The 114446-nt window shown below is 71.3% G+C and carries 96 protein-coding genes, 2 pseudogenes and 2 riboswitches (1 of these 100 running past the window's edge); of the genes and pseudogenes, 39 read left to right on the top strand and 59 right to left on the bottom strand.

From position 1 onward, the window contains the following. The 8 genes from ligA to AC061S_RS12800 all read right to left on the bottom strand — a co-directional run. Nucleotides 1–1265 carry the 5' portion of an NAD-dependent DNA ligase LigA gene (ligA, locus tag AC061S_RS12835; protein WP_478686037.1) on the bottom strand. 946 nt of this gene lie to the left of the window's left edge, so the window shows 1265 of its 2211 coding nt (coding positions 1–1265); it begins with the start codon at nucleotides 1263–1265; its stop codon lies off the left edge, out of view. A 31-nt stretch (nucleotides 1266–1296) separates the two neighbouring features. Then, the gene (locus AC061S_RS12830) at nucleotides 1297–2292 is read right to left on the bottom strand and encodes a methionine synthase (protein ID WP_478686036.1); all 996 of its coding nucleotides are present in this window, start codon (nucleotides 2290–2292) and stop codon (nucleotides 1297–1299) included. After that, nucleotides 2289–2978 carry an SDR family oxidoreductase gene (locus AC061S_RS12825; protein WP_478686035.1) on the bottom strand — a complete coding sequence of 230 codons (690 nt, stop codon included), beginning with the start codon at nucleotides 2976–2978 and terminating at the stop codon, nucleotides 2289–2291. The genes AC061S_RS12830 and AC061S_RS12825 overlap by 4 nt, the downstream gene beginning before the upstream one ends. 108 nt (nucleotides 2979–3086) lie before the next feature. Beyond that, on the bottom strand, nucleotides 3087–3860 hold the full coding sequence (locus AC061S_RS12820) for a hypothetical protein (RefSeq protein WP_478686034.1): 774 nt from the start codon (nucleotides 3858–3860) through the stop codon (nucleotides 3087–3089). A gap of 157 nt (nucleotides 3861–4017) precedes the next feature. Continuing rightward, the gene (locus tag AC061S_RS12815) at nucleotides 4018–4362 is read right to left on the bottom strand and encodes a DUF1330 domain-containing protein (RefSeq protein ID WP_478686033.1); all 345 of its coding nucleotides are present in this window, start codon (nucleotides 4360–4362) and stop codon (nucleotides 4018–4020) included. 143 nt (nucleotides 4363–4505) lie between these two features. Then, on the bottom strand, nucleotides 4506–5258 hold the full coding sequence (locus AC061S_RS12810) for a hypothetical protein (protein WP_478686032.1): 753 nt from the start codon (nucleotides 5256–5258) through the stop codon (nucleotides 4506–4508). Nucleotides 5259–5296: 38 nt separating this feature from the next. Then, complete coding sequence (locus tag AC061S_RS12805) at nucleotides 5297–6313, bottom strand: RNA-guided endonuclease InsQ/TnpB family protein (RefSeq protein WP_478686031.1); 1017 nt, start codon at nucleotides 6311–6313, stop codon at nucleotides 5297–5299. Beyond that, nucleotides 6313–7293 (bottom strand): GlxA family transcriptional regulator, encoded by a 981-nt coding sequence (locus AC061S_RS12800; protein WP_478686030.1) that lies wholly within the window; start codon nucleotides 7291–7293, stop codon nucleotides 6313–6315. Before AC061S_RS12800 ends, AC061S_RS12805 begins: the two co-directional genes overlap by 1 nt. Nucleotides 7294–7396: 103 nt before the next feature. Here AC061S_RS12800 and AC061S_RS12795 point away from each other — a divergent pair, with 103 nt between their 5' ends. Beyond that, on the top strand, nucleotides 7397–8320 hold the full coding sequence (locus AC061S_RS12795; RefSeq protein WP_478686029.1) for an NADP-dependent oxidoreductase: 924 nt from the start codon (nucleotides 7397–7399) through the stop codon (nucleotides 8318–8320). A 37-nt stretch (nucleotides 8321–8357) separates the two neighbouring features. Here AC061S_RS12795 and mnmA read toward each other — a convergent pair whose 3' ends face one another. Then, on the bottom strand, nucleotides 8358–9494 hold the full coding sequence (gene mnmA, locus AC061S_RS12790) for a tRNA 2-thiouridine(34) synthase MnmA (protein ID WP_478686028.1): 1137 nt from the start codon (nucleotides 9492–9494) through the stop codon (nucleotides 8358–8360). 70 nt (nucleotides 9495–9564) lie between these two features. Between mnmA and AC061S_RS12785 the strand changes: the two genes are divergently transcribed. Then, on the top strand, nucleotides 9565–10278 hold the full coding sequence (locus tag AC061S_RS12785) for an N-acetylmuramoyl-L-alanine amidase (RefSeq protein WP_478686027.1): 714 nt from the start codon (nucleotides 9565–9567) through the stop codon (nucleotides 10276–10278). 5 nt (nucleotides 10279–10283) lie between these two features. On the opposite strand, the gene AC061S_RS12780 is transcribed toward AC061S_RS12785, so the two are convergent. The 11 genes from AC061S_RS12780 to AC061S_RS12730 all read right to left on the bottom strand — a co-directional run bounded on the left by AC061S_RS12780 (nucleotide 10284) and on the right by AC061S_RS12730 (nucleotide 22863). Further along, nucleotides 10284–11447, bottom strand: coding sequence for a cysteine desulfurase family protein (locus tag AC061S_RS12780; protein ID WP_478686026.1), 1164 nt, complete (start codon nucleotides 11445–11447; stop codon nucleotides 10284–10286). 675 nt (nucleotides 11448–12122) lie between these two features. Beyond that, on the bottom strand, nucleotides 12123–12992 hold the full coding sequence (locus tag AC061S_RS12775; protein ID WP_478686025.1) for a thioesterase family protein: 870 nt from the start codon (nucleotides 12990–12992) through the stop codon (nucleotides 12123–12125). A gap of 82 nt (nucleotides 12993–13074) precedes the next feature. Then, nucleotides 13075–13731: a trimeric intracellular cation channel family protein gene (locus tag AC061S_RS12770; protein ID WP_478686024.1), complete on the bottom strand. Its 657-nt coding sequence runs from the start codon at nucleotides 13729–13731 to the stop codon at nucleotides 13075–13077. A gap of 228 nt (nucleotides 13732–13959) precedes the next feature. Further along, nucleotides 13960–15069 carry an ABC transporter ATP-binding protein gene (locus AC061S_RS12765; protein WP_478686023.1) on the bottom strand — a complete coding sequence of 370 codons (1110 nt, stop codon included), beginning with the start codon at nucleotides 15067–15069 and terminating at the stop codon, nucleotides 13960–13962. A 5-nt stretch (nucleotides 15070–15074) separates the two neighbouring features. Continuing rightward, complete coding sequence (locus AC061S_RS12760) at nucleotides 15075–16196, bottom strand: ABC transporter ATP-binding protein (RefSeq protein WP_478686022.1); 1122 nt, start codon at nucleotides 16194–16196, stop codon at nucleotides 15075–15077. Continuing rightward, nucleotides 16193–17191 carry an ABC transporter permease gene (locus AC061S_RS12755; protein ID WP_478686021.1) on the bottom strand — a complete coding sequence of 333 codons (999 nt, stop codon included), beginning with the start codon at nucleotides 17189–17191 and terminating at the stop codon, nucleotides 16193–16195. Before AC061S_RS12755 ends, AC061S_RS12760 begins: the two co-directional genes overlap by 4 nt. 126 nt (nucleotides 17192–17317) lie before the next feature. Further along, nucleotides 17318–19096, bottom strand: a complete 1779-nt coding sequence (locus AC061S_RS12750) for an ABC transporter substrate-binding protein (RefSeq protein WP_478686020.1) — start codon at nucleotides 19094–19096, stop codon at nucleotides 17318–17320. A gap of 102 nt (nucleotides 19097–19198) precedes the next feature. Continuing rightward, complete coding sequence (locus tag AC061S_RS12745; RefSeq protein WP_478686019.1) at nucleotides 19199–20194, bottom strand: ABC transporter permease; 996 nt, start codon at nucleotides 20192–20194, stop codon at nucleotides 19199–19201. 437 nt (nucleotides 20195–20631) lie between these two features. Beyond that, complete coding sequence (locus AC061S_RS12740; protein ID WP_250746298.1) at nucleotides 20632–21372, bottom strand: enhanced serine sensitivity protein SseB C-terminal domain-containing protein; 741 nt, start codon at nucleotides 21370–21372, stop codon at nucleotides 20632–20634. A gap of 67 nt (nucleotides 21373–21439) precedes the next feature. Continuing rightward, on the bottom strand, nucleotides 21440–22150 hold the full coding sequence (locus tag AC061S_RS12735; protein ID WP_478686018.1) for an enhanced serine sensitivity protein SseB: 711 nt from the start codon (nucleotides 22148–22150) through the stop codon (nucleotides 21440–21442). Between the two features lie 47 nt (nucleotides 22151–22197). Continuing rightward, a complete protein-coding gene (locus AC061S_RS12730; RefSeq protein ID WP_478686017.1) occupies nucleotides 22198–22863 on the bottom strand; it encodes an AAA family ATPase in 666 nt (221 codons plus the stop codon). 196 nt (nucleotides 22864–23059) lie between these two features. After that, a riboswitch (glycine riboswitch) is annotated at nucleotides 23060–23163 on the top strand. Nucleotides 23164–23345: 182 nt separating this feature from the next. On the opposite strand from AC061S_RS12730, the gene gcvT reads away from it, so the two are divergent. The 7 genes from gcvT to AC061S_RS12695 all read left to right on the top strand — a co-directional run bounded on the left by gcvT (nucleotide 23346) and on the right by AC061S_RS12695 (nucleotide 31361). Then, nucleotides 23346–24461, top strand: a complete 1116-nt coding sequence (gene gcvT / locus AC061S_RS12725; protein ID WP_478686016.1) for a glycine cleavage system aminomethyltransferase GcvT — start codon at nucleotides 23346–23348, stop codon at nucleotides 24459–24461. Between the two features lie 113 nt (nucleotides 24462–24574). Next, nucleotides 24575–24958, top strand: coding sequence for a glycine cleavage system protein GcvH (gene gcvH, locus AC061S_RS12720; RefSeq protein WP_478686015.1), 384 nt, complete (start codon nucleotides 24575–24577; stop codon nucleotides 24956–24958). A 14-nt stretch (nucleotides 24959–24972) separates the two neighbouring features. After that, nucleotides 24973–26229, top strand: coding sequence for a serine hydroxymethyltransferase (gene glyA / locus AC061S_RS12715; RefSeq protein ID WP_243336325.1), 1257 nt, complete (start codon nucleotides 24973–24975; stop codon nucleotides 26227–26229). A 165-nt stretch (nucleotides 26230–26394) separates the two neighbouring features. Further along, on the top strand, nucleotides 26395–28044 hold the full coding sequence (locus AC061S_RS12710; protein WP_478686014.1) for an APC family permease: 1650 nt from the start codon (nucleotides 26395–26397) through the stop codon (nucleotides 28042–28044). A gap of 155 nt (nucleotides 28045–28199) precedes the next feature. Further along, nucleotides 28200–29582, top strand: a complete 1383-nt coding sequence (locus tag AC061S_RS12705; protein WP_478686013.1) for an L-serine ammonia-lyase — start codon at nucleotides 28200–28202, stop codon at nucleotides 29580–29582. Nucleotides 29583–30302: 720 nt separating this feature from the next. Continuing rightward, nucleotides 30303–30710, top strand: coding sequence for an SsgA family sporulation/cell division regulator (locus tag AC061S_RS12700; RefSeq protein ID WP_478686012.1), 408 nt, complete (start codon nucleotides 30303–30305; stop codon nucleotides 30708–30710). Between the two features lie 135 nt (nucleotides 30711–30845). Next, entirely contained in the window at nucleotides 30846–31361 is a 516-nt protein-coding gene (locus AC061S_RS12695; protein WP_478686011.1) for an AMIN-like domain-containing (lipo)protein, read from the top strand. Between the two features lie 28 nt (nucleotides 31362–31389). Here AC061S_RS12695 and AC061S_RS12690 read toward each other — a convergent pair whose 3' ends face one another. Together AC061S_RS12690 and AC061S_RS12685 are read right to left on the bottom strand one after the other, a co-directional pair. Continuing rightward, nucleotides 31390–32112 (bottom strand): flavodoxin family protein, encoded by a 723-nt coding sequence (locus tag AC061S_RS12690; protein ID WP_478686010.1) that lies wholly within the window; start codon nucleotides 32110–32112, stop codon nucleotides 31390–31392. 78 nt (nucleotides 32113–32190) lie between these two features. Then, nucleotides 32191–33108, bottom strand: coding sequence for a methylglyoxal synthase (locus AC061S_RS12685; RefSeq protein WP_478686009.1), 918 nt, complete (start codon nucleotides 33106–33108; stop codon nucleotides 32191–32193). Between the two features lie 131 nt (nucleotides 33109–33239). Next, a riboswitch (cobalamin riboswitch) is annotated at nucleotides 33240–33433 on the top strand. A 29-nt stretch (nucleotides 33434–33462) separates the two neighbouring features. On the opposite strand from AC061S_RS12685, the gene AC061S_RS12680 reads away from it, so the two are divergent. Genes AC061S_RS12680 through cbiQ form a run of 3 tightly spaced genes read left to right on the top strand, consistent with a single transcriptional unit; the run spans nucleotide 33463 to nucleotide 35250 of the window. Then, nucleotides 33463–34158 carry an energy-coupling factor ABC transporter permease gene (locus AC061S_RS12680; RefSeq protein WP_478686008.1) on the top strand — a complete coding sequence of 232 codons (696 nt, stop codon included), beginning with the start codon at nucleotides 33463–33465 and terminating at the stop codon, nucleotides 34156–34158. Between the two features lie 8 nt (nucleotides 34159–34166). Further along, nucleotides 34167–34496: an energy-coupling factor ABC transporter substrate-binding protein gene (locus AC061S_RS12675; RefSeq protein WP_478686076.1), complete on the top strand. Its 330-nt coding sequence runs from the start codon at nucleotides 34167–34169 to the stop codon at nucleotides 34494–34496. A gap of 4 nt (nucleotides 34497–34500) precedes the next feature. After that, nucleotides 34501–35250, top strand: coding sequence for a cobalt ECF transporter T component CbiQ (gene cbiQ / locus AC061S_RS12670; RefSeq protein ID WP_478686007.1), 750 nt, complete (start codon nucleotides 34501–34503; stop codon nucleotides 35248–35250). A gap of 51 nt (nucleotides 35251–35301) precedes the next feature. Here cbiQ and AC061S_RS12665 read toward each other — a convergent pair whose 3' ends face one another. Further along, complete coding sequence (locus AC061S_RS12665; protein ID WP_478686006.1) at nucleotides 35302–36507, bottom strand: RNA-guided endonuclease InsQ/TnpB family protein; 1206 nt, start codon at nucleotides 36505–36507, stop codon at nucleotides 35302–35304. Between the two features lie 143 nt (nucleotides 36508–36650). On the opposite strand from AC061S_RS12665, the gene AC061S_RS12660 reads away from it, so the two are divergent. From AC061S_RS12660 to AC061S_RS12650, 3 genes are read left to right on the top strand one after another with little or no spacing between them, the layout of a single operon-like run. Continuing rightward, nucleotides 36651–37484, top strand: a complete 834-nt coding sequence (locus AC061S_RS12660) for an energy-coupling factor ABC transporter ATP-binding protein (RefSeq protein WP_478686005.1) — start codon at nucleotides 36651–36653, stop codon at nucleotides 37482–37484. A 14-nt stretch (nucleotides 37485–37498) separates the two neighbouring features. After that, complete coding sequence (locus tag AC061S_RS12655; RefSeq protein ID WP_478686004.1) at nucleotides 37499–38488, top strand: WD40 repeat domain-containing protein; 990 nt, start codon at nucleotides 37499–37501, stop codon at nucleotides 38486–38488. Between the two features lie 9 nt (nucleotides 38489–38497). Next, complete coding sequence (locus tag AC061S_RS12650; RefSeq protein ID WP_478686003.1) at nucleotides 38498–39052, top strand: PadR family transcriptional regulator; 555 nt, start codon at nucleotides 38498–38500, stop codon at nucleotides 39050–39052. Between the two features lie 43 nt (nucleotides 39053–39095). Here the strand turns inward: AC061S_RS12650 and AC061S_RS12645 are convergent, their stop codons facing one another. Further along, nucleotides 39096–39308: an EF-hand domain-containing protein gene (locus AC061S_RS12645; protein ID WP_478686002.1), complete on the bottom strand. Its 213-nt coding sequence runs from the start codon at nucleotides 39306–39308 to the stop codon at nucleotides 39096–39098. 254 nt (nucleotides 39309–39562) lie between these two features. Here AC061S_RS12645 and AC061S_RS12640 point away from each other — a divergent pair, with 254 nt between their 5' ends. Together AC061S_RS12640 and AC061S_RS12635 are read left to right on the top strand one after the other, a co-directional pair. Continuing rightward, a complete protein-coding gene (locus AC061S_RS12640; RefSeq protein WP_478686001.1) occupies nucleotides 39563–40363 on the top strand; it encodes a tRNA-dependent cyclodipeptide synthase in 801 nt (266 codons plus the stop codon). Beyond that, nucleotides 40344–41582, top strand: a complete 1239-nt coding sequence (locus AC061S_RS12635) for a cytochrome P450 (RefSeq protein WP_478686000.1) — start codon at nucleotides 40344–40346, stop codon at nucleotides 41580–41582. Before AC061S_RS12640 ends, AC061S_RS12635 begins: the two co-directional genes overlap by 20 nt. Before the next feature lie 89 nt (nucleotides 41583–41671). Here AC061S_RS12635 and AC061S_RS12630 read toward each other — a convergent pair whose 3' ends face one another. The 6 genes from AC061S_RS12630 to AC061S_RS12605 all read right to left on the bottom strand — a co-directional run bounded on the left by AC061S_RS12630 (nucleotide 41672) and on the right by AC061S_RS12605 (nucleotide 48397). Then, nucleotides 41672–42859: a YncE family protein gene (locus tag AC061S_RS12630; protein ID WP_478685999.1), complete on the bottom strand. Its 1188-nt coding sequence runs from the start codon at nucleotides 42857–42859 to the stop codon at nucleotides 41672–41674. Further along, on the bottom strand, nucleotides 42856–43710 hold the full coding sequence (locus tag AC061S_RS12625) for a polysaccharide deacetylase family protein (RefSeq protein WP_478685998.1): 855 nt from the start codon (nucleotides 43708–43710) through the stop codon (nucleotides 42856–42858). The genes AC061S_RS12630 and AC061S_RS12625 overlap by 4 nt, the downstream gene beginning before the upstream one ends. A gap of 335 nt (nucleotides 43711–44045) precedes the next feature. Beyond that, complete coding sequence (locus tag AC061S_RS12620) at nucleotides 44046–44549, bottom strand: ATP-binding protein (protein WP_478685997.1); 504 nt, start codon at nucleotides 44547–44549, stop codon at nucleotides 44046–44048. Between the two features lie 244 nt (nucleotides 44550–44793). Beyond that, nucleotides 44794–45561, bottom strand: coding sequence for an enoyl-CoA hydratase/isomerase family protein (locus tag AC061S_RS12615; protein WP_478685996.1), 768 nt, complete (start codon nucleotides 45559–45561; stop codon nucleotides 44794–44796). A 110-nt stretch (nucleotides 45562–45671) separates the two neighbouring features. Next, a complete protein-coding gene (locus AC061S_RS12610; RefSeq protein ID WP_478685995.1) occupies nucleotides 45672–46913 on the bottom strand; it encodes a L,D-transpeptidase in 1242 nt (413 codons plus the stop codon). 203 nt (nucleotides 46914–47116) lie between these two features. Next, a complete protein-coding gene (locus tag AC061S_RS12605) occupies nucleotides 47117–48397 on the bottom strand; it encodes an RNA-guided endonuclease InsQ/TnpB family protein (RefSeq protein WP_478685994.1) in 1281 nt (426 codons plus the stop codon). A gap of 38 nt (nucleotides 48398–48435) precedes the next feature. Here AC061S_RS12605 and AC061S_RS12600 point away from each other — a divergent pair. Beyond that, nucleotides 48436–48525 (top strand): annotated as a pseudogene (locus tag AC061S_RS12600) (IS200/IS605 family transposase); the annotation flags it as partial. A 61-nt stretch (nucleotides 48526–48586) separates the two neighbouring features. On the opposite strand, the gene AC061S_RS12595 reads toward AC061S_RS12600, so the two are convergent. Next, on the bottom strand, nucleotides 48587–49867 hold the full coding sequence (locus AC061S_RS12595) for a choice-of-anchor A family protein (RefSeq protein ID WP_478685993.1): 1281 nt from the start codon (nucleotides 49865–49867) through the stop codon (nucleotides 48587–48589). A 175-nt stretch (nucleotides 49868–50042) separates the two neighbouring features. Continuing rightward, nucleotides 50043–51263 carry a L,D-transpeptidase gene (locus AC061S_RS12590; protein WP_478686075.1) on the bottom strand — a complete coding sequence of 407 codons (1221 nt, stop codon included), beginning with the start codon at nucleotides 51261–51263 and terminating at the stop codon, nucleotides 50043–50045. Between the two features lie 180 nt (nucleotides 51264–51443). Between AC061S_RS12590 and glgX the strand changes: the two genes are divergently transcribed. Beyond that, nucleotides 51444–53834: a glycogen debranching protein GlgX gene (gene glgX, locus AC061S_RS12585; RefSeq protein ID WP_478685992.1), complete on the top strand. Its 2391-nt coding sequence runs from the start codon at nucleotides 51444–51446 to the stop codon at nucleotides 53832–53834. A 52-nt stretch (nucleotides 53835–53886) separates the two neighbouring features. Next, the gene (locus AC061S_RS12580; protein ID WP_478685991.1) at nucleotides 53887–54630 is read left to right on the top strand and encodes a CDP-alcohol phosphatidyltransferase family protein; all 744 of its coding nucleotides are present in this window, start codon (nucleotides 53887–53889) and stop codon (nucleotides 54628–54630) included. A gap of 53 nt (nucleotides 54631–54683) precedes the next feature. Here AC061S_RS12580 and AC061S_RS12575 read toward each other — a convergent pair whose 3' ends face one another. Beyond that, nucleotides 54684–55157 carry an FAD synthase family protein gene (locus tag AC061S_RS12575; RefSeq protein ID WP_478685990.1) on the bottom strand — a complete coding sequence of 158 codons (474 nt, stop codon included), beginning with the start codon at nucleotides 55155–55157 and terminating at the stop codon, nucleotides 54684–54686. Between the two features lie 172 nt (nucleotides 55158–55329). On the opposite strand from AC061S_RS12575, the gene AC061S_RS12570 reads away from it, so the two are divergent. Genes AC061S_RS12570 through AC061S_RS12560 form a run of 3 tightly spaced genes read left to right on the top strand, consistent with a single transcriptional unit; the run spans nucleotide 55330 to nucleotide 59575 of the window. Next, nucleotides 55330–56535, top strand: coding sequence for a glycosyltransferase (locus AC061S_RS12570; protein WP_478686074.1), 1206 nt, complete (start codon nucleotides 55330–55332; stop codon nucleotides 56533–56535). Then, complete coding sequence (locus tag AC061S_RS12565; RefSeq protein WP_478685989.1) at nucleotides 56532–58301, top strand: tyrosine-protein kinase domain-containing protein; 1770 nt, start codon at nucleotides 56532–56534, stop codon at nucleotides 58299–58301. The genes AC061S_RS12570 and AC061S_RS12565 overlap by 4 nt, the downstream gene beginning before the upstream one ends. Continuing rightward, a complete protein-coding gene (locus AC061S_RS12560; RefSeq protein ID WP_478685988.1) occupies nucleotides 58298–59575 on the top strand; it encodes an MATE family efflux transporter in 1278 nt (425 codons plus the stop codon). Before AC061S_RS12565 ends, AC061S_RS12560 begins: the two co-directional genes overlap by 4 nt. A 44-nt stretch (nucleotides 59576–59619) precedes the next feature. On the opposite strand, the gene AC061S_RS12555 is transcribed toward AC061S_RS12560, so the two are convergent. Together AC061S_RS12555 and AC061S_RS12550 are read right to left on the bottom strand one after the other, a co-directional pair. After that, nucleotides 59620–60210 (bottom strand): TetR/AcrR family transcriptional regulator, encoded by a 591-nt coding sequence (locus AC061S_RS12555; protein WP_478685987.1) that lies wholly within the window; start codon nucleotides 60208–60210, stop codon nucleotides 59620–59622. A 77-nt stretch (nucleotides 60211–60287) separates the two neighbouring features. Beyond that, nucleotides 60288–61796: a hypothetical protein gene (locus tag AC061S_RS12550; RefSeq protein WP_478685986.1), complete on the bottom strand. Its 1509-nt coding sequence runs from the start codon at nucleotides 61794–61796 to the stop codon at nucleotides 60288–60290. Nucleotides 61797–61906: 110 nt separating this feature from the next. Between AC061S_RS12550 and AC061S_RS12545 the strand changes: the two genes are divergently transcribed. Further along, the gene (locus AC061S_RS12545) at nucleotides 61907–62446 is read left to right on the top strand and encodes a WcaF family extracellular polysaccharide biosynthesis acetyltransferase (RefSeq protein WP_478685985.1); all 540 of its coding nucleotides are present in this window, start codon (nucleotides 61907–61909) and stop codon (nucleotides 62444–62446) included. A 12-nt stretch (nucleotides 62447–62458) separates the two neighbouring features. Here the strand turns inward: AC061S_RS12545 and AC061S_RS12540 are convergent, their stop codons facing one another. Next, nucleotides 62459–63682, bottom strand: a complete 1224-nt coding sequence (locus AC061S_RS12540) for an RNA-guided endonuclease InsQ/TnpB family protein (protein ID WP_478685984.1) — start codon at nucleotides 63680–63682, stop codon at nucleotides 62459–62461. Nucleotides 63683–63825: 143 nt separating this feature from the next. Between AC061S_RS12540 and AC061S_RS12535 the strand changes: the two genes are divergently transcribed. Continuing rightward, a complete protein-coding gene (locus tag AC061S_RS12535) occupies nucleotides 63826–64941 on the top strand; it encodes a glycosyltransferase (protein ID WP_478685983.1) in 1116 nt (371 codons plus the stop codon). 113 nt (nucleotides 64942–65054) lie between these two features. Further along, a complete protein-coding gene (locus AC061S_RS12530) occupies nucleotides 65055–65459 on the top strand; it encodes a hypothetical protein (RefSeq protein ID WP_478685982.1) in 405 nt (134 codons plus the stop codon). A gap of 14 nt (nucleotides 65460–65473) precedes the next feature. Here the strand turns inward: AC061S_RS12530 and AC061S_RS12525 are convergent, their stop codons facing one another. From AC061S_RS12525 to gmd, 4 genes are all read right to left on the bottom strand, one after another. Then, nucleotides 65474–65686 (bottom strand): hypothetical protein, encoded by a 213-nt coding sequence (locus AC061S_RS12525; protein WP_478685981.1) that lies wholly within the window; start codon nucleotides 65684–65686, stop codon nucleotides 65474–65476. A gap of 132 nt (nucleotides 65687–65818) precedes the next feature. Next, nucleotides 65819–66505 carry a hypothetical protein gene (locus AC061S_RS12520; RefSeq protein ID WP_478685980.1) on the bottom strand — a complete coding sequence of 229 codons (687 nt, stop codon included), beginning with the start codon at nucleotides 66503–66505 and terminating at the stop codon, nucleotides 65819–65821. A 79-nt stretch (nucleotides 66506–66584) separates the two neighbouring features. Beyond that, nucleotides 66585–69362 (bottom strand): LamG-like jellyroll fold domain-containing protein, encoded by a 2778-nt coding sequence (locus AC061S_RS12515; RefSeq protein WP_478685979.1) that lies wholly within the window; start codon nucleotides 69360–69362, stop codon nucleotides 66585–66587. Nucleotides 69363–69613: 251 nt separating this feature from the next. After that, nucleotides 69614–70627 (bottom strand): GDP-mannose 4,6-dehydratase, encoded by a 1014-nt coding sequence (gmd, locus tag AC061S_RS12510; protein ID WP_478685978.1) that lies wholly within the window; start codon nucleotides 70625–70627, stop codon nucleotides 69614–69616. Between the two features lie 755 nt (nucleotides 70628–71382). On the opposite strand from gmd, the gene AC061S_RS12505 reads away from it, so the two are divergent. Next, nucleotides 71383–72348 carry a GDP-L-fucose synthase family protein gene (locus AC061S_RS12505; RefSeq protein ID WP_478685977.1) on the top strand — a complete coding sequence of 322 codons (966 nt, stop codon included), beginning with the start codon at nucleotides 71383–71385 and terminating at the stop codon, nucleotides 72346–72348. A 24-nt stretch (nucleotides 72349–72372) separates the two neighbouring features. Here AC061S_RS12505 and AC061S_RS12500 read toward each other — a convergent pair whose 3' ends face one another. Then, on the bottom strand, nucleotides 72373–73848 hold the full coding sequence (locus AC061S_RS12500) for a sugar transferase (RefSeq protein WP_478685976.1): 1476 nt from the start codon (nucleotides 73846–73848) through the stop codon (nucleotides 72373–72375). 382 nt (nucleotides 73849–74230) lie between these two features. Between AC061S_RS12500 and AC061S_RS12495 the strand changes: the two genes are divergently transcribed. Together AC061S_RS12495 and AC061S_RS12490 are read left to right on the top strand one after the other, a co-directional pair. Beyond that, nucleotides 74231–76495 (top strand): M4 family metallopeptidase, encoded by a 2265-nt coding sequence (locus AC061S_RS12495; protein ID WP_478685975.1) that lies wholly within the window; start codon nucleotides 74231–74233, stop codon nucleotides 76493–76495. 245 nt (nucleotides 76496–76740) lie between these two features. Further along, nucleotides 76741–78210, top strand: coding sequence for a nitronate monooxygenase (locus AC061S_RS12490; RefSeq protein ID WP_478685974.1), 1470 nt, complete (start codon nucleotides 76741–76743; stop codon nucleotides 78208–78210). A 93-nt stretch (nucleotides 78211–78303) separates the two neighbouring features. Here the strand turns inward: AC061S_RS12490 and AC061S_RS12485 are convergent, their stop codons facing one another. The 3 genes from AC061S_RS12485 to AC061S_RS12475 form a co-directional block, all read right to left on the bottom strand. Further along, complete coding sequence (locus AC061S_RS12485) at nucleotides 78304–78798, bottom strand: hypothetical protein (RefSeq protein WP_478685973.1); 495 nt, start codon at nucleotides 78796–78798, stop codon at nucleotides 78304–78306. A gap of 245 nt (nucleotides 78799–79043) precedes the next feature. Beyond that, nucleotides 79044–81680, bottom strand: coding sequence for an alpha-glucan family phosphorylase (glgP, locus tag AC061S_RS12480; protein ID WP_478685972.1), 2637 nt, complete (start codon nucleotides 81678–81680; stop codon nucleotides 79044–79046). Nucleotides 81681–81757: 77 nt separating this feature from the next. Next, complete coding sequence (locus tag AC061S_RS12475; protein ID WP_478685971.1) at nucleotides 81758–82609, bottom strand: hypothetical protein; 852 nt, start codon at nucleotides 82607–82609, stop codon at nucleotides 81758–81760. Between the two features lie 324 nt (nucleotides 82610–82933). Here AC061S_RS12475 and AC061S_RS12470 point away from each other — a divergent pair, with 324 nt between their 5' ends. The 4 genes from AC061S_RS12470 to glgB all read left to right on the top strand — a co-directional run bounded on the left by AC061S_RS12470 (nucleotide 82934) and on the right by glgB (nucleotide 90538). Beyond that, on the top strand, nucleotides 82934–84928 hold the full coding sequence (locus AC061S_RS12470; protein ID WP_478685970.1) for an alpha-1,4-glucan--maltose-1-phosphate maltosyltransferase: 1995 nt from the start codon (nucleotides 82934–82936) through the stop codon (nucleotides 84926–84928). Then, nucleotides 84925–86619, top strand: coding sequence for a maltose alpha-D-glucosyltransferase (gene treS, locus AC061S_RS12465; RefSeq protein WP_266904332.1), 1695 nt, complete (start codon nucleotides 84925–84927; stop codon nucleotides 86617–86619). Before AC061S_RS12470 ends, treS begins: the two co-directional genes overlap by 4 nt. A 152-nt stretch (nucleotides 86620–86771) precedes the next feature. Further along, nucleotides 86772–88217 (top strand): maltokinase N-terminal cap-like domain-containing protein, encoded by a 1446-nt coding sequence (locus tag AC061S_RS12460; protein WP_478685969.1) that lies wholly within the window; start codon nucleotides 86772–86774, stop codon nucleotides 88215–88217. Then, nucleotides 88214–90538 (top strand): 1,4-alpha-glucan branching enzyme, encoded by a 2325-nt coding sequence (glgB, locus tag AC061S_RS12455; protein ID WP_478685968.1) that lies wholly within the window; start codon nucleotides 88214–88216, stop codon nucleotides 90536–90538. Before AC061S_RS12460 ends, glgB begins: the two co-directional genes overlap by 4 nt. Here glgB and AC061S_RS12450 read toward each other — a convergent pair. Together AC061S_RS12450 and AC061S_RS12445 are read right to left on the bottom strand one after the other, a co-directional pair. Continuing rightward, nucleotides 90516–90872: a thioredoxin family protein gene (locus AC061S_RS12450; RefSeq protein WP_478685967.1), complete on the bottom strand. Its 357-nt coding sequence runs from the start codon at nucleotides 90870–90872 to the stop codon at nucleotides 90516–90518. The genes glgB and AC061S_RS12450 overlap by 23 nt on opposite strands. A 27-nt stretch (nucleotides 90873–90899) precedes the next feature. Beyond that, complete coding sequence (locus tag AC061S_RS12445) at nucleotides 90900–91277, bottom strand: MerR family transcriptional regulator (RefSeq protein WP_478685966.1); 378 nt, start codon at nucleotides 91275–91277, stop codon at nucleotides 90900–90902. Nucleotides 91278–91584: 307 nt separating this feature from the next. Between AC061S_RS12445 and AC061S_RS12440 the strand changes: the two genes are divergently transcribed. Further along, complete coding sequence (locus tag AC061S_RS12440) at nucleotides 91585–92208, top strand: helix-turn-helix domain-containing protein (RefSeq protein WP_478685965.1); 624 nt, start codon at nucleotides 91585–91587, stop codon at nucleotides 92206–92208. Nucleotides 92209–92357: 149 nt separating this feature from the next. On the opposite strand, the gene AC061S_RS12435 is transcribed toward AC061S_RS12440, so the two are convergent. Further along, nucleotides 92358–94418 (bottom strand): hypothetical protein, encoded by a 2061-nt coding sequence (locus AC061S_RS12435; protein ID WP_478685964.1) that lies wholly within the window; start codon nucleotides 94416–94418, stop codon nucleotides 92358–92360. 282 nt (nucleotides 94419–94700) lie between these two features. Further along, on the bottom strand, nucleotides 94701–95726 hold the full coding sequence (locus AC061S_RS12430; protein WP_243336280.1) for an ATP-dependent 6-phosphofructokinase: 1026 nt from the start codon (nucleotides 95724–95726) through the stop codon (nucleotides 94701–94703). Nucleotides 95727–96046: 320 nt separating this feature from the next. On the opposite strand from AC061S_RS12430, the gene pta reads away from it, so the two are divergent. Beyond that, nucleotides 96047–98128: a phosphate acetyltransferase gene (gene pta, locus AC061S_RS12425; protein WP_478685963.1), complete on the top strand. Its 2082-nt coding sequence runs from the start codon at nucleotides 96047–96049 to the stop codon at nucleotides 98126–98128. On the opposite strand, the pseudogene AC061S_RS12420 reads toward pta, so the two are convergent. Then, nucleotides 98128–99309, bottom strand: a pseudogene (locus AC061S_RS12420) (RNA-guided endonuclease InsQ/TnpB family protein); the annotation flags it as partial. The gene pta and the pseudogene AC061S_RS12420 overlap by 1 nt on opposite strands. A 162-nt stretch (nucleotides 99310–99471) precedes the next feature. Between AC061S_RS12420 and AC061S_RS12415 the strand changes: the two are divergent. Continuing rightward, entirely contained in the window at nucleotides 99472–100686 is a 1215-nt protein-coding gene (locus tag AC061S_RS12415) for an acetate/propionate family kinase (protein WP_478685962.1), read from the top strand. Nucleotides 100687–100749: 63 nt separating this feature from the next. Then, nucleotides 100750–102180 (top strand): pyruvate kinase, encoded by a 1431-nt coding sequence (gene pyk, locus AC061S_RS12410; protein WP_478685961.1) that lies wholly within the window; start codon nucleotides 100750–100752, stop codon nucleotides 102178–102180. A 117-nt stretch (nucleotides 102181–102297) separates the two neighbouring features. Here the strand turns inward: pyk and AC061S_RS12405 are convergent, their stop codons facing one another. From AC061S_RS12405 to AC061S_RS12390, 4 genes are all read right to left on the bottom strand, one after another. Further along, nucleotides 102298–103572 carry a hypothetical protein gene (locus tag AC061S_RS12405; protein WP_478685960.1) on the bottom strand — a complete coding sequence of 425 codons (1275 nt, stop codon included), beginning with the start codon at nucleotides 103570–103572 and terminating at the stop codon, nucleotides 102298–102300. Beyond that, nucleotides 103562–104146, bottom strand: coding sequence for a DUF6114 domain-containing protein (locus AC061S_RS12400; RefSeq protein ID WP_478685959.1), 585 nt, complete (start codon nucleotides 104144–104146; stop codon nucleotides 103562–103564). Before AC061S_RS12400 ends, AC061S_RS12405 begins: the two co-directional genes overlap by 11 nt. A 126-nt stretch (nucleotides 104147–104272) precedes the next feature. After that, complete coding sequence (locus tag AC061S_RS12395; protein ID WP_478685958.1) at nucleotides 104273–104902, bottom strand: DUF6230 family protein; 630 nt, start codon at nucleotides 104900–104902, stop codon at nucleotides 104273–104275. Between the two features lie 647 nt (nucleotides 104903–105549). Next, complete coding sequence (locus AC061S_RS12390; protein ID WP_478685957.1) at nucleotides 105550–106557, bottom strand: co-chaperone YbbN; 1008 nt, start codon at nucleotides 106555–106557, stop codon at nucleotides 105550–105552. A 306-nt stretch (nucleotides 106558–106863) separates the two neighbouring features. Between AC061S_RS12390 and AC061S_RS12385 the strand changes: the two genes are divergently transcribed. After that, nucleotides 106864–107526, top strand: a complete 663-nt coding sequence (locus tag AC061S_RS12385; RefSeq protein WP_478685956.1) for a TetR/AcrR family transcriptional regulator — start codon at nucleotides 106864–106866, stop codon at nucleotides 107524–107526. Here AC061S_RS12385 and AC061S_RS12380 read toward each other — a convergent pair. From AC061S_RS12380 to AC061S_RS12355, 6 genes are all read right to left on the bottom strand, one after another. Next, nucleotides 107468–108019 (bottom strand): hypothetical protein, encoded by a 552-nt coding sequence (locus tag AC061S_RS12380; RefSeq protein WP_478685955.1) that lies wholly within the window; start codon nucleotides 108017–108019, stop codon nucleotides 107468–107470. The two genes, AC061S_RS12385 and AC061S_RS12380, sit on opposite strands and share 59 nt — an antisense overlap. Nucleotides 108020–108038: 19 nt before the next feature. Then, the gene (locus AC061S_RS12375) at nucleotides 108039–109739 is read right to left on the bottom strand and encodes an acyl-CoA mutase large subunit family protein (protein WP_478685954.1); all 1701 of its coding nucleotides are present in this window, start codon (nucleotides 109737–109739) and stop codon (nucleotides 108039–108041) included. A gap of 85 nt (nucleotides 109740–109824) precedes the next feature. Continuing rightward, on the bottom strand, nucleotides 109825–110154 hold the full coding sequence (locus AC061S_RS12370; RefSeq protein WP_385369130.1) for a DUF3817 domain-containing protein: 330 nt from the start codon (nucleotides 110152–110154) through the stop codon (nucleotides 109825–109827). After that, the gene (locus tag AC061S_RS12365) at nucleotides 110151–111233 is read right to left on the bottom strand and encodes an MBL fold metallo-hydrolase (RefSeq protein ID WP_478685953.1); all 1083 of its coding nucleotides are present in this window, start codon (nucleotides 111231–111233) and stop codon (nucleotides 110151–110153) included. The genes AC061S_RS12370 and AC061S_RS12365 overlap by 4 nt, the downstream gene beginning before the upstream one ends. A gap of 136 nt (nucleotides 111234–111369) precedes the next feature. Further along, nucleotides 111370–111879 (bottom strand): MarR family winged helix-turn-helix transcriptional regulator, encoded by a 510-nt coding sequence (locus AC061S_RS12360; protein WP_450907209.1) that lies wholly within the window; start codon nucleotides 111877–111879, stop codon nucleotides 111370–111372. A gap of 21 nt (nucleotides 111880–111900) precedes the next feature. Beyond that, nucleotides 111901–113196, bottom strand: coding sequence for an MFS transporter (locus AC061S_RS12355; protein ID WP_478685952.1), 1296 nt, complete (start codon nucleotides 113194–113196; stop codon nucleotides 111901–111903). 120 nt (nucleotides 113197–113316) lie between these two features. Here AC061S_RS12355 and AC061S_RS12350 point away from each other — a divergent pair, with 120 nt between their 5' ends. Beyond that, complete coding sequence (locus AC061S_RS12350) at nucleotides 113317–114330, top strand: ArsR/SmtB family transcription factor (protein ID WP_478685951.1); 1014 nt, start codon at nucleotides 113317–113319, stop codon at nucleotides 114328–114330. The last annotated feature ends 116 nt before the right edge of the window (nucleotides 114331–114446 follow it).

The raw sequence follows: 114446 nt of genomic DNA, 5'->3' as shown, positions 1-114446 counted from the left end.
CACTCGGGGCACTCGGCGGGCATGACGAACTCCCGCTCGCTGCCGTCCCGCAGGTCGACCACCGGCCCGAGGATCTCGGGGATGACGTCTCCGGCCTTGCGCAGGACGACGGTGTCCCCGATGAGCACGCCCTTGGACTTGACGACCTCCTGGTTGTGCAGGGTCGCGAACTCGACCTCGGAGCCCGCCACCGTCACCGGCTCCACCTGGGCGTACGGGGTCACGCGCCCGGTGCGGCCGACGCCGACCTTGATGTCGATCAGCTTGGAGTTGACCTCTTCGGGCGCGTACTTCCAGGCGATGGCCCAGCGCGGGGCGCGCGCGGTGGAGCCGAGCCGGCCCTGGAGTGCGATCTCGTCGAGCTTGACGACGACGCCGTCGATCTCGTGCTCCACCGAGTGGCGGTTCTCGCCGAAGTGCGCGATGAACTCCCGGACCTCGGCGAGCGTGGAGACCACCTTGTTGTGCTGGGCGGTGGGCAGGCCCCACTCGTGCAGCAGCTCGTAGGCCTGCGACTGGTTCTCGATGTCGAAGCCCTCGCGGGCGCCGATGCCGTGGACGACCATGTGCAGCGGCCGGCTCGCGGTGACCTTCGGGTCCTTCTGGCGCAGCGAACCGGCCGCCGCGTTGCGGGGGTTGGCGAAGGGCTTGCCCTCGGCCTCGACGAGCCGGGCGTTGAGCTCCTCGAACTTCTCCATCGGGAAGTAGACCTCGCCGCGGATCTCCACCAGGGCTGGGATCCGGTCTCCCTTGAGGCGGTCGGGGATCTCGGCGATGGTGCGGACGTTGGGCGTGATGTCCTCGCCCGTGCGGCCGTCGCCGCGGGTGGCGGCGCGGGTCAGGCGGCCGTTCTCGTAGGTGAGGTTGACGGCGAGGCCGTCCACCTTGAGCTCGCACAGGTAGTGGTAGTCGGAGGTGTTGGCGTCCCGGGCCACGCGCTCGGCCCAGGCCGCCAGTTCCTCGTCGTCGAAGGCGTTGTCGAGGGAGAGCATCCGCTCGCGGTGCTCGACGGAGGCGAAGTCCGTCTCGTACGCCCCGGCCACCTTCTGGGTGGGCGAATCGGGCGTGCGCAGCTCCGGGTACTGCTCCTCCAGCGCCTCCAGCGAGCGCAGCAGCTTGTCGAACTCGGCGTCGCTGACGACCGGCTGGTCGTTCACGTAGTACCGGAAGCGGTGCTCCTCGACCTGCTCGGCGATCAGCGCGTGCTGCTCGCGCAGTTCCGCCGGTACGGCCGATTCGCTGCCCTGCTTCTGTTCGGCTGCCATGCCGTGTCCTCCCGTGACCCGTCTCGATCCATCACTCAGGGTTGTCGGCGAGCGACCTCGCCGCCCTGACGCAGTGCGCCTGAACCGCCCGCGCGTAGGCGGGCGAAGCGCCCGCCAGACCGCACGTCGGGGTGACCACCACGGACTCCGCCAGAGTCCCCGGGGTCAGCCCCAGCCTGCGCCAGAGCTTCCTGACACCCATGACGCTACCGCCCGGGTCCGACAACGGGCCGTCGGTCCCGGGCACCACTCCGGCGAAGAGTTTCGTACCGGCTTCGACGGCTTCCCCGATGGCGTCATCCTCGCGCTCGGTGAGCAAGGAGAAATCGAACGACACGCCCGAGACCCCGGCGCGCCGCAGCAGCCCGAAGGGCACCTCGGGGGCGCAGGAGTGGACGATCACCTCCCCGTCGTGGACGGCGAACAGCTCGCGCAGCGTCCCCTCGACGACCTGCCGGTCGACGGCGCGGTACGTGCGGTAGCCGCTGGCGGAGCGCACCCGGCCGAGCAGGACCGCGGTGAGCGAGGGCTCGTCGTACTGGAGGACGATCTCGGCGCCGGGGATGCGCTTGCGCACGTCGGCCAGGTGCTCGCGCACGCCCTCCGCGAGGGAGCCGGCCAGGTCCCGGCAGGCGCCCGGGTCCTGGAGGACGGCCTCGCCGCCATGCAGCTCCAGGGAAGCCGCCAGCGTCCACGGCCCGACGGCCTGGACCTTGAGCCGGCCCTGGTAGCCCTGGGTGAACTCCTCCAGGGCGTCCAGGTCTTCGCCGAGCCAGGAGCGGGCCCGCTTGCTGTCGCGGCCGGGCCGGTCGCTGATCCGCCAGCCGCTGGGCTCGACGTGCGCGTACATGTCCACGAGCAGCCCGAGGGAACGGCCGATCATGTCCGAGCCGGGGCCGCGGGCGGGCAGCTCGGCGAGGTACGGGAACTCCTCGAAGGAGCCGGTGACGGTCTTGGCGGCCTCCCGGGCGTCGCCGCCGGGGAACGATCCGATGCCGGTGGCTCCGCCGGGACGGCCCGTGCTCATCGGCCGGGCCTGACGGTGAGGTCGCTGACCACGGCGTCGCGGGGCAGGTCGACGGCCATCACGATGGTGGTCGCCACGGACTCGGCGTCGATCCAGTCGGCGGCGTCGTAGGACTCGCCCTCCTGGGAGCGGACCTTGGCCTGCATCGGGGTGGCGGTGCGGCCGGGGTAGACGGAGGTGACGCGGATCCCGTTCTCCTTCTCCTCCGCCCGGAGCGAGTCGGCGAGGGCCTTGAGCCCGTGCTTGGAGGCGGCGTACGCGCTCCAGTCGGCGTGGGCGGCGAGCCCGGCGCCGGAGTTCACGAAGACGATGGTGGCGTGCGAGGCCCGCAGGGTCGGCAGCAGGAGCCGGGTCACCTCGGCGGGGGCGATGAGGTTGACGTTGAGCTGCTGGTGCCAGGTCTTGGGGCGCAGCTCCCCCACCGGGCCGAGGTCCACGATGCCGGCGATGTGCAGGAGCGAGTCGATCCGCTCCGGGATCGCCTGCTTGGAGAAGGCCCACGAGAGCCGGTCGGGGTCGGCGAGGTCCCCGACGAGCGCGCCGGCTCCGGGGTACCGGTCGGTGAGCTGCCGGGCACGGGCGGCGTCGCGGGCGAGCAGGACGAGGTCGTCGCCGCGGGCGTGCAGGCGGTCCGCGACGGCTTTGCCGATGCCGGAGCCGGCGCCGGTGATCAGATGAGTGGCCATGCCGCCATGCTCGCACCCCGCCCGCACCCTCCACCCACACCGGCCCCGAACGCCGGCGGGGCTGGGAGGAACGTCCCTCTGACCGGGCCGACCGCCCGGCCGACCGGGTCAGAGGGCAGAGGCATGGGCTCGGGTGATCACCTCGCGGGCCTCTTCCGCATGGCCGGCCGGAAGCGGCGGGGCCAGGCCCCGGCCGATCAGGGCCCGGGGGGCGGCGTCGCGGACCGATGCGCGGATGTCGCGGCGGGCCCCGGCCCAGCGGGCCAGCGCCGCGTCACGGACCTCCGCCAGGGTCGCCACCCGGTCAGGCTCCCGCAGGCCCAGCACCGGAGCCCGCCGCGTGTGCTCCGCCCAGCGGTCCTCCCAGAACTCCACGGTCCACCCCGGCCACCGCTCGCCCACCTCCGCCGGCCCCGGCTGCCGGGTCGTGTGCCACCACCCCACGCTCCGCAGCCGCGGGTCCACGTGGACCCCGCCCTCACAGGCACCCGAGTACCCCGCGTGCGTCGGCTCCCCCGCCGGCCGCTCCAGCAGGGCCGGGCCCTCGTCCACCGCGTGGTCGCCGATCATCGCCAGCACGTGGCAGCGTCCACCCACCGTGACGACCAGCACCGACGGGTCGGGCTCGGCGAGCTCCGGATCGCCCGGGTACAGCGCCGGGCTGACGGTCACCGGGCTCGGATGCCGGCAGGGCTCCGCGCCCACGTACGCACGCATGCCGCGCTGGCCGTCGTAGAGCCATCGCACGCGCCGGCCCGGCCCGGCGAGCCTCAGCAGTTCGAACGCCGCCGCCCGGGTGCGCACGGACGCGAAGACGCCCTCCCAGGCGAACAGCAGCAGGACCTTGTCCTCCACGTCTACGAGGGCTCCGGCCTCGCACATCTCGTCGTCGTACCAGGGGCCGACGCCTTCGGCGTGGGACTCGGCGAACGGAACGAACGCCCGTGGCCCGGCGAGGAGGTCGAGATCCAGGCCGACCGCACCGAAGGAGGCCTCGTAGCGCGGCGGCCGATGAGGCAGGTGGCGCGCTCCGCCATGGTCAGAGGCCCGCGGCTTCGCGCAGGCTCGCCGCGGTCTTCGAGGCGTCGTAGTCCGCGGGGACTCCGTCGACGAGGATGATGTCGCCCGCGATGTGGTCGGCACGCAGGGGGATCAGCGCCTGGTAGGGGGCGGAGGCGTACCAGGTGCGGGCCCGGTCCAGGTCCGGGAAGGCGATCATGACGACCGTGCCGGGCCAGGTGCCCTCCAGGACCTCGACCTCCTTGCCGTGGACGAGGAAGCGGCCCTCGAAGGGGTCCATGGTGGCCTGGATCTCCTCGATGTAGCGGAGGATGTCCTCGTTCATGGTCTCGGGGCGTATGTGGGCGATGGCGTAGGCGGTCATCTCGGCCTCCTCTTCTTCCCTGCGGGATCGGCTTGTTGGTCCGATCCTGCCCGCCGGGGGCCCCGGAAGCGATTACCTCCGGGGTCATCGGCGGGCGGGTGTGCGGGCGGGGTCTCAGCCCGCCAGGTAGGCGCGCAGGACCGTCACCTGCGACGTGTTGCCCGCGCGGTCCGTGACGGTGCCGCGCAGGGAGACCGTGCCGCCCTTCGCGGGGGTGCGGACGTCGACCCCGCCGCCCCGACGCGCAGCGGGCGCCAGGTGCGGCCCTCGTCGTAGGAGACCTCCGCCCGGAGGGAGGCCCGGGCGGTGGCCGCCGGGCCCTGGACGGTCACCGGGAAGTGCGCCCTGCGGCCCGCCGGGAGGGTGCCGTCCAGGGCCGGGCGGGCGTCGAAGCGGACCACCGAGACCGGGAGCGGGGTCGGTCCGGCCGTCTCCTTCGAGCGGAACCACCAGGTGGCCGTGGTCTCGGAGGAGGTGGCGGAGAGCTCCGGGCTCAGCCGGGTGGTCGTGGTGAGCTCGTACGCGGCCTCGCCCGGCGGGACCGGGAAGGGGCTGCTCGACTCCAGCGGGGTGTCGCTGCGGCCCGCTTCGACGCCGTCGCGGCGCAGGACGGTGGAGCCGGTGGCGTCGAAGAACCCGCCCGCGTGGTTCGCCCCGTCCGCCAGCAGCGGTACGGAGCCCCCGATCGAGCCGCCGTCGCGGAACACCCCGTACGCGGCGTCGGTGCGCGGCGCGAAGACCGCGGCGTTGAACCGCTCGCGGTAGGTGCGGCCGCCCGTGAAGGTCCGCCCGGGCTCCGCCTCGTAGGCCGCCTCCTCCCTCGGGAAGCCGTTGTCGTCGTGGCCGGAGCTCTGGGTGAAGAGGAGGTCCCACATCGCACCGTCGAGGGTGGACACTTGAAGTGCTCTCCTGGCTGAGGCCGGGAGATTCCTGCTTACCTTGCGGTAGCGGGCTTGACGCGCTTGGCGCGCCTGACGACTGCCCTTCCGGCAGCCGGGATGAGCGCGAGGCCCATCCGGTACACGTGCAAGACGTTGCGGGCCGCGTTGTGGTCGGCGTTGCCCGACCAGCCGCAGTCCGGGTTCTTGCACACGAACACTGCCTGGGACTCCCGGCTGCCGGGCGTGGTGCGGCCGCAGGCGGAACAGCGCCGGGAGGTGCCGGGGGCCGGGACCCTTACGAGGGTGCCGCCGTGTCGGGCGGTTTTGTACGTCAGCATGGTGACCGTGCGGCCCCACGCCTCCCCGCTGATGGAGCGGTTCAGCCCTGACTTCTGGGCGACGTTCTTCCCCGGCTCCTCGATGGTTCCCTTGGCGGATTTGACCATGTTCGTGATGGTGAGTGCTTCGACCACGACGGTGCCGTAGGTGCGGGCGATGGCGGTGGTCGTCTGGTGCTGCCAGTCCAGGGCCCGGCGCTTGGCTTTCGCGCGGAGTCCTGCGATCTGGTCGTAGGTGCGGTGCAGTCGGCGGCTGGTGTGCTCGCCGGGCTTGCGGTGTGCCTTGCGCTGGGCGGCGCGCTGCTCCAGACGCAGGAGCTTCGCCTGCTCCTTGCCGGTCAGCCATTGGCCGTGCTCGTAGGTTTCGCCGTCGGAGAGGGCGATGGGGACGGTGACGCCCACGTCGATGCCGATGTCAGGCCCCTGGTGGCGGTCGGGCTTGGCCTCCAGGGCCTGGACGCGGAAGGCGATGTGCCAGCCCAGCGCGTCCTTGACCAGCCGGGCCCCGGTGATCCGGTTCTCCCCGTTGGTGTGCTTGCCGACGGGCAGGTCCTTGGTCCACCGGAAGCGGACCCGGCGGAGCCGTTCGCGGGCGCTGCGGCGGCCGGGGTGGTCAGCGCCGCCGCGAGCGCGAGGGCGGCGGCCGCCGCGACCGAGGTCGCCGCCCCCGCCCTGGCGTGGTGGTTGCGCACGTGGTTCCCCCTGAGAAGAAGAGACGTCCTGACGGAGCATCAATGGTGCGCAGTTACAGGGGAGTTGGGCCGGAAGGTGCGCCGGTAGGCGATCGGGGAGATGCCGAGGGCGGAACGCATGTGCTGGCGCAGCGAGTTCGCGGAGCCGAAGCCGGAGCGGTGGGCGACCAGGTCGACGGGGAGGTCGCTGGACTCCAGCAACTGGCGTGCCGTTTCGAGGCGTTGGCCGGTGAGCCACTGCACCGGGGTCATGCCGACCTCGTCGCGGAAGCGGCGGGTGAAGGTGCGCAGGCTCATCCGGGCGTGGGCGGCCAGTTCGGCCAGGGCGATCGGTTCGGCGAGGCGTTCCAGGGCCCAGGCCCGGGTGGCGGTGGTGGTGGCGACGGTGGGTTCGGGGACGGGCCGGTCGATGTACTGGGCCTGGCCGCCGTCGCGCCACGGCGGGACCACGCACAGCCGCGCGGCGCGGTTGGCGACGGCCGTGCCGTGGTCCTGGCGGATCATGTAGAGGCAGAGGTCCACGCCGGCGGCGACCCCGGCGGAGGTCAGGATGTCCCCGTCGTCGACGAAGAGCACGTCCTCGTCGAGCTTGACGCGCGGGAAGGCCCGCTGGAAGGCGGGCGCCTTGATCCAGTGCGTGGTGGCGGGCCTGCCGTCGAGCAGGCCGGCGGCGGCGAGCACGTAGGTGCCGGTGCAGATCGACACCAGCCGGGTGCCGGGACGGATCGCGGCGAGGGCGTCGGCGAGCGGCCGGGGCAGGGGTACGCCCTGCTCCAGCGCCATCATGACGTTGGTCGGCGGGATGATCACCGTATCGGCGGCCGCGAGGGCCTCGGGCCCCGCCGAGACCCCGACCGTGAAGCCCGCGTCGCTGGTCACGGGCTGCCCGTCGACGGTGCAGACGGTCACCTCATAGAGCGGCTTCCAGGAGTCGTCCACGGCGTTGCCGAACACCCGGGACGGCATCCCGAGCTCGAACGGAGGGACGCCTTCGAGGGCGAGTACGGCGATCCGGTGCATGGCCAGATCCTGTCACAGGGTGGCCGTACGGCCAATACCGCGGCCTCGCTCCGGAGCCGAAGCTGGTCGGGCAGCAGCACCGGACACACCTGAGGAGAAACACATGCGCGCCATCGTCGTCAGCCAGTGGGGCGGGCCCGAGGTACTGACCGAGACCGAGCTGGACCGGCCGGAGCCGGGCATGGGCGAGATCCTGGTACGGGTCCACGCGGCCGGGGTGAACCCCGTCGACTGGAAGACCCGGGCCTCAGGCGCCCTCATCCCTTGGGGGCCGGTCCCGGCCGTCGGCTGGGACGTGTCCGGCACGGTCGAGGCCGTCGGCCCGGGCGTGACGGTGTTCCAGCGGGGCGACGAGGTCTTCGGCATGCCGCGGTTCCCTGTCCAGGCGGGCGGCTACGCCGAGTACGTGACGGCCACGGCCCGGCACTTCACCCGCAAGCCCGAGACGCTCGACCACGTCCAGGCGGCGGCCCTGCCGCTGGCCGCGCTCACCGCGTGGCAGGCGCTGACCGACACCGCCGGCGTGCGGCCGGGGCAGCGGGTGCTCGTACACGCTGCGGCCGGGGGCGTCGGACACTTCGCCGTCCAGATCGCCAAGGCGCTCGGGGCGTACGTGATCGGCACCGCCAGCGCCGCCAAGCACGAGGTGCTCCGCTCGCTCGGGGCGGACGAGCTGATCGACTACCGGACCACCGACTTCGAGGACGCGGTGTCCGAGGTCGACGTCGTGATCGACGCCATCGGCGGCGACTACGGAGCGCGCTCCCTGAAGGTGCTGCGGCCCGGCGGACACCTGATCACGCTGAACGGCCCGGACGACGTGCCGGCCGACGCGGAGGGCTTCCGCACCGGCTGGACGCTCGTCGAGCCGGACTACGCGGGCCTGAAGGCGATCGCCGCCTTGGTCGCAGACGGCAAGCTCCGCCCGGTGATCGACACGGTCCTGCCCCTGTCGGAGGCCGCGAAGGCCCACGAGATCGGCGAGAAGGGCCGGACCACCGGCAAGATCGTCCTGACGGTGGCCTGACGCCGGCTTGATGCCGGCCCGACGCCGGCCCGACCGCTCAGACGGAGGCCGCCGTGGCCCGGGTCGTCGCCGAGATCGTGGCGGAGCCGACCACGCGGGTGCCGTCGTAGAGGACGATCGCCTGGCCGGGGGCAACGCCGCGGACGGGCTCGGTGAAGCGGACGCGCAGTTCGTCCTCCACCAGCTCCGCGAAGACCTCTGTCTCGCCGCCGTGGGCGCGCAGCTGCGCGGTGTACGTGCCCGGGGCGGCGGCGGTGGAGCCGCACCAGCGGGGGCGGATCGCGGTGAGGGCGGTGACGTCGAGGGCCTCGACGGGGCCGACGGTGACGGTGTTGTTCACCGGGGAGATGTCGAGGACGTAGCGCGGCTTGCCGTCGGGGGCCGGGTGGCCGATCCGCAGGCCCTTGCGCTGGCCGATGGTGAACCCGAAGGCGCCCTCGTGGGTGCCGACCTTCTCGCCGGTGGCCTCGTCGACGATGTCGCCCTCGGCCTTGCCGAGGCGGTTCGCCAGGAAGCCCTGGGTGTCCCCGTCGGCGATGAAGCAGATGTCGTGGCTGTCGGGCTTCTTCGCGACGGCCAGGCCCCGCTCCTCGGCCTCGGCGCGGATCTCTTCCTTCGTGGTGAGGGTGTCGCCGAGCGGGAAGAGCGCGTGGGCGAGCTGCTTCTCGTCGAGCACGCCGAGGACGTACGACTGGTCCTTGGCCATGTCGGAGGCCCGGTGCAGCTCGCGCGTGCCGTCCTCGTTCAGGACGACGGTGGCGTAGTGCCCGGTGCAGACGGCGTCGAAGCCGAGCGCGAGGGCCTTGTCGAGCAGCGCGGCGAACTTGATCTTCTCGTTGCAGCGCAGGCAGGGGTTCGGGGTGCGCCCGGCCTCGTACTCGGCGATGAAGTCCTCGACGACGTCCTCGCGGAAGCGCTCGGCGAGGTCCCAGACGTAGAACGGGATGCCGATGACGTCGGCGGCGCGGCGGGCGTCGCGGGAGTCCTCGATCGTGCAGCAGCCGCGGGCTCCGGTCCGGAAGGACTGCGGGTTCGCGGAGAGGGCGAGGTGGACGCCGGTCACGTCGTGCCCGGCTGCGACGGCGCGGGCGGCGGCGACGGCGGAGTCCACTCCGCCGGACATGGCGGCCAGGACGCGGAGGGGACGGGGGCTGCTCGGCAGGTTCTCAGTCATAGCACCGTCCAGGGTACGGGGGAACCGCGCGGGCTCACAGCGCGTTCTCGGTGGCAGGGGGTGGATCACCATGGCGAGCAAGAGCGGCAAGGGCGGTACGGGCGGCAAAGCCGGTCCGGGCACGGCCGCGGGCAAGGGTTCGGGCGCACGGCCCGGGCGGACCCGCAGGGCGGTGCTGTTCGGCGGGCTCGGGGTGCTGACGGCCGCCGCGGTCGCCGGGCGCGATGAGATCGGGCGGGCCTGGTGGCTGATGCCGGGGGTGTCCAAGCCGAGGCAGGACGGCGAGCTGGACCACGCGGGGGCCTCCTGGACGGCGGCCTCCCCGGCGAACTGGCGGCTGGCGGACCGGCCCGCCGACTACCGGGTGGACCGGATCGTGGTCCATGTCACCCAGGGCGGCTTCAAGTCCTCGGTGGACGCCTTCAAGAATCCGTTCCACCGGGCCTCGGCGCACTACATCGTCGGCCAGGACGGACACATCGAGCAGATGGTGCGCGAGCTCGACGTCGCCTTCCACTCGGGCAACCGCTCCATGAACGAGCGCAGCGTCGGCATCGAGCACGTCGGCTTCGTGGACCGGCCGAAGGACTTCACGGACGCGATGTACGGGGCTTCGGCGCGGCTCGCCGCCGACATCTGCAGGCGGTACGGGATACCCGCCGACCGCAAGCACTTCCTCGGCCACTCGGAGGTGCCGGGAGCCGACCACACGGACCCCGGCCGCCACTGGGACTGGGACCGCTACCTCCGCATGGTCAACGAGGCCGGCGCGGCGGGCGCCTAGGCGGCCTAGCTCAGCCCCGCCGTACGGGCGCGGGCCACGGCCGGGCCGATGGCGGCGGCGACGGCGTCCACGTCGGCCTGCGTGGAGGTGTGGCCGAGGGAGAAGCGCAGGGTCCCCCGGGCCAGGCGCGGGTCGGTGCCGGTGGCCAGCAGTACGTGGCTGGGCTGGGCCACGCCGGCCGTGCAGGCGGAGCCGGTGGAGCACTCGATGCCCTGGGCGTCGAGCAGGAGCAGCAGGGAGTCCCCCTCGCAGCCGGGGAAGCTGAAGTGGGCGTTGGCGGGGAGCCGGCCGTCCGGGTCGCCGCCCAGGACCGCGTCGGGGACCTCGCGGAGCACGGCGGCGACGAGCCGGTCGCGCAGGCCGCCGATCTCGGTGGCGAACCGTTCGCGCCGCTCGGCGGCGAGTACGGCGGCCACCGCGAAGGCGGCGATGGCCGGGACGTCGAGGGTGCCGGAGCGGACGTGCCGCTCCTGGCCTCCGCCGTGCAGGACGGGTACGGGGCTCTGGTCGCGGCCGAGCAGCAGCGCGCCGATCCCGTAGGGTCCGCCGACCTTGTGGCCGCTCACGGTCATGGCGGCGAGTCCGCTGTCGCCGAAGCGGACGTCGAGCTGGCCGACGGCCTGGACCGCGTCGGAGTGCAGCGGGATGCCGGACTCGCGCGCGACGGCGGCCAGTTCGGCGATCGGCATGACGGTGCCGATCTCGTTGTTGGCCCACATGACGGTGGCGAGGGCGATGTCCTCGGGGTTGCGCTCGATCGCCTCGCGGAAGGCATCGGGGTGCACGCGCCCGTAGCGGTCCACGGGCAGGTACTCGACCTGCGCCCCCTCGTGCTCGGCGAGCCAGTGCACGGCGTCGAGGACGGCGTGGTGCTCCACGGGGCTGGCCAGGATGCGGGTCCGGGCCGGATCGGCGTCGCGGCGGGCCCAGTAGAGCCCCTTGACGGCGAGGTTGTCGGCCTCCGTGCCGCCGGCGGTGAAGACCACCTCGCTCGGACGGGCCCCGAGCGCGTCGGCGAGGGCCTCGCGGGCCTCCTCGACGGTGCGGCGGGCGCGGCGGCCGGCGGCGTGCAGGGAGGATGCGTTGCCCGTCACGGCGAACTGCGCGGTCATCGCCGCAGCGGCCTCCGGCAGCATCGGGGTGGTGGCGGCGTGGTCGAGGTAGGCCATGATCCCCCGATTCTACGAGTCCCCACGCCCCCGATCCCCCGCCGGTGCCTTACAGCCCGCTGACGGAGCCCCCGGCCTCGCGGCGGCCTGCCCTTCGGACCGGGGCCCGGCCCGCTCGGCCCGCCCCGGGGGCACCGTGCACTCGGCCCGCGCCGGATGGCCCGCGCCGGATGGCCCGCGCCGGGTACCGCGCGTGGGGCCGGCCCGCGCCGGGGCACCGTGCGCGGGGCTGGGCCCGTCGATGCGCCGCTGCGCGGGCGAAGTCCCCTACCCGCCCTTCCACCGTTCCCAGGGCTCCGCCCTGACCCGTCAGGCCCCGGGCTGCGCCCGAGGCCCTGGGGCTCCGCCCCAGACCCCGCGCCTCAAACGCCGGCGAGGCTGGATTTTCCAGCCCGTCCGGCGTTTGAGGACCGGGTCCGGGCAGAGCCCGGGGAACGGGCGAACGGCGGGTAGGGGACAGCCCCGCAGGGCCAACCCACCCGCACCCGCCCACCGGACCCCACGCCGGGACGACGGTGGCGGCACCCCCGCCCAGCCACCGCCGGACGGAGTCCGGCGCAGCGGCGCGAAGCCGGGGAGGCCCGCCAGGGCCGCACCGCGCGAGCGGCGCATCAAGAAGGAGTGGCCCGCCAGGGCCGCACCGCGCGAGCGGCGCGTCGAAAAGGTGGCGGCGCGTCAAGAAGGAGAAACAGCCACCCGCGGAGCGCTCGCCAGCTGGCGGGACTGGGCCACCAGCCGGTCCGCCGAGTCCCAGACCTCCGCGTCCTCCTCCAGGAAGCCGCCCGCCAGGTTCCGTGTGGTGATCGACACCCGGAGCGGACCGGGCGCCGGCCGGTGGCGGACGTGGGTGGTGAGTTCCACCGTCGGGGTCCAGCCGAGCAGGCCGAGGTCGAAGGAGGTCGGCGGGAGCGCGTCCACCGCCAGGAGCAGGGACAGGGGGTCCGCGTCGCGGCCGTCCGCGAGCTCGAACCAGGACCGCATCTCCCCCTTGCCCGAGGGCTGCCCGACGGCCCAGCCGGCCGTCGCCGGGTCCAGGCACAGCCGGAGCCGGTCCACGATCGCCGAGCTGCCGGGGATCGGGGCCGGGCCGGCCTCGGGGCCGAGGCAGTCCTCGTAGGCGGGGATGACCGGCGGGAGGGCCGTGGTGTGGACGGAGTCCGGGAGCGCCGCGAGGTCCCCGTAGCGGGCCAGGACGCGGATCCGCTCGATCTCGGCGCCGCTCTCGTCGAACTGGAACAGGGAGGCCTGTCCGGTGGAGAGCGTGCGGCCGACCCGTACGACCTCGGTGCGGATCACGGCGGGGCCCGGAACCGACGAGGTCAGGTAGTGCGCGGAGACCGTGAAGGGGTCCGGGTGCGGCAGGGCCGACGACAGGGCGCGGCCGACGAGGGCCAGGAGGTAGCCGCCGTTGACGGCGGTGATGATCGTCCACCCGGCCGAGAGGTCCGCGTCGTACACCCCGGGCTCGCCCGCACGGGCGGTGACGGCGGTGTCGCGGTCGAACTCGCTGTCGCCGATGGACGCCTTGGCAGCTGCGTGTGACATGGAACGACCGTACACCCGACCCCTACTAAGCGGTAGCTTTCCTGGGTGTGGCGACCGCTACGACGGCTCGGCGGGCGCGGGCCTACGGCTCCTCCGCCACCGACGAACGGCGGTTCCACGCGAGCGGTGCCCGCCAGTGGTAGCGGATGGCCAGCAGCCGCAGCACGAAGGTGGTGACGATCGCCAGGCCCGTCGTGATGCCGTTCAGGTTGTCGAAGCTGATGAACAGCGCCACCATCGAGGCCCCGATGACGGCCGGGACGGCGTACATCTCGCGGTCGCGCAGCAGCGAGGGCACCTCGTTGACGAGGACGTCGCGCAGCACGCCCCCGCCGACGGCGGTGGCCAGCCCGAGCGCGGCGGACGCGGTGAGGCCGAGGCCGTACTCGTACGCCTTGGTCGTGCCCGTCACGCAGAACAGCCCGAGGCCGGCCGCGTCGAAGACGTTGATGGCGCGGTTGATCCGCTGGACCTCGGGGTGCAGGAAGAAGACGAACGCGGCGGCGATCAGCGGCGTGACGAAGAACCCGAGATCGTTGAAGGCGGCGGCCGGGGTGGCGCCGATGACGATGTCGCGGAACAGGCCGCCACCGAGGGCGGTGACGAGCGCGAGGACGACGATGCCGAAGACGTCGAAGTTCTTGCGCACGGCGAGCAGGGAGCCGGCCGTGGCGAAGACGAAGATGCCCGCGAGGTCCAGGGCGTGCTGGACTCCGGGCGGGAAGAGATCGTGGATCACGGCTTCATTCTGCCGGTCGCCTGTCGGCGGGCCGGAACCGGTGAGGCGCGGCCTCGGCTCCGAGGGGGCGGCAGGCCCTGCCAGGGCGGGACCAACCCCCGTGGGGCTGCCGGCCGTGGCCGGGTGCGGCGGCGCCGTCAGGGGCTCCGCCCCCGAACCCCGCGCCTCAAACGCCGGCGGGGCTGATTCTGCCCGGCGGAGCCGTTCGCGGCCCCGCCGGGTCGGTCGTCAGTCCGTCGGCTTCGCCACGACCTCCGCCGCGCCCGGCAGGGCCGGGTCGCCCGGGGCCTGGTCGGGGGCGTTCTCCGGGTGGTGGCAGGCCACCTGGTGGCCGGTCTTCAGCGCGATGAGCGGGGGCTCCTGCGTGGCGCAGATCTGGGTCGCCTTCCAGCACCGGGTGTGGAAGCGGCAGCCGCTCGGCGGCGAGATCGGCGAGGGCACGTCCCCCTTGAGCAGGATGCGGCCGCTCTTCGCCCCGCGGCGGCGCGGGTCCGGCACCGGGACGGCCGACATCAGGGCCGTGGTGTACGGGTGCATGGGCGCCGTGTACAGGGACTTGTTGTCCGCGAGCTCGACGATCTTGCCGAGGTACATGACCGCGATGCGGTCCGACACGTGCCGGATGACCGACAGGTCGTGCGCGATGATCACGTACGTGAGGCCGAGCTCCTCCTGGAGGTCGTCCAGCAGGTTGACCACCTGGGCCTGGATGGACACGTCGAGGGCCGAGACCGGCTCGTCGGCCACGACCAGCTTCGGCTTCAGGGCCAGTGCGCGGGCGATGCCGATGCGCTGGCGCTGGCCGCCGGAGAACTCGTGCGGGTAGCGGTTGTAGTGCTCCGGGTTGAGGCCCACCAAGGACAGGAGGCGCTGGACCTCCGCCTTGAGGCCACCCTCCGGCTCGACGCCCTGGAGCTTGAACGGGGCGCTGACGATGGTGCCCACCGTGTGCCGCGGGTTCAGCGAGCCGTAGGGGTCCTGGAAGATCATCTGCACGTCGCGGCGCATCGGGCGCATGCCGGACACGCTCAGGTGCGTGATGTCCTTGCCCTCGAACTCGACCTTTCCGCCGGTCGGTTCGAGCAGCCGGGTGATCAGCCGGCCCATGGTCGACTTGCCGCAGCCGGACTCGCCGACGATGCCGAGGGTCTCACCGGGGTAGACCTCGAAGTCGATGCCGTCGACGGCCTTCACGGCCCCGGCCTGGCGGCGCAGCAGCCCCTTGGAGATGGGGAAGTGCTTGACCAGTCCGGTCACCCTGAGCAGCGGCTCCGGGGAGGCCACCGCCTGGGCCGGGACGACGGCCGTCTCGCTCTTGCTGTTATTGGGCGCAGTCATGTCGGTCACAGCTTCGGCGCAATCTCTTCGGTCCAGATCCGGTCCCGCTGCTCCGGGGAGAGGTGACAGGCGGCCCAGTGCCGGCCGGCGCCCTCCGCGGAGCGGTCGACCAGGGCCAGCTCGGGCCGTACGGTCCGCGTGACGTCGTCCTTGGGCAGGTCGGCGTACGGGCACCGGGGGTTGAAGGCGCAGCCGCTCGGGATGTTGATCAGGCTGGGCGGCGAGCCCTTGACCGGGATGAGGCGCTCGGTCTGCTCCCGGTCGATGCGCGGCATCGAGCCGAGCAGGCCCCAGGTGTACGGGTGCCGGGGTTCGTAGAACACCTTCTCCGCGCTGCCCCGCTCCACGCACCGGCCGCCGTACATCACGAGGAGGTCGTCGGCCATCTCGGCGACCACGCCGAGGTCGTGCGTGATCATGATGACCGCGGAGCCGAACTCCTTCTGCAGGTCCCGGATCAGGTCGAGGATCTGCGCCTGGACGGTGACGTCGAGGGCGGTGGTGGGCTCGTCCGCGATGAGCAGTTCGGGGTTGTTGACCAGCGCCATCGCGATCATCGCGCGCTGGCGCATGCCGCCGGAGAACTCGTGCGGGTAGCTGTCGACCCGCTTGTGCGGCTCGGGGATGCCCACCCGGTCCAGGAGGTCGACGGCCCGCTTGCGGGCGGTCTTCTTGTCGACCTTGTTGTGGACCCGGTAGGCCTCGGCGATCTGCTTGCCCACGGTGAAGTAGGGGTGCATCGCCGACAGCGGGTCCTGGAAGATCATCGCGATCTCCCGGCCGCGCAGCTTGCGGACCTCGTCCTCGGGGCTGGACAGCAGTTCCTTGCCGTCGAGCCAGATCTCCCCGGAGATCCGGGCCCGCTGGCGGCCGTACTGGCCGACCCGGTGCAGGCCCATGATGCCCAGCGAGGTCACCGACTTGCCGGAGCCGGACTCGCCGACGATGCCGAGGGTCTTGCCCTTCTCCAGCGTGAAGGAGAGTCCGTCCACGGACTTGACCAGGCCGTCTTCCGTCGGGAAGTGCACCTTGAGGTCGCGTACGTCGAGGAACGCGGTGCCGGGCGCGCCGGAGGCGACGGGCTCGTTCAGTGCGCCCGTCACGGCGGGCGTCGTCGAATCGGTCATGACAGCCTCACTCGGGGGTCGATCACCGCGTACAAGAGGTCGACGACGAGGTTGGCCGCGACGACGAAGAAGGCGGAGATCAAGGTGATGCCGAGAATGACCGGCAGGTCGTGCTCGCTGATGGCGCGGACGGCGCTGTAGCCGAGGCCGTGCAGCGAGAAGGTGTACTCGGTGAGGACCGCGCCGCCCATCAGTGCGCCCAGGTCGAGACCCAGGACGGTCAGGATCGGCGTCATGGTCGAGCGCATCGCGTGCTTGCCGATGACGACGGGTTCCGTCAGCCCCTTGGCACGCGCGGTGCGGATGTAGTCCTCGTTGAGCACTTCCAGCATGGTCGCGCGGGTCAGTCGCGCGTACATCGCCGCGTACAGGAAGGCGAGCGAGACCCACGGCAGGATCATGCCGTTGAACCACGTCGCCGGATCCTCGGCGAAGGTCTTCTCCGGCCTACCGAACCAGCCGAGCTGGTCGGAGAAGAGGGCGATGGCGAGCATGCCGGTGAAGTAGATCGGGAGGGAGACGCCGGCGAGGGCGAGGCCCATCGCCGAACGGTCCAGGACCGTACCGCGCTTGAGGGCGGAGATGACGCCGGCGGCGACACCGCCGAGCACCCAGAGCACGACGGCCCCGGCGGCGAGCGAGAGGGTGACGGGCAGCCAGTCGGTCAGCAGCGGCCACACCTCCTGCTCGGTCTTGAAGGAGTAGCCGAAGCAGGGCGCGGCGCATTGCGTGACGTCGGAGCCGTTGGCGTACGTGCGACCCGCCACCAGCCCGACGACGAACGTGCCGAACTGGACGAGGATCGGGTCGTCGAGACCCATCTTCTGCCGGATGCCCTCGATGGCGGCGGGGTCGGACTGCTTGCCGACGAAGTACAGGGCAGGGTCCGTCCCGACCAGCTTCGGGAAGAGGAAGAAGATTCCGAAGGTCACCAGGGAGATGACCAACAGCATGACGATGACGGCGAAGATCCGCCGGATGAGATATGCAAGCACTGCGCTCGGCCTGGCTGCGGCCCGGGGGCGCCCTCTTCTGAAGAGCGCCCCCAAGCCGCCACCGCGGCCATCACCTGCCCTTCGTGCCTAGCGGGTGTGGCACTGGAACTGAATCGGACGGTTTGTTTACTGGACGCCGAGCGAGGCGTAGTCGTACCGGCCGTTGTACGCGTCCGAGGTGTAGACGTTGGTCAGACGGCTGCTGCGCCACGAGATCGTCTTGTCGTAGACGAAGGGCAGGTAGACCGCGGCCTCGGAGACCTTCTGGTTCATCTGCTTGTAGATGTCGCCGGCCTTGGCCGGGTCGGTCTCCGCGATGGCCTGGTCGAACAGGCCGTTGATGGCCGGGTCGTTCAGCTCGGAGAAGTTGTTGTTGCCGCTCTGCAGGATGAAGCGGCCGTCGACCAGCGGCTGGGAGAAGCCCTGACCGGTCGGGAAGTCGGCGCCCCAGCCCATGATGATGATGCCGTAGCCCTTCTCCTTGACCACCTTCGGCGAACCGATGATGCCGGAGGTCTGAGCGCCGTCGAACTGGTCGATCTCGGCCTCGATGCCGACCTGCTTCAGGGCGTTCTGCAGGGAGACGGCCGTGGCGACCTCGACCGGCTTGTTGTTGCGGACCGCGATGGTGGTCTTGAAGCCGGTCTCCTTGCCACAGGCCTTCAGCGCGGCCTTGGCCTTGTCGACGTTCGGCTTGCCGTCGTTCTTCAGGACCTCGTACGGGTCGTACTTGCCGTCGGCGCCCTTGATGCCGAGCGGCAGCATGTTCGGGGCGATGTCGCCACCGGCCTGCGGGCCGCCGCGGGCGGTCTGCAGGGACTTCTTGTCGGCCGCGTGGATGACGGCCTTGCGGCACTCGATGTTGTCGAACGGCGCGACGGTCTGCGGCATGACGGCGTACCGGATGAAGCCGGTCTGGCCGTTGTCCAGGTTGTCCTTGTGGTCCTTCAGCGCGGTGGCGCGGGCCGCCTGGCCGATGCCGGTCGCGTTGATGTCCAGGTCGAACTCGCCGTTCATCAGGCGCTTGTCCATGTCGTCCGCGTTCGCCATGAACGTGACCGAGATGGAGTCCGGGAGCGCCTTGCGGATCGTGTCCGACTCGGGCTTCCAGTTCGTGTTGCGCGAGAGCTTCATGCTCTTGTTGGGCTCGTACGAGTCGATCTTGTACGGGCCGTTGGAGAAGGGCTTGAGGCCGTACTTGGCCGCGGTGTCCTTCTCCTGCTTGACCGGGCTGGCGGCCGGCATGGCCAGCATCTGCTCGAAGTCGCCGTTGGGCGCGGGGAGCTTGAAGACGATGGTCTTCGCGTCCGGGGTCTCGATCGCCTTGAGGCCGAGCTTGTCCGGGGCGGTGTCCTTGTACGGGCCCGGGTACTCGGTCTTCGGGTCGAGGACCTGCATCAGGTAGACCGGGCCGCCGGAGATGACGTCCTGGGCCCAGGTGCGCTCGATGCCGTACTTGATGTCCTGGGCGGTGACGGGGGTGCCGTCCTCCCAGGTCACGTTGTCCTTGAGGGTGTACTTGTAGGTCTTGCCGCCGTCGCTGATCTCCGCGTTCGCGGTGGCCAGGTCGGGGACGAGCTCGGTGCTCTTGGAGCCCGGCTCGGCCTTGAAGCTGACGAGCTGGCGGGTGTAGTAGCGCGAGAAGTCCCACATGAAGCCGTAGTAACCGCGCTGCGGGTCCCACGAGTCGGCTTCCTGCGTGCCGACGAACTTCAGCTCGCCGCCCGCCTTGGTGGAAGCGTTGGCGACCTTGCCGATGGCGGCGTTGAAGCCGCCCGCCGCGGCCGGCTTCTCGTCCTTCGGCTTGCCGTCGTCGCCGCCACAGGCGGTCGCGGCCAGCATCGTCGCGAGCACGACGGCCGTGCCGGCGACGAGCCTGCGCTTGGACATGCGATGGGTAGTCACGATGCTCGCAACCCTCCGTTGTGATTCCGGTACGAAGCCGGGTTCCGGTGTGCCCTGCGGTTCTGACCTGCGGGTGCCCTGCTGGATGACCTGCGGGGACGGCTAACGGGAGCCCTTCGGGTCGAGGGCGTCGCGGACGCCGTCGCCGAAGAGGTTGAAGGCCAGCACGGTGATGAAGATCGCCATGCCGGGGAAGATCATGAAGAGCGGATCGTCTTCGTAGGTCCGCACGGCCGTCGAGAGGGTCTCGCCCCAGGACGGCGTGGGCGGCTTGACACCGACGCCCAGGAAGCTGAGCGCGGCCTCGGTCAGCACGTTGGTGGGGATCATCAGCGTCGCGTAGACGGTGATCGGCGCGACCAGGTTCGGGAGCAGCTCGCGGAAGAGGATGTACAGCCGTCCCGCGCCCAGGCTCCGCGCCGCTTCGACGTACTCCCGTTCGCGCAGCGACAGGGTCTGCCCGCGGACGATGCGGCCGATGTAGGGCCAGCCGAAGAAGCCGATCACCAGGACCAGTACGGCGATCCGCAGGCCCGACCCCTCGAAGCCCCAGAGCTTGGCCGGGACGACCGAGACCAGCGCGATGATGAAGAGCAGCTGCGGGAAGGCGAGCAGCAGGTCCATGACCCGGCTGATGGCCGCGTCGACCCAGCCGCCGAAGTAGCCGGCGACGATACCGAAGAAGGTGCCCAGCGAGACCGCCACGAAGGCGGACAGGAAGGCGACCAGCAGCGAGATGCGGGCGCCGTAGACGATGCGGCTGAACACGTCGCGGCCGTTGACCGGCTCGACGCCGAGCAGGAACTCGCCGCTTATGCCGCCGTAGTCGCCGGCGGGCAGGCCCAGCAGCGGGTCCAGCTGGTCTTCGTGCAGTTCCTCCGGGGGGTGGCCGAACGCGCTGACGATCAGCGGCGCGAAGAGTGCGACGAGGATCAGCAGGAGCACGACGAAACCGCCGGCCAGCGCGACCTTGTCGCGCTTGAGCCGCATCCAGGCGATGCGGCCGGGCGAGCGGCCTTCGATGGCCTTGGCGGGGACGTCGGCTACGGACACGGGTGCGGGTGTCTCCGCGCTCATGTCGTGCAGTGGTGCCGTCATCGTGGTGGGGACCCCTCTCGGCCGACGGGTGGGCCGGCCCATGCCCGCCGCTGTGGCGGCGTTGGTGCGGAGTGGCGCTCGGAGTGCGAGGTACGGGTGCGCGAATTTCCTGCGGCGGGGCAAACCCAGGCAACCGCCGGAGGACTGACCCGCTCTTGGGTGGGGAGTCTTCATCGGGCGCTCGATCAGCCGCCAGACCCGCAGGTGAATGGATGCGCAACCGTGATCTGAGGGTCGAGTTCCCGTTATCCGGACTTCACTGTCATCTCAGCGGAGCAAGACATCCTGTTCGGTACGGAATCGGACATGGCGCCCAACTCGGCCCACGAGCATGCCTATTGGGCGTACATCAGAGTCGAAATCAGGACAACGCAAAGGCCGCACGGAACGACTGTTCCGTGCGGCCTTGGCCCCAATGTCTCAATGAGCGGGACGCCTCAGTAGGCGGGCGCCTGACCCTCGCGGTCGTAGAACGGGCGGGTCTGCGCCCGCAGCCACATCGCCACGGGATCGTGTTCGTCCGCGAGCGCGACGGTGCACACGGGCACCCCCTCGGGGACCGCGCCGACCGACTGGCGCATCATCTCCCGGACGGATTCCAGCGCGTGGGCGGAGGCGTCGTACAGGTCGAGCCCGACGGCGAGGTACGGGGACCCGAGCGCGGGCTGCACCCAGGCGCGGCGCAGCGAGCGGACGGCGGGGGTGCGGTGCGCGTGCTGCGTGAGCAGCCCGTAGAACTGCGGCAGCTCGATGGCGGGCTCGGACAGCCGCAGCGGGCCGGCCGGCATCCGGTCCAGCCCGGTGGCGATCCGGCGCAGGTCGGCCCAGGGGATGCCGACGCCGCCGCCCTGGGCGTGCGGATTGAGCCACAGCCCCCAGCGGTCGGGGTAGAGGGCGCGGGCGATGTCCCGGCCGGTGACCACCTCGTACCCGCGGTTCCAGCCGCTGGCGGCCAGCTCCTGCGGGGAGGTCACGCAGGGCGCGTACCCGAGGCCCTCGACCTCCATGCCGCCGTACTGGGCCTCGGGGGAGCCGGGCTGCCCCTGCCAGAGGAGCATCCACAGCCGTCCCTCGGCCAGGGCGTGCAGGAGGGACTCGTAGCTCTCGTAGCGCCCGGGAGTCACCTGGCGCAGCATGTGCTCGACCTGCCCGACCGCGGCCGTGCCTGACGCACTCACCCGGTACCCCTCTTCGTCTGTTCGTCCGCCCGTCGTCCACGCGTGTCGGCCACCAGCTTAAGCGTGACTACGGCAGGTAGAAGGGGCGTACGCGCTCACGTATGTAGTCGACGACCGGGTCCTCGGCGGCGTCGAGCAGGATCAACTGCACCGGCCAGGGCGGCGGTACGCGGGTCAGGGCGCGGCCCAGCGCGTCCATCGGGGCGTTTCGCATCTCGGGCTCCCATCCCACCAGGTGGACCCCGATGTAGAGCTCCGGCGCGCCGCCCTCGACGCTGGCGAGGCAGCGGTGCGCGGCCGCGACGACTCCGGTGGAGCGGAACTCCTCCGCGGCGGCGGTCAGGAACTCGACCGGGTCCTCCTGCCAGTCGGGCTCGAAGAGCCGGACCCGGCCGCCGGTGGCGGGGCCGTCGAGCGGGCTGCGGCCGGTGCGGCAGAGCTCCGCGACGGCGGGCGGGGGCAGGGGCACGCCGACGGAGCCCTCGGGGTTGACCGCGAGGCCGAGCTGCGGGGGCAGGCCCCGGGCGAAGTCCACGGCGGGGGCGACGGCGAAGTCCATGGCGGGTCCAGCGCAGGCGCGGAACTGCTCCTCGGAGCTGTAGACGGGCACGTACGCGGCGCCGTCGATCTCCATCGTGGGCAGGCTCAGGCTGGCCACCCCGCCGGGCAGCGGGATCCACAGGTGGCTCCGCCCGAGGACTTCGAGGATGCGCCCCCCGGCGTCCGCCTGTCCGAGCGCCGCCCCGAGCACCTGCTCCAGCTCGTTACCCGGCCACATGTACGTCTCCGCTCGCTTGCCCTTGGTCTCGACCCGAGGTTAACGGGCTAGCGGAAGCCGATCGACGTCAGCCGGGACGCCGCCGGGCGGTCCAGGAGGGTCACCGAGGCGCAGCCGGCCGGCGGTCGGCCCGCCTCGGCCTCGCGCAGCAGCCGGGCCACGGCGCCCCGGTGCCGGGCGAAGGCGTACGCCGACACGCCCCGGCCCCGGGCCGCCTGCCCGGCCCGGGCCTCCTCGGGGGTGGTGTCCAGCAGCACCAGGTGCAGCGCGCGGCCGCGCCGCCGGGCCGCCGAGGCCAGCAGCGCCCGTACCCAGCTCTGCGTACCGCAGTCGTGGACGACGGCCGGGGCCCCGGAGCGCAGGACCCGCCACAGGCCCCAGTAGTGCGCGATCCGGACCGCCGGGCGGTACACCGCGTAGGGCAGGGCGGCCGGCATCCGGCGCTCCCACCGCTCGCGGGCGTCCTGGGAGTCGATGCCGCCGCCCTCCGCGGCCCGCTTGATCAGGGTGCTCTTGCCGCCGCCGGGCAGTCCGGAGACCACCACGACGTCCCCGTCGGCGAAGCGGAGCCGCCGCGGGCCCTCGGCCCCGCGCAGGTCCCGTACCGCCCCCGGCTCCCCGGCCGCCCCGCCGGCCGCCGGATCCGGGACGGCCCCGCGCTGCGACGGCACACCGGCCATCGCGCCCTCGACGGTGCCGGTGCCGGTGCTCATGGCCGCCAGTACTCCGAATCTCCGCACTGTGATCGCCTCCCCCGCGACGGGTCGCCTGGACCCGGTCCCCCTGAGTGTAAAGAGACGGTAATCCGGGGTGCCCGGTTCCGCTCCGCTTACGGACCCCCTCCCCCATTCGGCCGCACCTCGTGCAATGATGTGCGCCATCTGGACACCTAACTGCATACCGGCCGCTTGAATCCGCGCGGGAGAGTCCCGGCACGCCGCAAGGCGGTGCCCGGGCGCCGAAGGAGCAAGTACCTCCCTTGAATCTCTCAGGCCCCGTACCGCGTGGATGAGGCAGATCTGAAAAGCGAGCCGCGCCACCGCCCGTAAGGGCCCCGGCGACGGCTCCACCCAAGGTGCAAGTCGACGACCTTCCCCTGGAAGGGGAACTCTCGGCGAACCTCTCAGGTTCCGATGACAGATGGGGAGGAACTCCTCCTCGTCATGTCATGCCCTGGGACCCGGGAGCCACACCCATGAGCACTGCCCCCCGCCTGACCGCCCTCGATGCGCTGCACCGTTCCCTCGGTGCGACCATGACCGATTTCGCGGGCTGGGACATGCCCCTGCGGTACGGGAGCGAGCGCGACGAGCACAACGCCGTCCGCACCAAGGCCGGCCTGTTCGACCTCTCCCACATGGGCGAGATCACCCTGACCGGCCCGGAGGCCATCAAGGTCCTGGACTACGCCCTGGTCGGCAACATCTCCACCGTCGGCGTCGGCCGCGCCCGCTACACGCACATCTGCCGGGAAGACGGCGGCATCGTCGACGACCTGATCGTCTACCGCCTGGGCGAGACCGAGTTCATGGTCGTCGCGAACGCCTCCAACGCCCAGGTCGTCCTGGACGCGATCACCGAGCGCGCCGCCGGCTTCGACGCCGAGGTCCGCGACGACCGCGACGCGTACGCGCTGCTCGCGGTGCAGGGTCCGGAGTCCCCCGGCATCCTCGCCTCCCTCACCGACGCCGACCTGGACGGGCTGAAGTACTACGCCGGCCTGCCCGGCACGGTCGCCGGGGTGCCCGCGCTGATCGCGCGCACCGGCTACACCGGCGAGGACGGCTTCGAGCTGTTCGTCGCCCCCGAGCACGCCGTGGAGCTGTGGCAGGCGCTGACCAAGGCGGGCGAGGGCGTCGGTCTGGTCCCGGCCGGCCTGTCCTGCCGCGACACCCTGCGCCTGGAAGCGGGCATGCCGCTGTACGGGCACGAGCTGACCACCTCCCTCACCCCGTTCGACGCGGGGCTGGGCCGGGTCGTGAAGTTCGAGAAGGAGGGCGACTTCGTCGGCCGCGCCGCGCTGGAGGCCGCCGCCGAGCGCGCCGCCTCCAACCCGCCGCGCAAGCTGGTCGGCCTGATCGCCGAGGGCCGCCGCGTTCCGCGCGCGGGCTTCTCCGTGACCTTCGACGGCCAGGTCGTCGGCGAGGTCACCTCGGGCGCCCCGTCCCCGACGCTGGGCAAGCCCATCGCGATGGCCTATGTCGACGCGGCGCACGCCGCGCCCGGCACCTCCGGGGTCGGCGTGGACATTCGCGGTACGCATGAGGCGTACGAGGTCGTGGCCCTGCCGTTCTACAAGCGGCAGAAGTAGCCCCGTACCGCACCGCACCGCGTCGCACCGCGTCGCACCGCTGGACGGCGCGTCGCGCCGGTCCGCAGGACCACCGTTCGTATCCACTCCCCCGCATCCAGGAGAATCAGGTCATGAGCAACCCCCAGCAGCTGCGTTACAGCAAGGAGCACGAGTGGCTGTCGGTCGCCGAGGACGGCGTCTCGACGGTCGGCATCACGGAGTTCGCGGCCAACGCGCTCGGTGATGTCGTCTACGCCCAGCTTCCCGAGGTGGGCGACACGGTGACCGCGGGCGAGACCTGCGGCGAGCTGGAGTCGACCAAGTCGGTCAGCGACCTGTACTCCCCCGTCACCGGCGAGATCGTCGAGTCCAACCAGGACGTCATCGACGACCCGGCCCTGGTGAACTCGGCCCCGTTCGAGGGTGGCTGGCTCTTCAAGGTGCGCGTCACGGTGGAGCAGGACGACCTGCTCTCCGCGGACGAGTACGACAAGCTCACCGCCGGCACGAACTGACCCAGGGAACCCTGATGTCTGTACTGAACACTCCCCTCCACGAGCTCGACCCGGACGTCGCCGCCGCCGTCGACGCCGAACTCGTGCGCCAGCAGTCCACCCTGGAAATGATCGCGTCGGAGAACTTCGCTCCGGTCGCCGTCATGGAGGCCCAGGGCTCGGTCCTGACCAACAAGTACGCCGAGGGCTACCCCGGCCGCCGCTACTACGGCGGCTGTGAGCACGTCGACGTGGTCGAGCAGATCGCGATCGACCGCATCAAGGCGCTCTTCGGCGCCGAGCACGCGAACGTCCAGCCGCACTCGGGTGCGCAGGCGAACGCGGCCGCGATGTTCGCGCTGATCAAGCCGGGCGACACGATCATGGGTCTGAACCTGGCCCACGGCGGTCACCTGACCCACGGCATGAAGATCAACTTCTCCGGCAAGCTCTACAACGTGGTCCCGTACCACGTCGACGAGACCGGCGAGGTCGACATGGCCGAGGTCGAGCGCCTCGCCAAGGAGTCCAAGCCGCAGCTGATCGTCGCGGGCTGGTCCGCCTACCCGCGCCAGCTCGACTTCGCCGCCTTCCGCCGCATCGCGGACGAGGTCGGCGCGTACCTGATGGTCGACATGGCGCACTTCGCCGGCCTGGTCGCCGCGGGTCTGCACCCGAACCCGGTGCCGCACGCCCACGTCGTGACCACCACCACGCACAAGACCCTCGGCGGTCCGCGCGGCGGTGTCATCCTGTCGACGCAGGAGCTGGCCAAGAAGATCAACTCCGCGGTCTTCCCGGGTCAGCAGGGCGGCCCGCTGGAGCACGTGATCGCGGCCAAGGCGGTCTCCTTCCTCGTGGCGGCCTCGCCCGAGTTCAAGGAGCGCCAGGAGCGCACCCTGGAGGGCGCGAAGATCCTCGCCGCCCGCCTGGTCCAGGACGACGTCAAGGCCGTGGGCGTGGACGTCCTCACCGGCGGCACCGACGTGCACCTGGTCCTGGTCGACCTGCGCAACTCCGAGCTGGACGGCCAGCAGGCCGAGGACCGCCTCCACGAGGTCGGCATCACGGTCAACCGCAACGCCATCCCGAACGACCCGCGGCCGCCGATGGTCACCTCGGGTCTGCGGATCGGCACGCCGGCGCTGGCCACCCGCGGTTTCGACGCCGAGGCCTTCACCGAGGTCGCCGAGATCATCGCGCAGGCGCTGAAGCCCGCCTACGACGCCGAGGACCTGAAGGCGCGCGTCTCGGCGCTCGCCGCGAAGTTCCCGCTGTACCCGACGCTCTAGGCGCCGGCCTGAGAGGGCCCGGCCTTGTTTTGCACAGGGCCGGGCCCCTTTCATGACCAAAGCCCCAGGCGGATGCGACCTATTGCCGCTGATTCATCCAATAAATGGCAAATAGGCTCCAAATAAGGAACGACCGCACCCCTGGCAGGACGGACAGCACACCCCATGGACATGAGCGCAGCGAACAAGAAGGGACTCAGTCTCTTCGCCCTGATCATGATCGGGCTCGGCTCGATCTTCGGATCGGGGTGGCTCTTCGGGGCGGGCCAGGCGGCCGCGGTCGCGGGGCCGGCGGCGATCATCGCCTGGGTCATCGGTGCCGTCTTCATCGGCATGATCGCCATGTCCTACGCGGAGGTGGGCGCGGCCTACCCGCTGCCCGGCTCGATGGCCCGCTTCGGCACCATCTCGCACGGGCCGGTCCTGGGCTTCATCACCGGCTGGGCGGTCTGGATCGCCATCGCCGCGCTGATCCCGATCGAGTCCATCGCCGGTACGCAGTACATGTCGTCCTGGAACTTCGGCTGGGCCAAGGGCCTGGTCGAGAACGGCGGCCTGACGACCTCCGGCATGGCGATGGCACTGTTCCTGACCGTGGCGCTGTGGCTGGCCTGCTACTGGTCGGTCGCGCTGCTCGCCAAGGCGAACAACCTCCTCACTCTGGTGAAGTTCGCCATCCCGGTGCTCGCCGTGATCGCCCTGATCGCCTCCGGCTTCCACACCGGCAACTTCACCGACCACGGCGGCTTCGCGCCCAACGGCTGGTCCGCGGTCATGACCGCGGTCACCACCTCCGGCGTGGTCTTCGCCTTCAACGGCTTCCAGGCCGTCGTCAACCTCGGCGGCGCCGCCAAGAACCCGGGCCGCGCCATTCCGCTGGCCCTGGTCGGCGCGCTCTCCCTCGGCCTGGTCATCTACCTGGCCCTGCAGATCGCCTTCATCGGCGGTGTCCCGCCGGAGAAGCTGGCCGAGGCCGGCGGCTGGAGCGGCATCAACTTCTCCTCGCCGTTCGCCGACCTCGCCAAGATGCTGATGCTGCACTGGGTCGTCACGATGCTCCAGTTCGGCGCCTTCATCTCCCCGTCCGGAGCCAACATCGGCAACGTCGCCTCGGCCTCGTACATGGCGCAGAACCTCGCGGACACCGGCTTCTTCCCGAAGAAGATCCGCGAGGTCCACCCGAAGTACGGCACCGCGCGTCCCGCGATGTGGCTGAACCTCGGCTTCTCGATCCTGCTGCTGGTCACCGTCGGCCACAGCTGGGAGGCCCTGGCCAGCGTGGTCTCCGCCGCGATGGTGGTCTCGTACCTCATCGGCCCGATCGCGGTCGGGGTCTTCCGCGAGACCAAGCCCGAGCTGCCGCGCCCCTTCCGCCTTCCGGCGGCCAAGATCCTCTGCCCGATCACCTTCGCCTTCGCCGCCTGCGCCCTGTACTGGTCCAAGTGGCCGGACACCGGCAAGGTGGTGCTGCTCACCCTGGTCGCCGCCCCGATCGCGGCCGTCGTGCTCAAGCGCAAGGGCGAGAAGAACCTGGCCAAGCAGTTCGCCCCGGCCTGGTGGATGATCGCCTTCCTGCTGTGGCTGGGCACCCTGTCCGCGCTCGGCAGCACCGAGTTCGGCGGCTACGGGTTCATCCCGGGCGGCGTGGACATCGCCCTCGTGGGCCTCTCGGCCCTGGGCTTCTACTTCTGGGCCGTACGGTCCGGGGTCAAAGCCCACCACGCCGGCCTGCCGGGCCCGGACCCGGTCCTGGACGCCCCCGCCGAGGAGGCCGACCCGGCCGACGCCCCGGAGCGCGAACTGACCCACGCCTGAGCACCCCCTTCCCGACCCGTCCGGCGGCCGAGCTGTTCACCTCACCGCGTTAAGCTCGGCTGCCGGACAAAATCCGCAGATCGTCCCCGATCAACCCCGATCAGCCCCTCCTGCCCACGCTTCCCACCCACGAGCAGACATAGGAGTCCGCAACCGTGGCCATCTCCGTCTTCGATCTCTTCTCGATCGGCATCGGTCCCTCTTCCTCCCACACCGTCGGACCGATGCGCGCCGCGCGCATGTTCGTGACCCGGCTCAAGAAGGACGGCGTCCTCGCCCAGACCGCCTCGGTCCGCGCCGAGCTCTTCGGCTCGCTCGGTGCCACCGGGCACGGCCACGGCACCCCCAAGGCGGTCCTGCTGGGCCTGGAGGGCCACTCCCCCCGCACCGTGAACGTGGAGACCGCCGACGCCGAGGTCGAGCGCATCCGCCAGACGGGCCGCCTGCGCCTGCTGGGCACGGAGATAGGTGATGGCCACGAGATCGACTTCGACGAGCCGAACCAGCTGATCCTGCACCGCCGGCGCTCGCTCCCGTACCACGCGAACGGCATGACGCTCTTCGCGTACGACGAGGCGGGCACCCCGCTGCTGGAGAAGACGTACTACTCGGTCGGCGGCGGCTTCGTCGTGGACGAGGACGCGGTCGGCGAGGACCGGATCAAGCTCGACGACACCCCGCTGAAGTACCCCTTCCGCAGCGGCGACGAGATGCTCCGCCTCGCGAACGAGACCGGCCTGTCGATCTCCTCGATGATGCTGGAGAACGAGAAGGCCTGGCGCACCGAGGACGAGATCCGCGAGGGCCTGCTGGAGATCTGGCGCGTCATGCAGTCCTGCGTCTCGCGCGGCATGTCCCGCGAGGGCATCCTCCCCGGCGGCCTGCGGGTCAAGCGCCGGGCCGCCTCCACGGCACGCCAGCTGCGCACCGAGGGCGACCCGATGATGCACCGCAGCGAGTGGGCGACCATCTACGCGATGGCGGTCAACGAGGAGAACGCGGCCGGCGGCCGTGTCGTCACCGCGCCCACCAACGGCGCGGCCGGGGTGCTGCCCGCCGTCCTGCACTACTACATGAACTTCGTGCCGGGCGCCGACGAGGACGGTGTGGTCCGCTTCCTCCTCGCCGCGGGCGCGATCGGCATGCTCTTCAAGGAGAACGCCTCGATCTCCGGCGCCGAGGTCGGCTGCCAGGGCGAGGTCGGCTCGGCCTGCTCGATGGCGGCCGGCGCCCTCGCCGAGGTCCTGGGCGGCACCCCGGAGCAGGTCGAGAACGCGGCCGAGATCGGCATGGAGCACAACCTCGGCCTGACCTGCGACCCGGTCGGCGGGCTCGTCCAGATCCCGTGCATCGAGCGCAACGGCATGGCGGCGGTCAAGGCCGTCACCGCGGCCAAGATGGCGATGCGCGGCGACGGCACCCACAAGGTCTCCCTCGACAAGGTCATCAAGACCATGAAGGAGACGGGCGCCGACATGAAGGTCAAGTACAAGGAAACCGCCCGCGGCGGCCTGGCGGTCAACGTCATCGAGTGCTGACCCGCACCCGCTGACCGATTCGGGCCCCGACGCTTGGCGTCGGGGCCCGAGCCGTTTTCCGCAGCGGGCAGGGGGGTAACCCAGCAGCTCGCACGAGCCCTTCATCTACAACCGTTCCTTTTCACTGCGCAGAAGCGAGCTCTACGCAGCGGCACACCCCGAACGATCTTGGGCGCACTGGGTCCCGGCTTTCGCGGCCCGGTCGGCGACACACATCCTGTGCGTGGTCCGTTCCGGGAGGTCCGGTTCCCTAACGACCTGGCCAAGTGGACACGGCCAAAGGCGACGGGGAGGCCCTGAACCATCACACGGTGGAGCAGGAGCCCCGCACGCTGGCACCGCACCCGGCGTCCCAGATCGCACCAGCGACGCTACCCGACGAGGTACCACTCCCACCAAGCCTCCAATCCGACAACCACCCAATCGAGCCAACACGCACCTACTCGCTCCCCCTGCGAGCAGTTCACAACCCCTGCCGCAGTCAGGCGGCGCGGCCGTGGTGCCGGCCGGGCCCCGGCCTAAGCGCTCCCGCCGAGCCCCGCCCCACCCTCCCCTCCCCCCGGAGGGCGGGGCTCGGCGCGTCGGGCGAAGTCGGGCCGAGCGGCCCGGCCGGACGGGACCTTTGGCGGCGGAGAAGCGGCCCGCGGGTGGGCTAGCTTGCCCGAGTGGGCATGCCGCGCGTGCGCGGACGAGCCCCCACCCCGAGAGAGAGGCGCCCGCATGGCCGGCACCGAACACCGCGTCCTCGCACTCCGCCTGGAGGCCGCGCCCGCGCCCGTCCCGGTGCGGGGCGTCTTCGTGTACCGCACCGCGCGGCCCTACGAGATCTCCCTCGACTTCGAGGGGGCCGGGATGCACCTCGCGCACTGGGTCTTCTCCCGGGAACTGCTGCTCGACGGCCAGATCTGCGCCACCGGCGAGGGCGACATACAGGTGTGGCCGCGCTGGAAGGGCACCGAGCCGCGGATCTTCTTCGCCTTCAGCAACGGCGAGCAGTCGTGCGTGGTGTCCGCCCGGGCCAAGGACGTACGGGAGCTGTGCCGCCGGATGACCGAGCTGGTGCCGCGCGGCCAGGAACACCGGCACTACGACCTCGACGCCGAACTGAGCGCCCTCCTGCCGAGCTGAACCGGGCAGACCAGGCGGACCGGGCGATCACCGGGGGAACCCGGTGAATCCGGTGAACCCGGTGCAACCACAGCCGTACCGGACGCGTCTCCCCGGGTGACACCGTTCCCCGTCTCTCGGAATCGAGGGGACGCCATGATCCGTCCACGCCGCCGGCAGGCCGTCGCACTGGGGTTGGGCGCACTGCTCACCGCCATGCTCGCCTTCGCCGCACCGGCCTCCGCCGCACCAACGACCGCCACCGCCGTCCCACCCACTCCGCTCGTCGTCAATGCCCGCTGGGGCGGGCACTGCACGTACGACCGCGTCGTCATCGACCTGCAGGGATACGTACCCGAGGTCACCGTCACCCCCGTCCCGTCGCTGGTCTACGACGGATCCGGCAAGCCCGTCCCGCTGGCCGGGCGGTACTTCCTGGAGATCCGCCTGAACCCCGCCGCCGGACACGACGACGCGGGCAACAACGTCTACCTCGGACCCAAGCTCCTCAAGATCTACCTGCCCAAACTGAAGGGCCTCGCCCTGACCGGCGACTACGAGGGGTACGTCACCTTCGGCGCCGCCTTCGACACCAAGCCCGCCTACACCTCGTTCACGCTGCACGCCCCGGAGCGCTTCGTCCTGGACATCGCGCACCCGAACGTCTGCTGAGCACACCGCCGGAAGGCGGGACCGGGTCCTACCGGTGCTCGGGGTTCGGGAAGTCGAAGCGGCAGCCCGCGTCCCACAGGGAGCGCTGGTTGCCGTGCGCCGGCATCCCGCCGGACCGCTTGAGCAGGGCGGCCAGGTGCATGAGGTTCCAGCTCATGAAGGCCGTGTTCCGGTTGGTGAAATCGTTCTCGGGTCCGCCGGATCCGGGGTCCAGGTAGGAGGGCCCCGGTCCGGCTTCGCCGATCCATCCGGCGTCGGCCTGCGGGGGGATCGCGTAGCCGAGGTGCTGGAGGCTGTAGAGGATGTTCATCGCGCAGTGTTTGACGCCGTCCTCGTTGCCGGTGATCAGCGCCCCGCCCACGCGCCCGTAATAGGTGTACTGGCCCTGCTCGTTCAGGATCGAGGAGCATGCGTAGAGCCGCTCGACGACCTGCTTCATCACCGAGCTGTTGTCCCCGAGCCAGATCGGGCCGCACAGCACGAGGATGTCCGCGTCCATGATCTGGCTGTAGAGCACCGGCCACTGATCGCTCTCCCAGCCGTGGTCGGTCATATCGGGCCAGACACCGGTGGCGATGTCGTGGTCGACGGCCCGGATGAGCGAGGTCCGGACCCCGGCGGCCTCCATCACCGCGCGGCTCTTGTCGATCAGGCCCTCGGTGTTGCTGGGCTCGGGCGATCGCTTGAGCGTGCAGTTGACGTAGACGGCGGTGAGGTCGGAGTAGTCGTACGCGTCGGATTCGGCTGCCACCGCCTCAGCCTGCGGGGCGCCGGGCGCCCCCGCCAGCCGACCGCGCCCGGACGGGGAGCGCGGCCGGCTCGGCCGTCCCTACAGGCTCTCGATCATGGCGTCCGCGCTCGCCGCGTTCAGCGCGAGCCGTACGTCGGCCAGCGCGACGAGCCGGATCAGCGCGCGGACGTCGTCGCCGTGCGGGTGCGAGGACAGCGGGTCGAAGAAGAAGACCAGCAGGTCGATCTCACCCTGGGTGACGAGGGCGCCGATCTGCTGGTCACCGCCGAGCGGGCCGCTGCGCAGCGGCGTCACGTCGAGGCCGATCATGCGGTTGATCAGGGTCCCGGTGGTGCCGGTCCCGTAGAGGCGGTGCGGCTTGAGGTCGGCGGCCCGGCGCTCCGTCCAGGCCAGCAGGTCCGCCTTGCGGGAGTCGTGGGCCACCAGAGCGACGCCGCGCGGCCGGTCGGTGCGGACGCCACCGGCGGTCAGCCAGGTCGGGTCGGCCAGCGGGAAGAGGTAGATGCCGGCGGCGCGCAGCTCTTCGCGACTGATGTGCCCGTCGTGGTTGGCGTCGATCCGGTCGAAGGCCAGGGCGTCGGCATCCTCGGAGAGACCCGTCGCACCGAAGATGTGCTCGTACTCCTCCCGGTCGATGCGGCCGTCGCCGTCCCGGTCGAGGGCGTCGGCGAGGGCGTCGAGGGCGCGCAGGGTGGAGGCGCGGAACGAGGGGTCCCCGTCGAACGCGTCGCGGGCGGCGGCGGCGACGAACTCCTGCTCGCTGATCCTGCCGCCCCGGTCCGTGTCGGCGGCGGCCTGGAGCTGGTTCCACAGCTCGGCGTACACGTCGTACAGCGCCGCCCGGCGCCTGCTGTCCCCGGGCTCGGTGAGGTGCTCGGCGAGCCGGCCCGCGTAGGCGATCAGGTCCTCGCGGCCGAGCTGGCCGTCGCCGTCCAGGTCGTACGCGCGGAACAGCCGGGCGATACGGGGCAGCCAGTCCTCGGCGGTCACGGACATGTAGAACTCCCTTTTCAGATGGGGCGGTTGATGCACATGGTAGCGGTACGGACACAGCGTGTTACCACTAAGCGGAATCCAGTCGCCGCCCGGCGTGGTTGGGGCGGGTTGTTACCGGTCCGCGCGGCCGACTAGGGTCAGCGGGCCTTGGTGTTCGGGAAACCGGTGAGAAACCGGTGCGGCCCTCGCCACTGTGATCGGGAAGTCCGGCTCCACTCCTGCGGGAAAGCCACTGGGCTGCGCGGGAGGTTCCGCGCTGCCCGGGAAGGCGGAGCATGGACGTCAACCCGTGAGCCAGGAGACCGGCCGGGGCGCGTTGTCCATCCACGAGGTGCTGGAGAGGTCTCCCTACTCATGCATATAGCCGAGGGGTTCCTGCCCCCTTTGCACGCGGTCGCCTGGGGCGCCGTGTCCGCCCCCTTCGTCGTCCACGGCGTCCGCTCGCTCACCCGCGAGGTGAAGGCCAACCCCGAGAGCACGCTGCTGCTCGGTGCGGCCGGAGCCTTCACTTTCGTCCTGTCCGCCCTGAAAATCCCTTCGGTGACCGGCAGTTGTTCACACCCCACGGGCACCGGGCTCGGGGCGATCCTGTTCCGGCCGCCGATCATGGCGGTGCTCGGCACGATCACCCTGCTGTTCCAGGCCCTGCTGCTGGCCCACGGCGGGCTCACCACCCTCGGCGCCAACGTCTTCTCGATGGCCATCGCCGGCCCGTGGGCGGGCTACGCCGTCTACCGCCTGCTGCGGAAGTTCGAACTGCCGCTGATGGTGACCGTCTTCTTCGGCGCCTTCTTCGCCGACCTGGTCACCTACTGCGTCACCAGCGTGCAGCTCGCCATGGCCTTCCCGGACCCGGCCTCCGGATTCGCGGGCTCGCTCGCGAAGTTCGGCGGGATCTTCGCGGTCACCCAGATACCGCTGGCCGTGAGCGAGGGGCTGCTGACCGTCCTGGTGATGCGGCTGCTGATGGCGTCGAGCAAGTCGGACCTGGTCCGGCTCGGCGTCGCCAAGCTGACCTCCCCCCGCACCGGAGAGAAGGCGGCGGCCTGATGAGCGGAATGTCGAAGAACACCAAGATCAACGCCTTGCTCCTGCTCCTGGTGGCGGCTCTGGCCGTCCTGCCGATCGCCCTGGGGCTCGGCGAGGGCAAGGAGGAGCCCTTCGCCGGCGCCGACGCCCAGGCGGAGGCGGCGATCACCGAGCTGAAGCCGGATTACGAGCCCTGGTTCTCCCCTCTTTACGAACCCCCCTCCGGCGAGGTCGAGTCCGCGCTGTTCGCCTTGCAGGCGGCCCTGGGCGCGGGCGTGCTCGCGTACTACTTCGGCGTCCGCAAGGGCCGCCGCCAGGGGGCGGCCGCCGCCGCTGCCGCCACCGCCCCGGAGGCGTAGGCGGGTGCTGCCGATCGACGTGGCCGCGCACAGCAGTCGCTGGCGCGGCCGGCACCCGCTGGAGAAGGCCCTGCTCGGGATCGGGCTGACGGTCACCGCCGTGTGCCTGCCGCCCTGGCCGGGCGGGCCGCTGGTGGCCGCCGCCACCCTCGCCGTGCTGCTCGGCCCGGCGGGGGTGCCCGGCCGGCAGCTCTGGCGGGCCTTCCGGATCCCGCTCGGCTTCTGCTTCACCGGGGCGCTGCCGCTGCTGTTCGCGGTCGGCGGCCCGGCCGGGCCGGTGTCCCTGGCCCCCGACGGCCCCCGCCTCGCCGCCGAACTGCTGCTGCGCACCTCGGCGGCCTCGCTCGGACTCCTGCTGTTCGCCTTCACCACCCCGGTCTCCGACGTGCTGCCCCGGCTGGTGCGGGCCGGGGTGCCGGCCCCGGTGGTGGACGTGGCCCTGGTCATGTACCGGATCGGCTTCCTGCTGCTCGACTCCATGGCCCAGGTCCGCCGGGCCCAGGCGGCCCGGCTCGGCCACACCGGCCGGGCGGCGGTGTGGCGTTCCCTGGCCGGGCTCGCCGCCACCTCCTTCGTACGGGCCTTCGACCGCGCGGCCAAGCTCCAGGCGGGGCTGGCCGGACGCGGCTACGACGGGGCGCTGCGGGTCCTCGTACCGGAGGCGGCCCTGTCGTGGCGCTTCCTGACGGCCACCGCCGGCCTGCTGGCGGCCCTGATCACCCTGACCCTCACCCTGAAGGGGCTCTACTCTTGACGTCCTCCCCGCCCTGAAGAGCGGGGATTCCTAGCTCACTTCGCCTGACACCTAGCAGGTGGCAGGTCTTACAAGATCAGCACTAGCCGGGTTGAGACCAGCCCGGACGAGCATCACGCGGGCGGAGTTCTTGTCCCTGGGGGACGCCGTTCCGCAGGCGGTGCACGTATACGTTCTCTCGGAGAGGGGGAGGCGGTGCTTGGCTCTCGCTCCGCAGTGCGCGCAGTCCATGGTGGTGTGCGCGGGGTGGACAAGGTGCACGGTCCGGTCGTGCTTACGGGCCATCTCGACCAGCGCCGTCTTGGTGGCGCCGATCGCGGCGTCGGCGGCCTTGCGGGTCATGGTGGACTTGGCGAGGAACTTCGGACGGAAGTCCTCCACGGCAAGGTGGTCGAAGTCGCGGACGAGGCGCTTGGCCCACTTGCGGCCGGTGTCCTGCCGCTGGCGGGCGATCTTCTTCGACACCTTCGCCGCCGCCCGCCGGGCCTTCTTGTATCCCTTGGTGTCGGGCTGGTTCTTCGGGGTCCGGCGCCGCGCCATCATCCGTTGGTAGTGCGCGAGCTTCGCGGCGGCCGTCTTACCGTGCTGGGGGTGGGGCAGGTCGTGGGCTTCGCTGGTGGTGGTCGCGGTCTCCTTCACGCCCCAGTCGACACCGATCACAGCGCCGGTCTCCGGCAGGGCCCCGGTCACGGTGGGGACGACGAACGAGCAGTACCAATGTCCGAGGCTGTCCCGGTACACGCGGACGCTGGACGGGGGTTTGGGCAGCTTCCGCGACCACACCACCGTCAGCACGATCCCGCCGGCCAGGTGCAGACGGCCGTCCTTGAGCCGGAACCCGCGTTGCGTGTAGTTCAGCGACGGCGCGGCTTCCCGCTTCCGCTTGATGCGGGGCATCCCCGCCCGCTGCCGCATCGGCAGCTTCGCCTTGATGTCTCCCAGCGCCTTCGCCCGGGACTTCGCGAAGTCCCGGATGAGCTGCTGCTGAGGAACCGACGCGCCCTCGCGCAGCCAGGACATCGAACGACGCGCCTCAGTCAGCATCTTGTCGAGCTGCGCCGGACCACACGTCGCCTTCGACTCGGCGTCCTTGTTGAGGTGGTGGACCTTGCGGGACATCGCCACGGACTCGTTCCACACCCAACGGCACCGCGCCCACTCCCCTTCCAGGGCAGCGAGCGCGTTCGACGAAACGCGAAGCCGGTAGGTGTACCGGGCATGCCCGGACACTTCTTCGGCCATCGCTGCTGTCGTCATGTCCGGAAGCTAACACCCGCCACTGACAACGGAAGAGAGTGCAGGTCAGAACAGATGCGCAGAGAACTCCGCCGCTTCGCGGCTCCGCTCCAAGGACCCATTCCTCGCCGGGCTGAAGCCCGGGGCATCCTGGGAGAAATCAGGTGAACCCGTCGCTGAACCCGGTGGTGGAACTGTCCGGCGCGGGCTACGCCTACGAGGACGGCCCGGCGGTCCTGACCGGCGTCGACTTCGCCATCGCGCCGGGCCGGGCGCTGGCCCTGCTGGGCCGCAACGGCAGCGGCAAGACCACGCTGATGCGGCTGCTGAGCGGCGGGCTGCGGCCCGGTTCGGGATCGCTGTGGCTGGACGGCACGGAGGTTTCGTACGACCGGGCCGGCCTGACCCGGCTGCGCACGTCCGTCCAGTTGGTGGTGCAGGATCCCGACGACCAGTTGTTCGCGGCCTCGGTCGAACAGGACGTGTCCTTCGGCCCGATGAACCTGGGGCTCCCCGCTCCGGAAGTCCGCGCCCGCGTGGACTCCGCCCTCGCCGCGCTGGACATCACGCCGATCCGGGACCGCCCCACGCACCTGCTCTCCTACGGCCAGCGCAAGCGCGCGGCGATCGCGGGGGCGGTGGCGATGGCTCCGCGGGTGCTGATCCTGGACGAGCCGACGGCCGGCCTGGACCCGGACGGCCAGGAGCGGCTCCTCGACGTCCTCGCGGGGCTCCGCGCCTCCGGCACGACGGTGGTCATGGCCACCCATGACGTGGACCTGGCGGTCCGCTGGGCCGACGACGCGGCGGTCCTGACCCCGGCGGGCATCCGCTTCGGCCCGGCCGAGCCCCTCCTCTCGGACCCGTCCCTCCTCACCTCGGCGGGCCTGCGCCCGGCCTGGTCCCCGGCGGTGACGGCCTTCCTGCGGGCGCGGGGGCTGCTCGACGCGGACGCCCCGGGACCCCGTAATCCGCAGGCGCTGACCGACTGGCGGTAGGTAGGTTCATCCGGGTGCGCATACTCACGGCGACATCCGAGGTGAACTCCCTCTTCTGGGAGGGCGAGGACCTGGTCGACCCCGTCGGCGGCCTGCGCCGGTGGACCCCCGACGGCCGGGAGCACGAGGTCTACCCCCCGCTGGCCTACCGCTTCGACCGCGCCGTCCGCTCCTCTTCGGGGCGCTGGACCGTGCTCTACGTCGAGCGCGGCACCAAGGCCCTCCTGCTGGACGGGACCCGGATCGTGCGCGAGCTGCACCGGAGCTACTACCACGCCGAGGAGTACGACTACCCGGTCGCGCTCGGCACGCTGCCGGACGGCCGGGACGTGCTGGTGCACTGCCCCGACCACTACGACAACCCGGTGCTCGAGGACGCGGCCACGGGCGAGCGGCTGACCCCGCCCGCCCCGTACCCGAACGACGCCTTCCATTCCCGGCTCGCGGTGAGCCCGGACGGGCGACGGGTGCTGTCCGCGGGGTGGGAGTGGCATCCGTTCGGCCAGGTGTGGGTCTTCGACCTGGCCGCGTCCCTCGCCGAAGCCGCCGAACTCGACGGCATCGGCCGGGTGTCCCGGCCGGACGGGCTCGACGGCGAGGTCGTCGCCGCCTGTTGGCTGGACGGGGACCGGGTCGCCGTCGCCACCGGCGAGGAGGCGCTCGACGACGAGGAGGAGCCGGTGGCCCTCGGCCCGCAGGAGATCGGCGTGTGGTCCGCCGCCGGGGAACGGTGGCTGCGGCGGAGCCGGCTCGGCTTCACCGCGGGGACACTGCTCGCCTGTGGCGGGGACCGGGTGGTCAGCCTGTGCGGGCATCCCCGGCTGGTCGACGCGGCGACCGGCGATTTACTGGCCGAGTGGCCCGAGGTCCCGGTGTCGCGCCGGGAGGGCTCGTACGGGGTCACCCACGTCCCGACGCCGGTCGCGGCCCTGCATCCCGACGGGACCCGCCTGGCGGTCGCCGTGCGGAACGGGATAGCGGTCCTGGCGCTCACTCAAACCTAGGATGGCCGCATGTCCCTCCCGCACGCCATCCTTACCGCCCTGCTCGAGAAGCCCTCGTCGGGGCTGGAGTTGACGCGGCGGTTCGACAAGTCGATCGGGTACTTCTGGTCCGCGACGCACCAGCAGATCTACCGCGAGCTGGGCCGGCTGGAGGAGGCCGGGCTGATCCGGGCACTGCCCAGCGAGGGGCCCGTACGGGGGCAGAAGAAGGAGTACGAGGTGCTGCCCGCCGGGAGCGGGGAGCTGGCGCGGTGGGTCGGGGAGCGTCAGGATCCCAAGCCGGTGCGGGATCCCCTGCTGCTGCGCATCCGGGCGGCCGCGGTGGTGGGGCCGCAGGGGCTGGCCGCGGAGCTGCGGCGCCATCTGGAGCTGCACAGGGCCCAGTTGGCCGTGTACGAGGGGATCGAGGAGAAGGACTTCCCGGCCGGGCGGGACTCCGACGAGGACCGGCTGCGGCGGGTCGTGCTGCACGCGGGAACCGGGCTGGAGACCTTCTGGCTGCGCTGGCTGGAGGAGGCCCTCGCCGAGGTGGAGGGCATGACCGCCGGGCCCCGGCAGGCCTGACCGGCAAGATCCGAAAGAGACGGCCCGGGGCCGGCGCGGGGGCTTACTTCTTCAGGGAGTCCCAGAACTCGTCGAAGCTGAGCAGGCCGTCGTCGTTCGAGTCCTTGGCGGCGATCACGGCCTCCGCGACCGGGCCGGTGACGAACGGGTCGCCCATCTCCGCCATCGCCGAACGGAACTCGTCGGCCGTCACGAAGCCGTCACCGTTCACGTCGAACTTGCCGAACGTCGTCCGTGCGCTCTCGATGTCCGCCACTGGGTCCACCCCTTCTTGGTGCTTGTTGACCGGCTCAGGGTAGCGGCACGCCCGGCCCCCTGACTCCCCGGGTCCCGTTCGAGCGGCAGATAGATATTCAATTACCCTTCCGTAGTGCGGAAGCGATAATTCCAGCCAACAATTCAAGCCCCCACTTGTCACGCTCCGGCATCACGGCATAACGTTGCGACATTGCCGCCACACCGGGAGCGCAGGGCTCCCAGGGACAAGCGGCAACAAGGGCGATCACACAGGTGACGATCACAGCTGACGCATCATTCGAAGTTCTGCCCTTCACCCGCACTTGCCACCACATCTGGGAAGACGGCGACCATGTGCTCATCGGAGTGAGTCCTGGAAACAGCTACTTCAGCTCCGAGCGCATATCCAGCCTCGCCCGATGGGCCACGACCCGCTTCGCGCAGGTCGACTTCGTCTACGCAGACCTCCACGTGGACAGGATGTTCGCTGCCTTCGGCTACACCCGGGAACACGCGGAGAAGCGTGCGACGAAGGAAATCAAGGCAGTCCGGCGACGGATTCTCAAGGGTGTGGAGGAATCAGGACCTCCGCACGCCGAGATCCGCGTGAGGGCACTTTCGGAGTTCCAGACGAACCCCGTCTACCAACTTCTGCACCGGCGCGTACTTCATTTCCTGGAGACCGACGACGAATTCCGCAAGGGCTGCGAGGAAATGGCCCTGCACTTTGTCGGCTCCAAGTTGCCGGAAGGTGAATCCATCACCGACGCGCAGTTGCAGGTCTGTTTCGATTACATGTCGGCGGAGCTGCCGTTCTTCATCGACACCCCGAGCATTCTCGACGTGCCGTCCTCCGTGGCGGCCTACCACGTCAAGATGCCGATGACCGACGTCCTCTTCGCGCGCGGTGGGGGACTGCGCGCGACGAGGAACCAGGCGTACGCCGTGGTACGGCCCGAGGCGGCCGAAAACGCGCAGAGCAACCCGAACGACCCGAGCACGCACACGAACACGAACACGCACGCGAACACCGCACCAACCGAAGGGACCGTCGATGAGCGTCGAGCAGCTTGAGGGCACCGGACAGACCGCCGAGCCCCTCATCGACTTCCCCCTCTCGCGGCGCGGTGACGTGCTCCCCGAGGAGTGCACCTGGCTGCGCGAGAAGGCGCCGGTCGCGAAGGTCCGCACCCTCACCGGGGACCCGGCCTGGCTGGTGAGCAGCTACGCGCTGGCCAAGCAGGTGCTGGAGGACGAGCGCTTCAGCCTCAAGGACACGGCCAACGCCGGCGTCCCGCGCCAATACGCGCTGACGATCCCGCCCGAGGTCGTCAACAACATGGGCAACATCAACAGCGCCGGACTGCGCAACGCGGTCATGAAGGCGCTCAACCCGCGCCAGAAGGGGCTCCAGGACTGGCTGCGCGCGAAGGCCGGCGAGCTCATCGACCAGCTCGTCGCCGAAGGGGGGCCCGCCGACCTGCGGGCCGGGTTCGCCGACCCCTTCTCGGCGGCCATGCACTGCCAGGTGCTGGGCGTGCCGTTCGAGGACTGGCGGCGGCTGATGTCGGGGCTGGACGTCGCGTTCATGACCGCGCGCGAGCCGTTCGCCGACTCGGCGCTCAACTGGTACAAGGACGTCGGCTACTTCGAGGAGCAGCTGAGGCTCCAGCTCGCCCTGCCTGCCGAGGAGCGTACGGGGCTCCTCGGCAAGTTCGCCGAGCTGAAGGAGGCGGACCCGGAGTCGGCGCACCTCACCGACGACATGTTCGCCACGGTCGCCGTCTCGCTCTTCGGAGCCGGCGCCGTCTCCACCTCCGCGTTCCTGACCCTGGCGGTCCTGGCGCTCCTGCAGAAGCCCGAGCTCATCGGGTACCTGCGCAAGCACCCGGAGCGCATGGGCAAGGCCGTGGACGAACTGCTCCGCTGGAACCTGTCCGTGGGCGACGGCCTGCCGCGCCTCGCGATGGCGGACATCCAGGTCGGCGACGTGCTGGTCAAGGAGGGCGAGCTGGTCCTGGTCCTGCTGGAGGGGGCCAACTTCGACCCGGAGGCCTTCGAGAACCCCGACGAGCTGGACCTGGGGCGCGCGAGCTCCAACGCCAACCTCGCCTTCGGGGCCGGCCGGCACTTCTGCCCGGCTTCCGCGCTGGGCCGGGCGCACGCCGAGATCGCGCTGGAGGTGCTGGTCGAGCGGCTGCCCGAGCTGCGTCTCGCGGTGCCGGCGGAGAACCTCGTCTGGCGGACCGGCTTCATCAAGCGGCTTCCCGAGCGGCTCCCCGTCGCCTGGTGAGGAGGCGTCGGTGAGCGGTTGAGAGTGCCCCGGGAGCTGTGCGAGCTCCCGGGGCACGGCCGTTTCCCGCGCGCTCGCGCGCTCGCGTCCTACCGGAAGATGCCGGTGTGGCCGAGCGAGTAGCGGCCGGGCTGCGGGTAGACGGCGAGGCCGTGCGGTCCGCCGCCCACCGGGATCTTGGCGAGCTGCTTGCCGGTGGTGGTGTCGATGGCGTACACCTCGGAGTTGTAGCGGCCCGAGAGCCACAGCACCTTGCCGTCGGCGGAGACCCCGCCCATGTCGGGGCTGCCGCCTTCGGGCAGCTCCCACTTCTTCGTCAGCTTGTTCTGCGTGAAGTCGAAGACGGAGACGGATCCTTCGCCCCGGTTGGAGACGTACATCTCCTTGGAGTCCCGGCTGACGTACAGGCCGTGGCAGCCCTTTCCGGTGGGCAGGAGCTTGGGGGTCTCGAACTTGTCGCCGCCGAGCACCCACATGCCGTGCGCCATCATGTCCGCGACGTAGAAGGTCTTTCCGTCCGGCGAGACCTTGACGTCCTGCGGCATCGCGCCCTCGAAGGGCAGTTTCTGCTGGGCGACGACCTCCATCTTCTCGGTGTCCACCTTGAGCAGTTCACCGGAGAACTCGCAGCTCACGATGAAGTAGCGGCCGTCCGCGGAGAAGTCCGCGTGATTGACGCCGAAGCAGGTCACCGGGACGGTCTTCACGCGGTCCATCGTGTGCGGATCGCGGAAGACCAGTTCCTTGTCCATCGAGGCCATGACCACCGCGTACTTGCCGTTGGGCGTGAAGTACAGGTTGTACGGGTCGTGCACCTCGACGGGCTTGCCGGCCTCGCCGGTGGCCGGGTTGATCGGGGTGAGCGTGTGGCCCCGGTTGTTGTTGACCCAGAGGGTCTTCATGTCCCAGGAGGGGACCACGTGCTGGGGCTGGACGCCGACGGGGATGGTGTCGATGACCTTGTACGTCACCGGGTCGATGACGGACACCGTGTTGGAGTTGGTGTTCGGCACGTAGACGCGGGACGGGAAGTCCTTGACCACCGGGGAGAGCTTGTTCGGCCGGTCGGCCGCGTACACGTCGTTGGGATCGAGGAGCGGCGGCATTCCGGCCAGGCCCGGGGGCGCGGCCGGTACGGCCTTGACGGGCGCGGCGGGCCCCTTCGTGCCGAGGGCCTCGGCGGGTCCCTTGTCGGTCGATCCGCAGCCGGCCAGGGCGGCGAGGACCAGACCGGCCAGCAACGCGGTGGCCTTCCGGGGAAGGCGGGTGGTCGTCATGGGGTCAGCAGCTCCGTGGTGGTCACCGCGCGCAGTTTGAGGCGTGCGAGTTCTTCGAGGAGGGGTGGCATCGCGTCGACCGTGTCCGCGTAGCCGAAGTGCAGGCTCACCACCGATCCGCCTTGGATCGTGCCGGTGACGGTGCGGATGACGGCCGCGGCACCGGGCGAGGTGAAGTCGAGGGAGTCCACGTCGTACGAGAGGACGTGCGGGTAGCCCGCCCGCTGGGCCAGTTTTCGCACCAGGGGGGTGGCGTACTGGGTCTGGGACGGGCGGAACCAGGTCCCGATGGACCCGGTCAGCCGTTTGAGCCGGTCGGCGCAGCCGGTGATCTCGGCGTACGCCTGCGCCTCGGGCATGGCGTTGATCGCGAGGTGGCGCTGGGTGTGGTTGCCGAGCTCGTGGCCTCCGTCGAGGATCCGGCGGGCCATCTCCGGGTGGGCGTCGAGCCAGGCGCCGATGGCCAGTACGGTGACCCGCGCGCCGGCCCGCTCCGCCTCGGCGAGCACCGCCTTGGCGATGGCGGGGTCGCCGTTGCCGTGGAAGGTGAGCGCGACGCCGGGCCGGCCGCGGGGGCCGTGCCCGATCTCCACGGGCTGGCCGGCGAACCGACGCGGGGCGGGGGCCGCCTTGGCCGGGGCCGGTTTGTCCGGGGCGGCCTTCGCCGGGGCCGCGGGGACCGTCCCGGAAGCGGACGGCCCGGGGGTGGTGCGGGCGTCCGTGCCACAGGCGGCGGTGAGGGCGCCGGCGGCGACCGCCGCGCCGGCACGGAGAGCGGATCGGCGGTCCGGGTAGCAGAGCACCAGCCCATTTAAGGGGTGGATGCCCGTGTAGGTATTGATTGACCCCATTCGGGACCTTCGGCCGAACCGGTGCCGGTCGACCGCTGTCCGCTATGTGATCAACGATTCACTCACAGCGGTTGATATTCATTCACTGTTTACGAGGCTCGTGGCCCATCTCACCTAAGATTTAGGTAGAAAGTCTTAGGATATGCACACTTATGTCCAACTTGGGACTTTTGGCATTTGGTCCCTCGTCTGCCATAGTCGGAACCACGGCTTCCCGTTGACCCGAGCGAAGTCCCTGCCGAGGATCACACCCCCTTCGATCCTCGGCACACCCATGAAACCCCCGCGGCGCCCCACAACGGCGACAGGGGGTTTCTGGCGTTCGGGGGCCGCACTCAGCGGTCGGCCACCCGCATCTCGAACCAGGTGATCTTTCCGCGCGGCAGCAGGTCCGCGCCCCAGCGGTCCGAGAGCTTGTCGACGAGGAACAGCCCCCGGCCGGTGGTGTCCATCTCGTGGACCGGCATCAGGCAGGGCAGCCCGCGCGAGGGATCGCGCACCTCCACCCGGATCCAGCCGCGCCGCCTGAGCATCCGTAAACCGAAGGAGCGGGCCCCCGTGTGGCGGACGGCGTTGCCCACCAGCTCCGAGACCAGCAGGACCGTGTGCTCGGCGACCTGCGGCGAGAGCCCCCACAGGCGTACGACCACGCACTGCGTGAGCCGGCGGGCGGTGCTCGCCGACTCGGGCATCGACGGCAAGGTCACTTCCGCCTCGGCCGGATTCCCGTACAACTCCAGCGCTTTGAGGCCCAGTTCGTCCTCCAGGGCCGCCGTGAGCCGTACGGCGGAAGCGCTGCTGCGCTGCCGCGGCTGTTCCACACCCTCCAGACCCGCCATGCACCCATCATGGAGGGCCGGTACGGCCGTTCGGGCCGTTCCGCAGGAAAAGACCCCCCGGGATCGTGGATTCCGAGGAGTCGTCCTGGCATATGCAATCGGCAACCCGGGGATCGCCGCACCCATCCTGACCTGTGGTGACACACCGCGAAAGACCGGTCACCCAGAGTGGATCACCGTCAGGCCTTAAGGTTGCCTTAAGGCCTGGCTAATCCACCCACAGGGAGGACCTACACGGCCTCCCCTAAAGGAACTTGGCCTTCCCCGGCCCCTCCTCGACGAAGCTGCGCATCCCGCGCTCACGGTCCTCGGTGGCGAACAGGCCCGCGAACCAGCCCCGTTCGATGGTCAGCCCGGTGTCGATGTCGGCCTCCAGCCCCGCGTCCACGCACTCCTTGGCGGCGCGCAGCGCGAGGGCCGGGCCCTGCGCCAGCTTCGCGGCCCACGCGTACGCCTGCTCGTACACCTCGGCCGCCGGTACGACGCGGTCCACGAGGCCGAGGGCCAGCGCCTCGTCGGCCTTGACCATGCGGCCGGTGAAGATGAGGTCCTTGGCCTTCGAGGGGCCGATCAGCCGGGACAGCCGCTGAGTGCCGCCCGCGCCGGGGATCAGGCCGAGCAGGATCTCGGGCTGGCCGAGCTTCGCGTTGTCGCCGGCGATCCGGTAGTCCGCGCACAGGGCCAGCTCGCAGCCGCCGCCCAGGGCGTAGCCGGTGACGGCCGCGACCACGGGCTTGGGGATCCGGGCCACGGCGGTGAAGGCGTCCTGCAGTCCGCGGGACCGCGCGACCATGGCCGCGTGGTCCATCGTCTGCATCTCCTTGATGTCCGCGCCGGCCGCGAACACCTTCTCGCCGCCGTAGATGACGACGGTGCGGACGTCGGCCCGGTCGGTCGCCTCCACGGCGAGCTCGCGCAGCCGGTCCTGGGTGGCGATGTCCAGGGCGTTCATGGGCGGCCGGTCCAGCCGGATGACGCCGACGCCTTCGGAGACTTCGAGAGAGATGGTCATACGGGAAGGTTAGCGCCGGTTAACGGCGGGTGGCCCGGTGCTGTGGGTCACAGCACCGGGCCACCTGACACGGGTCCCCATGAACTCGATGAACTACGTACGGAGCGGGTTTACTTGATCCACTCGGCCCAGTCCATGTTCCAGCCGTTGAGGCCGTTGTCGGGGGCGACGATCTTGTCCTTGGAGTTCTTCACGATGACCACGTCGCCGATCAGCGACTCGTTGAAGAACCAGGCGGCCGGCTGGCTGCCGTCGCCGGCGCCGCGGACGTCCTTCAGGCCCACGCAGCCGTGGCTGACGTTCTCGGAGCCGAACGTGCCGGACGAGGCCCAGTAGTTGCCGTGGACGAAGGTGCCGGAGGTGGTCAGGCGCATCGCGTGCGGGACGTCGGAGATGTCGTACTCCCCGCCGAAGCCGACGGTGGCGCCGTTCATCCGGGTCACCTTGTACTTCTCGCTGATGACCATCTGACCGTTGTACGTGGTCGTCGACGGGGCGCCCGCGGTGATCGGAACGTTCTTGAGCACCTGGCCGTCACGGACCACCTGCATCTGCTTGCTGCCGGCGTCGACCGTGGTGACCTGGGAGCGGCCGATCTTGAAGCTGACCGTGCGGGTCTGCTTGCCGTAGACCCCCGGGCGGCCTTCGACCCCGTCGAGTTCGAGCTTCAGGGTGACCTTGGTGCCCGCCGCCCAGTACTTCTCGGGGCGGAAGTCCAGGCGGTCGTTGCCGAACCAGTGGCCCTCGATCGGGACGGCCGGCTCGGCCGTCACCGAGATGGCCTTCTCGACGGCCTCGGGGTTGGTGATGCCCCGGGAGAAGTTGATCGAGACCGGCATGCCCACGCCGACCGTCGATCCGTCCTCGGGGGTGTACTGGCCGATGAAGGTGTTGGCGGGCGTCAGCGTGGTGAAGGTGGTGTCCTTCGCGGACTCGCGGCCCGCCTCGTCCTTGGCGACCGCGTGCACCTTGTACTCGGTGGCGGAGGCGAGGTTGCGGGCGGGCTCCCAGCTCGCGCCGTCCTCGGCGAGCTTGCCCTCCACCGCGTTGCCCTTGGTGTCGGCGACCGTCACCGTGGTGAGCTTGCCGCCGGTGCTGGTTATCTTGAGGATGCCGCTGGTCGCGACCTCCTTGGCCCCGTCGTCCGGCTTGACGCTCACGACGGCCTTCGACGCCTCGGTACCGGTCGTACCGGTACCTCCGTCTCCTCCACCGCTCCCGCCGGCGCCGCCCCCGTTGCCGCCACCGCTGCACGCGCTGGTGAACAGCAGGGCCGCGCCCAGCAGGAGGGCCGGCAGGCCGGTGCGGGCGCGCCCGCGTATCGGCTGCAGGTTCACGATCGTTCTCCCCATGTCCCCCGCGCACGGACAGTCGCGCGCTTATCGCCAGGAAATCACATGGGGGATCACGAGACAGTACGGTCGTGTCACCGTTCCGTCCCAAGAGTGGCGACACGCCGGGAGTTCGGCGGGAGACTCCCGAAGTCATCCCTCGGTGCCGGGCTTGGTGCCCCAGACTTGAAGTGCTCTCCCGGCTGAAGCCGGGAGATTCCTGCTTACCTTGCGGCAGCGGGCTTGACGCGCTTCGCGCGCCTGACGACTGCCCTCCCGGCAGCCGAGATGAGCGCGAGGCCCATCCGGTACAGGTGCAAGACGTTGCGAGCCGCGTTGTGGTCGGCGTTGCCCGACCAGCCGCAGTCCGGGTTCTTGCACACGAACACAGCCTGGGACTCCCGGCTGCCAAGCGTGATGACACCACACGCTGAACAGCGTTGGGAGGTGCCGGGGGCGGGAACCTTGTACAGGGTGCCGCCGTGCCGGGCGGTCTTGTACGTCAGCATGGTGACCGTCCGGCCCCACGCCTCCCCGCTGATGGAGCGGTTCAGCCCAGACTTCGGGGCAACGTTCCGTCCCGGCTCCTCGATGGTTCCCCTGGCCGACTTGACCATGTTCGTGATGGTCAGTGCTTCGACCACGACCGTGCCGTATGTACGGGCGATGCCGGTGGTCGTCTGATGCTGCCAGTCCAGGGCCCGGCGCTTGGCTTTCGCGCGGAGTCCTGCGATCTGGTCGTACGTGCGGTGCAGCCGGCGGCTGGCGCGCTCGCCGGGCTTGCGGTGTGCCTTGCGCTGCGCGGCGCGCCGCTCCAGACGCAGGAGCTTCGCCTTCTCCTTCTCCGTCAGCCACTCACCGTGCTCGCATGTCTCACCGTCCGACAGGGCTATGGGCACGGTGACACCCATGTCGATGCCGACATCGGGCCCCTGATGGAGCTCGGGCTTGACCTCCAGGGTCTGAAGGCGGAAGGCGATGTGCCAGCCGAGGGCATCCTTGATCAGCCGTGCCCCGGTGATCCGGTTCTCCACGTTGGCACGCGCGCCGACGGGCAGGCCTTTGGTCCACCGGAAGCGGACCCGGCCCACCTTGGGGATGTTGGCCATGCCCCAGCGGCGGTGCACCCGGGTGATGTTCAGGTCCCGACCCTGTGGGATGTCCACGGACATCACCGTGCGGAACCGCCCCTTGAAATTCGGCGCGTCAGCGCGGCCGTCCCAGCAGTTCTTCCACGCCTGGAAATACGTCTTCAACACCGCTTGCGCGGCCTGAGCAGGAAGAACAGCGAGAAAGTCGATGTCCTCGCGGGCCTGCCGGATCGCGGCATCCGCGTTCGCGAGTGTCCGCTTTTCCTTCGGCATCATCTGCCACCACGCGTGCAGACAGTTCCACATAGTGCGGGCCGCATGCGCCTGATCATCCGCCTTCAACACCTCGACAGCCGAAAGCGCGAGCCGGGCTCGATGCCCGAACTGCCGCTTAACCAGGGTGCCTTGGCTCACGATCGAGAACCTAGCAGTGGTCTATGTCACCGCGCTGAAACCCTCGTCCCGATGTACGCACCGGACGTCATGTTGTTCACAATCTGCGCGTTCACTTGCCTTTCGTCACCAAGTACCGGCGGAAAGCGCGTCCGGTTCCTACTTTGCCGGATCTAGCGCCGGGGCACCTCTGGCCCCCGCCAAGCAGTACTACGTGCCGAGCGGGACGGTGCGGAAGCAGATGCCGCTCTCCGGGGTGACGCAGTCGGCGACCTTGGTGTCGCCGCCGGGGCTCGTGAACTGGGCTCCGGGGACCCCGTTGGTCTCGTGCCACAGTTCGTACGTGGCTCCGGCGAGCGGCTTGTCGTCAGTGTCCTGCTTGAGGACGGAGACCAGCCCCACGGTCGGGCCCTGCTCCCCGCAGTCGGGCAGGTCCCCGTCGAAGGGGTACGCGTGGAACTCCTGGCCGCCGCCCCCGGCGCTGGTGTGGACGAGCTCGCCGGTGGTGAAGAAGCGGCCGTTGGTCCCGGGCAGGGTGACGGTGGTGCGCGAGGCCTGCTCGCCGACGAGCACGCTGCCCTGGAACTGCCCGCTGCCGGTGAGCTGGACCTCGGTGGCGTCGGGGAAGTTCCACAGCAGCCGGGTGCGGTAGCCGTTCCACGCATCGGCGCCCGCCCCGGTGTCGACGATGCTGCCGCTGAAGGTGCTGAGCGTGCGGGCGGCACCCAGGACGTTGACGAGGACGGTGGCGCCGGCCGGGATCCGGTCGAAGCGGATGCCGATGGCGCCGCCGGTCGCGCCCGCCATGTCGAAGTCCACGGTGAAGACCTGGAGCCGGGAGGTGCCGTCCCCGGTGAAGACGGTGAAGCCGTCCCGGTTGACGGCGGTGCCCGTCGCCGGGCGCGGGCTGCCGTCGACCCGGGCGTAGCACCGGCTGGCCGAGGTGAGCTCGTCGCGCAGGCCGGCGTACGGGGTGATCGCGGCCGGGTCGGCCATCAGGGGGCCGGTGACCGTGCCGGGGCCGGGTGCGGTGCCCGCGTGACGGACGACGCCGCCGTCGGAGATCAACCGCTGGTTCGCGGCGACGGTGACGTCGCGGCCGGTGGTGAGGAAGTCCGAACCGGCCGGGGGGCGTACCAGCGATCCCGCCCCGACGATGCCGATGTTGTACCCGGCGCCGGCCCCGGCCGCCAGGTTCTTGTTCTGGTCGAAGCTGCCGAGGACGACGACCTTGCCCTCGGCCTCGGCGGCACGCTCGCGGACGAGGAAGTCGGCGCCGACGAAGATGTTGATGCCCTCGTCGTAGCCGTTGGGGTCGGTGCCGACCTCGATCGGCGGGAACGGGTCGGGGCACCGGGACCCCAGGCAGGGGCCCAGCCCGCCCGGCAGCGGGGCCCGCAGGGCCGCCGCCTCCCGGGCCGGCGGCTGCCCGCCGGGGCGCCTGCGGCCAGTACGGCCCCGAGGGCGAGCCCCAGGGGCCCGAGGGTCCACTTCCTTGCTGACATGACGCTCCGTCCGTTGCCCGCCGCCACGTGCGGGTGGGCCCCGTACAGGCTGGCGGCGGGCTCCGGCGAGCCGGGCGGACCGACACTCCCCCGCTACGGCATTCCGGTACGACAATCACTCGACTGGGGTGTCGGTGGAGGGAACGGCAGGTGACGGCGGGTCAGCCGAGCGCGGATCCCGCGACCCAGGCCGGCCAGGACATGTTCCAGCCGCCCAGCCCGTTGTCCGGAGCGACCGTCTTGTCCTGCGAGTTCACGACCTCCACCACGTCGCCGACCAGGGTCCGGTCGAAGAACCAGCCGGCCGGGGTGTCCGAGCCGCCGCCCTTGTCGTCGCGCAGTCCGATGCAGCCGTGGCTGACGTTGGTGGCGCCGAAGGTGTCGGGGCTGGCCCAGTAGTTGCCGTGCAGGAAGGTCCCGGAGCGGGTGAGGCGCATGGCGTGCGGGACGTCGGGGATGTCGTACTCGCCGCCGAACCCGACGGTCTGCCCGTTCATCCGGGTGACGTCGAAGAGCTCCATCACCACCATCTTCCCGTTGTAGGTCATGTTCTTCGGCGCCCCGGCGGTGATCGGCACGGTGGACAGCAGCTCGCCGTCGCGCCGGACCTCCATGGTGTGCGCGGCCGCGTCGACGGTGGAGATCTGGGAGCGGCCGACGGTGAAGCGCAGGGTCTTGTCCTGGATGCCGTAGGAGCCGGCGGCGCCCTCGACGTCACGCAGGTTCAGCTTGACCGTGACCTCGGTGCCGGGCTTCCAGTACGTCTTGGGCCGGAAGTCGAGGCGCTCGTCGCCGAACCAGTGGCCCACCACCTCCACGGCCGGGTCGGAGGTGATCGTGATCGCCCGCTCCACGTCGGCGCGGCGTTCGATGGACCGGCTGAACCCGAAGGAGATGATCATGCCGGTACCGACGGTCGAGCGGTTCTCGGGCTTGAAGTAGCCGATGAACCGCTCCTCGGGAACGTAGGTGGTGAAGGTGGTGTGCCGGGCCTGGCGGCGGTTGTGCCCGTCGAGCGCGACCGCGTCCACGGTGTACTTGGCCGCGAGCGCGAGCCGGCCCGCCGCCGGGTCGGGGCTCCAGCTGAGCCCGTCGACGGCGATGGCGCCGGGGACCTTCTCCTTCTGGGCGTCCTCCACCTTGGTGACCACGACGCGCTCCAGCCGCCCCTCGGGCACGGTGACCGTCAGCGGGCCCTCGGCCGGCACCCCCTTGGCGTTGTCGTCGGGGGTGATCCTGATCGCCTCGTCCGGTGACCGGGGTTTGCCGGGCAGCTGGATCTCGATCGGGGAGCCGCCGTTCTCGGTGCATCCGGCCAGGCCTCCGAGGAGGCCCGCCCATACCGCCACGGCGGCCAAGCCCGCCCCTGCCCGCCTCGTCAGAAGAGTCACGTTCCTCCAACGACCGGGCCCCTCCGGGGGAAACGTGGGGGCGGCCCACGTTCCAGGCAGGACAGTCCGGGCAGAACAGTGGGAAGGACCAGACGGGGGCGGGCCCCGGCCGGGACGCCGGGGCCGCACTTCCCCCACCCCCGCAGGTACCGAGAGCCGTGGAGGCGGGCAGTGTCGAGCGCAGCCGAGCAAGAGGCGGTGGAAGCCGTCGCGGGGACCGGGCATCCGAACGGGACCGGACATCCCGACGGGACCGGACATCCCAACGGAACCGGGAACGGCAACGGGAACGGCAACGGGAGCGGGGCGTCGAACGGAGCGTTGAACGGCAAGGTCAGAGGCCATGCGGCGGCGGTACGGGAGCGGACCCTCCCCGGACCGCCCGTGTGGCCCGGCTCCTCGCATCCGCTGGGGGCCCGCTTCCACCAGGGGCCGGACGGGACGGCCGGGACCAACTTCGCGCTGTGGGCCCAGGGTGCGGAGGCCGTGGAGGTCTGCCTCTTCGCGGAGGACGGCTCCGAGAGCCGGTGCGCGCTCACGGAGCTGACCCACGAGATCTGGCACGGCTTCCTCCCGGGCGTCCGCCCCGGGCAGCGGTACGGATTCAGGGTGCACGGCCGCTGGGACCCGTGGACGGGGGCCCGCCACAATCCGGCGAAGCTGCTCCTGGACCCGTACGCCCGGGCCGTGGACGGGGACTTCCTGCTGCCGCCGGAGGTGTACGGGCACGTCCGCGACTGGCCGCAGCAGTACATCGCGGACACCGTGCGCGACGACCGCGACTCGGCCCCGCACGTCCCGAAGGGGGTCGTGGTCCACGATGACGACGACTGGGCGGACGACGTCCGGCCGAAGACCCCGTGGGCCGATTCCGTCATCTACGAGCTGCACGTGCGCGGCTTCACCATGCGCCATCCGGGCATCCCCGAGCATCTGCGCGGCACATACGCGGGCCTCGCGCACCCGGCGGCGATCGAGCACCTGACCGGGCTCGGGGTGACGGCGGTGGAACTGCTGCCGGTCCACCAGTTCGCGCACGAGGACCACCTGCTGCGGCGGGGCCTGCGCAACTACTGGGGCTACAACTCGGTCGGCTACTTCGCCCCGCACGCGGCCTACTCGTCGAGCGGTACGGCCGGCCAGCAGGTCGGCGAGTTCAAGCGGATGGTCAAGGCGCTGCACGCCGCCGGGATCGAGGTCATCCTCGACGTGGTCTACAACCACACGGCGGAGGCCGGCGAGCTGGGCCCGACGCTGTCGCTGCGCGGGATCGACAACCGGGCGTACTACCGGCTCCAGTCGGACCAGCGCCGGTACGCGGACTACACGGGCTGCGGGAACACCCTGCACGCCGGGCGGCCGCACGTGCTGCGCCTGATCACCGACTCGCTGCGGTACTGGGTGACGGAGATGGGGGTGGACGGCTTCCGCTTCGACCTGGCGGCGGCGCTGGCCCGCTCGATGCACGACGTGGACATGCTCTCGCCGTTCCTCGCGGTGATCGCCCAGGATCCGGTGCTGCGGCGGGTGAAGCTGATCGCCGAGCCGTGGGACGTGGGCTCGGGCGGGTACCAGGTGGGGGCGTTCCCGCCGCTGTGGACGGAGTGGAACGACCGGTACCGGGACGCCGTACGGGACTTCTGGCGCGGCGCGCTGCCCGACGTACGGGACCTCGGGTACCGGCTGTCGGGGTCGAGCGACCTGTACGCGTGGGGCGGGCGGCGGCCGTACGCCTCGGTCAACTTCATCACCGCGCACGACGGTTTCACCCTGCGCGACCTGGTGTCGTACGAGTCCAAGCACAACGAGGAGAACGGCGAGGCGGGCCGGGACGGGACCAATGACAACCGGTCCTGGAACTGCGGCGTGGAGGGCGAGCCGGAAGGGGGCACGGAACCGCGGATCGCGGCGCTGCGCCGGCGGCAGCTGCGGAACCTCCTGACCACGCTGCTGCTGTCGACCGGGGTGCCGATGCTGGTGGCGGGCGACGAGTTCGGCCGGACGCAGGGCGGCAACAACAACGCGTACTGCCAGGACAACGAGACGAGCTGGGTGGACTGGTCCCTGCTGGAGGACCCGTCCTGGCAGGCGCTGCTGGCGCTGACCCGGCGGCTGCTGGCGCTGCGCCGGGCCCATCCGGTGCTGCGGCGGCGGGCGTTCTTCTCGGGGCGCTCGCAGGGCGCGGACGGGCTGCGGGACCTGGCCTGGTTCACCCCGGCGGGGGTGGAGATGACCGAGCGGGACTGGTACGCCCCGGCCGGGTCGGTGGGCCTGTACCTGTCGGGGCAGGACATCCCGGGCCGGGACGAGCGCGGGCGGCAGGTCACGGACGACAGCTTCCTGGCACTGCTGCACGCCGGGGACCGGCCGGTGGCGTGGGTGCTGCCGGGGGCGCCGTGGGGCCGGGCGTACGAACTGGTCCTGGACACCTCCCGGGAGGACCAGGCGGCGGCTCCCGCCACCGTGCACCGCGGGGGCGAGAGCGTGACCGTCCCGGCCCGCGCGGTGCTGCTGCTGAAGGTGGCGGACCCGGAGCGGGAGCCCTCGAACACCCTGCGATGATGTGCCCTTCGTACGCACGCACACATATACGGATGTTCGAGGGGTTGTGTCCATGGCGAGTGTGGGGACCGCGCTGCGGGAGCTGCGCGGGGCGCAGAAGTCGGCGAAGGGCGTGTCGCTGTACTCCCGGTTCGTGAACCGGCCCGTCGGGCGGTACCTGGCCGCCGGGTCGTACGCGCTCGGGCTCACCCCGAACCAGGTGACGCTGATCAGCGCCGCCCTGAGTTTCGCGGGCGCGGCCGCCGTCGCCCTGGCCTCGCCCTCGTGGGAGCTGGGGATCGCGGTGTGGGCCCTGCTCGCGGTCGGCTTCGCCTTCGACTCCGCCGACGGGCAGCTCGCCCGGCTCCGCGGGGGCGGCAGCGCGGCGGGCGAGTGGCTGGACCACGTCGTGGACTGCGCGAAGCTCACCTCGCTGCACACCTGCGTGCTGATCGCCTTCTACCGCTTCCCCGAGGAGTACGGGATCGGCGGCGGCGCGGACGGAGCCGCCGGGGCCGGCTGGCTGCTCGTGCCGCTGGGCTTCCAGTTCGCCGCGGTCGTGACCTTCTTCGGGGGGCTGCTGACGGAGAAGCTCAAGCCGAAGCCGGCGCCGGGGAGTGCGGCCGCCGCACCGTCGACCCTGCGCGCGGTGGCGCTGCTGCCCGTGGATTACGGGGTGTTCTGCCTGGTGTTCCTGTTTCTCGGCGGCAGCGGGCTGTTCCGCTGGGTGTACGCCGGGGCGGGTGTCGTCGCCGCCCTGTTCCTGGTGGCGTTCCTCGCGAAGTGGTTCCGGGAGCTCAGCGCCGTATTCAGGTGACCGGCGCCCGCCGCCTCGTGGCGGCCCGGCCGGACGTCCGGCCGGGGAGCCGCTCAGCCCCGCTGTTCCCTGGCGACCGGCTCGGACAGCACGTCCAGTGCCCGGCGCAGCTGGGTGCTGGAGGTGTGGACCGTGTACGGGAAGTAGACGACCTCGACCCCGTGCACGGCGAAGTCCTTTTCCAGCTGGTCGCCCTTGGGGGTGCCGCGCCAGTCGTCGCCCTTGAATATGACGTCGAAACGGACTTCTTTCCACGTTTCGACCTTGTCCGGAACGGTCTCGACGAAAGCGGCGTCCACGTACTGCACGCTGCGGACGATCTCCAGCCGCTCGACGAGCGGGATCACGGGGCGGCGGCCCTTGGCGAGTTCCACCATTTCGTCGGATACGACCCCGGCCACCAGGTAGTCGCACCGACTCCGGGCGTGCCGAAGGATGTTGAGGTGTCCGATGTGGAAGAGGTCGTAGGCACCCGGCGCGTAGCCGATTCGGTGCGGTCTACCCCCAGGCTCGGCAAATTCGGACATATCCTGCTCCGTCACGTGTTATCCCCCAGAAGCCGCACACCCCGGTGTGGCGGATTAGCAGACAATAGCGTGCACGTTCCCCCTGGTGCCGGTGAACGAATAGGGTGACGTGCGCATCATCCTGGTGAGAGGGGGACGTCCAGTGTCGAAATCCGGTCAGCGACGACTACTGCTGGTTTCCACGAATTACGCCCCCGAGCACACGGGCATCGGCCCGTACGCCACCCAGATCGCCGAGCACTGGGCCGGTCTCGGTCACGAGACCCACGTCCTGGCGGGCATGCCCCACTACCCGGCCTGGTCCGTCGAGCCGGAGTACAAGGGGGCGCTACGGCGCACGGAACAGCGCGCGGGCGTGACCGTGCACCGGCGCGCGCACACCGTGCCGCCGCGTCAGACCGCCGTCCGCCGGGCCCTTTTTGAAGGATCGATTCTGCTGCACGGCTCCGTGGCCCCGCCCCGGATGCCGAAGCCGGACGCGGTCCTCGCGCAGATGCCGAGCCTGGCCGGCGGCCTGCTGGCCGCCCGCTTCGCGGCGCGCTGGAAGGTCCCCTTCGTCCCCGTGGTCCAGGACCTGATGGGCGCCGCCGCCGCGCAGAGCGGCATCAGCGGCGGCGACAAGGCCGCCGCGTTCGCCGGGCGGGCCGAGGCCCACGCCCTGAAGCAGGCCACCCTCGTCGGCGTGATCCACGAGACCTTCGTCGACCGGGTCGTCGGCATGGGCGTGCACCCCGAGCGGATCCGGCTCGTCCCGAACTGGTCCCACGTGGCGCTGCCCACCAAGCCGCGCGGGCGGACCCGACACCACCTCGGCTGGGCTCCCGGCCAGACCGTCGTCCTGCACTCCGGGAACATGGGGCTCAAGCAGGGACTGGAGGTCCTCGTCGGCGCCGCCCGGCTGGACCCGAGCGTCCGCTTCGTCCTGATGGGTGACGGCAGCCAGCGCTCCGCCCTCGCCGACCTGGCGGCCGATGTTCCCAATCTCGACATCATCCCCCCTGCCGCGGACGGAGAGTTCCCCGATATCCTCGCCGCGGCGGACGTGCTCGCGGTCACGCAGCACGCCGCCGTGATGGACATGAGCGTGCCGTCCAAGCTGACCTCGTACTTCCAGGCCGGTCGTCCCGTCGTCGCCTCCGTCGCGGCGCTGGGCGGGACCGCCCAGGAAGTGGAACGCTCGGGCGCCGGGGTGCTCGTACCGCCGGAGAACCCGGAGGCCCTGCTCAAGGCCGTACGGGCGCTGGCCGAGGACCCCGCGGGCGCGGACGCGCTGGGGGCGGCCGGGCCGCGCCACGTGGCGGCGCACCTGAGCCGTGAGGCGGGCCTGGCCCGCATCGACGCACTGATGGACGAAGCACTTGGGGGTCCCCGGCCGTGATCGAGACGAACCGACCGGCAGCGGCTCCGGCCGAGGACGAACCGGACCTGCTCCGGGACCAGTTCCGCCAGCTCCTGCGCTACCGCCGGCTCATCGTCGCGGGCGTGGGCATCGGCCTGCTCGGCGGGGTCTACCTCGGCGTCTCCACGGCGGACACCTACGTGGCCACCGCCGACATCGTGCTGCGCGCGCCCACCGACGACCCCTTCAACCCGAGCCTCGCCCCCGACAAGGCGATCAACATCGGCTCGGAGCGGCAGGTCGCGCTCTCCAGCTCCATAGCCAACGAGGCCGCGAAGAAGCTCGGGGTCTCGGCCGCCGACTTCTCGGCCCTGCGCGCCGGCCTGCAGGTGACCAACCCCCCGCAGTCGATGGTGCTGCGCTTCACCTACACGGCCGCCTCCCCCGCCGAGGCCGCCAGGCGCGCCAACGCGATGACGGAGGCCTACCTGCTCAAGCGGCAGGAGGCCCTCGACGTCACCCGCGACAAGATGGTCAAGGGCTACCAGGAGCAGCGCGACCCGGTGGCCAAGCAGCTCGACGAGCTCTCCAAGCAGATCACCGGCATGCCGGCCGGTCCGGCGCGGGACGCCGCGTACTCCTCCAAGACCGACCAGCAGAGCAAGATCAACACGCTCAACGGCAACATCGCCAAGCTCCAGGCCCTGGACATGACCCCGGGCCGGGTCACCAGCTCCGCCGTCCCGCCGCACGGGGCCGACGGCCCCGGACTCCCCATGTCGCTCGCGCTCGGCGCGGCCGTGGGTCTCGCCCTGGGTCTGCTCGGCGCATGGGTGCGCCTCGTCTTCGACCCGGCCCCGCGCTCCGAGGGCGATGTCGCCCGGGCCCTGCGCGCGCCCGTACTGGGCTCCCTGCCGCGGGGCAAGGCCGACGGCGGGCCGCTGCTCGCGGCGGGCGAGGAAGACCCCCGGCTGGCCGAGGAGTTCCGCTCGGTGGCCTTCCGGCTCGCCTACGACTCCCGCTTCGCGGACCGGCGCCGCCTCCTCGTGGTCGCCCCGCGCGGCAGCAGCGAGATCGCCGCCGCCGTGGCGGTGAACCTGGCCGCCTCCTTCGCGGAGACCGGCAAGGACGTGCTCCTCATCGAGGCCGACCTGCGCACCCCGGTGCTGGCCAGCCAGCTGACCACCGACGCCGCCGGCCGGCCGCGCTGGAGCCAGTCGCAGGGCGGCGCCGGCGCGCAGCACGGGGACACCGAGTGGCCCGACGGACGCCAGCTCCTCGTGGACGCCGGGGAGTCGGGCAGCTTCGACCTGATCCCGGGCGAGCGGGTGCGCAACGTGCCCCGCGCGCTGACCTCGCAGCGGGCCTCCCGGCTGATCTCCGAGGCCGACTCCCCCAACTCCACCGTCGTGGTGCTCGCCCCGCCCGTGCTCTCGTACGCCGACGCCCTCGCGCTCGTCGACCGCGTCGACGGCGTCCTGGTGGTCTGCAACCCCGGTGCGGTGCGCCGCACCGACCTCTCCCGCATCCGCGAGCTGATCAGCGGGGCCGGCGGCACGGTGCTGGGCGCCGTCCTGCACGCGCCGCTGCCGGGCGAGAAGAAGCGCGGATTCGGCCGGAGCCCCAAGGGCGGCGGACCCGCCGCCGAGGAGCCCCGGCCCACGCCGCCCTCCCCGCCCTCGCCCCGTTCGCGGGTGCCGCAGCCGATCCCGTACGAGGTGGCCGCCGCCGACGCCTCGCAGCACATCCCGGGTGACGGCACCGACACGGTCGCCCTGCGTACGGTCCGCACGGGCCGGCGGTGAGCCGGCGCGGCCTCGCGGCGGTCGCCTCGGTACTGGACCAGGCCGCGTCCAGTGCCACGAACATCCTGGTCCTGGTGCTGGCCGCCCGGCTCTCCTCGGCGGCCGGCTTCGCCGACTTCTCTATGGTCTACGTGGCCTTCTCCGTGCTGCTCGGCCTGAACATGGCCTACGTCGGCCAGACCCTGGTGCTGGAGAAGGACGACCCCGGCGCCGCCCGCCTCGCCGCGGCCTGCCGCTCGGGCCTCGCCTTCACCGGGGCCGCCTCGGCGGCGGTGGGAGCCGTACTGGCCCTCCTGGGACTGCTGTTGCCCGGGGCGACCGGGTGGGCGTTCCTCGCGCTGGGACTCGTACTGCCCCTGGTGCTGCTGCAGGACGGGCTGCGCTACTGCTTCTCCGCCCTGCGGATGCCCGGGCGGGCGCTGGCCGCGGACGCGCTGCGCCTCGCGTGCGTGGTGTCCGCGCTGCTGTTCCAGCCCGAGGGCGCCTCGGCGGGACGGCTGGTGCTGGTGTGGGGGGTCTCCGCGCTGCCCGCGCTCGCGCTGGGCCTGTGGCTGCTGCGGCCCTCGGTGCGGGGCGGCTCCGGCGGCGCCGTTGACCTACGGCCGTACCTGCGGCGCGGGCACCTGGGGCAGCGGTTCGCGGCCGAGTTCGCGGTGGGCAACGGCTCCAGCCAGCTCGCCGTCCTGGGGCTCGGCGTCTTCGCGACCCCGCTGGCGGTCGGCGCGCTGCGCGGTGCGAGCACCCTCTTCGGGCCGCTGAACGTGCTGTTCAACTCCGCGAACGCCTTCGGCCCGCCGGTCGTCGGCCGGGCCTCCGGGAAGCGGGGCGTGGTCCGGCTGACCGCCCTGCTGGGCGGCGCGCTCGCGGTGACCGGCGCCGGGTGGGGGGCCGTGCTGTACGCCCTGCCGGAGCGGGTGGGCCGCGAGCTGCTCGGCGACACCTGGGCGGCGGCGGCCGCGCTGCTGCCCGCGACGGGCGCCCAGTACGCCGTCATGGGGCTCGGCACCTGTGCGCTGCTGACCCTGCGGGTGCTGAACCCGAAGGCCACCCTCTCGCTCCAGGTGGTCTTCTCTCTGCTGTCGGTCGGGCTCCTGCTGGGCGGGTACGCCGTCTGGGGCGTGGCCGGGGCGGCCTGGGGGCTGGCCCTCGGCTCCGCCGCGAAGGCCGCGGCGGGCTGGCTGCGCGTGGCCCGGCTGCCGGACCCCTCGCCCGCCCCCGCGCCGGACCCCGTGCCGGACCCCGCCGGGCCCGCGGACCAGGTCCGCGCGGCCTGAGGCGCGGCGTCAGGGCGGCTTCCGGGCCTACCCGCTTTTCTCCGTCAGGCCGGGGTGTCGCCGAAGCCCGCCTCGATCAGGGCGAACAGGTCCCGCATGGCCTGCTGCTGGTCCTCCCGGCCGCGGATCAGGCTCGTGGTGTCCATCGCGAACCGGGCCAGCGCGGCGGACCGGAGGTCGTCTTCGGGGGCGCCGGCCGCTTCCGCGATGGCCGCGGCGAGCGCGGACTCGTGGCGCCGCCACATCCGGTCCCAGTACTCCAGCAGTTCGGGCGTCTCCCGGACCAGGGTGAGGTGCGCGAGGACCGCCGGGTCGTCGATCCGCCGGGTCGCCCGGGTCGCCACGAGGTGCTCGCGCAGGGAGTGCAGGACGGACTGCCCGGGCGCGCGGTCCCGTACGGCCGAGACGAGCGCGGCCTCGATGTCGCCGGTGGCCTCATCCGCGCCGAAGACCAGGGCTTCCTTGCTCGGGAAGTGCTTGAACAGCGTGGTCACGGAGACGTCGGCCGCCTCCGCCACGTCACGGACCCCGACCTTCTCGTACCCGTGCTCCAGGAAGAGGCGCAGCGCGGCATCGGCCAGGGCCTTGCGGGTCTGGGCCTTCTTGCGTTCGCGGCGCCCCACGGTCTCGGTCATGACTCCACCGTACCGGCGCGGCGTAGCCGGTGCACAAGGTGAGCGGTTGCGCTTATGGAGCAGTTGCGCGTCCTGGGTCAGCGCAGGGAAGTGGCCTTGTCCTGCCGGTACGTGGCCACGAGCGCGAGGCACATCCCCGCGATCGCGATCCGGCCCGAGGCCTGGAGCAGGGGCCCGCGCAGCAGGATGAAGGAGTACCCCGCGACCAGCGGGACCACCGTGGAGATCAGGCTGCCGGGCGGCGAGCTGCGCCGGGCGCGCTTCGCGTAGCGCCGGTCGACGCGGGCGGAGGCGTACCCCAGCCCCAGGAGCCCCGCACCCATGCCCAGCGGGCCGAAGTCGATCCACAGCTCGGCCCAGATCGGGGAGGAGAGGTTGGTGTTGACCGTGCCCATCCACTGGCCGACCATCACGCCGGTGTCGCGCGGCTTGCCCGACCACACCGAGCGGGGCACCGCGAAGAAGACGGATCCCGCGAGCTGGCGCCCGTAGGAATGGCCGGGACCGGACTCCGAGAAGGTGATGGTGTTCGCGAACATGCCGATCTGGTCGTAGTCCTTGAGCGCCATCGGCTCCAGGAACGAGGTCGTCTCGACCGGCTTGTAGTTCTTCTCGTCGTAGCGGAAGCGGTCCGCGAACGGGAAGACGAGGAGGGCGATCACCACGGCCATGGACAGCGCCACCCGGTACATCGCGGCGCTCACCGGGAAGACGGTGAAGAGCAGCGCGAACATGACGGTGAGGAACCAGTAGCGCGGGTTCGAGATCGGGTTGTTGACGATCAGGTTGAGGACCACGAGCGCCGACCAGGTGACGATGGTCGAGACCTTGCGCCGGGCGAACTTCGAGGTGATCAGCCAGCGCGTGTACAGCAGCAGGGCCAGCAGCGCGGGGACCGTGCCGAAGCCGCGCAGCAGGGCCTGGCCGGCCTGGCCGTCCTGGGAGACGCCCGCTTCCTCGATGCCCGCGATGATCTCCTGGCGGCTGGAGAAGAACACCGCCGGGCCGCCGAGCTTCACGATCAGGGCCGCGCTGCCCAGGAACGCGACGGCGGTCAGCAGGTGGAGGCGCCGCCGGTGCGCCATGAGCGGGCGCGGCTCCTTCTGCGAACCGCCCGCGCGGCCGACCGGCCGGTGCCGGGCCAGCAGGACGCCCATGTCGAAGGCGGCGCAGCCCAGCAGGACCAGCCCGATGGCGGCGGTGAGGTCGGAGCGGGGGCCGACCACGGGGGTCGGGACCTGGCCGAGGACGGCCTGCGCGAGGGGGGCCACGCCCATGGCCATGTAGACGAAGAGCCAGAAGGAGCCCTGGAGCAGCTTGCGCTGACTGGTCAGGACCATCGCCGAGAGCCGGGCGCCCGCGTACATGGCGAGCAGGAGCTGCAGCCAGAAGGCGGCGTCGTGCTGGCCGGCGCCGGGCTGGACGGCGACGAAGAGGGGCAGGAAGACGGTGAACCCGAGGGCCAGCGGGACGGAGAGCGCCCGGGAGAGCAGGGTCCGCGGAGTGGTGACCCGGCCCCAGCTCTTCTCTTCGCCGGGGTGCGGTGGCCCCGGCCTGGCGGCGGTCTCGCGTATGTCGGTCGCCACGCTTGCCCCCACCCCCTGTGCCTGATCCGGGCGCAGTCTAGTCTGAGCGCTCGGCGCCCGGGGAGGCGCCTTCGAAGGCGCCGTCGGGGGCCGGACTGCGAGGGGTGCCTGTGCGTGATCTTCCTGCCTTCACGCTGGCCGGATACGACAAGGGGCGCGGGCGGCTGACGCAGGCGCTCTGGTTCGCCGTGATGAACACGCTGTTCATGAGCTGGCTGTGTCCCGCCCGGCTGCGGGTCGCGCTGCTGCGCGCCTTCGGGGCCCGGATCGGCGAAGGGGTGCTGATCCGCCACCGGGTGCGGGTGCTGTGGCCCTGGAAGCTGACCGTGGGCGACCACGCGTGGATCGGCGAGGGCGCCTGGGTGCTGAACCTGGAGCCGGTGACGATCGGCGCGCACGCCTGCGTCTCGCAGGAGGCGCTGCTGTGCACCGGCTCGCACGACCACCGGGCCGCCGACTTCCGCTACCGCAACGCCCCGATCACCGTCGAGGACGGCGCGTGGGTGGCGGTACGGGCCACCGTGCTGGCCGGCGTGACCATCGGCCGCTGCGCGGTCGCGGGCGCGGGATCCGTGGTCCACCAGGACCTCCCCGCACTGACCCTGCAGACCCACGACGGGCGCCGCCGCCCGGTCGAGGAGCCGAATTGAATCCTCCCCGCCTCAAGGGGCGGGGATTCCTGGCTCACGTTGGCTGTGGACCGGCGGTCCATCAGCTCTTACACGATCAGCACCAGCCGGGTTGAGACCAGCCCGGACCAGCATCACGCGGGCGGAGTTCTTATCCCTGGGGGACACGGCTCCGCACACGGTGCAGGTGTAGGTACGTTCCGAGAGAGGTAGTGCGTGCTTGGTTCTCGCTCCGCACTGCGCACAGTCCATGGTGGTGTGCGCGGGATGGACAAGGTGCACGATGCGCCCGTGCTTGCGGCCCATCTCGATCAGCGCCGTCTTGGTGGCGGAGATCGCCGCGTCGGTGGCCTTTCGGGCCATGGTCGACTTCGCAAGGAACTTCGGCCGGAAGTCCTCCACCGCGAGGGCGTCGTGGTCGCGGACCACAGACTTGGCCCACTTGCGACCGGTGTCCTGCCGCTGGCGGGCCACCTTCTTGTACAGCTTCGCCGCCAGCTTCTTCGCGGCGCGGTAGCCCCTGGAGCCGGGTTTGCCCTTCGCCGGTTTCCGGCGGGCCGTCATCCGCTGATAGCGGGCGAGCCCGGCGGCCGCTTTCTTGCCGTGCTCGGGGTGCGGGAGGTCGTGGGCGTCGCTGGTGGTGGTCGCCGTCTCCTTCACACCCCAGTCGATCCCGATCACCGCACCGGTCTCCGGGAGCGGCTGCGCTTCGGCAGGGACGACGAAGGACGCATACCAGTTGCCGAGGCTGTCGCAGTAGATCCGCACCGACGACGGATCCGCCGGGAGTTCGCGGGACCAGACAACGGTCAGGCTGATGCCGCCCGCAAGGTGCAGGCGGCCGTCCTTGATCCGAAAGCCTCGCCGGGTGTAATTGAGCGTCGGATCGGCATGGTCCTTCTTCTTGTACTTCGGCATCCCCGCCCGCTGCCTCAACGGCAACCGCGCCTTGACGTCCCTCAAGGCCTTGGCACGAGACTTCCCGAAGTCCCGAACCAACTGCTGCTGCGGAACACTGCTGCCATCACGCGACCAGGCGTTGCGGTTGCGTGCCTCCGTCAGCATCTTGTCCAGCCGGGCCGGCCCGCACTTCTCATTCGCGGCGTGGGCCTTCCTCGACCGGGCACAGCACTCGTTCCAGACCCACCGACACCGCGCCCACTCACCGAACAGCAGACTGCGGGCTGTAGACGACACGCGAAGCCGGTAGGTAAACCGGGCATGCCCGGTCGCCTCCGTCTCCTGAGATGCCGTCATGCAATCAACCTAGACCAGCCCACTGACAACGCCAGAAAGCGCAGCTCACAACAGATGCGAGCAGAACCCCGGCGCTCCGCGCCTACGACGGCGGGACCCACTGCGCCCCGGACTGAAGCCCTGAGCATCCTGGGAGAGATCCAGTGAGAGTCCTGCACGCCGTCACCCTGCACTCCCCCACGCATGCCTTCGGCGGGCCGGTGCGGGTCGCGCTGAACCTGGCCAAGGGGCTGCGCGCCCGCGGGCACGAGGCGAACCTGCTGGCGCTGGGCGAGGGGTTCCCCGACCCCTGGCCGACCTCGGTGGAGGGCGTTCCCGCGAAGCTCTTCCCGGCCCGGCGGCTGCTCCCCCTCGGCTTCAGCGGGATGACCTCGCCGGCCCTGCTCGCCTCCGCGGGCCGCCTGGTGCGGGGCGCCGACCTGGTCCACGTCCACCTGGCGCGGGACCTGGTCACCCTGCCCGTCGCCCTGGCGGCGCTGCGGGCCGGCACACCGCTGGTCCTGCAGACCCACGGCATGGTCGACCCGAGCGGGAAACTGCTGGCCAAGGTGCTGGACGCGCTGGCGGTACGCCGCCTGCTGCGCGGCGCCGACGCGCTGCTGTACCTCACCCCGCACGAGCGCGAGGGCCTCGAAGCGGTGGTCGGGGCGCCGCTCCCGAACGCCGTCCGCCTGGTCAACGGCACCCCGGCGCAGGAGGAGCGCCCCGCCCTGTCCGGGCCCCCGCGGATCCTCTACTCGGCCCGCCTGCAGGCCCGCAAGCGCCCGGTGGACTTCGTGGACGCCGCCCCGGCCGTCCTGGCGGCGCACCCGGACGCGGAGTTCGTGGTGGCCGGCCCGGACGAGGGCGAACTCGCGGCGGTCCGCGCCCGGGTGAGCGCCCTCGGCCTCTCCGCCCGCTTCACGGTCCCGGGCGCCCTGTCGGGCCCGGAGGTCCTGGCGGAGCTGCGCCGCGCCCACGTCTACGTACTGCCGTCGGTGGACGAGCCGTTCCCGATGTCGGTCCTGGAAGCCCTCGCGGTGGGCGTCCCGCCGGTGGTCACCCACTCCAACGGCCTGGCCCGCGACATCGCCCGCGCGGGCGCGGGCCGCGCGGTCGACCCCGGCCCGGCGGGCGTCGCGGCAGCGGTCCTGTCCCTCCTGGACCCGACCGAGAACGCCACGTCCTCGAAGGCCGCCCGCGAACTGGCGGCGTCCGCCTTCTCGATGGACGCGGTCCTGGACACACTGCTGCCGGTGTACGAGGGCATCTCCCGCTGAGGGCGCGGACCCGCGTCGGTACGGTGTGGGCCGTGCCCCCTCGGTTCCGGCGGCTGCTGCCCGGCGGCCATTCCACGGTGTCCTTCCGGGGACCGCTACGCGATAGTCATCCCATGGAGTGGTACGAGCAGGCCCTGTCAGCAGAGCGGCGCGGGGATTGGGACGCGGCCATCCTGTTGGTCAGCGCCCGCGCCGGTTGCTATTCCGCTGATTCCTCCGCGCACAGCAACCACTTGTGGCACCTGGAGTTGCTCGTCCGCGCGGAGCGGTTCACAGAACTCGCGGAACTCGCGCTCACCGATGTCCACGCACGCCGAAGACTCAACAAGTCACTTCACGAAAGGAAGATGGACGAGTCACTGTTCCGCCGCGCCGAAGGCGGCGACCGTGGCGCCCTGTACCACCTCGTCAAACTGCTGTGCGGGACGGGGCGAGTCGAGGAGGCCTTCCGGGCGGTCCAGGACCTCGCCCCGGAGGACGCGTACGCGCACGAGCTGGTGTCGCCTCACCGCGCCTAGCGCTTGTTCATGCCTCAGAGCCCGCGGCGGGTTTCGTCGACCACCGGGAGGGCGCCGACGCGGCGGCGCTTGAGGACGCTCGCGTAGACCGCGAGGCCGATGATGCCCGCGACCATCATGATGACCCCGACCAGGTCGAGGTTCACGCTCTGCAGCTGCCAGTCGCTCGCGAAGGTGAGGACGGCCCCCACCACGATCAGGCCTATGCAACCGCTGATGCCCCTCATTGGATTCGCCTCCAGCATCGTGGACGGGGTGCAGCCCCGCCGTGTGGAGGCTCGGATGCCCCCGATGCGGGAACGAAAACGCCCCCGCTGCCCGAGAGGTTCGGGCAGCGGGGGCGTTGCGTGCGTGGTGCGTTACGCGGAAGGGACCCAGGCGTAGCAGCCGTTCGAGACGAACTGAGCCGTGCCCGCCGGGATCTTGGCGGTGATCTTGTCGCCCGGCTTCAGCGGGGTCTCCGGGCCCGAGGCGAGGGCGGTGCCGTCCTTGGCCTTGGCTTCCCAGGCGCACGTCGTGCTCTGGGTCAGGGCGCGGTAGGTGCCCGCCGCCGGGGACTCCTTCGTGCCGTCCGGGAAGCCCTTCGCCGCCCCGTCGAGGACCGGCTTCTGCTCCGGGCAGAGGAAGGTGATCGCGTCCTTCGCGCCCGGGATCTCCCCGGCCACGAGGGCGCCGACCGCCGCGTCCTTGTCCCGCTTCGCCGTGCGCCCCACCCGCTGGCAGGCCTCCTGGCCGCCCTGCAGGACGGCCGCCGGGTCCATCTTCTCCGGGACCCGGCCGCTCAGGTACTGCTTCTCCGGCGCGGTGAAGCTGCCCGTCTTCGGGACGAGCTTCGTGTCCGGCAGGACGGGACCCGTCGGCTTCGCGTCCGCTGGGGGCGGCGCCGGGGTGTCCGTGGCGTCGGCCGGGTCCGCGACCGGCGAGGCGGCCGGCGGCTTGGGCGAGGCGGCCGAGGCTTCGGCCTTGCCGTCGCCGCCCGAACTGCAGGACGTCAGCGTCAGGGCGGCGGCCAGCAGGACGGCGGCCGCTGCGGAGCGTCGGTACATGAGGTGGCTCCCGTACGTATGAGATGGGTGTGCGGGGCCCGGCCGTCGAAACGGCCGGGCCCCGCACTCCGTCAAGCGGTTACTTCGCGCCGAAGGTGAGGGTCAGCTGCGGCTTGGCGTCCACGGCCGTGGACTCCGAGGACCAGATCCACAGCGGGTTGGTACCCGTGCTCGTCAGGCCCAGGCTGTAGCTGGTGCCCAGCACCGCGGAGAGCGCGGTGGTGCTCAGCGGCGTGCTCTGGACCGCCGACCCGTCCGGCACGCCCGCGAAGGAGCCGAGCGGGGTGGTGCCCAGGGTGGGCTTGCTGTTGAAGGTCGTGCCCGCACCGCTCCAGGTACCGGTGACCGGGACCACGGAGACGGTGTCGGTGGTGCCGGCACTCGCCACGGTGGTGGTCTTGACCTGGAGGGACGCGGACTTCAGCACCGTGCCGGCCGGGGCGGCCGGGATGTCGAAGCGCAGGTACGTCTCGTAGGCCGAGGTGCCGCGGACGGCCAGCGAGGCGGACGCGCCGTAGGCGGTGCTGGGGGCGCCCTGGTTGATGTAGGTGTCCTCGGTCGCGGTGACCTTGGAGACCGTGTCGGTGGCGGCCTTGGCCAGGGCGTAGTGGTTCTTGACCTGGGCCTCGGTCAGCACCTTCGGGTAGACGGCCGTCTCGTCGATCTGGCCGGCGAAGAAGTTGCTGGTCGGCCGGGAGGGCCAGCCGGCGAGGTTGTCGGCGCCGACGTGCCAGTAGCCCTCGATCTGCTGGGACCCGGTGACGTTCAGAGTGCCCTTGGCCTGGCCGTCCACGTAGAGCGCCATGCCGGCGGGACCCTGGGTGGCGACGACGTGGTGCCACTTGTTGTCGTTGTACGTGTCCAGCAGGCCGGTGGAGACGGTCTTCGTCCCGCCCGAGTTGACCCCGAAGAAGATCCGGCCGGTGTTGGTCATGTAGAGGTGCTTGTCGTACAGGTTGCTGTTGCGGTCCTGGTTGGTGCCGAAACCGAGCAGCTTGCCGCCGCGCGTGGTGTTCGTCTTGAACCAGGTCTCCAGCGTGTAGCTGCTGCCGACCGTCTGGCGGTGGTCGCTGTACACCTGCTGGCTGGTGCCGTTGAAGCCCATGGCCGTGCTGGCGCCGGTGATCGCACCCGGGGTCTGGCGCAGCGCCGGGGCGTTGAGCTGGATGCCGCTGGTGTTGCCGGAGACCGAGGAGTCGGCCACGTACGGGCTGACGACGTCGTCGTAGCGCCAGTACAGGTTGGCGCCGTCCTCGCGGACCTGGTTGGGGTACGCGGTGACCGTGGTCGGGACCGAGACCGAGGTGGTGGCCGACAGGGCGCTGGTGTTGCCCGCCGCGTCGGTGGCGGTGACCCGGTAGCTGTAGGACGCGCCGGCCTTGACCGTGGTGTCCGTCCAGGAGGCCTGCTGGCGCAGCCACTCCAGGGAGTTCGCGCTGACGGTGGCGATCGGGGTCGCGGAGCCGTTGCGGTAGATGCGGTAGGTCAGCTTGCTGTCGTCCGCGTCGTAGCTGGCGCGCCAGCGGACCTGGACCTCGCCGGGCTTGACGCTGGAGACGCTGGAGACCGGTGTGGTCGGGGCGCCGACGTCGCCGGTGGAGGCGAAGCGGGTCAGGGCCTGCTGGGCCTTGCCGTTGATGAGGGTGAACTCACCGCCGACCCACATGTACTTGGTGGTGTCCTTCTCCGCGATGGCCATCACGCGCGGGCCGATGCCCTCGCCGAGGCCGTCGTTGGCGGTGGGGTGCCAGCCGAGCTTCCCCGGGCTGCGCACGAAGCCGTTCACGGCCGAGGGGGCGTCGAGGCCGCCGTTGCCCCAGTCGGTCAGCTGCGCCAGCAGGAAGTGGCGCTTGCCGTCGGGGAACTCGCCCTCGGAGGTGCAGTTGTGCGCGTGCGAGGAGCTGTAGAGGACTCCGTCGTACGGCAGCACCCACTGGGTCGCGCCCAGGCACTGGTCGCGCCACTTCTCGCTGAAGTCGGTGGCGAGGGCGACCCGGCCGTCGAAGCCGCCCGTGCCCTCGGCGCCGGTGTAGTAGCCCGTGGCGTCGGCCGCGATGGACTTGATGACCGACATCGAGGGGATGGTGCCGTACGTCTTGGTCACGGCGCCGGTGGTGGCGTTCACGACGGCGAGCGCGTGGCTCTGGGCGCCGTTGACGGTGAAGAAGTCACCGCCCAGCAGGATGTTCTTGCCGTCGTTGCTGAGCTGGAGCGCGCGGCCGGGCTCGTCGGCGTTGGCGACGAAGGGCTTGAGCGCACCGGAGGCGGCGTCGACCGCGGCGAACCGCTCGCGGGCCGCACCCTCGACGGTGCTGAAGTCCCCTGCCGCGTACAGGGTCGTGTCGCCGGCGGTGAGCGCGCGCACGGTGGCCGGGAACTTCGGCTTGAACGAGGCCTTGGGGGTGCAGGTCGCGATGTCGATGGCGGCGACGCTGGAGGCCGGGGTTCCGTTGACGGCGCCGAAGTAGCCGCCCGCGTACAGGGTCTTCTTGTCCTTCGAGACGGTGAGCGCGCGCACGGTCGCGCTGCCCTCGCCGATGGTGAAGGAGAGCTTGCAGGAGGTGGGGGCGCCGGTCGCCGCGTCGAGCGCGACGAAGTTCACGGCTTCCTGCTCGGTACCGGCCGCGCCGGTGGGCGGGCGGACGGCCGAGAAGGTGCCGCCCGCGAAGACGGTGCCGTTGGCCTCGGCCATCGCCCAGACGATGCCGTTGGGCTGCCACGTCGGCAGGCTGTCGGCGGTGAAGGCCACCGGCTGCGTGATGGCCGACGCCTCGGGTATCAGCACCAGGCCTATCGCGGTGCCGGCACCGGCCAGTGACAGGGCGAGGGCAGCAGTCAGCCCTCTGGATCTACGCATGAGCCCCCCAGGGCAATTGCCCGGCTTGAATGGCTGGTTCGACAACTATCAGAACAGCCATATGTACTGGCGCAGACTAGGGCTCACGCGAGGGCCTGGTCACCACGCCCGCCCCATTGCTACCAACTTGGAATCAACGAGTCCGGCATGGATGGAGCACTACGGACATACGGCAGATTTACCCCGGCCACACTCGCCGATAGCTGCGCGAATGACCGGGACACGGCAAATCGTAGGCGAAATATAAGGCCTCAGCGGTCAATGCGGATGCTGGCGCCCGCCAGTTGGTCCTCGACCTGCCGGATATCGGAATCCACCATGATCCGGGCCAGTTCGGCCACCAGGACCGTCGGCTTCCAGCCGAGCAGTTCATGGGCCTTGGAGGCGTCGCCGATCAGGGCGTCGACCTCGCTGGGGCGCTCGTACTTGGGGTCGTAGCGCACGTGCTCGTTCCAGTCGAGACCGGCGTGGGTGAAGGAGGCCTCGACGAACTCGCGGACGGTGGCGGCGACCCCGGTGGCCACGACGTAGTCGGTGGGCTCGTCCTGCTGGAGCATGCGCCACATGGCGTCCACGTACTCCGGGGCGTAGCCCCAGTCGCGGACGGCGTCGAGGTTGCCGAGGTAGAGCTTCTCCTGGAGGCCCGCCTTGATCCGGGCGACCGCGCGGGTGATCTTGCGGGTCACGAAGGTCTCGCCGCGGCGCGGGGACTCGTGGTTGAAGAGGATCCCGTTGACGGCGAACATTCCGTACGCCTCGCGGTAGTTCACCGTCGTCCAGTACGCGAACACCTTCGCGGCGCCGTACGGGCTGCGCGGGTGGAACGGGGTGGCCTCGTTCTGCGGGGGCGGGGTGGCGCCGAACATCTCCGAGGAGGAGGCCTGGTAGATGCGGGTGTCCACGCCGCTGGCCCGGATCGCCTCCAGCAGGCGCAGGGCGCCGAGGCCGGTCACGTCGCCGGTGTAGAGCGGGGCGTCGAAGGAGACGCGGACGTGCGACTGGGCGCCGAGGTTGTAGACCTCGTCGGGACGTATCTCGCGGAGCAGGTTCACCAGGGCGACGCCGTCGGAGAGGTCGGCGTGATGCAGCACGAAGGAACGGTTCGCCGTCTGCGGGTCCTGGTAGATGTGGTCGATCCGCTCCGTGTTGAAGCTGGAGGACCGCCGCACGAGCCCGTGCACCGTGTAGCCCTTGGAGAGCAGGAGCTCTGAGAGGTACGAGCCGTCCTGCCCGGTGACGCCGGTGATCAGCGCGGTCTTGCCCATTGGGTCCCCCTGGGGATCGTTGCGGTGCGGTCGTGGCTGCGCCCCGGAGTACGGGCCGGAGCTGTTCGGTTCGGGGCGGCGCCCCGGGTGTGGCTCGGGGCACGGCCCCGGGTGTGGCTCGGGGTCACGCCTCGTCGTGCGGGTCGGTGCCGGGCACCGGGTGCGGCTCGGGACCAGGTCCCGGAGTGCGGCTCGGGGCCGCGCCCCCGCTGTCGGACCGGCCGCCGGATGCGGAGTGGGGCCGGGCCCGGGATGCTGCGCGGGTCCGCCCCCAGGGGGCTGGAGACGGGTACCGGATGGGTACCGTACACGCTGCGCCCGGAGCCCCTCGCGCCGGATCGGGCCCCCTCGCCCCCTTGCGGGTCGGTATGCACCGGACTGGCCGGTACCACCCGAAATCCGGCTGCCCGCCGAGGCTTCCGAGCCCGCCCCGGCGTCGCCGACGGACCGGACCCGGAAGGGCAGTCCGGGCCGACCACGGAAGGGCGGTCCCGGACGGTTCTCGGGGTTGCCCCGGAGCGGGGACCGGGATGGCGCTCGGGGTAGGCCCCGGGGCGGGTCGGACAGGTGGCCCGAGGCGGCCCCGGAAGGGCGGCACGAGGCCGGGCCGGACCGGTGGGCCGGGGCCACCCCGGACCGGTGGTCCGGGGTGGCCCCCGAAGGGTGGTCCGGGGTGGCCCCGGGGTGTGCGGCGTCGGACCGGGGCCGGGGCTCCCCCGTAAAACCGCGGACAGCGGACTGGCATCATCGGCGGTATGACAAGTTCGCCGTTCCTGCCCCCGAACGCCCGCGTCTTCGTCGCCGGCCACCGCGGCCTCGTGGGGTCCGCGGTCGTCCGCCGGCTCGGCGCCGACGGGTACGAGGTGCTCACCCGCGGCCGCGCCGACCTCGATCTGCGCGACGCCGCCGCGACCGCGGCGTACCTGCGGGACGTCCGGCCCGACGCCGTCGTCCTGGCCGCGGCCAAGGTCGGCGGGATCATGGCCAACAGCACGTTCCCGGTGCAGTTCCTGGAGGACAACCTCAAGATCCAGCTGAGCGTCGTCGCGGGGGCGCACGCCGCCGAGGTCGGCCGGCTGCTCTTCCTCGGCTCCTCCTGCATCTACCCCAAGCTGGCCCCGCAGCCCATCAGCGAGGACGCCCTGCTGACCGGCCCGCTGGAGCCGACGAACGAGGCGTACGCCCTGGCGAAGATCGCCGGCATCGTCCAGGTCCAGTCGTACCGCAAGCAGTACGGGGCCTCGTACATCTCCGCCATGCCCACGAACCTCTACGGCCCGGGCGACAACTTCGACCTGGAGTCCTCGCACGTCCTGCCCGCCCTCATCCGCCGCTTCCACGAGGCCGCGGCCGAGGGGCGCGAGGAGGTCACGCTGTGGGGATCGGGGACGCCCCGCCGGGAGTTCCTGCACGTGGACGACCTGGCCGCCGCCTGCGCCGTGCTGCTGCGCGAGTACGACGGCGCCGAGCCGGTCAACATCGGCTGCGGCGAGGACCTGACCATCAAGGCCCTCGCGGAGACCGTCGCCGAGGTGACCGGCTTCCGGGGCAGGCTCGCCTGGGACACCTCCAAGCCCGACGGCACGCCCCGCAAGCTGCTGGACGTGACCCGGCTGCGCGGGCTCGGCTGGAAGCCCGCGGTCCCGCTGCGCGAGGGCATCGCCGCCACGTACGCCTGGTGGCGCGAGCAGAGCGACGGGCCGGCCCGCGGGCAGAGCTGATCCCAAGCGGGGTTCCCCGGTGCCTCAGTACGCTCCGCGACCGTCGACCACGGCGCGGAGCGTGCGGCCCATGACGTCGACGTCACTGGTGAAGGACCAGTTGTCCACGTACTGCAGGTCGAGCTGGATGGTTTCGTCCCACGAGAGGTCGGACCGCCCGCTGATCTGCCACAGCCCGGTCATCCCCGGCCGCACCGCGAGCCGGCGCAGCTCGACCTCGTCGTACTGGGCCACCTCCTCCGGCAGCGGCGGGCGCGGCCCGACCAGTGACATGTTGCCCGCCACCACATTGATCAGCTGCGGCAGTTCGTCCATGGACGTGCGGCGCAGCAGCCGGCCCACCCGGGTCACCCGGGGGTCGCGGCGCATCTTGAACATCAGGCCGTCGTTCTCGTTGGCCCCGGACAGCTCGTCCTTCCGCGCCTCGGCGTCCACGACCATCGTGCGGAACTTCCACATGACGAAGGGGACCCCGTCGCGGCCGATGCGCCGCTGCCGGTAGAAGGCAGGCCCGCGCGAGCCGAAGCGGATCGCCAGGACCATCGCGAGGAAGGCCGGCGACAGCAGGACCAGTCCGAGCGCCGCGCCCGTCCGGTCCAGTACGGATTTCAGCAGGGGCTGCATGCCCCGGCTCACCGGCGGCGCCACCCGCAGCATGGCCAGTCCGCCCGCGGACAGGGTCTCCAGCCGCTTGACGGAGACCTCCACCAGGCCGGGGAAGACCGCCAGTTCGAGCCCGGCGTCGTGCAGGGCCCAGGAGATCCGCCGCAGCCGCTCCCCCGCGAGCCGGGCCCCCGGTGCGACGAGCACCAGGTCGGCGCGGTGCGCGGCGACGGCGCCGAGCACGGCAGAGGAGTCCCCGTTCGGGGCCTGCGCCATCGTGGAGCCGAGCCGCGCGGCCACGGGCACCCCGCTGTCCAGCCCGCCGGGACCCACCGGGACCACGCCGACCACCACGTAGGGGTGGTCGGTACGTGCGGCGAGGTGTCCGATGACGGATTCCGCGGCGTCGGGCTCGCCGACGACCAGCACCCGGCTCACCGCCTGGGCCTCGCGCCGGGCCGCGGAGAGGTGGCGGTAGGTCAGCTTGTGGCAGGCGACGGTGACGAGCAGCGCGGGTACGAGGGCGCCGAGGGCGGACAGCCGGGGGGTGTTCTCGCCCGTGACCACGCGGACCACGGCGAGTACGCCGATCAGAATCAGCCAGTCGTGTACGACGGGCAGGACTCCCCGGGATTCACCGAGCGCGCGGCCCGCATAGCGCCTGCGCGTCAGCTGCACGCCGGTCCAGGCCAGGGCCGCGCCGAGGGCCCAGTAGAGGGGCCGGGCCTGCTGGGCGGCCTCGAAGACCAGGCCGACGGGGACTCCCGCGCCGATCAGGTCCGCGCCCACCGCGGCGGGCAGGTACCAACGGGCTTTGTCGCCGAGGCCCCGGGCTGGCATGGCCGACGCTCGGGCCGCTCTGGCCACTCTTTGCACAGGTATGTGGACATGCCTCATGGGCCCCCCTGGCACGTGGTCTATGACGGTGGCGCGAGTGTCCGCGGCTTCCCCAGGCAGTGGACGTCAGACGCACCGGCAAACAGTACGACAAACACCCGTACGGTAAATGCCGTTTGCGGGAACCGGACGTCTTGTTGCCCAAGCGTTAGCGGTCGGTAGTGCACATTCCGGATATTGCGCGCCCCTCTCTCATTCCAAAGTGAATGTTCCGCATACCGGATACGTCTCTTCGGACAACGAACGATTTCCGGCCAACCTTTTGACGCGGCCCTGACATCCCCGCGCCCAGGTGTCACTCTTCGACCGTTCTTCGCACCAGCCCGATCTGCCCGGAGGCCCACCCAGCCATCCGGAACCCCCCTTGCAGAAGGAGTCTGCGTTGAGTCCCACCCCCCAGCGGCGCGCCACCACGGCCGGCGCGCTTGTTGCCGCGGCCGCTCTCCTCGCCGTAGGCATCCAGACCGGATCCGCCACCGCCGACGCCACCGCGTCACAGGCCGGCTCGGTCGCCCAGGCCAACCCGGGCGCGGCCAACCTCAAACTCAGCGCTTCGGAGCGTGCGACGCTCCTGGCCGAGGCCAACTCCACCACCGCGCAGGCCGCCAAGGCGCTCAGCCTCGGCAGCGGCGAGAAGCTCATCGTCCGCGACGTGGTCAAGGACGTGGACGGCACCACCCACACCTCGTACGAGCGCACCTACGACGGCATACCGGTGCTCGGCGGTGACCTGACCATCCACGCCAAGGGCGGCGTCACCAAGCGCGTCACCAAGGCCACCAACCACGACCTGAAGGTGGACACCACCGCCACCGTCGCGCCGTCCGCCGCGGAGGGCCAGGCGGTCTCCGCCGCCAACGCCGAGGGCTCCAAGGACGTCAAGGCCACCAAGGGCGCCCGCAAGGTGATCTGGGCGGCCGAGGGCGCTCCCGTCCTCGCCTTCGAGACCGTCGTCGGCGGCCTCCAGCACGACGGCACGCCCAGCGAGCTGCACGTGGTGACCAACGCCAAGACCGGCGCGAAGATCACCGAGTGGCAGGCCGTCAAGACCGGCACCGGCAACACCATGTACAGCGGCCAGGTGACGATCGGGACCGCGCAGTCGGGCAGCAACTTCACGCTGAACGACGCCTCGCGCGGCGGCCACAAGACGAACAACCTGAACCGGGCCACCTCCGGCACCGGCACCCTGTTCTCCGGAGCGGACGACATCTGGGGCAACGGCCTGCCGGCCAACCTGGAGACGGCCGCCGCCGACGCCCACTACGGCGCGCAGGTGACGTGGGACTACTTCAAGAACGTCCACGGCCGCAACGGCCTGCGCAACGACGGGGTCTCCCCGTACAGCCGGGTCCACTACGGCAACAACTACGTGAACGCCTTCTGGGACGACTCCTGCTTCTGCATGACGTACGGCGACGGTGACGGCAACGCCAAGCCGCTCACGTCCACCGACGTGGCCGCGCACGAGATGACGCACGGCCTGACCTCGGTCACCGGCAACATGACCTACGCCGGTGAGCCCGGTGGTCTGAACGAGGCCACCTCCGACATCTTCGCGGCGGCGGTCGAGTTCTACGCCGCCAACCCGCAGGACGTCGGCGACTACCTGGTCGGCGAGAAGATCGACATCCGCGGCAACGGCACCCCGCTGCGCTACATGGACAAGCCGAGCAAGGACGGCTCGTCGAAGGACGCCTGGTACTCGGGCATCGGCTCGATCGACGTCCACTACTCCTCGGGCCCGGCCAACCACTGGTACTACCTGGCCTCCGAGGGCTCCGGCGCCAAGGTCGTCAACGGCGTGAGCTACGACTCGCCGACCTCCGACGGCCTCCCGGTCACCGCGATCGGCCGCGACGCCGCGTCCAAGATCTGGTTCCGCGCCCTGACCACCAACCTGTTCAGGTCGAACACCAACTACGCGGCCGCCCGTACCGCCACCCTGCAGGCCGCTGCCGACCTGTACGGCGCCGGCTCGACCACGTACAACAACGCCGCGAACGCCTGGGCCGCCATCAACGTCGGTCCGCGCATCGTCAACGGCGTCACGGTCACCAACCCGGGCAACCAGACCACCGTCACGGGCAGCGCCGTCAGCCTCCAGGTCCAGGCCACCAGCACCAACGCGGGCGCCCTGAGCTACGCGGCGACCGGCCTGCCGGCCGGGCTGTCGATCAACGCCTCCAACGGCCTGATCTCGGGTACGGCCTCCACGGCGGGCACGTCCAACGTGACCGTCACGGTGACCGACTCGGCGAACCAGACCGGGACGGCGGCGTTCACCTGGACGGTCGGTGCCACGCAGCCGAACGTCTTCGAGAACACCACGGACTACGCCATCGCCGACAACGCGACGGTCGACTCCCCGATCACCGTGAGCCGCACGGGCAACGCCCCGAGCACGCTCAAGGTGGACGTGAACATCCTCCACACGTACATCGGTGACCTGAAGGTCGACCTCGTCGCCCCCGACGGCACCCTGTACAACCTGCACAACCGCACCGGCGGCAGCGCGGACAACATCATCAAGTCCGTCACGGTCAACGCCTCCTCCGAGGTCGCCAACGGAGTGTGGAAGCTCCGGGTCAACGACAACGCGAACATCGACACCGGCAAGATCGACAGCTGGAAGCTCACCTTCTGACTCCCACCGGGGCCGTCCGTGAACCAGAGCTGAACCGCTAGACCACGGGGCCGCCCGGGAGAAGACCTCCCCGGGCGGCCCTGTTCCATTCCCCCGCCCCTCGTACCGTTGGCCCCCGCCGGACCGGGTCCAGCGCCCCTGAGGGCCGGGACCTTCGGCGCCATTCGGCGGGCGGCTCCCGGGTCATAGTGGAATCCAGCGAACCTACGGAACCGTAGGTTCGGGTGATTCCGAGGACGTGACCCATGCCGCAGACCCCCACGACCGCCCCCGCCGCGCAGCACCCCTGGCTGATCCAGGGCGGCATGGGCGTCGGCGTCTCCGGCTGGCGGCTGGCCGGGGCCGTGTCCGGCGAGGGCCAGTTGGGCGTGGTCTCCGGGACGGCGCTGGACGTCGTACTGGCCCGCGTGCTGCAGACCGGCGACCCCGGCGGCCACGCCCGCCGGGCCCTGGCGGCCTTCCCGCTGCCGGAGCTGGCCCAGTCCGCCCTCGACCTCTACTTCCGCGAGGAGGGCCTCGCGGACGGCGTGGCGATGCGCACCACCCCGCGGCTGCGGGCGACGGGCGGCTCGCAGGCCGAGATCCTCACCGTCCTCGGCAACTTCGTCGAGGTCTGGCTCGCCAAGGAGGGACATGACGGTGTCATCGGCATCAACTACCTGGAGAAGATCCAGCTCGCCACGGCCCCCGCAATGTTCGGCGCGATCCTGGCAGGCGTCGACTACGTGCTCGTGGGCGCGGGAGTCCCCGGTCAGATCCCTGCCCTCGCCTCAAGGCTGGCGCGCTACGAACGCTGCGTGAGCAAGATCCACGTGGAGGGAGGACCTCATGGGGACGAGCCCCTGGAGCACCTCTTCGACCCCGCGGCCCTGCTCGCCGGGCACCTGCCCGGCCCGCTGCGCCGCCCCCACGTGCTGGCCATCGTCTCGCTCCCGGTCCTGGCCGCCTACCTGGCCCGGGACGAGATCACCCGCCCCGACGGCTTCGTGATCGAGACCAGCCAGGCCGGCGGCCACAGCGCCCCGCCGCGCGGGCCGATGAAGCTCGACGGGGACGGCGAGCCGGTCTACGGCCCGCGCGACAACCCCGATCTCGCCAAGATGGCGGCGCTCGGGCTGCCGTTCTGGCTCGCCGGCGGCCAGGCCGGCCCCGGGGCCGTGGCGGCGGCACTCGCCGAGGGCGCGGCCGGGGTCCAGATCGGCAGCGCGTTCGCCCTGTGCGAGGAGTCGGGGATGGCCCGCCACCTGCGCGAGGAGCTGCTGGACCGGGCCCACTCCGGCACCCTCTCGGTCCGCAACGACCCCGAGGCCTCCCCCACCTCCTTCCCCTTCAAGGTGGCGGACCTGCCGGGGACGGTCTCCGAGCCGGAGGTGTCCGAGGCCCGGCGCCGGATCTGCGACCTGGGGTTCCTGCGCACTCCCGTACGGGGTCCGCGCGGCCTGGTGTACCGGTGCGCGGCCGAGCCGGTGGCCGCGTACGTCCGCAAGGGCGGCGAGGCCTCCGACACCAAGGGCCGCCAGTGCCTGTGCAACGGCCTGCTGGCCACGATCGGGCTGGCCCAGCGGCGGCCGCACGGCCGGGTGGAGCCCCCGCTGGTGACGATCGGCAAGGACCTGTCCTTCCTCCCCGAGCTCGCCCCGAACGCCGAGCCCTACACGGCCGCGGACGTGGTGCGCTGGCTCGCGGCCGGCGCGGAGCGGCCCGCCGCCGGCTGAGGGCCGTGCCGGTCGCAAGCAGGTGGTACGCGAAGGGGCCGGCACCCGTGGGGCAGTCCCCAGGGGTACCGGGCCCTCTCCTCCGGACGGGGATCAGCCGATGGAGCGGAGGATCCGGTCGAAGAGGTCCGGCGCCTCCCCGGCCTGCCGGTCGGCGGCGCGGCCGCCGATGCTGCGGTCGTCGTCCCAGCCGCCGTCGTGGTCGTGGTGGCCGTGGTGCCCGTCGTCGGAGGGCTTGAAGAAGACCGACCGCACCGACAGGTCCCGCGCCCTCTCGCCCGGCTGCAGCGTCTCCACGGCCGCGCCTCCGCAGGAGCGGTCCTCGAAGAGCACCGCCAGCGACTCCGTGTCGTTCTCCACCTGGAAGGCCGGGTGGTTCCGCGAGGCGTTCGTCAGCTGGTAGCAGGTGTCGTTGTCGGCGGGCTCGATCTGACCGCGGCGGGTGTCACCGTCGCTGTCGGTGTACCGGTAGTACAGGGTTCCGAGGCGCTCGCGGTCGTCGGCGTCGTTGGCGTACGACAGCCCGGCGGTCGGCAGGACCAGCGCGAGGGCGCCTACGAGTGCGGTGGCGGTGGTGCGAAGACGCATGGGGGAGTCCGTTTCTCGGGTTCCTCGGGTTCCTCTGATGCCTGGTGCGGTGGGCATCCGCGGGCAGCGTAGGAGCGGACGGCCACGGAGAAACGATTCGGCACGGCAGCGCGTTCGAAGGTTCACCCTCACGGTCCCCTCATCGCTCGAACGCCCGGACGCCCCGGATCCGCGCGGGATCCGGGGCGTCCGGGTGCGGCGACCACGTGGGGCGTCCAGGTACGGCGACCAGGCGGGCGATGCCGTCAGCGCAGCACCACGCCGCCCCCCGCCTCCGTGTCCACCGGCCCGGCGACCAGGCCCAGTTCGGCCGGGGTCGCCAGCAGCGGGTGCGCCGGCAGGATCCGTACGGTGTAGCCGAAGGGCCCCGTACGGTCGAGGGCGAGCGGGCCCTCGTACAGCCAGCGGCCCTCCAGGTCCGGTCCGCCGGCCGGCTTGAGCGGGAAGGCCCGCCCGCCTTGGATCACGTCCTGCGCGTCGACCCGGCCCGCGACGGCCTGCACCTCCACGTCCTCGGGGGCCAGGGCGTCGAGGGAGACCTGCACGCGCAGGGTGAGGGTGGCCCCGAGCTCGGCGGTGCCGCCGACCGGGCCCGCGGTCAGGGCCTCCACGTGCTCGACGGTGAGCTGCGGCCAGGCCGCCCGGACCCTCCCCTTCCACCAGGCGAGGTCCCGCGCCGCGTCCGGGGTCAGGGCGCGGTGGGAGAGCGCGGCCGGGGCGTAGAGCCGCTCCACGTACTCCCGCACCATGCGACCCGCGAGCACCTTGGGCCCCAGGGAGACAAGGGTGCGCCGGACCATCTCGATCCACCGCACGGGGAGTCCGGCCTGTCCGGCCCGGTCGTAGAACCGGGGGGCGACCCGGCCCTCGATCAGGTCGTAGAGGGCGTTCGCCTCCAGGTCGTCGCGGCGGTCCTCGTCCGCGCCGAGTCCGTCGGCGGTCGGGATGGCCCAGCCGAAGTCCGGCTCGAACCATTCGTCCCACCAGCCGTCCAGGACGGACAGGTTGAGGCAGCCGTTGAGCGCCGCCTTCATCCCGCTGGTGCCGCAGGCCTCCAGCGGGCGCAGCGGGTTGTTCAGCCAGACGTCGCAGCCCGGGTAGAGCTTCTGGGCCATGGCCATGCCGTAGTCGGGCAGGAACACGATCCGGTGGCGGACGCGGGGGTCGTCCGCGAACCGCACCAGCTCCTGGACGAGCCGCTTCCCGCCGTCGTCGGCCGGGTGCGCCTTGCCCGCGACCACGATCTGCACGGGCCGGTCCGGGTCCAGCAGCAGACGGCGCAGCCGGTCGGGGTCGCGCAGCATCAGCGTGAGCCGCTTGTAGGACGGCACCCGGCGGGCGAACCCGATGGTCAGCACGTCGGGGTCGAGGACGGAGTCCACCCAGCCCAGTTCGGCGTCGGCGGCCCCGCGCTGGCGCCAGGAGGCGCGCAGGCGGTCCCGTACCTCGTGTACGAGCTGCTCCCTGAGCACCCGGCGCAGGTCCCAGACGTCCTGGTCGGGGATGTCGGCGACGGCGTCCCAGCGCTGCGAGCCGCCGACGGAGAGGGCGTCCTCGGTGCGGCCGGCGCCGATCTGCTTCGCGCCGAGCTTCACCACCTCGGGCGCCACCCAGGTCGGGGCGTGCACGCCGTTGGTCACCGAGGTGATGGGGACGTCGGCGGGGTCGAAGCCCGGCCACAGCCCGGCGAACATCTCCCGGCTGACGGCGCCGTGCAGGGTGGAGACCCCGTTGGCCCGCTGGGCGAGGCGCAGGCCCATCACCGCCATGTTGAACACCCCGGGGTCGCCGCCGGGGTAGGTCTCGGCGCCGAGCGCCAGGATCCGGTCGACGGGTACGCCGGCCAGTTCGCCGCCCTCGCCGAAGTGGCGGGCGACCAGGGCCCGGTCGAAGCGGTCGATGCCGGCGGGGACGGGGGTGTGCGTGGTGAACACGGTGCCGGCCCGGACGGCTTCGACGGCGGCGTCGAAGCCGAGTCCCGGCTGCCCCTCCAGTTCTCTTATGCGCTCCAGTCCCAGGAACCCGGCGTGGCCCTCGTTGGTGTGGAAGACCTCGGGGTCGGGATGCCCGGTGATCCGGCAGTAGGCGCGCACGGCCCGGACCCCGCCGATGCCGAGGAGCATCTCCTGCAGCAGCCGGTGGTCGCTGCCGCCTCCGTAGAGCCGGTCGGTCACCTCGCGGGCGACGGCGTCGTTGTCCTCGACATCGGAGTCGAGGAGCAGCAGCGGCACCCGGCCGACGCGGGCCTGCCAGACGTGTGCGTGCAGGGCCCGGCCGCCGGGCAGGCTCAGGGACACCCGCGCGGGGGTCCCGTCCTCCTCGCGCACCAGCGCGACGGGCAGTTCGTTGGGGTCGAGCACCGGATAGTGCTCCTGCTGCCAGCCGTCCCGGGAGAGGGACTGGCGGAAGTACCCGTGCCGGTAGAGCAGTCCGACACCGATGAGGGGGACGCCGAGGTCGCTGGCGGCCTTGAGGTGGTCCCCGGCGAGGATCCCGAGCCCGCCGGAGTACTGGGGCAGGGCGGCGGTGATCCCGAACTCGGGCGAGAAGTAGGCGATGCCGGCGGGCAGCTCGGCTGCGGCCTCGTGGCTCTGGTACCACCTCCCGCCGTGGACGTAGTCATCGAGGTCGGCGGCGGCGACGGCGAGCCGCCGCAGGAACCGCCGGTCCCCGGCGAGCTCGGCGATCCGCGCGGCGGACACGGCGCCGAGCAGCCGGACGGGATCCCCGCCGGCGGCTTGCCAGCCCTCGGGATCGACGGATTGGAAGAGTTCACGGGTCTCGGCGTGCCAGGACCAGCGCAGGTTGCGCGCGAGGTCGGCGAGCGGCGAGAGGGTCTCGGGGAGGACGGGGCGCACGGTGAATCGACGGATAGCCTTCACGCGTTCCACCTTCGCAGGGGATTACGGATCGGAGCGGCCGCACCACGCTGTGCACCGCGAGCGTCACCCTCGGAAGGCTAGCGGCGACCGCTCCGCGCGGCCATGGCGCCTCGAGCCGCGCCCTCCAACAGTTCGGCGAGATAGGGCCGCAGCCCGTCGGGCAGCCCGCCTGGATCGATGGTGCGCAGCACGCCGGCCGCCGCTGGATCCAGGAACACGCCGAGTTCCAGCAGTGCGTGGAGTTGCGCCTCCAGGGCCCCGTGGCCGCCCTCACGGGCGGCCGCCCGCGCGAGCGCGGAGCACAGCGCCCGGCCGTCCCGCGGATTCCGAGCCTCCGGCCAGTCCCCCGCCTCGTCGGCCGCGAGCTCCCGCCCCCGCGCGTCCCCTGCCGCCAGGCGCCGCACGAGCTCCGCCACCGCAGGATCCCGCGGGACCGGCCTCGCGTCCACGTTCCAGTCGGGCGGGAGTTCGTCGTCGCAGAAGACGCACACGAACCAGTCGTCGCGGACCACGTTGCACTCGCCGCAGGACGTGCACCGGCGGAAGACCACCGCGTGGGTGAAGGCCGCCGGGTGGCGGATGCCCGCTCGGTCCAGGGCCGCGGCGACGGCCGGCCAGGCGGTCAGGTCCGGGCAGTAGCCGGTGGACAGGTTGCTCACCTCCACGGCCGTCCAGCCGGTCAGCGCGTCCCGCGCGAAGCCGATCTCGCCCGCCGCGCGGACCGGGGCGCCGCCCGCGCACGCGACGTGTTCGCTGCGGCGCGGGGCGATCCTCAGCACGCCCGTGGCGTCCACCACGTACGTGTGCGGGTCTCCCAGGTCGCCGCCGAGGTCCGCCGCGGCGCGTACGGGCCGCCCGAGCACTCCGCCCCGCAGGTTCGTGGCGAGTTCGGGCGGTCCCACGTAACGGAACAGCGGAGGTACGGACATCCGGTAGTCCTCTTCGAGTTGACGGAGCACGGGCGGGTGTCGGGCCGCGGGGACCGGGCAGGCGTTCCAGTACGTACGAGTAGTTAACCGAGCACGCGGGTTGGGCGGAGCTGGAGTGGGAAGGGCTCCCCGGGTACGCGCACGGCGCACCTCCCCCCGACCTCTCCCGCCACCCGAGTGAACGCGGACAGGAGCGGCCATGCCCGCAGCCCAGCCGTCTTCCGAGCAGCTAGAAACAGAGCGAACAGAGCGTGCACTACCAGCCGCCATGCCGGCTGGCCTGTTGTCACCGAGCCCTGCGAACTGCCCCCAGGTGATCCCATCATGATCGGTCGCATTCCCGTGCTGGACGTCCGCCCCGCCGTTGACTGCGGCGTCAGACCCGCCAAGGCGGTCGTGGACGAGGTATTCGAGATTTCCGCCACCGTGTTCCGCGAGGGGCACGACGCCGTGGCGGCCCATGTCGTGCTCCGAGATCCGAGCGGGCGGCTGCGGCCCCCCGTGCCCCTGTCCGAGCTCGCTCCCGGCACCGACCGGTGGGGGGCGCGGGTGTCCGCCGAGGTCGAGGGGAGGTGGACTTACACCGTCGAGGCGTGGAGCGACCCGGTGGGCACCTGGCGGGCCCACGCGGCGGTGAAGATCCCGGCCGGGATCGACACCGGGCTCACCCTCCTGGAGGGCGCCGAGCTCTACGAGCGCGCCGCCGCCAAGATCCCCAAGCGCGACGGCCGCGAGCACGTGCTGGCCGCCGCGGACGTGATGCGCGACGAGGACCGGCCCGTCGCCGAGCGGTACGCGGCCGCCCTCGGTCCCCGCATCGACGCGCTGCTCGCGAAGCGCCCGCTCCGGGAGCTGGTGACGGCCTCCAAGCCGCTGCCGCTGCTGATCGAGCGCAAGCTGGCCCTCTTCGGCTCCTGGTACGAGATGTTCCCCCGGTCGGAGGGGGCGGTGCTGGAGCCCGGCGGGGCTCCCGTCAGCGGGACCTTCCGGACCGCCGCGGAGCGGCTGCCGGCCATCGCCGCGATGGGCTTCGACGTGGTGTACCTGCCGCCGATCCACCCGATCGGGAGCACGTACCGCAAGGGCCCGAACAACACCCTGTCCGCAGGGAGTTGGGATCCCGGCGTGCCCTGGGCCATCGGCTCCACCGAGGGCGGACACGACGCCGTCCACCCCGAGCTCGGCACCCTGGAGGACTTCGACGCCTTCGTCGCCAAGGCCCGGGAGCTGCGCATCGAGGTGGCGCTCGACTTCGCCCTGCAGTGCTCCCCGGACCACCCGTGGGTGGAGAAGCACCCGGAGTGGTTCCGCCACCGCGCCGACGGCACGATCGCGTACGCCGAGAACCCGCCGAAGAAGTACCAGGACATCGTCCCCATCCACTTCGACGCCGACATGGCCGGCATCGTCGAGGAGACGGTGCGGATCCTGCGGCACTGGATGGAGCACGGCGTCCGCATCTTCCGGGTCGACAACCCGCACACCAAGCCGGTGGTCTTCTGGCAGAAGGTGATCGCGGACATCAACAAGTCCGACCCGGACGTGATCTTCCTCGCCGAGGCCTTCACCCGCCCCGCGATGATGCGGGCACTGGCCGCCGTCGGCTTCCAGCAGTCCTACACGTACTTCACCTGGCGCAACACCAAGGCCGAGCTGACCGAGTACCTGACCGAGCTCGCGGACACCCGCTCCGCCTCCGTCATGCGGCCGAATTTCTTCGTCAACACCCCCGACATCCTGCACGCCTACCTTCAGCACGGCGGCCGCCCCGCCTTCGAGATCCGCGCGGTCCTCGCCGCCACGCTCTCCCCGACCTGGGGTGTCTACGCCGGTTACGAGCTCTGCGAGAACACGCCGGTCAAGGAGGGCAGCGAGGAGTACCTGAACTCCGAGAAGTACGAGCTGCGCCCGCGCGACTGGGCCGCCGCCGACCGCGAGGGCCGCACGATCGCCCCGCTGATCACCTCGCTGAACCGGCTGCGCCGGCGCAACCCGGCGCTCCAGCAGCTCCGCGACATCCATTTCCACCCGACCGACAACGAACAGGTGATCGCCTATTCGAAGCACGCGGGGAGCAATTCCGTACTGGTGGTCGTCAACCTCGATCCGCACCACACCCAGGAGGCGACGGTCTCGTTGGACATGCCGGTACTCGGCCTCGACTGGCACGGGTCCCTCGCGGTGCGCGACGAGCTCACCGGCGAGACCTATCACTGGGGCAGGGCCAACTACGTGCGCCTGGAACCGGGCCGCACGCCCGCGCACGTACTGGCGGCTCTGCGACCGTCCCCGCCCACCGGAGGGTCACCCATCTCATGATGATCAACGATCCCGTCCCCGACACGTTCGAGGACACCCCCGCCAAGGACCGCGATCCCGACTGGTTCAAGCGGGCGGTCTTCTACGAGGTCCTCGTACGGTCCTTCCACGACAGCAACGGCGACGGCGTGGGTGACCTCAAGGGGCTCACCGCCAAGCTGGACTACCTCCAGTGGCTCGGCGTCGACTGCCTGTGGCTCCCGCCGTTCTTCGCCTCGCCCCTGCGCGACGGGGGCTACGACGTCGCCGACTACACCTCCGTGCTGCCCGAGTTCGGCGACCTCGCCGACTTCGTGGAGTTCGTCGACGCGGCGCACACCCGCGGCATGCGGGTGATCATCGACTTCGTCATGAACCACACGAGCGATCAGCACGAGTGGTTCCAGCAGTCCCGCAAGGACCCGGACGGGCCCTACGGCGACTACTACATGTGGGCCGACAACGACAAGCAGTTCCAGGACGCCCGCATCATCTTCGTCGACACCGAGACCTCGAACTGGACGTACGACCCGGTCCGCAAGCAGTACTACTGGCACCGGTTCTTCTCCCACCAGCCGGACCTCAACTACGAGAACCCGGCCGTGGTCGAGGAGATCGTCTCCGCGCTCCGCTTCTGGCTCGACCTCGGCATCGACGGCTTCCGCCTCGACGCCGTGCCCTACCTGTACGCCGAGGAGGGCACCAACTGCGAGAACCTGCCGCGCACGCACACCCTCCTCAAGGCGGTCCGCGCCGAGATCGACGCGCACTACCCGGACACGGTGCTGCTCGCCGAGGCCAATCAGTGGCCCGAGGACGTAGTCGACTACTTCGGGGACTTCCAGAAGGGCGGGGACGAGTGCCACATGGCCTTCCACTTCCCCGTCATGCCGCGCATCTTCATGGCGGTGCGAAGAGAGTCCCGCTACCCGGTCTCCGAAATCCTGGCGAAGACCCCGGCGATCCCGGACCGCTGCCAGTGGGGCATCTTCCTGCGCAACCACGACGAGCTCACGCTCGAAATGGTCACGGACGAAGAGCGCGACTACATGTACGCCGAGTACGCCAAGGACCCGCGGATGCGGGCCAACATCGGCATCCGGCGCCGGCTCGCCCCCCTGCTGGACAACGACCGCAACCAGATGGAGCTGTTCACCGCCCTGCTGCTGTCGCTGCCCGGTTCGCCGGTGCTGTACTACGGCGACGAGATCGGCATGGGCGACAACATCTGGCTCGGCGACCGCGACGGCGTGCGCACGCCGATGCAGTGGACCCCGGACCGCAACGCCGGTTTCTCCTCGTGTGATCCGGGCAGGCTGAACCTGCCGGTCATCATGGACCCGGTCCACGGGTACCAGGTGACCAACGTCGAAGCGGCGATGGCCTCACCGTCTTCGCTGCTGCACTGGACCCGCCGGATGATCGAGGTCCGCAAGGCCAACCCGGCCTTCGGACTCGGCTCGTACACCGAACTGCCGTCGACGAACCCGGCGGTGCTCGCCTTCCTCCGTGAATACGGGGACGACCTGGTGCTGTGCGTGCACAACTTCTCGCGCTTCGCGCAGCCCACCGAGCTGGACCTGCGGTCGTTCAACGGACGGGTCCCGGTGGAACTCACCGGCGACGTCCGCTTCCCGCCGATCGGCGAATGGCCGTACCTGCTGACCCTGGCGGGCCACGGCTTCTACTGGTTCCGCCTGCGCTCGGAATAGCGGCCGGCCCGGGGCGGGCGCGGCGAATGGGTCAACCGCCCGCCCCTGTACGGATCATCCTGACCCGACACTCGCACACACCGGAGAAGCAACCAGCGCAATCCGGGACACAATGCGCATTCTTTGACGGCCCGGGGAAAGGACGCGACGCCATGTCGGAGGCTGCATCCGCCCGGGATCGGCTCACCGCCGACCGGGCCGCCGGGCTCGGGCTCGGTCCACTGGAGCCGATGCTGCGGGCCTGGCTGCCCGCGCAGCGCTGGTTCGCGGGCAAGGGCCGTGCCATCGGACGGCTCAGGACCATCTCGGCGGCCGAACTGCTGCCGCCGGGCTCCGCCCCCGGACTGCTGCACCTGCTGCTGGACGTGGACGGGGACTGCTACCAACTGCTGCTCGGCATCCGCCCGAGCCCGCTGCCGCCGGCCCTCGCGCCCGCGCTGATCGGCCGCGCCGAGCAGGGCCCGTACGCCGGCCAGTCGGTCTACGAGGGCCTGGGCGATCCGCGGCTCGCCTCGCTGCTGCTGGAGCGGCTGCGCTCCCCCGGCACCCTCGGCCCGCTGCGCTTCGACCGGGATCCGGCCGCCGTGATCCCCGAGGCGCCCACCCCCCGGCCGCTGTCCGGGGAGCAGACCAACTCCTCGCTGATCTACGGGGATTCGTACATCCTGAAGATCTTCAGACGGGTCGGCCCCGGGGTCAATCCCGACCTGGAGCTGCCCCGGGCGCTGGCCGCCGCCGGCTGCGCCCGGGTGCCCGCGCCGGTCGCCTGGTACGAGGCGGAGCTGCCCGGCTGCGAACCGCTGACCCTGGGCGTGCTCCAGCCGTACCTGCGGGGCTCCGACGACGGCTGGCAGCTCGCGCTGCACCGGCTGCGCACCGGGGCCGATTTCACCGCCGAGGCGCACGCGCTGGGCCGGGCCACCGCCGAGGTGCACAGCGCGCTGGCCGGGGCCCTGCCCACCGTCGCGCTGGGTCCGGAGCAGACGGCCCGGCTGGCCGCCGGGATGACGGCCCGGCTCGCCGCCACCGCCCGCGAGGTACCGGCCCTGCGGCCCTACGAGGCGGGGCTGCGCGGGGCCTTCGACGCGCTGGCCGCCTCCCGCGGGGCGGGGGTGCCCGCCCAGCGCATCCACGGGGACCTGCACCTGGGCCAGACCCTGCGCACCGCGGACGGCAGTTGGGCGCTGATCGACTTCGAGGGCGAGCCGGCCCGGCCGCTGGCCGACCGGCGCCGCCCCGAGCCGGCGGTCCGGGACATCGCCGGGATACTGCGTTCCTTCGACTACGCGGCCCGCTCGCACCGGCCGTTCGCCCCCGCCTGGGCGGACGACTGCCGGGCCGCCTTCTGCGAGGGCTACGCCCGCACGACCGGCCGGGACCCGCGCGAGGACCCCGTGCTCCTGCGCGCCTACGAGACCGACAAGGCGGTGTACGAGGCCCGCTACGAGTCCCGGCACCGCCCCGACTGGCTGCACGTGCCGATGGCGGCGATCCGGCGGCTGTCGGAGCCGCAGCGTCCCGGCGTCCACCGCACGCGTCCCCCCGTCCCCGGATCCACCACCCCCCACCCGAAGCCCCCGAGGAGGCCGCTCGCGTGAGCGCCGCACGACAGCCGTCACCGACCGTCCGCGACGAAGCCAAGACCGCCGTCAGCGACGGTGCCGGCACCTCCGCCGAAACGAGTGTGAAGAAGCCCCGGGCCCCCCGGGCCCGGCGGGCCGCTCCGGCGCACGGGGTCCGGCCGGTGCCGGCGCTGGGCGCGGAGGAGCGGGCCCGGCTGCTGGAGGGCCGCCACCACGATCCCCACGGGGTGCTCGGGGCCCGTGCCCAGCGGGGCGGGGTGTCCTTCCGGGTGCTGCGTCCGTACGCGAAGGCGGTCACCATCGTCGCCAAGGGGCTGCGGGCCGAGCTCCTCGACGAGGGCGACGGGCTGTTCTCCGGGCTGCTGCCGCTGGCCGGGGTGCCGGACTACCGGCTGCTGGTGGCGTACGACAGCGACGAGGTGGAGGTCCACGACCCCTACCGGTTCCTGCCCGCGCTCGGCGAGCTCGACCTGCACCTGATCGGCGAGGGCCGGCACGAGGAGCTGTGGACGGCGCTCGGCTCGGAGCCGATGGAGCACCAGGGCGTGGCGGGCACCCGGTTCACGGTGTGGGCGCCGAACGCGCAGGGGGTGCGGGTCAGCGGGGACTTCTCGTACTGGGACTCGGTCGCCTTCCCGATGCGCTCGCTCGGCGCGACCGGCGTCTGGGAGCTGTTCCTCCCCGGTGTCGGCGAGGGCGCCCTGTACAAGTACGACATCACCCGCCCGGACGGCTCGCACACCCTGCGCGCCGACCCGATGGCGAAGCACGCCGAGGTCCCGCCGGCCAACGCCTCGGTGGTGACGGCCTCCTCCTACACCTGGCAGGACGCCGACTGGATGGCCTCGCGCGGGGAACGCCCGCCGCACCAGGCCCCCTTCTCCGTGTACGAGCTGCACCTGGCGTCCTGGCGGCCCGGCCTCTCGTACCGGCAGCTGGCCGAGCAGCTGCCCGCGTACGTGACGGAGCTCGGCTTCACGCACGTGGAGCTGATGCCGGTCGCCGAGCACCCCTTCGGCGGCTCCTGGGGCTACCAGGTCACTGGCTTCTACGCGCCGACCTCCCGGATGGGCACCCCGGACGACTTCCGCTTCCTGGTGGACTCGCTGCACCGGGCCGGAATCGGGGTGATCGTCGACTGGGTGCCGGCGCACTTCCCGCGCGACGACTGGGCGCTCGCCGAGTTCGACGGACGGCCACTGTACGAGCACCCCGATCCGCGGCGGGCCGCGCACCCGGACTGGGGGACCCTGGAGTTCGACTACGGACGCCGGGAGGTCCGCAACTTCCTCGTGGCCAACGCCGTGTACTGGTGCCAGGAGTTCCACGTGGACGGGCTGCGCGTGGACGCGGTGGCCTCGATGCTCTACCTCGACTACTCGCGCAAGGACGGCGAGTGGACGCCCAACGAGCACGGCGGGCGGGACAACCCGGACGCGGTGGCGATGCTCCAGGAGATGAACGCCACCGTCTACCGGCGCTGCCCGGGCGTGGTGACGATCGCCGAGGAGTCCACGGCATGGCCGGGCGTCACCCAGCCCACCGACACGGGCGGGCTCGGCTTCGGCCTGAAGTGGAACATGGGCTGGATGCACGACACCCTGCGCTACGCGTCCAAGGAGTCGGTGCACCGCAAGTATCACCACCACGACATGACCTTCGGGATGATCTACGCGTTCAGCGAGAACTACGTGCTGCCGATCTCGCACGACGAGGTGGTGCACGGCAAGGGCTCGCTGGTGTCGAAGATGCCCGGGGACTGGTGGCAGCAGCGGGCGGCGCACCGGGCGTACCTGGGCTTCATGTGGGCCCACCCGGGCAAGCAGCTGCTCTTCATGGGGCAGGAGTTCGCGCAGGGGTCGGAGTGGTCCGAGACGTACGGCCCGGACTGGTGGCTGCTGGACTCCTCGTACGCGGCGGCCGGTGACCACCGGGGCGTACGCAGCCTCGTGGGCGACCTGAACCGCACCTACCGGGCGGCGCCCGCCCTGTGGGAGCGGGACACCGTGCCGGAGGGCTTCGCGTGGGTGGAGGCGGACGCGGCGGAGGACAACGTCTTCGCCTTCCTGCGGTTCGCGCAGGACGGCTCGCAGCTGCTGTGCGTCTCGAACTTCTCGCCGGTGGTGCGGCACGGGTACCGGATCGGGGTCCCGGAGGAGGTACCGCTGTGGCGGGAGGTGCTCAACACCGACCAGCAGCTCTACGGCGGCAGCGGCGTCCACCACACCCAGCCGCTGCGCCCCGAGCCGGTGCCCGCGCAGGGCCGGCCGGCCAGCCTGCGCCTGACCCTCCCGCCCCTGGCCACGCTCTGGCTCAGGCCGATGCCGCGGCGGTAGCCCCGAGCACCCCTTCCAGCTCCTGGAGGAGCCTGCGCTTGGCGCGGGCTCCGACCAGTTGCAGGACGGGCTCGCCGTCGCGGAAGACGAGCAGGGTCGGCATGGACAGCACCCCGTAGCGCGCGAGCGTTGCGGGGTTGGTGTCCGCGTCGATCTGGACGACCTTGAGGCGGTCGGCCTCTTCCGCGGCGACGGCGGACAGGACGGGCGCGAGCTGGCGGCACGGACCGCACCAGTCGGCGGTGAACTCCACCAGGACGGGTCGGCCGCGCTCGGCGAGCACCTCCCGCTCGAAGTCCGCGTCGGTCACTTCGGCCACACCGTGGGCCTTCATCGTGTTTCCCCTCTCGTCCCGACCGGATCAGCCGGTCATCTCGCATCTGGGCTGTGCAGCTTCGGCTTCGGCGAGCTGGCTCGCGACATGGTCGCGCACGGCGCCGAGGCGGCCGATCAGACCGTCCAGTTCGGTGAGCTTGCGCCGGTAGACGGCCATTGAGGCCGGACAGGAGTCGCCGGCCGGATGCCCGGCGCGCAGGCATTCCACGAACGGACGGGTCTCCTCCAGGTCGAAGCCGAAGTCCTGGAGCGTGCGGATCTGGCGGAGCAGCCGCAGGTCGTCCTCGTCGTAGGTGCGGTAGCCGTTGCCGTCGCGCCGCGCGGGCAGCAGTCCCCGTGACTCGTAGTACCTGAGCGTCCGGGTGCTGGTGCCCGCACGCTCGGCCAGTTCGCCGATTCGCATGGCCCCGACGGTAATCCTTGACGCCGACGTCAAGGCAAGGAGATCCCGTGAGGGGATCGTGCACGGGTCTACCGCTACCGCGGCCGGAAACGTACGCTGGGAAGTGGATCACCGATCACTCCGATTACCGGACAGTCGCAGAGAAAACCGACTAAAGACCCTAACTCCATAGGACTTTCCTACGAGTTATGGGCTTGTTTGATTGGTCTGTAGTCGCCGTGCCTCGGCCACTCCTACGGTGTGCCATGTGCACTCCAGCCCCCCTTTCAATGCCCCCGCCGCGCGTCGTCTCCGCGCTGCCCTGGGCATGGCTCCCGGTCATGTCGCCTATGGCCTGCGCGCCCAGTACGGACTGCTCGTCACTCCCGAGACCGTGATGGCGTGGGAGCGTGGCGAGATTTCGCCCACCTCCCCCGAGCTCACCGCCCTGGCAGGCGTGCTCTGGTGCTCCCCCGGCGAGCTGCTCGCCGAGCCCGTCACCCTGCGGGAACACCGCATCGCCCGGGGTCTGGCCGCCGAGGACCTGGCCCGTCGGGTCGGGGTGGAGGCCGGCGCGTACCAGAAGATGGAGGACACCGGCCGCTGGAAGGGCAACGAGCGGCAGTCCGCCGCGCTGGCGACGGCGCTCGGGCTGACGCTGGCCCAGTTCGTGACGGCGACCGGCAAGCACGAGGAGCTGGCCGAGCTGCTGCGCAGTGCGGTGACCACGCGCTGGCAGGCGTACGTGAAGCCGCTGTCCAAGCTGCTTCCGGTGCCCAAGGGGCACCTGGAGCGGGTGCTGGAGCAGCTTCACGGCGAGTACCAGTCCCGGATGGTGGCGACCCTGAGCTGGGGCGGCGGGCAGGGCGAGGCCGGCAGCGGCGACTCGGGACGTGAGTACCTCACGGACATCGTGGAGCGGTTCTGGGCCCTCGCGGGCGGTGCGGCGTAGGACACATTTCGTCCGCGTTCTCCCTACGGGAAAGGCCCCGACCGCGTCCAGACGAGGACGTGATCGGGGCCTTTCAGCGCTCGAAGTCGGGACGGGGGTCCCGCCCCGGGGGCCGGTCGGCAGGCCGCCGTGGCGGCGGCCGCCAGGCCTTAGGCCAGCGGCGCGTGCACCACGGTCGCCGTGATGCCCGCCCGGGCGAGGTCCTTCGTCAGCCGGTCCGCCACCGTCCGGTCTCCGACCAGGATGGTCGGCGCGGCGGGGAGCCCGGCGATCGCCTTCTTCAGGTGGACCAGCGACTGGTCGTAGTGCTTGCCGGCTTCCTGATTCTTGAAGTCCTTCTCGGTGGGCGGGCCGCCCATCTTGACGTAGAAGATCTCGTACAGCTCCACCATGTCGCCCGCCCGGTGGTTCAGGAGCTGGGCGAGGAAGGTGGACTTCAGGTTCAGGTACGCGTCGTTGGAGTACAGGGCGATCACCGGGCCCGGCCGGTCCTCGATGTCCCGCCCGACGAGCGCCCGGGCCGGCGGGCCCATGTCGCTGCGGGCCTCGCCCCTGGCCCACTTGAGCATCGGGCTCTCGTTGAAGGCCGAGGTGGTCTCCAGCCGCTTCGCGAAGCTGATCCATCCGGAGGGGACCCCGAACTGCACGCCTCCGAAGAGTGCGAGTGCGGCGACCACCGCGAGGCCGGACTGCAGCAGCCGCTCCGCCTTGCGGCGCCACGGTGAGCCCTTGGGCCGCTCGGCGGGCAGGAGCAGCAGCCCGACCAGGCCCAGCGAGATCACACTGATCACCAGGCCGGCGGCGGCCAGCTTCTCGAAGTAGTACGAGAGGTAGCCGATGGTCTTCGTCTGGTAGACGCCGAAGAGGGTGAGCATCGTGATCGCGCCGAGGACCAGCACGAGGACCATCTGTCCGGTGGCCGTGCGGCGGTTCGCCCGCAGGGAGGCGGCCAGCAGGGCCGCCAGGGCGCATCCGATGAGCACCGGGCGGTCGGGGACGACCATCGGGCCGGCGAGGTTCGAGGTCTTGGAGACGTCGAGCTTGGTCAGGACGGAGAAGACGCTGGGCAGCCCCGCGACCAGCGTGCCGCCCGCCAGCACCCCGAGCAGCAGCAGCCGCCGGGGGGCGAAGCGCCGCCGGTGGACGATGAGGACCGCGGCCAGGGCCAGGCCGAGCAGGGCCCCGTAGAGGTTGTAGACGAAGGTCACGGTCACCAGGCCGGCCACCCCGACGAGGGCGAACTCGGCCCGTCCCATCGCGGGCCGCACGAGCAGCGCCAGTCCGACGGCGAGGAAGAGCAGCCCGACGGTCTCGGAGTCGAAGCCCTTCTCGACGAGGTTCGCCATGGAGCCGGACAGCATCACCGCCATCACGGTGGCGCAGACCGCCGCGGCACGCCAGCCGCGCAGGCGCGGGCCGCCGATCCAGCGGGCGGCCCAGACCAGGACGGCGCAGAGCAGGGCGTAGGCGCCGATGACGTACAGGAGGTACCGGTTCATCATCTCGGCGGCGGGGCCGCCGTCGGTCGAGGACTTCACGAGGACGTCGATCCACGCCAGCAGGAAGTGGGTGCCCTGCGGGTAGACGGCCTCCGACGGGGTCATCATGAACGTCTTGGCGGCCTCCTGGTGGAGGAAGTTGTAGCCGCCCACGTGGTGGATGCCGTCGAAGTACGAGAAGTGCCCCATCCGGTCCTCGGACGTGACGAAGAAGGCCAGCCGCTCGGTGATCGACTTCCCGGCGAGCGGGTGGTGCATGTAGTGCCAGACCACCCCGGCGGTACCGAGCACCAGCGCGTCCGTGCCGCGCAGCCGCAGCGGGATGTGCGGGCGGCGGCCGGACAGCCAGCCGCAGACGGACACGACGGTCAGCAGGAAGCCGGCGCCCGGGACGGGGGCCAGCCCCCACGGCCAGACGGAGAAGAGCAGCCCGAAGGCCATGACGGCGCCGCAGAGGATGAAGGCGGAGACGACCAGCCGGTCGAGGAGGCCGCCGCCCACCCGGATCAGGGACCCGATCGCCAGGACCAGGACGGGGATCAGCACCACGTCCAGGCTCAGCGCGTCGAGGAGCAGCGGCAGCGCCCAGGACAGAGCCACGGCCGCGGCGAGGACGGGCCACCGGCGTGGGGCCGGGTCCGGGGCGCCGGGCTGTCCTGCCTGCGGGTCTTCGGCGTTCCTACGGGTCAAAAGGGCAGGGCGGGTCGCCACGGGAGACGGGAACCTTCCATCGTGCGCACGGGAGCCGGATGAGGGGCCTGGACTTCGCGGCCCGATCCGGCCATGTGCGGCTCGGCCAATCAATCCCCCAACGGCGGAGTCTTCGGATCATAACGCGGGGCGGGGTCCGAACGAGGTGTGGCCCGACCCCGTCCCGGTGGGGACGCGGACGGGCCACCCGGGCCGCACGGCCGGTCTCCGCGACCCCTGAGGGGCGGTGCGGACCGGGCCTTTCGGCGACGGAATTCGGGACGGAAGTCCCGGCCGGGACGGTCAGAAGACGGACTCGGCCTCGTACATGCGGTCCTCGGGGACGGTCTTCAGCTCGGTGACGGCGTCGGCCAGCGGGGCCATGACGATGTCGGTGCCGCGCAGGGCGGTCATGTTGCCGAAATCACCGCGGTGGACGCCCTCGACCGCGTGCCAGCCGAAGCGGGTCGCGAGGACGCGGTCGTACGCGGTGGGGGTGCCGCCGCGCTGGACGTGGCCGAGGATGACCGGGCGGGCCTCCTTGCCCAGGCGCCGCTCCAGCTCGACGGCGAGGCGGTTGCCGATGCCGGCGAAGCGCTCGTGGCCGTACTGGTCGATCGCGCCCTTCTCGTACGGCATGGAGCCCTCGCCGGGGTGCGCGCCTTCGGCCACGCAGATGACGGCGAACTTCTTACCGCGGGCGAATCGTTCCTCCACCATCTTGACCAGGGCGTCCACCTCGAAGGGGCGCTCCGGCAGGCAGATTCCGTGGGCGCCGCCGGCCATGCCGGACTCCAGGGCGATCCAGCCCGCGTGCCGGCCCATGACCTCGACGACCATGACGCGCTGGTGCGATTCGGCGGTGGTCTTGAGGCGGTCGATGGCCTCCGTGGCGACCATGACGGCGGTGTCGAAGCCGAAGGTGCGGTCGGTGGAGGAGATGTCGTTGTCGATGGTCTTCGGTACGCCGACGACCGGCATGCCCGCGTCCGACAGCATCCGGGCGGCGGTCAGGGTGCCCTCGCCGCCGATGGGGATCAGGGCGTCGATGCCATAGCGCTTGGCCAGTTCGACGGCGTTCTCGGCCGCTTCGTGGAGGCGGGCGCGCTCCATGCGGGCGGATCCGAGGATCGTGCCGCCGCGGGCGAGGATGCCGCTGACCGCGTTGATGTCGAGGGGGCGGAAGTTGCCGTCGAGGAGGCCCTTGAAGCCGTCCTCGAAGCCGATGACCTCGTCCCCGTGCCCGACCACGGCACGGTGTACGACCGACCGGATGACAGCGTTCAGGCCCGGGCAGTCGCCGCCTGCGGTGAGAACTCCGATACGCATCGTGCTGTGTCTCCTGCTCCTGGTCGTACGTGACTGTTCGCGTGCGGGCGTCCAGTCGACGCGACATATGAGGTGCCCTATGAGGTGCCATATGAGGTGCCGTGTGAAGGGCGTATTGATGAAGCCTGTCCGATTGTTCCACGGGCTCCGGGTGGCGCGCGCTCTGTGGCACGCCACCCGCGGAGGGCCCGCAGGGCCTTTCGGCCCCCTCTCGCAGGCCCTTCTCCCGGCGGGCGCCCTAGGGAATCGCAGGGGTATTGTCAAGAGGTCAAGCCCATATTTACTGGGACAACCGACTCGAATTGGGACGGAGAGCACGCGTGACGCGCAGCGTGTACGTGACGGGTATCGAGCGGGGGGACGGCCGCCAGGTCGTCGAGCTGGGCATCATGGAGCTCCTGACCCGCCAGACAGGCCGGGTGGGCGTGTACCGCCCCCTGTTGCACGACGGGCCCGACCGGCTCTTCGACCTGCTCAAGGGCCGGTACCGGATCGACCAGGACGCCGCGACGGCCTACGGCATGGAGTACCACGAGGCCTCCGCCATCCTGGCCGAGAAGGGCACCGACGAACTGGTCTCCCAGCTCGTGGGCCGCTACCAGAAGGTGGCGCGCGACTACGAGGTCATGCTGGTCCTCGGCACCGACTACGCCGACACCAACCTCCCGGACGAGCTGGCGCTCAACGCCCGCCTCGCCAACGAGCTGGGCGCGCTGGTCATCCCCGTCGTGGGCGGCACCAAGCACCCCGCCGAGGCCGTGCGCGCCGAGACCCGCAACGCCTACCGCGCGTACGAGGCCCTGGGCTGCCACGTGGGCGCGATGGTCGTCAACCGGGTGGCCGCCGAGGACCGCGACGTGATAGCCGAGCGCCTGGCCGCCCGGCTCCCCGTGCCCTGTTACGTCCTGCCGGACGACAAGCACCTGTCCGCCCCGACGGTCGCCCAGATCACCCGGGCGCTCGGCGGCGAGGTGCTCCTCGGCGACGAGGCCGGACTGGCCCGCGACGCCCTGGACTTCGTCTTCGGCGGGGCCATGCTGCCGAACTTCCTGAACGCCCTGACCCCCGGCTGCCTGGTCGTCACCCCCGGGGACCGCTCCGACCTGGTGGTCGGCGCGCTCGCCGCGCACACCTCCGGCACCCCGCCGATCGCCGGCGTGCTGCTGACGCTGAACGAGCGCCCGAGCAAGGACATCCTGACGCTGGCCTCCAAGCTGGCCCCGGGCACCCCGGTGGTCTCGGTGGCGGGCAACAGCTTCCCGACGGCCGCCGAACTCTTCGCGCTGCAGAGCCGGTTGAACTCCGCGACCCCGCGCAAGCTGGAGACCGCGCTCGGCCTGTTCGAGCGCCACGTGGACACCGCCGAGCTCCGCGAGGTGCTCTCGGTGGCCCGCTCCGAGCGGGTCACGCCGATGATGTTCGAGAACCAGCTGCTGGAGCAGGCCCGCGCCGAGCGCCGCCGCGTGGTCCTCCCCGAGGGCGCCGAGGAGCGCGTGCTGCGCGCCGCGGACGTGGTGCTGCGCCGCGGGGTCTGCGACCTCACCCTGCTGGGCGAGGAGCCGGCGATCCTGAAGAAGGCCGCCGACCTGGGCATCGACATCTCGGCCGCCCAGCTCATCGACCCCGCCACCTCCCCGCTGCGGGAACGATTCGCCGAGTACTACGCCAAGGCCCGCGCCCACAAGGGCATGACCGTCGAGCTGGCCCACGACGTGGTCACCGACGTCAACTACTTCGGCACCCTGATGGTCCAGGAGGGCCTCGCCGACGGCATGGTCTCCGGCTCGGTGCACTCCACCGCCGCCACGATCCGCCCGGCCTTCGAGATCATCAAGACCAAGCCCGACGCGTCCATCGTCTCCTCGGTCTTCTTCATGTGCCTGGCCGACAAGGTCCTCGCGTACGGCGACTGCGCCGTGAACCCGGACCCCAACGCCGAGCAGCTCGCCGACATCGCCGTCCAGTCGGCCACCACCGCCGCCGCCTTCGGCCTGGAGCCGCGGATCGCGATGCTCTCGTACTCGACCGGCACCTCCGGGTCGGGCGCGGACGTGGACAAGGTCCGCAAGGCCACCGAGATCGTCCGCGCACAGCGCCCCGATCTGCTGATCGAGGGACCGATCCAGTACGACGCGGCCGTGGAGCCCTCGGTCGCCGCGACCAAGCTGCCCGAGTCCGAGGTGGCCGGCCGCGCGACGGTGCTGATCTTCCCCGACCTCAACACCGGCAACAACACGTACAAGGCCGTGCAGCGCTCGGCCGGCGCCGTGGCGGTCGGACCGGTCCTGCAGGGCCTACGCAAGCCCGTCAACGACCTCTCGCGCGGCGCACTGGTCCAGGACATCGTCACCACCGTGGCCATCACCGCCATCCAGGCGCAGTCCCGGCCCGTGGCCGGCTGAGCAGGAAGGGCACGATCAGCACCAGCCGGGTTGAGACCAGCCCGGACGAGCATCACGTGTGCGGAGTTCTTGTCCCTGGGGGACACGGCTCCGCACGCGGTGCACGAATAGGTTCGTTCCGAGAGGGGTAGTGCGTGCTTGGTTCTCGCTCCGCACTGCGCGCAGTCCATGGTGGTGTGCGCGGGGTGGACCAGGTGCACGGCACGACCGTGCTTGCGACCCATCTGGATCAGGGCCGTCTTCGTGGCGCCGATCGCGGCGTCTGCCGCCTTGCGGGCCATGGTGGACTTGGCGAGGAAGCTCGCCTTGAAGTCCTCGACGGCCAAGGCGTCGTGATCACGGACCACCCTCTTGGCCCACTTGCGGCCGGTGTCCTGACGCTGCCGGGCAATCTTCTTCTGCACCTTCGCGGCCTGCCGCCGCGCCTGACGGTAGCCCTTCGACTGGGCCTTGCCCCTGGGTGCGCGGCGTCGGACCATCATCCGCTGGTAGCGCGCGAAGCGGCCGGCGGCCTCCCTGCCATGTTCAGCGTGGGGCAGGTCGTGCTCGTCGGACGTGGTGGTCGCGATCTCCCGCACGCCCCAGTCAACGCCGATCACCGCGCCCGTGTCGGGCAGCGGCTCGGTGGTCGTGGAGACGACGAAACTGGCGTACCAGTGCCCGAGACTGTCCCGGTACACACGCACCGACGACGGCGGCTCGGGCAGATCCCGCGACCACACGACAGTCAGGGCGACGTCGCCCGCGAGGTACAGACGCCCGTCCTTCAACCGGAAACCGCGCTGCGAGTAGTTGAGCGTGGGGTCCGTTGCGTCCTTCTTCTTGTACTTCGGCATCCCGGCGCGCTGCCGCATCGGCAACCGGGCCTTGATGTCCTTGACCGCCTTCGTCCGGGACTTGGCGAAGTCCCGGATGATCTGCTGCTGCGGAACGCTGCTGCCCTCACGCAGCCACGCCATCGAGCGCCGGGCCCCGGTCAGCATCTTGTCGAGCTGCGACGGACCACACGTCACCTTCTCGTCGGCCGTCTTGTTGTCGGCGTGGACCTTGCGGGACATCGCCACGCACTCGTTCCACACCCACCGGCACCGCGCCCACTCCGCCTCAAGCCGGGCAAGCGCGGCAGACGACACACGAAGCCTGAAGGTGTACCGGGCATGCCCGGAATCCCTCACGTCCATCGCTCCTGTCGGCATGCATGCCCCCAACCTAACCGCCCCCACTGACAACGAAAGAGAGTGCAGGTCACAACAGATGAGCAACGAACTCCGCCGCTACGCGGCTCCGCCCCAAGGAGCCATTCCTCCCCTGACTGAAACCCGGGGCATCCTGGGAGAAATCCGGTGACCGCATCGCGCGTACTCGTCCTCAACTCCGGCTCCTCGTCGGTGAAGTACCAGCTGCTCGACATGGCGGACTCCTCCCGCCTGGCGGTCGGCCTGGTGGAGCGCATCGGCGAGGAGACCTCCCGCCTCGTGCACGAGGCGCTGACCGGTCCGGGCGCTGCGGGCGGCAAGCGCGAGCGGACCGGTCCGATCGCCGACCACGGGGCGGCGCTGCGGGCCGTCGCGGCGGAGCTCGCCGCCGACGGGCTGGGCCTGGACTCGCCCGAGCTGGCCGCCGTCGGCCACCGCGTGGTGCACGGCGGGACCAAGTTCACGCACCCGACGCTGATCGACGACGCGGTGCTGGCCGAGATCCGCGCCCTGATCCCGCTCGCCCCGCTGCACAACCCGGCGAACGTGACCGGCATCGAGGTGGCGCGGGAGCTGCGCCCCGACCTGCCGCAGGTCGCCGTCTTCGACACGGCCTTCCACTCGACCATGCCGGAGCACGTGGCGCGGTACGCGATCGACGCCGCGACGGCCGACAAGTACTCCATCCGGCGGTACGGGTTCCACGGCACCTCGCACGCCTACGTCGCCCGGGCCACGGCGAGGCTCCTCGGCAAGGCCGAGGAGGACGTGAACGTGATCGTGCTCCACCTGGGCAACGGCGCCTCGGCCTCGGCCGTGCACGGCGGCGTGTGCGTGGAGACGTCCATGGGCCTGACCCCGCTGGAGGGTCTGGTCATGGGCACCCGTTCGGGCGATCTGGACCCGGCGGTCGTCTTCCACCTGGCTCGGGTCGGGGGCATGTCCGTCGACGAGATCGACTCGCTGCTCAACAAGAAGAGCGGTCTGCTGGGTCTGTGCGGAGACAACGACATGCGCGAGGTGCAGCGGCGGGCCGCGGAGGGCGACGCCTCCGCGCGGCTGGCGCTGGCCTCGTACATCCACCGTCTGAAGAAGTACATCGGCGCCTACTCGGCGGTCCTCGGCCGGGTGGACGCGGTCGCCTTCACGGCGGGCGTGGGCGAGAACTCCTCGGAGATCCGGGAGATGGCGCTGGCCGGTCTGGCCGAACTGGGCCTGGCGCTCGACCTGAAGGCGAACTCGGTACGGTCCCCCGAGCCGCGCCTGGTGTCCGCGGAGTACGCACGGGTGGCCGTGGCCGTGGTCCCGACGGACGAGGAACTGGAGATCGCCAGCCAGACGTACGCGCTGGTTACCGGATAGTCACTTTGGACTTTCCACCAGACGGAATATTCCGCTACGAAACAAACCGATAGGATCCGCTCCATGCGCCGTTCCAAAATCGTCTGCACGCTGGGCCCCGCCGTCGACTCTTACGAGCAGCTGAAAGCTCTCGTAGAGGCCGGTATGAACGTGGCCCGATTCAACTTCAGCCACGGCTCCCAGGCAGAACACCAGGAGCGGTACGACCGCGTCCGGAAGGTCTCCGAGGACACCGGGCGTGCCGTCGGCGTCCTCGCCGACCTCCAGGGCCCGAAGATCCGTCTGGAAACCTTCGCCGAGGGTCCCGTCGAGCTCGTCCGCGGTGACGAGTTCACCATCACCACCGAGGACGTCCCGGGCGACAAGTCCATCTGCGGCACGACCTACAAGGGTCTGCCGGGCGACGTCTCCAAGGGCGACCAGGTCCTGATCAACGACGGCAACGTCGAGCTCCGGGTGACCGAGGTCGAGGGCCCCCGGGTCAAGACCATCGTCATCGAGGGTGGTGTCATCTCGGACCACAAGGGCATCAACCTGCCGGGTGCCGCCGTCAACGTCCCCGCCCTGTCGGAGAAGGACGTCGACGACCTCCGCTTCGCCCTGCGGATGGGCTGCGACATGGTCGCCCTCTCCTTCGTGCGTGACGCCGACGACGTCAAGGACGTCCACAAGGTCATGGACGAGGAGGGCCGCCGGGTCCCCGTCATCGCCAAGGTCGAGAAGCCGCAGGCCGTCGCCAACATGGAGGGCGTCGTCGCGGCCTTCGACGCGGTCATGGTCGCCCGTGGCGACCTCGCCGTCGAGTACCCGCTCGAAAAGGTCCCGATGGTGCAGAAGCGCCTCGTGGAGATGTGCCGCCGCAACGCCAAGCCGGTGATCGTCGCGACCCAGATGATGGAGTCGATGATCACCAACTCGCGCCCGACGCGCGCGGAGGCCTCCGACGTCGCCAACGCGATCCTCGACGGCGCGGACGCGGTCATGCTGTCCGCCGAGTCCTCGGTCGGCGCCTACCCGATCGAGACCGTCAAGACGATGTCGAAGATCGTCGAGGCGGCCGAGGAGGAGCTCCTGTCCAAGGGCCTGCAGCCGCTGGTCCCGGGCAAGAAGCCCCGTACCCAGGGCGGCTCCGTCGCCCGCGCGGCCTGCGAGATCGCGGACTTCCTCGACGGCAAGGCCCTGGTCGCCTTCACCCACTCCGGTGACACCGCCCGCCGCCTGTCGCGCTACCGCGCGAACCAGCCGATCCTGGCCTTCACCACCGACGCCGGCACCCGCAACCAGCTCACGCTGAGCTGGGGCGTCGAGTCCTACGTCGTCCCGCACGTGGACAACACCGACTCCATGGTCGACCTCGTGGACGTGGAGATGCTCAAGCTCAAGCGGTACAACAAGGGCGACACCATGATCATCACCGCCGGTTCGCCCCCCGGCGTCCCCGGCACCACCAACATGGTCCGGGTCCACCACCTGGGCAGCGGCGCCCGCGACTGACCTCGCCCGCGCCCGCCGTTTGAACTCTGCCGCACAGAGACCGAGGGCGGCACCCCGATCCGATGAGGATCCGGGGTGCCGCCCTCGGTGCGTGCGGCCGCGCGAGGCCGTACGCGTCTACTCCGCCGGGCCGATGTAGTTCTTGAGGCCCGGGACCGTCAGGGTGCCGCCGAACTGGCCGGCCTGGACGACCTTGGCGTTCGTGAAGAACGCGAACGGGACGTTCAGGGGCGGCGGGCTCTTCGGGGTGAACTCGATCGGGATCAGCCCGAAGAGGTTGCCCTTGAGGCTCTCGGTGTACATGGTCACCTTGGCCCCGCGGATCTTCGAGGTGGACCCCGGACGGGACTTCAGGTGGGCGACCTGCCCGCTCTTGCCGACCGTCTGGTAGAGGTCCTTGATGTCCAGCGAGTCCGCGGTGAACTTCAGGACGGTCTTGGTCTTTCCGCCCGCCGTCTTCACCTTGACGATGCCCTCGTAGTCGAGGCCGTAGAGGGTCAGCAGCGAGCTGTCCAGGTACCAGGGCTCGTCCGGGAGCAGCGGGATGCCCTGCTCCAGTTCGGCGTTGGCCAGGGCCTTGGCGTCGTAGGTCGGGCACGGGAAGGGTTCCTTCCCGTCCTTGCCCTTGCCCTTGCCGCCCTTGGCGTCCTCCGGCTCCGTCACCGTTTCCGGCTTCGGCTTCGGCTTCGCCGCCTCGCCCGTCTCGTCCTTCGGGGTGGTCGCGGTGCCCTTGACCTCCTCGGAGAGCTCCGAAACCGTGACGCCGGCCGTCTTCGCGGCGTCGCGGATCGCGGCCTCGGACGGGTCCGGAGCGGGCGCGGTGGTCGCCGTCGGGGACGGGGCCGGCGCTGCCGGGGCCCCCGTGAGGGGCTTTCCGAGCTCGTCGACCAGACCCTTGAGGGCATCTCCGACGCCGAGCGGGTCCAGCGGGTTCGCCGCCTTGGCCGGGGTGACCGCCGCCGGCATGAGGCCGGGCTGCTCGGCGGGCTTCTCGGCGGTCCCCGCCACCGGCTTGGAGGCCGACGGGCTCGCGCTCGGCGAGGGCACCGCGGTGGGCGACTTGCCCGGTGCGGGCGTCGTCCGCGGAGCCTTCGAAGGAGTCTTGGAAGGCGTCTTCGCCGACGGGGAGGCCGACTCCGCGGGCTCGTCGGACCGCGTCACACACGGTCCGGGCGCGAAGGGGATGTCCTTGTCATCGGCCACGGCCAGCTTCGGCGCCATGCTCATGCCGACGAACACCGCGGTCGGCATGGCGGCCAGCGCCATCGTCTTGCCGACGGGTATCTGGATCTTGGTCAGCAGCGACTTCCTGGGCGCCGCGTGGCGCGGGCCCTTCCTTTCACGGGACTCCGCACCCGGGGCCTCGCCCCGTCGCGTTTCGTCACCCCGCACTGTTCCTCCCGCCATCGGCGTGGGCAGTCGTCTCGCTCGCGTATGCCGGCGTTTCCGTTTCGCGCTGTCCCGGGACCCCGTGGGGGCCCGCCATCGCCTCGGCCTTGCCCAGGTTCACGGCGTACGCCGGGTCTCCGGTGTCCCTCGGGCCGGTCTCGTCCGCCGGCTTGCCCGGCACCCACGACAGTGCGAGGCCGCCGCCGGTGAGGGCGAGGAAGATGCCCAGACCGAAGCCGCCGAGGTTCGACACCGGCAGGGACACCAGCCCCAGCAGGATCGCGGCGACGCCCGCGAAGATCCGTACACCCTGCTGGAACCAGAGCGTCAGCCCCAGCGTGATCAGGAGGATGCCGATGATCAGCGAACCGGCGCCGGTCGTCGTCGCCATCGCGAGGGTGACATTGCCGAGGCGGACGTCCCCGTAAGGGAAATAGAGGATCGGAGCACCGCTGAGGAGCATGAACAGACCTGCCCAGAAGGGGCGGTGACCGCTCCACGCGTGGAAGCGGTAATACACCACGGTGAGCCAAGCGTCGTCTTCGGCGCGCACGTAAACCGGGGCCTGGGGGTTCATGGACAACAGCTCCCTGGAAACGGGTGGTACTGAGAACTATGTGGAGCCCGGACGGGCGGGCGACGCCGACGGCTGCCGTCACCGCCCGCCCGTCCGGTCATGCACCGGGAACGACTACTTCTCGTCCTAGTAGCAGGGCTGGTCGCCACTGAGGAGGCGCAGCTTGAGGTTGGGCAGCTTGAAGGTGCCCGCCGTCGTCGCCCACGCCTTCTGGCGCACGTTCGACAGCACCGCGCGGTCCGCACGCTGCGAGAACGCGTACGGGCTGGCGACCGTACCGGCCTGCGGCTTGGTCTTGTGGCTCGCGTCGCCGACGGCGACACCGATGTCGAGGTTCTCGAACTCGGCGTCCGTGTCCAGCTCGGCGACATCCAGGTAGATGTTGGTCGCCACCGCGGGCTTGTTCTTCTCGGTACCCGTGTTCAGCCTCAGCGTGATGTTGCCGAGCGGCGTCGGCGTCACCAGGGACTGGCACATGTTGGTGATCTCGGCGTAGCTGAACCCGGAGATGGTGACCGGGTGGTGCGCCGGCTTGCCCTTGAGGTCGTGCCCCTCGGCAATGCCGCCGTACTGGATCAGGTTCTTGCCGTCGAGCTTGTCGGCCGACACCTTGAAGTCCTGGCCCGAGACGCTGAAGGACGCCGCGAGGGCACCCTGCGCCAGACCCACTCCGACCGCCGCCGTGGCGGCGATGCTCGGCACCATGACGAGCGCGAAGCGCTTCCATCTGGTCCCGCCACGAATCTGGGAAATCATGTTCGTTCCTCCTTCTCGGACGTACATCTCCGGTCCGGGCGGTGCCCGTCCTGGGATGGGAGAAGTGCTACGTCCTCGGGAAGGAGCGCGAGCGGCCGAACCGCGGCAATTCCGCGTCCGTACACCGGCGTTCACCCCCGAGCGACAACCACTTGGCCACGCGTTCGCGCAACCTGGAGGACAGGCCCCGCCATGTGACGGAGACCCCCCTGTCCCACGGCCGGTGCCACTGCCACCGGCCGGCCCGGTGGGGACCCTCCACCGCGGCTCCGGATGAGCGGCTCTGCGGGAAGGACCGAGCGACGCCGATCGTGGTCCATTCACGACCGGGGCACAAGGGGGTTCGTTACTGGCGGGTAACGGCCAGATAACCTGAGGGAGTCCCACCCCCGTCGGACCGCAACACAGGGTGTCACCAAGGGCCACGACAGACCGGGGGAAGAGTGAACACACCGGACAGTTCACGGGGTTCGATTTACTGCGAGTAACAGCGGCCGCGATTGCCAAGTTTTGGCAAAGCGCGGCCGCTGTTTACCTCTGTGTCAACAAATCACCGGCGGCGTGCCGATGCTGTGCGGGTGCCGTGTCGGTGATACGGCGGTGGCGTGGTGGCGCCGTGCCGACGCCGTCGCGATGCCGTGCCGGCGCTAGAACAGCACCCGCGCGAGCGCCGTACGGGCCGACGTGACGAGCGGGTTGTCCGAGCCGACCACCTCGAACATCTCCAGCAGCCGCACGCGCACCGCGTCGCGGTCCTCACCGAACGTCACCTTCACGGTGTCCACCAGCCGCCCGAAGGCGTCCGCCACGTGACCGCCGGCCAGGTCCAGGTCGGCCGCGGCGATCTGCGCCGCCGGGTCGCGCGGGTTCTCGGCCGCCGCGGCGCGCACCGCCTGCGGGTTCATGTCCTTGACCCGGGCGAACAGCTCGGCCTGGGCGAGGCCCAGCTTGGCGTCGGTGTTGGACGGATCGGCCGCCAGTACGTTCTGGTAGGCGCGCACCGCTCCCTCCAGGTCGTCGGCGTCCAGCGCCTCGATCGCCTCGTCGAGCAGCGCGTCGTACGGACCGGCCGGCTCCTCGGCCTCCACCGCGCCCGGTCCCGGGGCGGCCGCGCCCTCGGCGGCGGGGTCCACCGCCACGCCGATGACGCCGAAGCGCTCCTCGGCGATCTGGACCAGCTGGGCCAGGACCGCGCGGACCTCGGCCTCGGGGGCGAAGTCCTGGAACAGCGGCATCGCCTGGCCGGCGACCACGGCAAAGACGGCCGGGAGGGCCTGGATGCGGAACTCGCGGATCAGGTTCTGGTTGGCCGCGACATCGAGCGCGGCCAGCGCGAGGCGGCCGTTCGCCTCGATGGTGAGCCGCTCCAGCAGCAGGCTCAGCTCCTGCCCCTGCTCGAAGCCTTCGGCGCGGAAGTCGAGGATGACCGGAACCTCGCCCGAGAGCGGGACGACGTGGCTCTCGAAGCGGGTCTCGTCGGTGTCGAAGACGAGCGCGGACGGCGGAACGGCCCCGGCGGGCTCGGGGGCACCGCCCTGAGCGGCCTTCCGGGCCGCCTCGGCGCGGGCCTGCTCGGCCTTGGCCTTGGCCTCACCGGCCGCCTTCACCGCGGCGAGGTCGACGACGCCGCTCATGGACATGTTTCTGGGCTGCATGCGTACATCCTCCCCCGAGTGCGCGCGCCGACGAAAAAGATCGGCCGAAACGAACCGATCGCGGTACCTGACGTGCTGTGCAGTTGTACTGCCGTGCTGCTTGTACCGCCGTGCTGCTGTACTGCCGTGCTGTGGCGCCGGTCCCCACCTGGCGCCGGTAGCTCTTCGCGTGGTTGTCGCTCTTACGCTACGAGTCGTAGCGTAACTCCCTCCGCCCTCCCGCGCCCCGTGATCTGAACCACATGTCCGGGGGGCCGATCGGCTGCACGAATGAACACCGTGCTACCGGCGGGTATGGTCTCGGCCATGCGCAACCCCAGCTCGGACGTCTCCTCCCCGCACGGCCGCACCGGCCGCCCGCGCAGCGCCGCGGCGGACGCCGCGATCCTCGCCGCGACCCGGGACGCGCTGGTGGAGCTGGGCTGGTCGAAGCTGACGATGGGGGACGTCTCGACGCGGGCCGGGGTCGCGAAGACCACCCTCTACCGGCGCTGGGCGGGCAAGAGCGAACTGGTCGTGGACGCCGTCGCGGAGCTCTTCGACTCCCTCGAACTCCCCGACCGGGGCTCGCTCCAGGCCGACATCGAGTACGTGGTGCTCCAGTTCGCGGAGCTGCTGCGGCGCCCGGAGGCCCGTACCGCCCTGATGGCGGTCATCGCCGAGTCCACGCGGGACGAGGCCCTGCGGGACCGGATCCGGTCGGCGATCGTGGACCGGCAGAAACGTCTCGTCGTACTGGGGCGCGAACGGGCGCAGGCCCGGGGCGAACTCCCCTACGAGGAGGACGAGTCCCTCGCCGCCCACACCACGGACCTGATCTTCGACGTGATCGCGGGCACGGTGGTCCACCGTGCGCTGGTCAGCTCCGAGCCGGTGGACGAGCTGTGGGTGGCCACCTTCACGGCCCTGCTCATGTACGGCCTCCAGGGCTCCGCCGCCGGCCCTTCCGGCCCCGCACAGGCGGTGTGACCACCGCCGGCCGGCCGCCGTCCGACAGGGGCAGGAAGTCCTCGCACCAGGCCGGGGCGGAAGCGATCAGCGCCTCCGAGCGCGGGTTGTGGCCCGGCCAGGGCCTCGGACGCCCGGGCCAGTCGGCCCAGCGCAGGCTGTCGGCCTCCTCCGGACGCAGCAGCCCGGAGGCCACGAGAGCGGCCCGGCCCGCTTCCAGCCCGGCGAGCCGGTAGCCGTACTCCGAGGAGTCCACCTCGTGGACATGGGCATCGGTGAGCAGCACGGAGGCCGCCACCCCGTCGAGGCCGCGCACGATGCCCGCCCGCACGCAGGAGACGTACACCTCGGGCAGCCGGCGGTGGGCCGGCACGGCGTTCAGGACCTCCGTCAGCCCGTCCCTGCCGGGCGGCTCGAAGTCGGCGGCGATGTACGCGTACGGCCCGCAGTTGGTCTGCATGAGCACGCGGGCACTCACCCCGTACACGGGGACGGGAAGGCGGCGGCCGGTCATGGCCGCCACCCTAGGGCCCTCAGAACCCCGGCGGCTCCGTGTAGGTGCCCCACTCGTCCCGCAGCAGGTTGCAGATCTCGCCCATCGTGGCCTCGGCGCGCACCGCGTCCAGCATCGCCGGGATCATGTTGGACCCGTCGCGGGCGGCGGTCAGCATGGCGTCCAGCGCCGCCGTCACCTTCGCGTCGTCCCGGCCGGCCTTGCGCTCCGCGAGCTCGCGGACCTGCACCTTCTCCACCTCGTGGCTGACCCGCAGGATCTCCAGGTCCCCGGTGACCGAGCCGTGGTGGACGTTGACGCCCACGACCCGCTTGTCGCCCTTCTCCACCGAGCGCTGGTACTGGAAGGCCGACTCGGCGATCTCCCCGGTGAACCAGCCGTCTTCGATGCCCCGCAGGATGCCCGAGGTGATCGGGCCGATCGGGTGCTGCCCGTTCGGGTGGGCGCGCAGCCCGCGCTCCTTGATCTGCTCGAAGATCCTCTCGGCGTCGGCCTCGATGCGGTCGGTGAGCTGCTCGACGAACCAGGAGCCGCCCAGCGGGTCGGCCACGTTGGCCACGCCCGTCTCTTCCATCAGCACCTGCTGCGTGCGCAGCGCGATCTCGGCGGCCTGCTCACTGGGCAGCGCGAGAGTCTCGTCGAGGGCGTTGGTGTGGAGCGAGTTGGTGCCGCCGAGAACGGCCGCGAGGGCCTCCACGGCGGTGCGCACGACGTTGTTGTACGGCTGCTGCGCGGTGAGGGAGACCCCGGCCGTCTGGGTGTGGAAGCGCAGCCACATCGTCTTCTCGGACTTCGCCCCGTACACCTCCTTCATCCAGCGGGCCCAGATCCGGCGGGCGGCGCGGAACTTGGCGATCTCCTCGAAGAAGTCGAGGTGGGCGTCGAAGAAGAAGGAGAGCCCGGACGCGAAGTGGTCCACGTCCAGCCCGCGCGAGAGGCCCAGCTCCACGTACCCGAACCCGTCGGCGAGGGTGTACGCGAGCTCCTGCGCGGCCGTGGCCCCGGCCTCGCGGATGTGGTAGCCGGAGACGGAGAGCGGCTTGTAGGCGGGGATGCCGTTCGCGCAGTACTCCATGAGGTCGCCGATGAGGCGCAGGTGCGGCTCGGGCTCGAAGAGCCACTCCTTCTGGGCGATGTACTCCTTGAAGATGTCGGTCTGGAGCGTCCCGTTGAGGACGGCCGGGTCGACGCCCTGGCGTTCGGCGGCCACCAGGTACATGCAGAAGGCGGGCACGGCGGGGCCGCTGATCGTCATGGAGGTGGTCACGTCGCCGAGCGGGATGTCCTTGAAGAGGATCTCCATGTCGGCGGCGGAGTCGATGGCCACCCCGCAGTGGCCGACCTCGCCGAGCGCGCGGGGGTCGTCGGAGTCGCGCCCCATGAGGGTGGGCATGTCGAAGGCGACGGAGAGCCCGCCGCCGCCGGCGGCCAGGATCATCTTGTAGCGCTCGTTGGTCTGCTCGGCGTTCCCGAACCCGGCGAACTGCCGGATGGTCCAGGTGCGCCCCCGGTAGCCGGTGGCGTGCAGGCCCCGGGTGTACGGGTACTCCCCCGGCCAGCCGATGCGCTCGAAGCCCTCGTACGAGTCGCCGGGCCGGGGGCCGTAGACGGGATCGACGGGGTCGCCGGAGAGCGTGGTGAAATCGGCCTCGCGCTTGCGGGCCTTGTCGTACCGGGCCTGCCAGCGACGGCGGCCTTCCTCAATGGCGTCAGCGTCCATACCGATGAATTTACTAGGACGTCCTAGTAAATGTCGATGGCCAACCCCCGGGGAGTCGTCCCGGGGGTGGGTGGATCGGCTGAGGTCAGGCGCGGGCGGCGGCCGGATCGCCCGCGATGAGGGGCTCGACCTCGGCGCGGATCCCCCGCTCGACGAAGAAGGCGGCGAGCGGGATGGTGCCGGAGACCAGGACCCAGAGGAGCTTGCCGAACGGCCACTTGGCCTTGGAGCCCAGGTCGAAGGCGAACACCAGGTAGACCATGAACAGCACACCGTGCGCCTGCGAGACCGCGAAGGTCAGGTCGGCGCCGGTGTCGAAGCCGTACTTCGCCACCATGCAGGCACAGAGGATCAGGAGCATGACCGCGGTCACGTAGGCCATGACGCGGTAGCGGGTCAGCACGCTTCGTTTCATGCCGTCGAGCCTAGCCGTCCGGTTTGCACGATCTTGATGGGGGCCGGGTTCCGCAGCAGCGGCCGGGACCAGGGCGCGTCGGCGGCGCCGGACTCCGGGCGCAGCCCGAGCTCGCGGAGCTGGTTGACGGCCATCATGGCGGTGAACAGCGCGTTCAGGTTGGCGCCGCCGATGCCCAGGCCGGCGAGGGCCTGCGCGTAGCGGGCGGTGAACGCGCTCGGGCCGACCCGCTCCCCCTCCCCGACCAGCCCGAGCCCCGCCGCGTGCAGGGCGGTGGCCTGGTCCAGCAGACCGTCCAGGTGGGACACCGCTTCGGCGCCGCGGCGCACGGCGAAGGTGTGCCCGTCGGTCAGGAGCGCCGCTTCCCCCTCCTCCAGGAGCAGCGCTGCGGAGCCCAGTACCGTCTGGATCTTGAGCTGGTCGGCATCGGCCATCGCACCGCAGGGCCCGTTGCCCTCGTCGGACAGGTGCAGGACGCCGGGGTCGCGGAGGTGCACGATCACGTGCCCGGCGCAGTGGCCCTGGCTGCGCAGGACGCGGACCGCACCGTCGGCGAAGGTCCAGCCGGTGAACCGCGACGAGCCGATCCGGATCCGCTCCAGCGGACGTTCCTCGTAGGTCCGGGTCGTCTCGCCGAAGGGCCGCATCGGCTGGAAGAGGGAGACCACCGCGGCGGCGGTCCGCGCGGGCTCCGGCAGCGCCGCGGCCCCGGCGACGCGCGCGAAGGACCGCACCCAGTAGTCCGACGGGTCCCGCATCTGGGCCACGTCGGGGGCGGGGACGTAGTGCTCGGCCGGTACGCCCAGCCCGTCGGCCAGGTCGTTGTTGCCCACGTGGTCGAGGTGTCCGTGCGTGGTGAGCACCAGCGCCCGGGACCAGAAGCCGACACGGCCGGCCGCCTCCAGCAGCGCCGCGCGGAAGACCGCCGTGACGCCGGTGTCGACGAGCACCAGGGTGTCGCCGGCCCGGTGCACCAGGGCGTTGGCGACGTCCGGCTGCCCGTGGGCGAGGTTCAGGCCCTGCCCGAGGACCAGGACGGTCCGGTCGTCGATCTCGATCAGATCGCCGAGCGCGGTCATCGGGACCTCCCGCCGTCCAGTCGGGGTCCACCCCTACCGAGCGTACGTCGCCCCCCGGGACGGCGCCCGCGTCAGCCGGCGGCGCCGGGGACGGGGGCGGGAAACGGGAACGGGGCGGCGAACGGGACCGGGAGGGTTACTTCTCCTCGAAGTCGGCCGCGGCCACCCGGAGCGGGCGCAGGAGCGCGAAGATCTCCCCGCACTCCTCGGCGTCGTAGGCGCCCAGCCCGAAGTCGATCTCCATCAGCGCCTTCGTGGCCGCCTCGACCACCTCGCGGCCCTTGTCCGTGATCGACGCGAGCGTGCCGCGCCCGTCGTTCGGGTTCGGGCGCCGGGCGACGAGGCCGGACTTCACCAGCCGGTCCACGGTGTTCGTCACCGACGTCGGGTGGACCATCAGCCGCTCGCCGATCTTCGACATCGGCAGTTCGCCGGCCTTGGAGAAGGTCAGCAGTACCAGCGCCTCGTAGCGCGCGAAGGTCAGACCGTACGGCTTGACGACCGCGTCGACCTCCCCGAGCAGGATCTGGTGTGCCCGCATGATCGAGGTGATCGCGGCCATCGAGGGCACCGGACCCCAGCGCTGCTGCCAGAGTTCGTCGGCGCGGGCGATGGGGTCGAAGGGAAGGCTGAGCGGCTTGGGCACGCACCAGACCCTACCGGGCGGTCATTTGGCGGCCGCATCCGTCTCACGCCTCGGCCCGTCCGTCCGGCGCACCTCGGCGAGCAGCAGCAGGACGACCCCGGTGCCCAGGACCGCGGCCGACGCGACGACGACGTGGACGGGCAGGAACTCCGCCGCGACTCCGGCGAGCGCCATGCCGACGCCCTGAAGGGTCATCAGCCCGGTGCTGAGCAGGGTCATCGCCCGGCCGCGCAGTTCCTCGGGCACGGCCTCGACGTACCACTGGTCGAGCCCGAGGGTGTACGCGTGGGCCAGCCCGGCCAGCACGAGGGCCGCCAGCACGAGCGGCAGGCCGGGCCGGACGGCGTAGGCGAGCAGCGGCAGCAGCGAGACGGCCGCGAGCGGGGCCGTGATCCGCGAACGCGTTCGGGCGGTGAGCGCCGAACCCGCCCACACCTCCCCGGCGATGGCGCCGGCCGGCATCGCGCACATCAGCAGCCCGAGCCCGGCGGTGGAGATGCCCAGACCGGTGGCGTACGGGGTCAGCAGCGCCTCGGGCACCACCACGAAGAGCGGCGGCAGCCAGCACAGCAGGGTGAGGGCCCGCAGCCGGCGGTGGCCCAGGACGGCGCGCAGTCCGGCGAGCGGGGAGACCCGCGGGCCGGCGCACACACTCCGGGCGGGCCGGGCCCGGGTGCCCAGGCGCAGCAGGGCCGCGGAGCCGAGGAAGCCGGCGGCCGTGAGGAGGATGGCCCCGCGCGGGGCCAGCACAGTGAGCAGCAGCCCGCCCAGCCCGAAGCCGATGAGCTGGGCGCTCTGGGCCACCATCCGCAGCAGCGAGCGGCCCAGGACGTACGCGTCGCCGGTGCCGAGGACGTCGGTGAGGGAGGCGCTGCGGGTGCCCTGGAACAGCGGCGCGACGAAGGCCATCGCGCAGCGCAGTACGAGGAGCAGCGCGACCGGGGTGCCGGGCGCGGCCATGGCCGCCGCGCAGGCCGCGCAGACGAGGTCGCAGCCGACGAGCACGCGGCGGGCGGGGAGCCGGTCGGCGAGCGGCGCGAGGAGGGTGCCACCGAGGGCGTAGGGGAGGAAGCCGAGGGCGAAGGTGAGCGCGCTCATCAGGGGGGAGCCGGTGGCGCGGTAGACGAGGACGGTGAGGGAGATCTCGGCGATGACGACGCCGAGCACGGACAGCAGGTGCGCGGCGAAGACCGGCCGGAACTCCCGGACCCGGAAGACGGCCCGGTACCCGGCGGATTCCGGCACGGGGGTGCGCTCGGGCGGCCCGGGGGCGGGGTGCGGCTCGGCGGCGGGTGCGCCCTGGTCTGCGGTGGCCATACGCAGGACCCTGGCGCGCCCTAGGCTGGCGGGACAGAGATTCGGCCCCAGCCGAATCACCCGCACGACACTGCACCCACACTGCACCCGCACCGGGAACGCTCGCTCCAGGGAACGCCCATGCCCTTCCACTTCCGCTTCGGCCCCGCCGACCTGATGCGCTGCCGGTTCTCGATCTCCCCCCGCTGGGAGACCCAGGAGGCGGTACGGGTCCTGCTGGACCGGCGGCGCCACGCCTACCACCTGCCCTGGCTCCGCGGGATCCGCACGGCGGCCGCCGGGCTGGACCTGCGGCCGCTGTGGCTGCTGATGCCGCGCACGGGACACAATCCGGACTTCCTCAGCCCGCCGCCGACGGGCCCGTCGGTCACCTTCGAGGAGGAGCTCGCGCGGGTCCGGGCCGCCGATCCGCAGGCGGCGCGGGAGGACCTGCGGCGCTCCCTGGTCTGCACCCCGGGCGCCCTGGAGAGCCCGGCCGGGCAGCGGATGCTGGCGGATCCGGAGCGGGCGGTCCAGGAGCTGGCCGATCTGTACGAGCAGGCCTGGCGGGTGCTGGTCGCCCCGCACTGGCCCCGGCTGCGCGCACTGCTGGAGGCGGACGTCCTGTTCCACTCCCGGCGGCTGGCCGCGGGCGGGCTGGAGGCCCTGTTCGACGGCCTGCACCCGGATCTGCGCTGGTCGGGGAACACCCTCAGCATCGCCCGCCGGGGCCACCACGACCGCTCCCTCGACGGCCAGGGGCTCCTCCTCATGCCGAGCGCCTTCGTCTGGCCGGAGGTGGTGGGCGGCTACGACCCGCCGTGGCAGCCGACCCTGGTGTACCCGGCCCGGGGCATCGGCGCCCTGTGGACCGCCCCCGCGGGCCCGGCCCCCCGGGCCCTGGCCCGCCTCCTGGGCCGTGCCCGCGCCGACGTCCTGTGCGCACTGACCGAGCCGGCCTCGACCACCGCCCTGGCCCACCGCCTGTCCCTGGCCCCCTCCACCGTCTCCTCCCACCTGAAGACCCTCCAGGCAGCCGGCCTCCTCATCCCCTCCCGCCACGGCCACCAGATCCTCTACGAACGCACCCCGCTGGCCATCGCCCTCACCAATCCAGCCCCGCCGGGGGGCACATCCAGCCCCGCCGGCGTTTGAGGCGCGGGGGTCCGGGGGCGGAGCCCCCGAAGGGCTCCGGGCGCAGCCCGGGGTCCGGGCGCACCGGGGGTCCCCCCGGACGGAGTCTGGGGGAGGGTAGGGGACCAAGCCCCCCC

The sequence above is a fragment of the Streptomyces sp. CA189 genome, from assembly GCF_056428985.1.
This window is presented reverse-complemented; position numbering and strand designations above follow the sequence as displayed.

What these genes read in the sequence shown, in the direction of transcription:
- AC061S_RS12830 (WP_478686036.1), bottom strand. Translation starts at nt 2,292, where the DNA reads ATGAGCACGGGCCGTCCCGGCGGAGCCACCGGCATCGGATCGTTCCCC.
- AC061S_RS12825 (WP_478686035.1), bottom strand. Translation starts at nt 2,978, where the DNA reads ATGGCCACTCATCTGATCACCGGCGCCGGCTCCGGCATCGGCAAAGCC.
- AC061S_RS12820 (WP_478686034.1), bottom strand. Translation starts at nt 3,860, where the DNA reads ATGTGCGAGGCCGGAGCCCTCGTAGACGTGGAGGACAAGGTCCTGCTG.
- AC061S_RS12815 (WP_478686033.1), bottom strand. Translation starts at nt 4,362, where the DNA reads ATGACCGCCTACGCCATCGCCCACATACGCCCCGAGACCATGAACGAG.
- AC061S_RS12805 (WP_478686031.1), bottom strand. Translation starts at nt 6,313, where the DNA reads ATGCTCCGTCAGGACGTCTCTTCTTCTCAGGGGGAACCACGTGCGCAA.
- AC061S_RS12800 (WP_478686030.1), bottom strand. Translation starts at nt 7,293, where the DNA reads ATGCACCGGATCGCCGTACTCGCCCTCGAAGGCGTCCCTCCGTTCGAG.
- AC061S_RS12795 (WP_478686029.1), top strand. Translation starts at nt 7,397, where the DNA reads ATGCGCGCCATCGTCGTCAGCCAGTGGGGCGGGCCCGAGGTACTGACC.
- mnmA (WP_478686028.1), bottom strand. Translation starts at nt 9,494, where the DNA reads ATGACTGAGAACCTGCCGAGCAGCCCCCGTCCCCTCCGCGTCCTGGCC.
- AC061S_RS12785 (WP_478686027.1), top strand. Translation starts at nt 9,565, where the DNA reads ATGGCGAGCAAGAGCGGCAAGGGCGGTACGGGCGGCAAAGCCGGTCCG.
- AC061S_RS12780 (WP_478686026.1), bottom strand. Translation starts at nt 11,447, where the DNA reads ATGGCCTACCTCGACCACGCCGCCACCACCCCGATGCTGCCGGAGGCC.
- AC061S_RS12775 (WP_478686025.1), bottom strand. Translation starts at nt 12,992, where the DNA reads ATGTCACACGCAGCTGCCAAGGCGTCCATCGGCGACAGCGAGTTCGAC.
- AC061S_RS12765 (WP_478686023.1), bottom strand. Translation starts at nt 15,069, where the DNA reads ATGACTGCGCCCAATAACAGCAAGAGCGAGACGGCCGTCGTCCCGGCC.
- AC061S_RS12760 (WP_478686022.1), bottom strand. Translation starts at nt 16,196, where the DNA reads ATGACCGATTCGACGACGCCCGCCGTGACGGGCGCACTGAACGAGCCC.
- AC061S_RS12745 (WP_478686019.1), bottom strand. Translation starts at nt 20,194, where the DNA reads ATGACGGCACCACTGCACGACATGAGCGCGGAGACACCCGCACCCGTG.
- AC061S_RS12735 (WP_478686018.1), bottom strand. Translation starts at nt 22,150, where the DNA reads ATGTGGCCGGGTAACGAGCTGGAGCAGGTGCTCGGGGCGGCGCTCGGA.
- AC061S_RS12730 (WP_478686017.1), bottom strand. Translation starts at nt 22,863, where the DNA reads ATGAGCACCGGCACCGGCACCGTCGAGGGCGCGATGGCCGGTGTGCCG.
- gcvT (WP_478686016.1), top strand. Translation starts at nt 23,346, where the DNA reads ATGAGCACTGCCCCCCGCCTGACCGCCCTCGATGCGCTGCACCGTTCC.
- gcvH (WP_478686015.1), top strand. Translation starts at nt 24,575, where the DNA reads ATGAGCAACCCCCAGCAGCTGCGTTACAGCAAGGAGCACGAGTGGCTG.
- glyA (WP_243336325.1), top strand. Translation starts at nt 24,973, where the DNA reads ATGTCTGTACTGAACACTCCCCTCCACGAGCTCGACCCGGACGTCGCC.
- AC061S_RS12710 (WP_478686014.1), top strand. Translation starts at nt 26,395, where the DNA reads ATGGACATGAGCGCAGCGAACAAGAAGGGACTCAGTCTCTTCGCCCTG.
- AC061S_RS12700 (WP_478686012.1), top strand. Translation starts at nt 30,303, where the DNA reads ATGGCCGGCACCGAACACCGCGTCCTCGCACTCCGCCTGGAGGCCGCG.
- AC061S_RS12695 (WP_478686011.1), top strand. Translation starts at nt 30,846, where the DNA reads ATGATCCGTCCACGCCGCCGGCAGGCCGTCGCACTGGGGTTGGGCGCA.
- AC061S_RS12685 (WP_478686009.1), bottom strand. Translation starts at nt 33,108, where the DNA reads ATGTCCGTGACCGCCGAGGACTGGCTGCCCCGTATCGCCCGGCTGTTC.
- AC061S_RS12680 (WP_478686008.1), top strand. Translation starts at nt 33,463, where the DNA reads ATGCATATAGCCGAGGGGTTCCTGCCCCCTTTGCACGCGGTCGCCTGG.
- AC061S_RS12675 (WP_478686076.1), top strand. Translation starts at nt 34,167, where the DNA reads ATGTCGAAGAACACCAAGATCAACGCCTTGCTCCTGCTCCTGGTGGCG.
- AC061S_RS12665 (WP_478686006.1), bottom strand. Translation starts at nt 36,507, where the DNA reads ATGACGACAGCAGCGATGGCCGAAGAAGTGTCCGGGCATGCCCGGTAC.
- AC061S_RS12650 (WP_478686003.1), top strand. Translation starts at nt 38,498, where the DNA reads ATGTCCCTCCCGCACGCCATCCTTACCGCCCTGCTCGAGAAGCCCTCG.
- AC061S_RS12635 (WP_478686000.1), top strand. Translation starts at nt 40,344, where the DNA reads ATGAGCGTCGAGCAGCTTGAGGGCACCGGACAGACCGCCGAGCCCCTC.
- AC061S_RS12630 (WP_478685999.1), bottom strand. Translation starts at nt 42,859, where the DNA reads ATGACGACCACCCGCCTTCCCCGGAAGGCCACCGCGTTGCTGGCCGGT.
- AC061S_RS12625 (WP_478685998.1), bottom strand. Translation starts at nt 43,710, where the DNA reads ATGGGGTCAATCAATACCTACACGGGCATCCACCCCTTAAATGGGCTG.
- AC061S_RS12620 (WP_478685997.1), bottom strand. Translation starts at nt 44,549, where the DNA reads ATGGCGGGTCTGGAGGGTGTGGAACAGCCGCGGCAGCGCAGCAGCGCT.
- AC061S_RS12615 (WP_478685996.1), bottom strand. Translation starts at nt 45,561, where the DNA reads ATGACCATCTCTCTCGAAGTCTCCGAAGGCGTCGGCGTCATCCGGCTG.
- AC061S_RS12610 (WP_478685995.1), bottom strand. Translation starts at nt 46,913, where the DNA reads ATGGGGAGAACGATCGTGAACCTGCAGCCGATACGCGGGCGCGCCCGC.
- AC061S_RS12580 (WP_478685991.1), top strand. Translation starts at nt 53,887, where the DNA reads ATGGCGAGTGTGGGGACCGCGCTGCGGGAGCTGCGCGGGGCGCAGAAG.
- AC061S_RS12575 (WP_478685990.1), bottom strand. Translation starts at nt 55,157, where the DNA reads ATGTCCGAATTTGCCGAGCCTGGGGGTAGACCGCACCGAATCGGCTAC.
- AC061S_RS12555 (WP_478685987.1), bottom strand. Translation starts at nt 60,210, where the DNA reads ATGACCGAGACCGTGGGGCGCCGCGAACGCAAGAAGGCCCAGACCCGC.
- AC061S_RS12540 (WP_478685984.1), bottom strand. Translation starts at nt 63,682, where the DNA reads ATGACGGCATCTCAGGAGACGGAGGCGACCGGGCATGCCCGGTTTACC.
- AC061S_RS12530 (WP_478685982.1), top strand. Translation starts at nt 65,055, where the DNA reads ATGGAGTGGTACGAGCAGGCCCTGTCAGCAGAGCGGCGCGGGGATTGG.
- AC061S_RS12525 (WP_478685981.1), bottom strand. Translation starts at nt 65,686, where the DNA reads ATGAGGGGCATCAGCGGTTGCATAGGCCTGATCGTGGTGGGGGCCGTC.
- AC061S_RS12520 (WP_478685980.1), bottom strand. Translation starts at nt 66,505, where the DNA reads ATGTACCGACGCTCCGCAGCGGCCGCCGTCCTGCTGGCCGCCGCCCTG.
- AC061S_RS12515 (WP_478685979.1), bottom strand. Translation starts at nt 69,362, where the DNA reads ATGCGTAGATCCAGAGGGCTGACTGCTGCCCTCGCCCTGTCACTGGCC.
- gmd (WP_478685978.1), bottom strand. Translation starts at nt 70,627, where the DNA reads ATGGGCAAGACCGCGCTGATCACCGGCGTCACCGGGCAGGACGGCTCG.
- AC061S_RS12505 (WP_478685977.1), top strand. Translation starts at nt 71,383, where the DNA reads ATGACAAGTTCGCCGTTCCTGCCCCCGAACGCCCGCGTCTTCGTCGCC.
- AC061S_RS12500 (WP_478685976.1), bottom strand. Translation starts at nt 73,848, where the DNA reads ATGAGGCATGTCCACATACCTGTGCAAAGAGTGGCCAGAGCGGCCCGA.
- AC061S_RS12490 (WP_478685974.1), top strand. Translation starts at nt 76,741, where the DNA reads ATGCCGCAGACCCCCACGACCGCCCCCGCCGCGCAGCACCCCTGGCTG.
- AC061S_RS12485 (WP_478685973.1), bottom strand. Translation starts at nt 78,798, where the DNA reads ATGCGTCTTCGCACCACCGCCACCGCACTCGTAGGCGCCCTCGCGCTG.
- AC061S_RS12475 (WP_478685971.1), bottom strand. Translation starts at nt 82,609, where the DNA reads ATGTCCGTACCTCCGCTGTTCCGTTACGTGGGACCGCCCGAACTCGCC.
- AC061S_RS12470 (WP_478685970.1), top strand. Translation starts at nt 82,934, where the DNA reads ATGATCGGTCGCATTCCCGTGCTGGACGTCCGCCCCGCCGTTGACTGC.
- treS (WP_266904332.1), top strand. Translation starts at nt 84,925, where the DNA reads ATGATGATCAACGATCCCGTCCCCGACACGTTCGAGGACACCCCCGCC.
- AC061S_RS12460 (WP_478685969.1), top strand. Translation starts at nt 86,772, where the DNA reads ATGTCGGAGGCTGCATCCGCCCGGGATCGGCTCACCGCCGACCGGGCC.
- AC061S_RS12450 (WP_478685967.1), bottom strand. Translation starts at nt 90,872, where the DNA reads ATGAAGGCCCACGGTGTGGCCGAAGTGACCGACGCGGACTTCGAGCGG.
- AC061S_RS12445 (WP_478685966.1), bottom strand. Translation starts at nt 91,277, where the DNA reads ATGCGAATCGGCGAACTGGCCGAGCGTGCGGGCACCAGCACCCGGACG.
- AC061S_RS12440 (WP_478685965.1), top strand. Translation starts at nt 91,585, where the DNA reads ATGGCTCCCGGTCATGTCGCCTATGGCCTGCGCGCCCAGTACGGACTG.
- AC061S_RS12430 (WP_243336280.1), bottom strand. Translation starts at nt 95,726, where the DNA reads ATGCGTATCGGAGTTCTCACCGCAGGCGGCGACTGCCCGGGCCTGAAC.
- pyk (WP_478685961.1), top strand. Translation starts at nt 100,750, where the DNA reads ATGCGCCGTTCCAAAATCGTCTGCACGCTGGGCCCCGCCGTCGACTCT.
- AC061S_RS12400 (WP_478685959.1), bottom strand. Translation starts at nt 104,146, where the DNA reads ATGAACCCCCAGGCCCCGGTTTACGTGCGCGCCGAAGACGACGCTTGG.
- AC061S_RS12395 (WP_478685958.1), bottom strand. Translation starts at nt 104,902, where the DNA reads ATGATTTCCCAGATTCGTGGCGGGACCAGATGGAAGCGCTTCGCGCTC.
- AC061S_RS12390 (WP_478685957.1), bottom strand. Translation starts at nt 106,557, where the DNA reads ATGCAGCCCAGAAACATGTCCATGAGCGGCGTCGTCGACCTCGCCGCG.
- AC061S_RS12385 (WP_478685956.1), top strand. Translation starts at nt 106,864, where the DNA reads ATGCGCAACCCCAGCTCGGACGTCTCCTCCCCGCACGGCCGCACCGGC.
- AC061S_RS12380 (WP_478685955.1), bottom strand. Translation starts at nt 108,019, where the DNA reads ATGACCGGCCGCCGCCTTCCCGTCCCCGTGTACGGGGTGAGTGCCCGC.
- AC061S_RS12375 (WP_478685954.1), bottom strand. Translation starts at nt 109,739, where the DNA reads ATGGACGCTGACGCCATTGAGGAAGGCCGCCGTCGCTGGCAGGCCCGG.
- AC061S_RS12370 (WP_385369130.1), bottom strand. Translation starts at nt 110,154, where the DNA reads ATGAAACGAAGCGTGCTGACCCGCTACCGCGTCATGGCCTACGTGACC.
- AC061S_RS12365 (WP_478685953.1), bottom strand. Translation starts at nt 111,233, where the DNA reads ATGACCGCGCTCGGCGATCTGATCGAGATCGACGACCGGACCGTCCTG.
- AC061S_RS12355 (WP_478685952.1), bottom strand. Translation starts at nt 113,196, where the DNA reads ATGGCCACCGCAGACCAGGGCGCACCCGCCGCCGAGCCGCACCCCGCC.
- AC061S_RS12350 (WP_478685951.1), top strand. Translation starts at nt 113,317, where the DNA reads ATGCCCTTCCACTTCCGCTTCGGCCCCGCCGACCTGATGCGCTGCCGG.